Genomic DNA, 112,059 nt, shown 5'->3' on the forward strand with positions numbered 1-112,059 from the left:
GATTGAAGTGCCAAATCCTCTTACGCGCAAGCTGGAGCTGTTTGGCGAGCTTCCTGCTGAGGACAGGCGGCTTCTTGACGCGGTTGCAACAGGACGGCGATCGGTCCCTGCAAAGACCAGCATTATCCAAGAGGGGGATGCGCCAAGCGACGTTCACCTCGTACTCTCCGGTTTCGCCTGTCGCTCCAAGGTGCTTGCAAACGGGCGGCGTCAGATTTTTGCGTATCTTGTTCCAGGCGACTTTTGCGATTTGCACATTTTCATCCTGAAGGCGATGGACCATTCAATTGAGACCCTCTCCCCCTGTGAAATGGTCGCAATTCCTCGTGCCAGAGTTTTGGAACTAACTGGCCGCCCGGCGATTGCTCGTGCGCTGTTGTGGTCGAACCTTGTCGATGAAGCAACCCTAAGGGAGTGGCTGGTAAATCTTGGTCAGCGCGACGCGGTTCAGCGCATCGCTCATCTGTTTTGCGAGCTTCACCTGCGGCTGGCCTCGGTCGGCCTTGTTAGGGACGGCGAATTCTCTCTGCCGATTTCGCAATCAGAGCTGGGCGACACGATGGGACTGTCTACCGTTCACGTGAATCGGGCCCTGCAATCCCTGCGACGCCAGAGCCTCATAGGCCTTGAATCACATGTCCTGACCATCCCCGACATTGATCGTCTACGTAAATTCGGCGACTTCAATCCCAACTATCTGCACCTTGAAGGCGGCAAGACGGATAGGTCTCCAACAGGTGGTGTGCGCCCTGGCTAAGAGGTATCACTATTCTCTTCGAGGGCGCTAAGTTGCTTTCGAAGATCAGCCTCTAGCTCCCGGATCAACTCTGCCGTAGCCCGATCGGAAACTGCCGCGCCATTTCGCGACAGGGCTCCAACTTCTATTCAAGGACTTGCTTGTGCCGCTGACGATTCATGACCGTAATACGCATTGCGTGCGGAAAAGTTGCCGTGTGCGGTCTTATAGACCCTTTAGATTACTCGGAGGCCGTCGCTGTTACGGAGAGTGTAAGGTGAGTTTGACCGCCATCAGGCACCGGGCTGTCGGTCACCCTCATCTGCCACGCTATTCCCCTCCACATATCCGTGGGCCGCTCAGACTTCAGAATTCCGCCTGCGAATGCCACTGCTTCAGCTTTCAAAGCCTCGATGTCATCAGCCTCGGTTCCAACGTCATCGACAAAGTTCTTGCCATTCAAGACATGAAAATAATAGCGGGGCATGGTGCTCCTCCGTCTGGGCGGGGAGCGCTGTCGTGTCTCTCAGTCAGCGGACGCCTGGTAGAAGCCGGTGATAAAGGACAATCCGGGCGCATGGGTCATGTTCCAAGCAATAAGTCCGCGAAGAGCGTCCCGTGGCAAGCCGCGTGTACGAAGGGCTGTCCCTTGCCTCCTAGGCAGATAATTTACCCCTTATAGAGCGTTCGCCGGCCTGCTTTGGGTCATGTGTGGACGACGCCCTCATTGCAAGAAGAATCTAACGTTCCGCTTGCGGTCGGGTGCAAGTCATGTGTCCGGCCTGTTTGCGCGGCACCATGACCGCTGGCCCTGATGTAATCCGCGGATCGGGTCCCAATCATTCGCACGGGCTTTGACGCCCATGACCCAGAAGCGGGTTGTCCCAATCGACGGCTCGACCGTTTCGCATCACGCCATCATCACCCTCGCAATTCGATCGTTTTGCTCCGCCGTCGCCTCACGCTCCCGTTGCCAAGCCTCTTCAGGTGACTGCAGCGAGCTCCGGCGCTCGATAGTGTCCCCCTTTGGCCATGATCGCCCAAGCGATGCGCGCCATCTTGTTGGCAACGGCAACAGCGACGAGCTTGGCCGGCTTCTTGCCCAACAGCTTCATGACCCAGGGATGCTTTTGCGGATACTGCCGGGCGTGTCGAACAACCGCCGTTGCACCGACGACGAGCAACCGTCGGAGATAGCGATCTCCCTGCTTGGAGATGCCGCCGAGCCGCTCCTTGCCGCCCGTCGAGTGCTGCCGCGGCACAAGTCCGATCCATGCTGCAAAATCCCGGCCGGATTTGAAGACACTCGGGTCTGTGACGGTGGAAGCGATGGCGGTGGCCCCGATCACGCCTATCCCCGGCACGGTCTCGAGGCGGCAGCTCATATCGTTGGCACGATGATGGGCGGGGATGGCCCGATCCAGAGCCCCGACCTGCAATTCCAGGGCAACGAGTTGATCGACAATGGCATGCAGCGCCTGTTTCATCGCGGACGGAAGAGCTTCGCGATTACTCTCGTCCGTGATGATCGCGGCAAGCTGCGCGAGACCTTCCCGTCCCGTCTCCGCAACGAGGCCGAACTCGGCAAGGTGGGCTCGGAGCGCATTGATCAGCTGTGTGCGTTGACGGATTAAAGATCCCTCGTTCGATGCAACATCAGCAAGGCTTGCTGATCGGCCGACTTGATCGGCACGAACCGCATCGATGGGCGTGTCACAGCCTCACAGATGGCGGCTGCGTCGGCAGCATCATTTTTCGACCGTTTGACATAGCCTTTCACGTAGCTCGGCGGCATCAGACGCACGGTATGACCGAGCTTGGAGACTTCACGCGCCCAGTGATGAGCGGTTCCGCAGGCTTCCATGCCGACCAGGCAAGGAGCAATCTTGCTAAAGAAGTCGACGACCTGCTTGCGCCGCAACTGACGGCTGATGACGACCTTACCCGAACTATCCACGCCGTGCACTTGGAACACGTTCTTGGCGAGATCAACGCCGATGGTGCTAACCTGCATATGGACGACCCCCTCCGGTGATTCGTTGTTCAACGATCACCCTTTTGGCACACTCGATGCCGGGAGCGGGCGTCGTCCACTACATCATTCGCGACGCGGCCGGGCCAGCAGCAAGTCCGATAATGTCTTTTTGCCGCCGGAGCGGAAGTAAATTCAGAGCATTAGCAGGACCGCGACCGGTCATTGCGGCTTGGTGGCGCTGCCCGAGACGTGATTCAAGCTCCACAACCGGAGTCTCGAATCAGGCGCTACGAACTCAGCGACTACGAATGGACCGCCATCAAACCGATGCTGCCGAACAAACCGCGTGGGGTTCGGCGTGTGAACGACCGTCGCGTGCTCAGTGGCATCTTCTGGGTCTTCCGCTCAGGTGCCCCATGGCGCGACCTGCCTGAGAACTATGGTCCCCGCACCACTTGTTACAATCGCTTTGTGCGGTGGCGACGGGCGGGCGTCTGGGACCGGATCATGGATGCGCTGGCCGCCGGTCATGATGCGGCGGTGCAGATGATCGACACCTCCGTCGTGCGCGTGCACCAGCACGGAGCGTGTATCTCGGACAACAATCATCAAGCTATGGGTCGCTCGCGAGGAGGCCTCACTAGCAAGATTCACGCGGTGGTGGACACCAATGGCCTGCCGGTCCATCTCGCGCTCACGCCCGGTGAAGCGCATGACAATCGGCTGTGTTCGGTTCTCCTCAGCGCCTTGCTCCCACAAACCATGTTACTCGCGGATCGTGGATACGACGCGGACTGGATCAGGGAGCTTGCCCGCCAGCAAGGAGCATGGGCGAACATTCCGCCGAAACGAATCGCAAAGACCCGATCTGCTTCAGCCCGTATCTGTATCGCGCGCGCAACTTGATCGAACGGTTCTTCAACAAGATCAAGCAAAGTCGGCGTGTCGCAACCCGATATGACAAACTCCCAGCCAACTATCTGGCGTTCGTCAAGCTCGCATCAATCCGAATGGCTGCGTGCTAATGAGTCCGCGCCCTAATAGGACAGAGCTAAACCCTATTAACTACCAGTAGTCGCCCCGGTTGCTTCATGATTTGCCGGTAAAAAGGCACTGCCGCGCCGCCGGATGAAGTCTATCTTTCAGAATTACCGACAAACAGACGGAGACTCCATCTGCCTACAGGCAGAGGCAGAGGGGTTCATTTGGCTCGGGGGCGAAACCCTTAACAGGCGCCGATCGGGTCAAAAATTGCCGGCGACCAGATCGTAAGAGCCCCTGGTACCGCGAACGTACACCTTGGCGGCGGCGGCGCATATCAAGTCCCGATTGGAATCGAAAGCGTGGAGAAGGCTCGACTCATCGTAACCGGTATCGGGTTGAATTCGCTTCAGCGCTTCTTCTTCGATGAAGAACGATGCCTCAATGGCGCTATCGTGTCCCCAGAACCGTACGGCACGCCGCGTGCGGTCGTATGAACGGCTATGGTTTGGAAACTCGATCATGTGGCCGGAGCCGATCCGTTGTGGAAAGGTGACTTCCTTGCCTTGCCAGCTCGACGCGATTTACCTTTTGGACGGCCGATCTGCGACCGCCCTTGCGAGCGACGGTGCCAAACCTGGCGCTGGAAGAGCGTTGAGGCGCCCGCAAACTCTTAGATGGCTACGTGGAAAGCGAACTACAATCCCGTTCGCCCTGTCACAGCAAATAGTTTCTGCCTGACCTCGCTATTCCGCGGACGGGCACTATATCTTGAATATCACCGCGTGCTTCCCGGCTGTTATCGGTGACTGAGAGCATCGTGCTCCCGCCGCGACCAAAAGGCGGTCAATATGTCAAACATCTCAAAATTCGGACTGCGCGAGTGGCTGGTGCCGCCGGTCGTTCTGCCGATCTTCTTCGCGTTTGTGATCGCTGGTGCGGTGCTCATTCAATGGTAGCCGCCCGCGGGCCGCAGCGGCGCAACTCTCTGAGATCATGAAATTGCATCTCAACGGATAAAGGGATGCGGCAGCGAGACAGGAACCATAGAGGGGCGTGCCGATCATCGGTGCGCACCCACAGCAGCCGTGAGTCTCAATGACGTTCGGTCCATCACGCGTTCCAGCCTTCGTTCTCGTCGTAGAAGACGAGATGGTGCTCCGCAGGCGCGCAGTTGGCATGGTGGAAGACGCCGGCTACACGCCGTTGGAAGCGCTGGATACCGACGAAGCCCTCGCAATCCTGAGCTCCAGATCCGACATCGCGCTCGTTTGCGCCGACATCCAGCTGCCGGGCAGCATAGACGGCATAGGCCTTGCGCACACCGTGCGTAGACGGTGGCCGGCAATCGACCTCATCCTGATGTCCGAGAAATTGAACCCGCCGAGCATCGATCTTCCCCCTTGCAGCGAGTTCTATGGTAAGCCGCTCCAGGCTTGGCAGATCAAAGCTGGTATTCGTAGGATGATTGGCCACGCCCGAGGCGCGTGAGAGGACCCACCATCGTCCGGTCTCCGCGTCAAGCGGCCAGCGAGCAAGCTCTCACCTCTCGTCGATCGGCGGTACCATGGCGATCTTCCTCGTCCGGCATATCACGACATATCGGTACCGGCGCGCGGTCAGGCTCGGCCGACATCAATTAATGGCACGGCCGCGCGATAGTTTCGACCAGCGACTGATTGATTTCTCGCTCAATGTGACGCCCGAGCCTTCTGAGGTGAGGTGGCTGCACGATGTCTTCGGGAATTGTGTTGCGCAGGTCGAGTTTGGCTGTGACAGCGACAATTTGCGATTCGAGTGTGTCATCAAGGTCGACCACACGCCGGAGAACGCGCCCGACTTCAGAATTGAGGACCACGCGAAGGACCATCCGTTTGCGTATCAGGCGGAGGAGGCGCCCGACCTGGCACCCTATGTTCAGAGATGGTTCTCAGACCCGGAAGACCATCTCGGCAGGTGGCTGGACACGTTTCTCGTGCGCGGGACCAGACGTTCTACCGGACAGGTCCTGATGACCCTCAATGAAGCAATCTCGGATGGCTTCGCCTACGACCGCCGCACGGCCCAGGAACGCAAAGTCCTTCTACGACACTCGAACGCAGGAAGGGCACCTGCCGGGATTTTGCCGTCTTGATGATTGAAGCTGCGCGAAGCCTGGGCTTCGCCGCACGCTTTATCACCGGCTATATCTACGTACCGGATCGCGATGGTCCTGTCTGGCTGGGCGGGGGAGCCACCCATGCCTGGTGCCAGATCTACGTCCCCGGCTCCGGCTGGGTCGAGTTCGATCCGACCAATGGAATCGTCGGAAACCGCGATCTGATCCGCGTGGCGGTGGCCAGAGTCCCAAGCCAGGCCATTCCCCTGTTCGGCACTTATTGGGGAGCTCGTGAGGACGAGCTTGGGATGGATGTGGACGTGAACGTCAAAACAGCGGCGGCTCTGTCGTAATGTCGCTCAATGAAGAGGCAGGAACACGCCCCCCGCCAGCGCGTTGGAACTTCCGAACGCCACGCTCGATAGGCACGATCGAGATCGAAGCAGCCGCGGCAATTTGTCGACTTTGGAGGACGCCGAGTGAAGATCCGGGTCGGCTATGAGATGATCTACGACTTTCCGCAGCACACACCCATGATCATGGTCCTGGGCGTTCATTTCTCTCGGGCATCGGACGTCGTCGTGCCCGATTATCTGACCACCACGCCCTCCGTTGCGATCGTCCCCTATCGTGACGGCTTCGGTAATTGGTGCAGCCGCATCGTTGCTCCAGCCGGTCGAATGCGCCTGGCCGCTGACGGGATCGTTCGCGACACCGGCTTGCCGGACGTCGTTGTGCCCTCGGCTACCCAACACGCGGTCGAGGACTTGCCGGCAGAGACGATCGTATATCTGCTCGGCAGCCGCTATTGCGAAACCGATCATCTGTCCGATGTCGCGTGGAAACTTTTCGGGAAGGTCTCGCCCGGATGGGCCCGTGTTCAGGCGATCTGTGATTTCGTTCACAATCACATTCAATTCGGCTACGAACACGCGCGCGCAACCAAGACGGCCCGGGACGTCTTCAACGAAGGCAAGGGCGTTTGCCGAGACTTCGCGCATCTGGCCATCACGTTCTGTCGCTGCATGAACATTCCCGCCAGATACTGCACCGGCTATCTCGGCGACATCGGCATGCCTCCCCCCTACGCCCCAGGAGACTTCGCGGGATGGTTCGAAGCCTACATCGGCGGACGTTGGTACACATTCGATCCACGCAACAACGTCCCCCGGATTGGACGTGTGCTGATCGCTCAAGGACGTGACGCGGCCGACGTGCCGATTACCCAGACGTTTGGCCCTAACACCTTGGTCAGCTTCAAGGTGTGGACCGACGAGATCCATTCGTGAGCACAGGATGAAGTGAGGCTGAGCCCTGGATCGCTCCAGAGAAATGATCCCGGACTTGCGACTCGACTTGACCGTACGAAAGCGAGTTGAGCTTCTGCCGGAACGAATGTCGATGGCGCAACTTGGTAAGGACGACCGGATGCAAACGCCCCCCACAGCATCCGAGGAAATGACGGCCTCATTGCGCCCCCACGCTCTGGGGCCGTCGCTTGGGAGTCTCTCTAGTCGCGCTCTCTGAGCACGGGCTTCTCGTGCAACACCGCACTCAACAAAGAGTTGTGGACCTCGATGTGGCCATTATAGCTGATGAGCCCCAACCTTCGAAATTTGTTCATGAAATAGCTGACCCGCGATCGCGTGGTCCCGATCATCTCAGCCAGTGTCTCCTGATTGATGCTCGCACTGATCGGCTGCGGACTGCCTTCCTTGCCGAAATTCGCGAGCAGCAACAGCAGGCGAGCCAGCCTCCGTTCGCTGGAATTGAATAGCTGGTCGATCAGGTCCTCCTCGATCCGGCTGTTTCGGGTCAACAGATACGAAATGAACAGCTGGGAGAATTTCGGCTCTTCACGGATAGCCGACATCATCGCTTCTTTGGTTATCGACGTGATGACGCAATCTTCCATCGCCGTTGTCGTCGCGATCCGCAGAGGATGACCATTCATGCATCCCTCGCCGAAGAACTGACCGGGCTCGAGAATGGCGACGACTGCCTCCTTGCCCTGCTCCGAAACGACCGTTAGCTTGACCTTGCCGCTTTGAATGTAGAACACCGAGTCAGCAGCGTCGCCCTGCTGAAACACATGCTGGTTCTTGCGAAACGTCAGAATGGCCTTGCCGGCGCCCACCTTGCCGAGAAAATGTTGGGGATCGAACGTGTCCTTGGACGGCTTCGCCACGCGTGGACTCCTTTGAATCGACCAAACTTGTTCGCTTCGATCGGCTGCCAGGGAACGGCTTTCTTGACCAAGCGACGAACGGTTGCTCCTTGCCGGCCAGACCTTGCGGCAGCGGCCCTATTGGGCAGAATTTACTCCCTGATTGTTCGCAATTCTAGGGAAGAGCCACTTTCCAAAGGGCGCGGCTCATTGCGCGCCCATCAGCAGGCATTCTCGGGCGAAGCGACGGTCGCCCTGCGCGTGGCACGACTTTACGATTGAGCATGGAAGTATGCCGACCCGGCGGCACGACGCGCTGGTCAATATAGCTCACCATGGAGTTAGGCAGCGCCCGAACTCCTTGCGGGCCCTGCTTTGCACCCCCTCGCTATTCGACGCTTCCATACCCATATCCTGTGTGTCTGATCGGACCATTGGGCCAATTGAGTGCAACGCCCCGCGACAGGCTGCCGGCCTGAATAGGTCGCCGACAACAGGAGGATTCCATGCCACTTGCGCACTTTCGAATCGATGAAGGACCGCACACGATGGACGGGCTCCGACTCATTGCACGGGATGGGAACAAGCAGGTCGAGGCATTCATGAGCCGGAAGGTGATGGACGTCTGGGCAGAATCCGTCGAGCATCTTGGAGGACGTCAAAGTCTTTTCCGAGATCAATACAATGCGCTTGGCAGACTGAACCTCCCCGCACTTCAACGGATTGTGCGCGCGAAATACGAGCGAGGTGCCGCGTTCAACCGCCAACATCCCTTCGTGGAGGTCCTGTTCTCTGACATTTCCGAAAGTGGCGAGACCTTGGATCTAAGTGAACTGGTTCGAGAAGCATTACCCCCGGCATTTCATAGGCTGGCCTAACATCCTGAAGGCAGGCAGCGACCGAAGCGTACGCTTCCGGCTCGCCGGATTCAGCACATTTACTTGCGAGTGAGCAATATTGACCAGCAAGGCGACAAGCCAGGTTTCAATATGACTTCCGTAGCCCTCGGTGAGGGAAAGTCAGCGCGCCGCCTGGCCATGGTCATGCCGTCACTTCTGTGCAAGCGAACAGACAAACAAATCGGCTACAGCGTCTCGCAACTCGTTCAATTGCGCCATCAGATGCTCCGGTTTGCTCGGACGCTCCCGCCGGGACCTGACCGGAATCAGCGGCGGCAAATCGCATCTTCCTTGCGAAGCCTTGCCAGACGCAAGCGGTGAACCGGCTGTCCCTGATGACGAAGTCAAGCATTGCAAGACAAGATAAAGTTAGGGGCCGCCGGCTCGTTGCCAGCCGTGCCAGGCGCGGTTCGACAAGCGGGCGATGCGCCTTACATCGGACGAGGAACGTACGGAGCGCAAGCGTCGACGGACAAGAGGCCCGAATCTCGCCCCGGGGGGCTCGACCGCTTCGACCGGCCGAGGAAAAGGAGTGGTTCAGATGATGGTGCCAGTGAAAACCGAGGAGTTACCTGCGGGCGTGTTCGTGCTGGAGATCGATGGCCAGCCGATCTTAGCGCTCATGGCTGCCACGCTTTTCCAGGCCAGAGAACTCGGCCAGGAGCAATGGCTCCTAGAGGACTTGAAGCGAATGACGCTCGGACACAGACCGCTTTGGGATGGGATGTCTCCGATTAGGGTGCGTCGCGCCGATCCAGCAGAAGAAGTGTATTACGTCGACGCGAAGACGGAGAGAGCTGCGGACGACTCGCCTTTGGTCTATCTGGTTCGGCGCGACGATGAAGCGGATGCAAGTGGAGCCGTCACTCGTGGCACATTTCCGCCCAGGAGATGATTTCGAGATGGCGTGGGGTCTCGTCGGTCAAGCGACATTGGGCGCGCCATGACAATGGCTGAGACGTCATCAGTGTGAACAGCAGTCAACTACAGCATCCCAGATGCACCGCCTCGAGATCGAAGATGTGACTTTCGGACGCGGAGTGGATCGACAGTTCGCAGGACGCGCCTCGCGCGTCGCCAGTCGCGGGCTCTGATCTCGCCAGATCATTCCATTGAAGCGCGGCCAGCTTCCCGCTGGAACTGTCCCGGCGTTGGGGCCGTTCCAGATTGCATCAGATGGCTCGAGCGATATCCGGCAGCTGGTCATCTACACGGGTAGGAAATCACGATGTTCCTGATGGTTCTGATCTGGGCGACGCAGAACCGAGACGCTGCCCTGGAGCCAAAGCTCGACGAGTGCTCCTGGCCAGGGCCGCATTGCGCTTAGCAAAGATAGAAAACTGCACGATGATGCGTAAGGGAGGCTTTATGGCAAATGTAACCGAACGGAATAACGTTCACGTTCGTGGCGCGGGCGACCGGGCGATGGTCTTCGCCCACGGCTTCGGGTGCGATCAGAACATGTGGCGGTTCGTGGCTCCGGCGTTCGAAAGGGACTTCAGGACGGTTCTATTCGACCACGTCGGCGCCGGCGGATCCGATCTGTCGGCCTATGACTGGGCCAAGTATTCAACCTTGTCCGGTTACGCCGACGACGTGGTCGAAATCGGCGCCGAGCTAGGTTTGAAGGATTGCGTCTTCGTCGGACATTCCGTCAGCAGCATGATTGGCGTGCTGGCGGCGCGACAAGCGCCAGGCATGTTTGGCAAGCTCGTGCTCATCGGCCCTTCAGCCCGCTACATCGACGACGAAGGATATGTTGGCGGGTTCAGTGCCGAGCAGATCGATGAATTGCTCGCGCTTCTCGAATCCAACCATATGGGTTGGTCAACACAGATGGCGCCGATGATCATGGGCAATCCCGACCGGCCCGAACTCGGTCAGGAGCTCACGAACAGCTTCTGCCGCACGGACCCCGATATTGCCAAAGCGTTCGCCCGTGTGACTTTCACCTCCGACAATCGCAAGGATCTCGCGGAAGTTTCCGTTCCAGTCCTCGTCCTCCAATGCAAGGAGGACATCATCGCCTCCCAGGAGGTCGGCGCGTTTGTTGTCCGCAATATTCCCGACGGTCGGATGCTCGTCCTGAATGCGACCGGCCATTGCCCGAACCTCAGCGCGCCCGACCAGGTCATCGCGGCGATGCGAGCTTTCGTCTCGTGAGCACCTCCGGTCCAGACTTCGAGGACATGGTCAACAACGCACCGTGCGGGTACGTCACCCTGCACGCGAACGGCCGTATCGCGCACGTCAACCTGACCTTGCTGGCGTGGAGCGGGCACGCGGCAGACCAGATAGTCGGCGAGCGATTCAGCGATCTCCTGACCATGCCGGGCCGCATCTACTACGAAACCCATATCGCGCCGCTGCTGCGGATGCAGGGCTTCTTCAACGAATTCGCGATCGACCTTGCGACCGCTGCCGGTGAGCCGCTCCACATGATCGCCAACGCGAATGAGCGCCGCGATGCGGATGGAAAGCTGCTGCTCATCCGTCTCGCGTTGATCAAGGCGACCGATCGGCGGCGCTACGAACAGGAGCTCCTGGCAGGCCGAGAATCGGCCATTGCGGCCGAAAAGGCGACGCAAGAGGTGCTGCTGCTCGAGCACGAAACGTCCGAACTGCGTGAACAGTTCATCGCCGTTCTCGGTCACGATCTCCGCAATCCCCTCGCCTCCATCAGCGCCGGCGCGAGGCTCCTCGGCCGAACCGTGCAGAGTGAGAAGGAGCACCACATCGTCGCCATGATGCAGACCACAGTCATGCGCATGGCCGCAATGATCGACAACGTCCTCGACTTTGCACGCGGTCGTCTGGGCGGTGGCATCACCCTGGACTATGATGCGAGAGGACCGCTGGAGCCCGTCCTCGCCCAGGTGATCGACGAACTGAGGCTTGCTTCGCCCGGTCGGGTCATCGAATCCGAGTTTGCAATCGATGGGCCGGTCAACTGCGATCGCACCCGCATCGGCCAGCTCCTTTCCAACCTGCTCGGCAACGCTGTGACACATGGTGCGGCCGACAAGCCCATCACCGTTCACGCCGAGACGCAGAATGGATCGTTCGAGCTCTGGGTCACCAATGCGGGTGCGGCTATTCCGCAAACCGTGATGGACAAGCTGTTCGAGCCGTTCTTCCGGGGCAAGGCTCGTGCGAGCAAGCAAGGGCTTGGATTGGGACTCTACATCGCCTCTCAGATTGCGAAAGCCCATGGAGGTGCTTTGACCGTCGCATCCACACCCGCCGAGACCCGCTTCAGTTTCTCAATGCCGCTGGCATAGCCTGCATACTGCAACGGCCGCGTTCCGGCGGACACCGGACTAGCCTTCGAGGATGTGCCCCAAAGCCTTGAGCGGGCGTACGCGATCACTGACGATCTTGAGGATGGCCAACATCGGAACGGCCAGGATCGCGCCAGGCACACCCCACATCCAGAACCAGAACACCAGCGACAGGATGACCAGCACCGGGTTCAGGGTGAAGCGTCGGGCAAGCAGCAGGGGCGTCAGGGTTTCACCTTCGACGAGATGGATGCCGAAATAGAGGGCCGGCGGCAGCAGGGCCCACCACAAGCTGTCGAAGCTCAACATTCCGGCCAGGAGGAAAATGACGGTCCCCAGCAGCGGTCCCAGAATTGGAACGTAGTTGAGCAGGAAGGCCGCGGCTCCCCACAGCAGGGGGTCTCCAAGTCCGCAGAAATACATCGCAACGGCCGTTGCAACACCCACTGCAGCATTCATGGCCGTGATTGTAAGAAGATAGGCGGATATGTCCGCTTCGACCTGCTGGGAGATGTCCACCGCCTGCCTCTTGTCGCGAAAATTTGGGAGGACCTCGACGATACGTCGTAGAAAGATGTCTCCTGCCACCAGGAGAAAATAGAGCACCAGCACGGTCGTAAACAGGCCGTCGATGACAGCGCGCGTTCCAGCGAAGAGCGCGCCGGTGAGGCCGAGATCCCTGCGGACCGAAACGATGGCACCTTTCCTGTCGGGAGCGTCGGCGACGTGCTCGGCCTGCTGGATGACTTTCTGGAGCGCTTCGATCGGCCGCTTCAGGACGACCAGGTGAGTTTCGAGACGAGGTAGACCCTCCGGCAATTTCTCCGCCCAAGTCGCGGCCGGTAGCGACAAGGCTGCCACAAAGCCCACGAGCCCTCCCACCACCACCAGGATCGCCAAGAGCGCCCCGATGGCACGGGGGAGACCTATACGCTCGAGCAGATGCACAGCGGGCTGCAGAATGAGCTGCAGCACGAAGGCGAGCACCACGGGCAAGATGATCGAGCTTGCCGCGTGAACAGCTGCCAGCACCGCCAGGGTCAGCAAACTACCGAGAAAGAAGGTCTGCGGACTGGACGGCAGCGGCATTTCGATATCGTCGGCCGCCTGCGGTGGCGAGACAGCCGGTTGCGGCACGCTGACATTCTGCCCTGGGGACGAGGGGGGCTCATGCGGCAACTTTGACAGCGAGACCACGACCCTTTTCTCCATCCCGATACGGGGGCTTGCCCCCGACCGCTGAGTCAGCTTCGCACGGCCGGAAGCGGCAGCCCTCTAGCCAGACAAGCAATCGGTCCGGCTGGCGGTTCGGCCGCGGCCGGCCTCTTCGCCAACTGAAGAATAAGGTGCAACACGTGTCCCCGCCGGAGCGTTCCTAGGCGCTCGCGAACCGGTGCGGCGCATTCCCGCCAATATCGGTCGCGGCAGCGGCTTCATCGATGGCCGCCATCAACTGAGTCGTGGCAGACTGTTGGATCATGTGCCCTGCCCCAGCGACGCGGTGCAGCTTGCTGTGAGTGATCTCGCCGTGAAGTCTGACCGATTGCTTGTTGATATCGATGAGGCGATCCTCATCGCCGGCGATGATGATGGTGGGCATCTTGAGTTGGTCGTAGCTCTTCGACGACTCAAATGCAGCGGGGATCATCAACGTTGCCTCCGCCGCGCTGGCACGCATCTGTGACGGTCGCAACGCCAACTCCTTGGGGAAACCGACGAACTTGTCAGGGACTGGCCGCGGACCGAACATCTTTCGCAACATGGAAGGCCACAAGAGGCGGCTGACGATCGGCGAGATCGTGTGACTGATCGCATCGCCCATCCCGGGCATCGAAGACATCGAAGATGCCGCCGCATCAGCACGGACGGTTGGAAAATAGTAGCCTGATGCGAGCACCAAAGCTTCGACAAATGACGGATGTCTTGTTGCCAGCGCAAGAGCGACCGCCGCACCCCACGAATGTCCAAGCACGATCGCCCGCTGAACGCTCAGCCGATCAAGCGCCTTTCTGAACAGATCGGCCTGGGCTTCCGGGGTCCATATCACGTTCCGCGGCCGCGAGCTGTGTCCGAATCCGGGGCGGTCGAATACGATCACCCGAAACCGGTTGGCCGCCAGGTCGATCAAGCCGCTGGATTCAAAATCCTGGATCATGCTGCCGTTGCCGTGCAGGAGCACAAGCGGACGGCCGTTGCCGCGTTCCACGTAGTGCAGTCGGACGCCATCGATCTCCAAGAACTGCCCGCGAGGCGGGTTATCGCGTTCCGCTTTCTTGGCGACTCGCCCATTTACGATCGCCATGGCCCCGAGGAGGGAAGCTGCCCCTGCAAAGGCCGCAAGCGCAGGATGTCGCCGCAAGGGAGTGGTGTAGTCAGATTGGAGCGAGGGCGAGCGTGTTCGCGGGAGTTCCATGTGCAGTACCTCTGGTGGTCTGCACGATGCCTCAGGGAGATTGAGAAATGTTGCAGGCTATCGTCAACCGTCGGTGCCGAGTCTTCGTTCCAAACGTACCTTGGAGCGCTTCGTTGTCGCTGTCGCCGGTCCAGGTCACTCCCAATTAATCGGCCCAGCGCGCTGGCGGCAAGAAATGATCGCGTGGAACATGTGGACGTTGGTCTTGTTCAACCTTGTTACTCTTGCCAAGAAAGCGACTGGATAAATGGCAAACAACAACAGAAGCCCGGATGAGAAGCAGCCCGGCGAAAATACGGAAGGTAAGTATCACTACAATCCGGGAAATATGGCGGGCAAAAAGCCCGGTGACGCGGAGCAGACTGACGAAAATCGAACGCTCCCGTCTCCGCGCAAAGAGAAGCCCGCCGAATAGGTCCGACAACGCCCGCGACTTTGCCTCTTCGAAGAGCCGCGGAAAGAACCTGAGGACCAACTGAGACACCCTTCCGAGAATCGACTCATCGCAAGACGCGCGTCCCACGATGAGCCATCCCGGGTGGATGGCGCGAGCTGAGGGGTCAGTTATCGCGCCACAGACCAATACGACAACCTCAGGACGGGAGAGTCGTTCCTGTCAGAGCCTGGCGGCGGCAAAGCTTGTGCCCTCTGTCTGCTGTCTGCTCTGAGACGCAACTCGGCTGCCAGCCCCTGATGCCGGCATAAGTGTTCTTTTGCGGCATGCCGTCGGTCTCAGGGAGCCGCTTGCCACGCTTCTGCGATTCATGGGAGTTCCGATGAAAAAACCAGTTCACTCAGTTGACGAGCCCGAGCCGAAAGCGCCACGTGCCGACAGACCGCCAGCGGACGGATTTGTGGTCATTGTCGACGGGCATTTCAAGTCGAGGTTTGACACAGCGGAAGCTGCGGAATCGTCGGGCCGCACACTTAAATCGACTTACCCGAAGCTCAAGATCGAAATTTACGACGCCGTGACAAAGGTGCGAACCTTCTTGGGCTGAGAAGTCAACGCTCCGGCGGTCCTCATCAGGAGCGAAACGGCCTCAGTGAGGAAAGAGCTCGCGTGCCGGATTTTGCCAGTTCACATTGGTCTTACATGCGGTCGCCCGCGCACAATCCTACGTTTTCGTTCAAGATCTGGATTTTTGGCGGCCACGAGAGGCGGAACGGCCAAGTAGGAAGCGACCGATGCGAACAGGAGTTCGTGAGCGCGATCGACGATATCATCCAAGAAAGTCGTCTTCGCGAACATCACGCGGGCCTCCGCCAGCAATTGGCCGCGAGTCGGCATGTGGGGCAGATGCATGTCCACGCGAGGGTGCCCCTTCAAGACAACGTCCCTCGGGAACAAGTCAGTCTGATGGACCGATGATCTGATCGCCAGTGCGATGCCCTCGGGATTGAAACGACGAACAAGTTGCTCGGCTGTCCGCCTGATGACACGAGATCCCAAGCGTTGCTCGTTGCGGAGAACCTGCTCCGGCGGCGTCTTCAAGTTCCAGACGATGCCGAGCCAGGATAAGGCCACCAGAATATAATAAGTTACGTCGATCTCCCACCAGCGAAAGCCTTGCTTGGCGCTGCTTTGGTAGGCGTGATGATTGTTGTGCCACCCCTCGCCCATCGTAAACAGAGCCAGAAGCCAGTTGTTGCGGGAGTTATCACCCGTAACATATCTCTTTTGGCCGTGAACATGTGCAAGGGAGTTGATGCAGAACGTTGCATGATACAGGAGCACGGTGCTCCAGAAGAATCCGACCACGAGTCCTGACCATCCCGCAATGAGGAAGCAAAGACCTGCCGTCACGATCGCAGGCAAAAGCTCGAATTTGTGCAGCCACATCAACTCAGGATACGACGCAAAGTCCGAAATCTTCGTCAAATCGGTCGCATCGTGCTGCCGATCGAAAATCCAGCTGACGTGGCTGTAAACGAAGCCCTTTTGGCTTGGCGAATGCACGTCTTTCTCCGTATCGGAGTAAAGATGGTGATGTCGATGTTTCGCAGCCCACCAAAGTACGCTTTTTTGGGAACTGCTTTGGGCGAGGAACGCAAGAGCGAACTGGAACGTTCGGCTCGTTGAGTAGGCTCGATGCGAGAAGTACCGGTGATACCCAGCAGTGATCGCGAACATGCGTAACCAATATAAGACGATGCACATCGCAACCGCTGGCCACGAGACGCCCGACCATGTCGCCAGGAGGCAACCGGCGTGGATCAGCAGAAACGGAAGGACCTGCGGGTATATGATGTCGTGTTCCTGATCCGCATGAATATGGGTAGACACTCTGACGACCTCAGCGGTTTGGCATGGGGCCCGTCAAGCAGACACATCATCCGCCGCGGACAGGGCCAACGTAAAATAAGTGCGGCCCGTCTCGGGCGAGGGATAGCCATTGACGAGAAGCTTCCAGGATTTGATTTCCCATATGTCGCCCGGCTTCGACTCTCGAAGGACTTCACCCGCCAGCTTTACGGCCTCTTCCTTTGCAGCATTTAGGTCGGCAAGCTCGGTGCCGTGGTGATCGAGACCAGCCTTGCCGTCCATAATGTGAAAATGATAGCGCGGCATGGGACGCTCCTTCATTTTGGCGGGGAGCGCGTGGCATCTCTCAGTCTCCAGATCGCCTGATGGTCACGGGAGATAGGCGACAATACTCGCCATCCCACTCCGTTCCTAGAAGAACCGCTGCTCACGGAACCCGGCTTAAATCGTCAAAAAGGAACAGACTCAGGGACAGCAACGATGCTAATTTGTGGAACTGATCTCGAAGGCTCTTTCAAGTGTCTGCGGCCAATGTAAGGAATACTCACCCGCTGATCCGCAAGCTGGAAACTGTCTTCCCGCTTTCTGACGAAGAGCGGAAGGCGATACTGGCGCTCCCGATCGATCAGAGGGTGATCGAGGCCCATCAGGACATCGTACGCGAGGGGGATCGCCCGAGCCGATCTTTCGTCATTGCCGATGGCGTGGCTTGCGCCTTCAAAATGACAGGCGAGGGCAAGCGCCAGATCCTCGCATTCCACATCACGGGCGACATGCCGGACCTTCAGAGCCTGCACCTGCAGACGCTGGACATCAGCATCGGAACGATCACGGCTTGCAAGGTCGGCTTCATTCAGCACGAGGATCTGCAGCGCCTGTGCGAACGCCAAGCCCGCGTCGCGGCGGCCCTCTGGCGTGAAACACTTATCTATGCGGCGATGTTCCGCGAATGGATCACCAATATCGGACGTCGGCAGGCGCTAGGCCGGGCAGCGCATTTTATGTGCGAATATATCGTCCGTGCGCGAGCCATGGGCCTTGTGGAAGATTACTCATGCGAACTGCCGATCACGCAGGAAGAGCTTTCCGATGCCATGGGTCTTTCGATTGTTCACGTCAACCGCGTGCTCCAGGAGCTGCGCAAGCTGGGTTTGATCAACCTCGAAAGCCGGCACTTGACGGTGCTTGATTGGACCCGGCTCCAGGAAGTCGGAGACTTCGACGCGGGATACCTCCACCTACCGAAGACGGCCACGTAGCGTTACGCCCCTTCGTCAAACGGCGGCGCGGACGGATGAACAGGGGGCGGCCCATGAACCTCTTCGAACCATCTGCCGCCCCAGAGACAGCTCTAGGGCAGGTTGGAATTCTGCACTCATTGAAGAATGCGGCAGCCGGAGAGTCATCGTTCGTCTCATCTGCGCCACCGATTAGCTGACAGCCGGACGCCCGAGGGAACAAAGGGGTGAGGAGGCGGCTTGAGTTGGGCGGCAGAACCAGGAGACTGGGAGCCGCGAAGAAAAGCCGTTCGGTGTAACGCCCGAGCGGCTTTTGTTTGATGGCGCATCTCTTGTGAAGTCGCTTGGCTCCCGCAATCGAGAAAGCCGATCCCAACCACGACCTGGGAACACTTCGCCCCCAGCCGGTTTAGTTCCGAGCAGAATTTTGCGATGCGGTTCTTTAACACTCACGCGAATCGGATTTGGCATGGCCTCCGTCACAGTAGGGCTGAACAGATACTTCACATTGATCGAGCGTTCAGTGCCCACGAAAGTCGGGACTTTCATTCGCTGGCTGCGGGAGCCATCCAAACTCTGGATCCGGATCATCGTTGCGGGGGGACTCATTCTCGGGGGCATCTTCAGCTTCTTGCCCCTCTTCGGCCTCTGGATGCTCCCCCTTGGACTTCTTCTCATCGCGCAGGACATGCCGATCCTGCAAAAGCCTCTCCTCGCCATGTTGCGTTGGATCGAGATGAAATGGAAGCGGCTGAGGCGACGTTTCAGAACGAGGCGGCGGCCTATTGTGGCGAAGCAACCGGAATGACGCGACCGCTCCGCCCGCGGCGGCGGGGCATTCTCCGTATTTGGAACGTTGTGGTTAAGCCGGGCTTGGTCCGGCAGGAGGTCACCATGACCAAGACATCAGACCACGGCATCATGCGCGTACGCGGAGAAGATTAGCCGGCAGACAAGGAGCGGGCGCAACTGGCTCAAAAGATTGAGCTCGGCCACACACCGCCCGTGATCAAGGAAGAGGCGAACGACCGGGACTGAACGCAATGATCGTGAGCCGGCGCGCGGGCCTGCCAGCAGGATCCGCGCGCAACATCATGCTGCTTTCTGATGCTGCTCGAACGCAGCGATGGCCCGATTCGAAAGCATCAGGGTGCGGCTCTCTCCCTTGAGAATTTGCGTTTTGATACTTTGAAGTAGGATCTCAGCCGCCTGCTGAGGATCGGCGATCCCACCTGAGCGGTCCAGGAAGTCCCAGGCTATCTGAAGCGAGTTTTCAATGAGAACTGGAAGTGGCTCGGTCATGCGGGAGGAACGCCCCGGACGACCTCCCGTTCCTTCATTCGGGAGCCGGTAATCCGGGTGTGGACAGCCATTCGCTGATTTGGGCCCCGGTCTCCGCCTGCCGAGCTTTGCGAATTGTTTGGTCCCGCTCGATACCTGGCGGAAGCGACTTTGCCTTTTGACGAAGGGCTCGCCCATGCTCGGCAAGGCGTTCTTCAAAGGAGGTGGTTTGCTTCAGACGGCGTCGCTGCATGGCGTGCTCCTTTTCCCAGGGAAGGCGGGAGCGCGACAGCGTTCTCATCACCGACAGATGCCGAGGGCCGCGCGGTGATGGATCAAGCGTAGCAATTTAAGGTACGACGCGCTGGTCAATATTGATCAGGTGGTAGAAGCTGGTGAGGCCGGCGCTCGGCGCCCGCAGGATCAACACCCCACAGGAAATGCGAAGCGCGCGAGCACAGATGGGCATCGGAGCGACGCCGGCGCCAAAGGCGTTCAGCAACCCGTTGTGCGGACAAACGCTCTTCACGATCAGGCAGCAAGCTCTCGGAGCGTCGAGATGATCGCCTCTGACGGGTATGGCTTGCGGAAGAATCTTGCCCCATCGGGTAGCTCAGAGCCTTCGACCAGATGGGCGGAGACCACAAGGAGCTGGATCGGTGGCCATCTTTCGCGAACGGCTTCCACGAGCCCAATCCCGTCCATCGAGCCAGGCATCCTGACATCCGTAAAGACCACGCAGACATCCTGTCGGGTTTCAAGAATCTTGATGGCCTCATCGGCATTGCCGGCAAGGAGCGGATGCAGCCCCGCATCCTGGACGATGTCGTTCGCCATCAAGAGGAGCATCGGTTCGTCCTCGACGATCAAGATGCAACTGCCGCGAGGAGAGCTTTGCTCTGGCATATCAGCTCTTTCTAATGCAGGAGACGCCACCGGTCGGATATCAAGCGATGGCAGCAGCCGACGTTCCGAATGGCCGATTGTTTCTGAGCAGTCTTTGCATCGACAATGCGGCTGACGGTTCCGAGGGTTCACCATGAGGCGCCGCCACTTCCGCCGAATGAGCGTGGAAGTCGTCCCGTCGGCAATGTGCGTCTGGCGACCCTGCCCGCCCATCGCCGCAGGGTGAGCGCGTCGAACGCCACCACGCCTTCCCCTCAGAGCATGACCGTCACCTGCGAGGCAGTCGGATCGAAAAGCACGTGCCTGTTTCTTCGTTGGATGCCACAGAGATCTCGCCGCCATGGGCTTCGACGATCAATTTTGCGATGTAGAGGCCAAGGCCGAGGTGGGTACTGTGCTCTGGCGGACTTCCGTCATCGTGGCCTCGCGTCCAGGATTGGAAGATTGATTTTTGCGCTTCAAGCGGGATTGAGGAGCCGAGATTGTGCACGTTGATGGTCACAGCATCGGGATCGTTACCTGCGACGGTCACTGTGATGGGCGTCGCTACGTCGCCATAATGGACCGCGTTGCCCATCAGGTTGGACAGCACCTGTCCCAGGCGGGCGCGGTCGCAGGAAACCAACGGGTCGCCCTTCGTCGCGACTTGAAGTTTTCGATCTGCGTTGACGGCGCGAAACTCATCCGCGATTTCCTGGCACAGAGCCGCAACGTCGTTCTCGGTATTTGTAACGGGGATTTGAGTGCCGAAGGACGAGCGTGTGAGATCGAGCAGATCGTTCAGAATTCGCGTCGCCCGCCCTGCGGCCAGCTTGATCTCGGAAACAACCTTGGCCTGCTTCGCGTCGGTTGTCCCCGATCGCTCCATCCACTGAGCGCCCATTGAAACGGCGCCGAGAGGATTGCGCAGGTCGTGGCCGAGGACGCCCAGAAACAGGTTGCGCGAGTCATTTATCGTCTTGGTATAGTGGGCCACCGACTCCGTCACGGCCTGATCGATCGCTTCGTTGAACCGCGTCAAGTCCTCGATATCGGTGTCCTCAAGGCTCCTATGGTGAGCAATCCACTGCTTGACGACGCTTGCGCGAAGCGCCCTGTATTCTGAAACCATTTGATCGATGTTAAAGCCGTCGGCCAGACGCAGAGCGGCATGGAGCTCAGCCGCGCTTTGAGAAAAAGGGCTATCTTTCGGGCCGTCGCCTCGCGATTTATCAAATCGCTCCCGCGGGGTTTGTGCGGTTTCGAGGTCGTCCGCCACAAACCTAAGAAGATCGACGATATGATCCTCCAGAGCCAATTTCGTCATCTGATCGCTGGCCGGTGACAGAGTTCGAGCGAACTCCGTCCATTCCTTCACGATCGGAGCCTGGTTCTGTCGAATGAAGTCAGCCAGGCGTTGATACTTTCGCCGCTTAGTGGAATTGCTCAAAGCCGGCCCCCAAGTAGATGACGCGAGCAGACACAGCGAGCGCTCTGCTCGCGGAAATGCCAAACCTGCATTCCGAAGCGCGGCCTAGAGTATAGCCACTGGCTCCCCTACCGTCACAACTGACTCTGCGACTTTGCGGCCGGAACCTCGGGACACGGGTCCGGTGGCGTTTTGCCTCGCCCTGCAGGACCTGAGGATGTAGCTGGCCAGCGGGCACCACCATATGGCCTTTGGGAACGGCTTCAATGCTTGATGCTTGAATTCCGATAGACTATCGAAACGCAGAACAGCTGTTCGGTGCTGGAGCGCACTTCCACTGCCAAATCCGGCCGCTTGCTTGGGAAGACGGATTCCTTGGCGATTCCAGTCAAAGTTTGCATTGCTTTGACTTCGGCGGCTTTCAGATTGGGAAGGGGTAGACCTTCCTGGTCTGCAAAGAAATCGCGACCACTTTGGATGTCAAAGAAATACCGATTCATCGAGCGCTCCGGAAGATGATCACATATTAGCCCCAGTCGGTGCTTCGTTTGCTCCAAGACTCGGACATTGATGCGGCCTGTCGGTCTGTCACACGATCCGCCTCAACAGTTCGATCTGTCCCGCCGGACGTTGCGAAATTCTTCGGGGCCTTTCATTAACCTGCCCTTCCGGCTTGCCCTGTCTTCAGATGTCGCACTCGCATCACCCAGCCCGTCAATTGCGTCAGAGGCCAGCTCCTTTGCGCGGATCCGAGGGCTCTCACGATTCGAATCCGGAGCTTCGCGCATAGGCCGATCACGCAGCCCTTCGAGCGCCGTCTTCACCAGCAGCTGTACCGCTTCTGATCGGTTGGGCCTCTGCTTCTGGCTGAGCGCCCATGCGTCAACCTGGTCGAGAAGCTCGGGCGTCAGCCGAACCGCCCGTCCTTGCTCAGCTGTCCCCGCTGACGTCTTCCGCGGAACTGCTTTTGACCTGGACATCTCTGACATCATTGATTGGAGGGCGATAACGGCGATGCCGCGGGAGGAGAGGCGGGAATCGCTCCCGCCTCAAGCTAATGACCGCGGTCGCTTAGGGTTCCAGTGAACTCCTGCCACGACCGCCCACTCATCGCACAGCTCCTTGCGCTGTTCTCAAACACGACCAGGGAGCGACGAAGTGCAATTGCCTTCCGGACCATTGCGACGGCAGCGCGTCTGACAGATCGACCGATTGATATCGTCTCTGCCTGAAGGACAGCGTGCACCTCCGGAGCTGCAATAGCCACAACTATCTCGACCTGGCAGGGAGCGGACAGACCTTCGATTTGATGCTCGCGAGCCCCGATTTCACTGGCTATTCCCTGCTACGAAGCGCAGCGTCATCCGAACGAAGAGGCTGGCCTTGAACGGAAGCACGTTCAGCAGCGAAACCGGTTTTGCAGAAGGGCGCCGTATGACGGATGTCACCAAGGAAGCCCTGGATGGTGCCGCCGCGCGGCATCTCTCGGCTGGCTTCAACTTCCGAGCCTATACGCCGCACAAGGTCGCGTACGATCTTATCCGTTGGGATGAGGAGTTCAGACACGCCAATTACTCTCAATTCGTCGTAGCCGTGACGCTCTGGCAAAGCAGTTCGCCTGACTAGCGCAAAGCCAAGAACCTCGTCGCGCGGAACGTCATTTACACGGTCGATCTGAAGATATAAGGTTTGGCTAGAGGTTGGCAGATGCTCACCTTGAAGCTGCCCAGGAAGCAGCGACCTCCGAAGTCGCCGCGCGTCGTCGTAGTAGCAGCTCACGTGCCATCGGAAGGCGCAATCATAAAACTCGATTTTACCAACGTGCGTCAGCAGCGCCGGTGCACGTCCTCATGCGCTCACGAAAGGCAACCATCATGAAGCTTCCTGCAATATTACAAGGCGAGGCGCGGACCCGTTTCCTTCAAGGAATTGCTTTCGGCGCGGTGGCGACCATGGCGATTGGATTTGCCTGGGGCGGTTGGGTCACCGGGGAGTCCGCCAGGGTCATGCGGGTCTCGGCGGAGACCAGTGGCCGGATGTCCGTTCTGGTACCGCTGTGTGTCGCTCAGTTTACAGCCGCGGACGGCGCTCTCGCGAAGTTCAAGGCGACCGGCCCTTATTCCAGAGAAAACGTCGTCAGCGAATTCGTGAAGAGTGTGGCGTCCACGAGCATGGACTACTCATTCGCCAAGGCTTGCGCCACCGGCATCGAGACGGAGATTGCCAAGACAGCGGCCAAGACCTGATTCCCATTCGGGAGGACAACAGATAGGGCCAGTCGCCCTCGATCGGGCGATCGTCTTTGACCACACCATGCGGGATGGATTTGGCATTCTGGCGGGAAGCTGTTGGACGATTGGCACCTTGTTCAAATTGCCGCCGGCGCCATAAGCCGCAGCAAAGTCATTAGTGAGGCAATGTCCGTTTGGACGCCCGAGAAGACTGAGCGAACATGCCAAGGCAGACGCTGACAACGACAATTTACAATCCACCACACTATGGCGGCCTGGCCGATACGGCGCTGGTACCGAAGCCCGCGACAAGTACGACACGCTTTTAATCTTCATCACAGAGCCAAGGACGAGTGCTAGGCTCGCCGACGCCATTGACACGTTCGTCGCCATGTCGGGAAGGTTTTTCAGAGGCTGCGAGAGCGCCGACGCGATCAGATGTAGGCGTGCACCGCCTGCTAAGTATTGGCAAAAACCCGCAGCGCCGTCTTGCACCAGCTTCCGCCGATCTTCCGAACAAACCCGATTCCGAACCCGCGTCCCGGAGATGGCAGGGTCCTCAACTCGCGCCAGCAGCCTCGGTCCGCTAACTCTTGGGGTACAGCGCAGAAATCGCGGGTTGCCAGGGAAGCAAATCGAGCCCGACATCCTTGGCGTGTTCCAATTTGATGGGCCCATCTGAAGAGCGGCGTCGCAAGGCAAGGCACTTGCCCCTGACTGCGGTTTGATGGCCCCTCACGCAGAAACTGCGGTCAAGACAAAGATCGGCACCAAAATGGCCGGCGCTGATTCCGCTCCCTCGTTGTGAGTCGCGCTCCCTAGCCGAAAGCAGCAACCGTGACCCGCGTGCTTGATCCGCGTTTGCGTCCATCCTTTGCCGCAGCGGGTAAGGCTTGCAGTTATCGTCCCGGCAGAGCCGTGACTTCTCGGGGCGGCTTGATCCGCAAGAACGGATATGCCGCCAGTTCTTTCGAATGCCGCGCGAACATATCGACCCGTCTGCTCGTAAACTCCGTAATGACGCCGAAAAATTCAGTTGGTGACCTGATCGTCGCAAGTCTCAGGCTGAATTCAAAAGCGAATTGCGCGTTGGCCCCGGCTATCTCAAGAAGCTTCGCTTGATACGCCTGCATGTTTGCTGTCGGTAGAGCAAAGCCTTTCGTTGGATCGCTATCCGTCATTCTCTGGCTGCGGTCACCTACTAAGGCATCCTCAGGCTCAATGATGGGAACCTGGTGTTTAGGATCATCATGAAGCTCAGGAGGCGATTCGACCGAGTCTGCCGCAGCAGAGTGAAGTGAATTGTCTTTCGGGCTTCTAACAATGGCCTGCTTGTTCCGTTGGGCCCGCGCGGCCATTTTCGGGTTGCGGGCGCGCTTTGCCGCTGTCGCCGCTTTGCGTTTGCTCATCTGACGCTCCAAGAAAATGGGGGTGCGACCACAACGGTCATTTCTGAAAGGACAACAGGCTCTGTGACGTGGCGTTCCAAGCCCGTGCACTGTTGGTCGCATGAACTAAGATAAATCGCACGTTCTCTGAGCCGCCCCGAGAAGCCAGACTACCCACCGAGCGAATGCTCGAGGAAGAAGCGCAGCATTTCCCTCGTGGCATCCGGCCCTTGCGGGTCAGTGTAGGACCCGGCGGGGCTGCCGCCTGACCACGCGTGTCCGGCGCCATCGATGTTCCAGTGTTCCGAGATCGCCCGACCGGCCCCGTCGATCAGGACGGTGCGAGTATAGGCATGGCCGTGGGGTACGCGCCCGCGAAGTACCTTCGTCGTCGGCCTCGTCGCCCTGGCGGACTGCTCGATAATCTGATCGCCATTCTTTGGATGCACCGTTGTGTCGCGATCGCCATGGAAAACGATGGTCGGCACAGAAGTTTTGCCGTCCGCAATTGCCTTGGAGCCGCCTCCCTGCCGCATGGCGACGAACGCAGAGGGAAGATCGCTCGCGGCCCCGCACGCGAGGCCTGAATGAATACCGACGGCCGCGTACAGGTCGTTATACGTTGCGCCCATGATCGCGGCGGCGGCCCCGCCGGCCGACAGACCCGCGACGTATACGCGCTTCGGATCGATCGGATGCTCGCGCATGATCTGGCGGGTAATACCGGCGATCATCGACGGCTCGCCCCCGCCGCGACGCTGGTCGCCGGTGCGAAACCAGTTCCAGCACTTCGACTGGTTGGCTCCGCTCGGCTGCTCAGGATAGACCACATAGCAATTCTGCTCTTCCGCCAGGAAGTTCATCCGGGTGCCGGCCGCGAAATCGTCCGGCGACTGGGTGCAGCCATGAAGCATGACTATCAGGGGAAGCCGTTGTCCCTGAAATCGGCTTGGGATGAACAGCTTGTAGGTCCGGCTTCCTGCGGCGTTACTGAAGGTACCGGCGATAAATTGTGTGCCCTCGGGCACGATGTCCGATGGGGACAGGGGAGCGCGCGTGATCGGACTTCGCAGGCCGAGTCCGGGAAAATCCCGCATGCCGTCGAGCGGTAAGGCGCGTCTGCGTCCCTGCGCAGAGCGGGCCGGCGAGATCGGCGGAGCTTCCCGCTCCTCGACGACGTCGGCGGTGGCGTCGATAGTAAGCGGATCGAGCGGAAGCGGAGCCTGAGCGGCGCTACGAGACTCCGGTCTTGGAGCGTAACCGCCCTGGAGCATGCGCTGCAGGAGCGCGGTGGCCTCGACCAGTTGGCCGGCACGCGTAAGGCGGGTTGCTTCGCGCACTATGTCTTGATTCAGCATCGTTCACCTCATTCTGTCGGCGAGAGCGGCCTTGACCGCGGGAGTGGCGTGAAGGGCCCCCAGCACCGAGATCGATGCGATCGTGGCGCGCGCCAACTCGGGAGTGACGTCTTGGGCGATGGTGGCCAAGCCCAAAACATTGATCTGCAGCATCTCGCCGGCGCGGCGCGCCGCTTCGAGATCCTCGCGCGCGTAGTTGCGCAGCCCGAGGTCCAGGTTCTTCCGGACCGTGGATTGTCTGACGACCTCCGCGTGGCGCTCGAGCTGATTCCGGATTGCTGTCCGAATGAAATCGGTCCGGTTCGAATAGAACCCTTCGTGCACCATGAGATCGACATGACCGAGGTCGACGTAGCCAAGGTTGATCGTGATCTTCTCGGTGTCGGGGGCCTTGGGTCGCAGCTCGTGTACATTTCCGGCCATAGTGAACATCCCTGCACCATCCGACGGGATGGTGCGTGGATGTTATCTAGATGCTGCCGGGCGCCTTTCAAGGGGATGGAGCCATCCAATAAACCAGGAGCTCGCGCAGGCGGACCGTCTCGTGGAGCGTCAGACAAATTCTGGCGAAACTCGCCTCCCCTGTCTTCGCAAGCCCGATGGCCTAGTTCGTTTAAAAAAACAGAAACAGGTTCGTCGTGCTCCCACGTCGCGGGCAAACCAAAATAGAAAGCACCCTTAACCTTCTGAGTGACATGCTCAATGTCGCTCACCTTCCGCTTCCCCCGCCCGTGTCGCCGGATGGCCGGCTGCCCACGTTCGCTGAAGTGACCGGCTTTGATGCTGCATCAGCGTGGGCCCCGCCTTACGCGAGGGCAACAAGCGTTTCTCGGCGAGCTCGCTGTCCGCTTCGCGGTGGTCAGTGGCCGGCTCAGCTACCAGCACAACTTCACGACAACGAGCCCCGCGAGATTGAAGTTCTCGAGAGCGCCGCTTTCACCGATTTCCTCGACAAGTCCGAACCGCTCTGGGCCGACCTGTACGGTTGGAGAACCAACTAGGCGTCATTCCGGAGCCAAGGGCGGCAAACTCAGGATCACGGCCTCGCCATCGATCACAAACCTCTTTTGCCGGTTCCTCAGCGCGGCCTCAGCAGGCCATCCAGAGCGCGGATGGTGACCATCTCACCGCAAAAGCAGCGGGCGTTCCCGTCCGGCCGTTGAGTCGGCAACGGCAGAGCCAGCCTGTGCATGCAGTTCTTCCAGGCGGTCCAGTCGCACTAGCTGCGCCAGCCTCGTAATCGATCTCGGACCGCGTTGCCAGCCACCTCTGCCATGCCGCCTCGAAGCCGGCGCGGACCTTGTCGAACGTCTCGTTAATGCCGCCGCGGTGCTTCCTGGGCTCGATCCCTGGAAGCCGCCACCGTGGCTCACGTAGGCAGAGCCGCCCTAGGACGTGCGGTGCGAGTAGGGAGATAGCAACAAAGTATGGCTTTGGCTATTCACATGCATGGAAGCGCATCTTCTGCAGGTCACTACTGACGATGGCGAGTGCCGGTTTTGGTTAGCAGCCGGTACGGAAGAAGAGGCCGTTCAGCTCGTCTTGGATGCCATCCCGGAGGGATGGACCGCCAAACTAATCGATCACGGGGGCACCGCCCGGGAGCAAGCTGCAGCGCTCGGCCTGACTGTTGGGCTCGCGCCAGGAGAAGCCCGCGAGGTAAGCAGAGGAATCGGGCTTAGCTGATACGCAGGCGCTTCTCCGCCGCCGCGATCTGCGATCGGGGAAACTGACCAGATGAATTTTGAAGGTTTAGCCCACAAGGAGCGTCAGATGAGCGAACGACGTGAGCTATATCGTGATACCAACGGCGACGCTTGGTTTCTGGGACGCGAGCCGGCCAATGGCCATGCTTTCATCATTCATCAGCCAAATGCGCCTTCTGGCGGCCGACTGACACACATTGAACTCGGCGATTTCTTGCGAAGTGAGCCGAAAGGACCCGAGCACCAAGCCCTTCTGCGCCTGATAGGTACGCTAGTGCACGTGCCACCGTACGCTTAGGGCGTACCAGCAGCGTTAGAGCGGCCTAGCGCTCACATATACGGGCTGTTCTCCGAGACCATAAGCAGAGACGGATCGGATATCGGCACACCTTGCAGGTCAATCGAGGCGTTTGAAAGGATCTGCGTGCAGATACTCGCCATCAAAGTAATTGACGCCAAAGCGCCGATCACCAATCCAACGCTCCCTCCGCATTCGAATCTTCCTGACAGAGTTCGTGGCGGCGAACGCAAGCATTGACTAGCTGTTCCTATAGGATGCAAACGCTCCCTCACGCTTGGTGGCTGAAAACCTCAGTAAGGAAGAGCAGCGAACGGCCGGCGCACACGAAAATTGAGGTTCGGGGCGAGGACGGGCCTTTCCAAGCCTCGCGCCATTTCGGAATCAAAAGATCCAAGAAGCCGTCTCCCCACCAGAAAAGAGAGGGCCGCCCGGAGGCGGCTAGTTTTTGTCTTCTCTTCTGCTTATTTCTTGAGGGCGTCAGCGGCGTCCCGCGCTGCATCCTTCACATCTCCCGCCGCATTGTGGGCAGATCCCTTGGCCTTGTCGATCTTGCCTTCGGCTTCCATGTCCTTGTCGCCAGTGAGCTTGCCGGCACCTTCTTTGATGGCGCCTTTTGCCTTGTCGGCAGCGCCCTTCACATGTTCGCGGTCCATGATCGTGTCCTTTGCTGTTGGGAGAGCACACAACGAAAGCGTTGCGCAGTGGTTCCTCCTGCGGAGGCCCGCTTAAGGCCGCCGGCGTCGGACGCCTCGGCATATTGAAGGCAAGCCACCACTAAATTCTCGTCGCCTGGCGGGCCGTTCTAACCGACTCGTGCTCTTATGGGGCGCGCCGGCCGGTCGCCGAGTGCGCGCAAGCGGATGGTCAAAATTGCTCAGACCTGGTCTGCCACAAGTGTTAACAACGCCGATCACCGTCCGGCTCATGGCTTCTATCGGTGCTGAGAACGCCAATTGCGCTCCCGCCTAACCGAACAGCGAGCACCATGTTCAAGCAATCATCGATATTTCAATACCGCTTAGAGGACGAGGCAATTGACTTGCGCAAGCAGGCTGAGGGTATGCCTCATGGCGTTCGACGCGACGAGCTTCTACGGATGGCCAGCCGGATCGATAACTCGGTTATCGTCAATAAGTGGCTGGATTCACCAGGTCTGCGCGCTCCGACCTAAACCTACCAGCGCAGAGAGGCCGCCTCATGTGTGGGATGGCCCCCGGCTTGCAAGAACTTTTTTGCGTGATGAGCAGTGGTCGCTTGCAGTCATGTGTCCGGCCTTTCTTCGCGGTCGTACATAACCGCTGGCCTTGATGGATTCCGCGGATCGAGGCCTTATCAGTTGGCCGGGTTCGAACGCCACTGAGGCGGTCAGGTTTCTCTCGATCCGTCGGGTGACCGACTGTGCCATCACGTGTTTTCACCCTCGCAAGCTGGCGGTACGCCCTTAGGTGGCGTGGACACTTACCGCAGCCAGAGAATGATGGCAGCGAGGGTGACGACGCCCGATAATTTCGAGCGGTCTTTTCGAAGCGGGTTGCGACACCGCAGAATTGCTTGAGCTTTGAGAAGCAGCATTCGACGAGATGGCGCTGGGCATAGAGATGTTTGTCGAGCGGATATTTGAGGGCGCGTGACGGGTTGTTTGGGATGACGGCGAGCGCTCCCTCGGCGGCGATGGCCTGGCGCAAGTGATCGGCATCATAGGCCGCGTCGCCCATGACGACCTCGGCAGACAACCCCTCGATCAATGCGGCGGCTTGCGGTGCATCGCCCTTCTGACCTGCGGTCAGCGTGAACCGCACGGGACATCCCAACCCCCGAACGGCCATATGGATCTTGGTGCTTAGACCACCGCGCGAGCGGCCAAGCGCCTGATCTTCAGGCCCCTTTTTTCGCCCCGGCAGCATGCTGATGGGCTCGGACGATGGTGGAATCGACGATCAAGTATTCGAAGTCAGGATCATCGGACATCGCCTCAAAGATGCGGCACCAGACGCCTTTGGCGCTCCATCGACTGAAGCGCCGGAATACGCTGTTCCAGTCTCCGAACGCCTCCGGAAGATCACGCCAGGGAGAGCCCGTACGCACGATCCAAAGCACACCTTCCACGAACATCCGATTGTCGCGGGGGGCCGAACCCTTCTGGTCAGGCCGGCCTATGATCAGCGGCGCCAGCCGCTCCCACGCCGCGTCGTTCAAAACCAAACGATCCATCACGCCTAAGTCTGCCTCCCCAAAAGCAGTCTTGAATCTGATTTGCTCCTAAAAGGGAATCCCTAGAGTCCACACCGCCTAGGCGGAGGGGCTTCGAGGCACCCGGTTTCGGCATCGGAGCGCAAAGCTGAACAGCCTACGGCTCGAGACAGAGCTGCCCGAAGAGCGGGCGATGGCCCCCTGCTGGAGGACTTCAAGCTTCGCCCGGTCCCGAGAAGATCGATGCCGGCGGCGTCGTGCGCGTAGCCGGCAAGGGACGCTCGGCCGCCGAGGGCCGCGAAGCCTGACCGCCCTTCGCATCGTACCGGTCGGCCAGGTCCAATAGACGCCGCCTCGTGAATGGGTCGGCCTTCTCGGCGATCGAACTCGCTGCGCGAGACCCCGGTTGGACTCATGCTCCATGACGCACCCCTACGACATCACTGCCTGGAGTTGAGTAGCCTGTGTCCGGAGAGTCAAGCAGCGGGAGCGCCGCGCCGCTGCCTCGGACAACTTCGCGCGATTCGCTTGCGCCCGCGAGGCGGCCGGAACTAGGGTAGTAGCGCAGGGGAAAATCAGATGGCGGTGCTCTATCCAGTCAGGAAGGCGTGCCCACAGTGCGGCAGGCCTGAAGGCTGTGCGCGACGAAGCCGCCGAGAGGCGGCTGCGCTACGTCTGCACCAATTGCGACGACGACCCGCTGCACGACCCCGCCGCGCGGAAATGGGCGGAAAGTCCGCTGCGGCAGCCGACCAAGTAGCCAAGACACAGATCGGCCCCGGCAACCGTATTGCTGCCGAGGCCGATCTTACTCTCAAATTGTCCAAATGGTTTCGCGGTTCAACCCGCAGTCCCGGGTTTCGTTCCATCGAACGTATACCCGCGGGTCGCTCTCGGAGCCGACGCCGCAACTGCGGTCGCAAAAATTCAGGGCGGAGCCCGGAGTGCCTAGGAGTCCGGAGCTCCGCAACCGTAACAGCACCGGAGCGCGCGCTCTTGCCGCTCGGTACGATTCAACTCTACTCCGACGTTGGCCGTTCGCTTTGAGCTATCTCAACTTCGCGCGCGTGCGACGACAGCGCCATTTCGCAGCGCATCACGCTGACGGCAGAGGTCTTCGAGCTTTGCCCGAATGCGCGTCAGCAGGAGCTCGGCGGATGCCGTAGGGACGGCGGCGCGCTGCAGCATCCGGATCTCGCGCTCCTGCGCGCGGAGCTGGCCGCGAAGGCGCTCGATCTCGCTGCGCACCCAATCGAGCCTTCGCTGGGAGGAGTCGCTTGGCTTCGACATCGGCTAGTCCGGATCCCGGTCGATCCTGACGATCTCGACCGCCATTTCGTCCGCTTGCGCCTCGGCGGCTTCATGCGGCCCGTTCCACCATTGGCCATCGACGTCCAGCTTGAGCGGCCGCTCTCGCACTCCGCTCATGTCGCATAGCCCTGCTCGTACCCGCGCAGCACGACCCTCCGCTCGGTTGGCTGAGCGCGCAGCATCTCGATCAATTCGGCAACCGTCATGACGCCGCTCACAACGCGCTCAGGTCGTCGGGGATGTCCCCGAACTTGCGGATCAGCTTGGCGTGGCAGAAGTCGCCGCTGGAAGGATCTCCCGTCCAGGAGAATGCGATGGCGCCGGCGTGACCCGGCTTGCGGGACAGCGCGCCTCGGCCCGCATGACCGCGGCGTTGGCGCTGAGACACTCGGCCGCCTCTCCGGCAGCCACGCCGTCGTCCGGCTGCTCTCTCAAGTGACGCTCGCGCGACTATCCAATTCGAAGTCGCTGCACCGAGTATAATGGTGCGGCGACTTCGATGGGGTGTACCGGACAAGGGCAATATCCGGTGTGCGCACCTAGTCCTCTAGCGCGCGGCCGCAATCACGGTCTGGAATTAAGCTTGATGTTCGTGCTGCAAGTTAATTCTGGAACTATGGCTGAGGCGAAGGAAGTTTCCGATGCGCTGCCCAGGGCCGTTCAATGTGTTGAGCGCAGCGTGGGCACTCCCCATCTGCTGCCTTGCTGAGCTGCCACCGGCGTTCGCTTTGCAACGCCATCGCCCATCGTCCTCTTGCAAGCCTCCTTACGCCAAGGAAGAGGCACGTGATCGCATCATCCGACCTCCGCGATGCGCGCGTCCAGCGCGAATATGCCTTGGTAGATTTCCGGATCCTCCCTGCGGCCAACAACGTCAGGTGCCACCTCGGCCGCCTTCCGCCAGGCATCCCGCACCGCCCCCTCGTCGAGGGCTTCGATCATCAGCAGTCCCGCAAAAAAGCCTTCGCTCGTCCGCATGCCTTTTTCTACCGTCGGTACGGAGGTTCGAATTTGGTCCGTCGCACCGATCTGAACGGCTACCACTCCGTCGCATACAGCCACGGCATTGGCGAGGACTCCCGGATCGCGCGGCGGCCGTTCGATGCGCTGGCCCACGATGAATGCGCCCTCACCGCGACCGGCTCGGGTTGTCATGCTGCCGCCCCCGCGAATGAAATTGCCCAGATGGGGCATGATGCGCTGCGACCACGGCGTCGGCGAATTGAGACGTGCCAGATACGCTTGGCCGTCGAGGACCTCGGGAGCTTCGAGCTCATACAAGATGAAGAAGCGGTTGATGTCGGCTCGCATGGCACGGAAGACGCGACAAGCGAGGAAGCCCCTGGTCGTGACCCGTTCAGTGGTATGCTCACGCGTCAGCCAGTGCCTGTAGTCGATCAGATCGGCCGGTTCGATGTCGCTCCAGATCGCCAAAAATCCTCTGCCGCGCATCGGGCTCTCCGAGAGTTTATTGCTTGTCGCCGGGGCTCAAGCCATGCAAGGCGGCGGGAACAGCGTGGGACAGTCCCCCCAGCCGCTGAACCGCGGCCAGAATGGCCGCGATATAGCCATAAGGTCCAAGCCCGCAGATCACCGCGGTCGACGCGCTGGATGTGATGGAGTGCCGATGCAGCTCGTCCCTGGCATGGATGTTCGAGATGTGGACTTCGATCTTCGGACCATTGAAGATTTTCAAGGCATCGATGAGAGCAATCGAGGTGAATGAGAACGCCGCGGGATTCATGATAATCGCGTCCGCATTGCCATAGGCCGATTGGATCAGCCCGACGAGCTCGCCCTCGATGTTCGATTGATGGAACGAGAGAGAAACGTCCAGCAGGCTCGCAACCTCCTGGCAGCTTGTCTCGATTTCACCAAGCGTCGTCGAGCCGTAGATGTGCGGCTCCCGGATACCGAGAAAATTGAGATTGGGGCCGTTCAGGACCATGATCCTCGTGGTCATTAGGCTGCTCCTTCTCCAGGGATGACTAAGCACCGAACCATTTGGCCGGGCCCGTGACGAGTTGCGGGAAGAGCACCATCAGAAACAGCACGACAAGCTGCGCGATCATGAAGGGCCAGACGCCCTTTATGACATCCTCCATGCTGATCCGCGAGACGCCGCACACGACGTTCAGGACGACTCCGACGGGCGGCGTGATCAGCCCGATCGCATTGTTGATGATGAAGAGGACGCCGAAATAGACCGGGTCGATGCCGGCCTGCTTGACGACGGGCATCAAGATCGGGGTCAGGATCAGGATGGTCGGCGCCATGTCGAGCGCCGTGCCGACAATGACGACCAGGATCATGATCACGATCATCAGCAGCATCTGGTTGCCCATGAAGGGGCGCACCAGATCCACCACCTGGGTTGCGATTTCTGCGACCGTGATCAGCCACGACGAGACCAGGGCCGCGGCGACCAAGAACATCACGATGCTGGTGCTGAGCGCCGCCGAGACGACGACCTCGTAGAGCTGCGACAGCTTCAACTCGCGATAGATGCAGGTCGCCACGAACAGCGCATAGACGGCAACGACCACGGCCGCCTCGGTCGGCGTGAAGATCCCGAACCGCAGGCCGACGACGATGATGACCGGAAGCATCAGCGCCCAGAACCCGTCAACTACCGCCCGCCCGATCTCGGCCAGCGACTTCCGCGGCGGGCTTTCGATGTTTTCGTCACGAGCCACCCACCACCAGGCAAAGCAAAGCCCGACGCCCAGAAGCAGGCCGGGGACGATGCCGGCCAGGAACAGCTTCGAGATCGAGACTCCGCCGGCAACCCCGAACAGGACGAAGCCGATGCTCGGCGGAATGACGGGAGCGATGATTCCTCCAGCCGCGACAAGGCCGGCCGCATACATCTTCTTGTGGCCGGCGGCGACCATCATCGGGACCAGCAGGGCCGCGAGCGCGGCGGCATCCGCGGCGGCCGATCCGGACAGCGAGGCCAGGGCGCAGGATGCCAGGATTGTCACGTAGCCTAGTCCGCCGCGCACATGGCCGACGAGTGCCAGCGCAATGTCCACGATGCGCTTGGCCAGCCCGCCCTTGTTCATGATCTCGCCGGCCAGCATGAAGAACGGAACCGCCATCAGCGGAAAACTGTCGGCCCCGTTGATGATGTTCTGCGCGACGATCTGCGAATCGAAGATATCGAGATAGTGCATCAGCGCGACGCCGCAGACGATCAGCGCGAACGCGATCGGCATGCCAAGCGCCATGGCACCAAGAAGGGAGAATGTGAAGACGGCGATCGTCATGCTGCTATCGGCAGGCTGCCATGGCGCTCAGGTGTGCTCGTCGCTTTCCTTGACCGCGATCAGGTTCTTCGCCGCTCGCCGCGCCGGTCATCACGCGAAAGAGATCGTAGGCGAGGATGATGGCTGCCGAGACGCCGAAGACGAGGCCGGACGAATAGAAGAACAGACCGACCGAAATCCCCGACGCCGGCGCCGCATCGCCGAAGGTCAGGGCGGCCTGCTTCCAGCTCCCGAGCGTCAGCAGCCAGTCGGCATAGAGCATCAATGCATAGCTGGCGACGAAACAGGCGAACCTGCCGCGGGGCGGGAGCGCGCGTACCAGCGAATCGACGCCGAGATGAGCGTGCCGGCGCAAGGCAACGATCGCCCCGAGGAAAGTCAGCCAGACCAGCAGCCAGCGCGACAGCTCCTCGGACACCGCGATGCCGGAGTTGAAGGCATAGCGGAGCACGACGTTGCTGAACACCAGCACGACCATGGTTGCGAGGCAGAGGGCTATCGCGGCCTTCAGCGCCTCGCAATAGACATCGAGGATCTTCGCCATCCGAAACCTACTACTTGACCGTGCTGCGGATGCGCGCGAGCTCGGCGTTGAAGAGCTTGACCTTCTCGGGGTCGTATTCGCCTGAGAACTTTTCGATGACCGGTTTCACGGCCTCCTGCATCCGGGCGTATTCCGCAGGCGCAATGTCGTTGAACTGCATGCCCTTGGCCTTCAGTTCGGCGAGCGCCTGATCGGCGGCGCGCTTGGTCTGGTCGCGCTGGTATTGAAGCGTTTCCGCGTAGGTATCGCGGAACATCTTCTGCTCTTCGGGCGAAAGCTTGTCCCAGAACTTCTTGCTGACGATGATGATGTTTTGGGTGAAGGTGTGATTTGTCGCCGAGACGTATTTCTGCACTTCGTAGAACTTGTTCGACAGGATGACGCTGTAGGGGTTTTCCTGGCCGTCAACCGTCTTGTTCTCGAGCGCGGTATAGAGTTCGCCGAACGCCATCGGCACCGGGTTGGCCTTGAACGCCTTGAAAGTCTCCAGATAGACCGGGTTCGGAATCACGCGCAGCTTCAACCCGGCGAGATTCTCGAGCTTGGCCACCGGGCCCCTGCTGTTGGTGACGTGGCGGAAGCCCAGGCCCCAATAGCCGAGCGGAATGAGATCCTTCTCGGGCAGGAGGTCCATCATCGTCTTGCCGAACGCACCATCGGCAAGCGCCGTCGCCTGGCCGAAGGTGGCGACGATGAAGGGGAAATCGAACAGGCCAAGGTCCTTGACCACGCCCGCGAGCGACGTCGTCGAGGCCGAGAACACCTCTTGGGTGCCGCCGCGAACCGCCGCCTGCTGCTGCATTTCATTTCCGAGCTGGGACGCGGGAAACTCGCGGACCTTCAGCTTGCCGCCGCTCTTGGCGGCGAGCACCTCGGCGAATTTCTGCACGCCGAGACTGACCGGGTGATCCGTATTGTTGAGGTGCCCCCAGCGGATCGTCCGCTCCTGCACCTGAGCCACGGCGGGCAAGGCCGTGAGCAAAGCGCTCACCGCGACCGCCAAGCCAAGCATCGTCCTCCGCATGCCAACCCTCCCGATAATGATGCCACGGTCTGGCGCCGCGGCTTTGACCGTCGAAAAGAAGCATATGAGATTTCAAGAGTCAAAATAGGAAATAGATTTTCTCATTCGATCTTTGTATCATATGAACCGGAAATCGAGGGGCTGTTCGCGCGGCTCCGTTTGGTGGGGTTGACGCGATGTCTTTGATCGAAAAAGAAGAATCAGCCATCGGGGAGGACGGCTATCGCCGGATCCGAACGGACATCATTTTCGGCCGACTGGGGCCGAGCCATAAGCTCAGGCTCGAGGCGCTGCGCGAAACCTACGGCGTGAGCGTCAGCACGTTGCGCGAAATTCTGAACCGCTTGGCTGCCGAGGGCTTCGTCGCGGCGGAGGGCAAGCGGGGTTTCGAGGTTGCCGCGGTCTCCGCCAATAATCTGCGCGAGCTTGCCGGCCTGCGGCTGCTGCTTGAGTCGCACGCCATGGCGATCTCCTTCGCCAACGCCGACGTCGAATGGGAGGGACGCATCGTCTCGGCGCATCACAAGCTCGCCTCGACGGAGCGGCTGATGGATTCCGGAATCGGGGAGCCGGAGCAGTGGAAGCGCTATGACGGCGAATTCCACCAGGCTCTGATCTCGAATTGCGGATCGAGTCTGCTCATGGAGACGCACAGCCTCGTCTTCGACAAGTATTTCCGTTACCAGATGGTGGCCTTCCACTATCGCGGTGCGGAACCGGCCGCGCAGCATAAGGCGCTGCTCGAGTGCGCGCTGAAGCGCGACGCCGAAACGGCGAACAAAGTGCTTTCCTCGCATGTCAACAATTGCGTCGCGCATGCGCTCGCGAACAGCTCGCTGCGCTGAAGGAGCGCATCGTGGCCACGGCGACGAACATTTCTGCCCACAAGGTGGAAACCGCAGTGCCTGCCGCAGACATCTTGGGCGAGACGCCGCTGTGGTGCGGCCGGTCGGCCAAGCTTTGGTGGATCGACATCGACCGGCAGCTTCATCAATCGTTCGATCCGTCGACGGGGGCTCATAGGTCGTCTCGTTACGACTGCCGGTTTCTCGGCAGCCAGGCGCTAACTTCGGATGGCTCACACGTCTTTGCGCAGGACCTGGGCTTGAGACGCCGCGATCCGGCAAGCGGTCAATTAAGCCACTTCTGTGAAGTTGAAACCCACAAGGACAACCGGCTCAACGACGGCCGCGTCGATGCACGCGGCCGTCTGTGGATCGGGACGATGGACAACCAGCTGCATCGCCCCAACGGCTCGCTCTATCGGATTGACGGAGACGGTACGGTGACGTGCATGTTTGGAGATGTCATCGTAACCAACGGTATCGCGTTTTCGCCGGACAATCGTACCCTGTATTTCACCGACACTCGCCGCTATTGCACCTGGTGTTTCGATTTCGATCTCGAAGATGGCGTGATCGGCAACAGGCGGCTTTTCGCAGACTACACCGCGTCCAAACAACGCCCTGACGGCGCCTGTGTCGATGTTCATGGCGGGCTCTGGACGGCGTTCTTCTCGGGAGGCCGCATCGTGCGCTATCGTCCAGATGGCCAGATCGACACCGTCGTTTCCTTGCCGGTGACGAATCCGACATGCGTATGCTTCGGTGGAAGCGACCTGAAGACCTTGTTCGTCACGAGCGCGCGAAAGTTTCTCAACGCTGGCCAACTGAGTGCGGAGCCTCACGCCGGCAATCTCTTCGCCATTCACGGCATCGCGCAGGGCCTACCCGAGCACCGGTTCGCGGCCAATTCACTGGTCTAAAATCCTATCGATCCGAGCTCTTCAAGCTTTGCAGCTTGCCGACAACCAGTCAGGATGCCGGCGCAACCAACAACGACGCATCCAGAAGTCGTCGAAAAACGAGGCAAGTCCGTCGACCGTTGCATCCAGGATCTTGTCCGGATTTCCACTTCGCGCCGCTGCCGGATCTCCATAATAGCCTTGACCGCCAGGATTGTAGAGCGACGACCAGATGAGCCCCGCGTTTCGGATTTCGGCCAGATCGCCGCCTCCTGAGAAGGAAGGCTCAAGGCGTGGCACACCTCCGACGGGCGGGGCAAGGACTTCGTCGCGGGGCTGGAGATCGCGCGGCAGGCGTTATCTCATCTCATCGACCGTCTCGATCTGCCGCTCGGCGTCATGGCGGACGATCTGCGGACCTCGCCGTGGATCTCCACGAAATGTCCCAATCACTACGACATCCTGTCCTGCGCGGACGGGCATGGGTACGTTCTGAGCAAGAAGACCAGTGAGAGCGCCTACTTCGAAGACCATGCGCAGCTTGCGGCCTTTCTCGCGGATCACGCCCGGGTCGTTTTTCGGAAGGGACATCCGGACGGCGGATACGGCAGGACCGAGGTCAACATCTGGGAAGCATCCGGCATGTTCGACAAGCAGCGGGAGCGCCGGATCGCGAAGGCGCAGCGGTCGGCGCTGTCTAAGCTCTTTCCGTCCGACGCGCGCCATCCGCCGGCATTCGTCAGGCCTGGAGAGTTCGCCCGTGGCGGTCGCACGCGCGACCTTTTCGACCTCTTGCCCGACCGCCCACGGCCGGGGCGCGGCCCGCTCATCTGACGACGCGATCTGATCGCGTTGTTAAGGCTGCCGGTTCGACGGCATTGCAACTCCCAACCTGCCGTGGCAAGCTAGTGCTACCCTTGGGGCTACACTCGGGGGCTACACCAACAGTCCTTGGTGTGCAGAAAAGCCTGATTTTGCGGGGCTTTCTCTAAGCCGTTTATTATGGCGGAGAGGGAGGGACTCTCTTCCCAACACCGCCATACGCGCGAAAACCGCCGAAAAACAAGGATTCTTGAAAAGCCCGGTCGGATTCTGTGACCACCGCTGTGTACCACCCTTTGAGCGATACGGACCGTCAATCTCACCCGATTTCGAGGCGTTTTGAGGTTCGACCGACCGAGATCGATGCGACGGTCGCACCGCCGTGGAAAAGCACTCCTGCACGGCAGAGGTCTCATCTCGACGCGATCGCGGCGGAAGTCCGCAATACCGGGGGCACCTGCCGACTTTATTTAGGGAGCGTCCTGGCAAAGCCGTCAGGGACCTGCGCTCCGACTTGCGATAGCGCACTTGGGCTGCTGCAGATCCTTGAACCACTCGCGCAAGAGGCTCGTCGACCTGAGGAATCCGGCACAGATCGGCAGGAGCGTCAGCAAGGGAATGCCTTCGATCCGCATCAGATGCGTCCTGAAGCTGGCATCGGTGACTTTCCCGTCTTTCAGGCTGGTGCCGAAACGTTCGTTTCTGACAGCCCCTTCGTAGACGTTGAGCGCCAGATCGAGATGCGAAAGCTTCACGTCGCGTATCGCGGTCTTGTTAGGCGCGCGCGTGTCCAGATGGATGCACCGGCCGACCATCAAACCGTCGGGGGCATCGGGAGCCGGCAACTCCTCGATCATCATGCTCACGATGTCGCCGCGTCTCTGCGCTCGGATTTCCAGCCTGCGTAGTCTCTCGACCTCATAGTCGATCAACGGCGCTGGATTCTTCGGGGTCCAAGGCATCCTTTTGCAGCACGTATTCGCCGTATTCTCGCTGGCCGGGATACATGTCAAACTTCATCAAAGCGTCGAAACGACCGGGCGCAATCACCGCTTCCGTCAGCATCATCGGCGGCTTCTGGTTGTAGAAGCGATCAGGAGCGAGCCGCACGAAGAACGGTGACGTCGGATTGTTCCGTCTCAGCCACTCGACGAGCGCCGGATCGAGTTCGTCGGCGATTTTCCCGAAGCCCTTCGGGACCGCCACGACCTCGCTTCCAAGCTCCTGAGTGAGGGCGGCGAAGTCGATCAATTCGCCGTCGCGTACGCTGCTCCAGAGCGCCGGCGAACCGCTAAATAGGGGATCGGTGCGCCTGTACGGCGCGCACGCCGTACGCATTCTCAGCTTCAGGATGGCGCTGGCTACTTCGGCCGCGAACGCGTAACCGCCGAGTTGGACATCAGCCGGCAAGCCGACGGGAAAGAATCCGAGCTGCAGTTGCCACTTCAGCGTGTCCCGGTCGTCGACCGCCAACATCGTGCGGCGGAAATCGACGCATTCGACGACGGTCTGGTCTCCGTTCGCGTAGCGATCGCCGAGAACTTTCGCCGCGTAATCCGTCAGATCCACGTATTTGCCGGCGCTCCGGGCGACGCGCTCGATATATTGGTCAAGGTCGATCATGGTCGAGATGTGGGGTGGTCGGCGACTCTGATCAACACATCGCGCAGAAGCCCCGCCAACGGCGGGGCTCCCTTCCGGCTACGGACGTCGACCGGCACTACGCGGCCAAAGCTGGTTGCGGGCGCGCGATCGTCCCGTCGATCCATAATACGACCTTTCCGGACGCGATTAGCGGTGCCATCATGATTGCAAGTCGACGCGCCGCGAACGTGCTTCCGACCGTGAAGCGATGGCGGTAACCATTCGCCACGGCCCGGTCCGTCAGCCCCTTCGATCCGCGAAAGCCGGCGACTTCCTGGATCTCGAACTGCACGGCCCACCGGACGGTGTCTACTCTCTCTCGTTCTTCCTTGAGAGCCGCTAGATCCTTCTTGAGGTCGACGAGGATGCCCGATCGTCTCCCGGGCCGAAAGATGGCCTCGGCGTCCGCTCGTGCAGAACCGAGACGGCCGCTCAGATCTGCAAGCCCGGCGGTGGCGGAGAACAAGAGATGTCCCAGATCGCCCTTGCTGGCCAGGATGCTTTCTCAGCCGGCCTCGAGCGTGTCGTCATCGAGGCAGAACATCGTCTGGTACTGCGATCGAGGCCACCGAGTTCGGCCAGCAGCAGGCTGTCTGGAACGGGGAAAATCGCTGCCGCGGCGAGATGCAGAGGGCATTGCGCGGCGCTGGCTCGAGCGCGTCGGGCTGAAGAATTTCGTCGACGCTTTCCCTCACACCTTGTCCGGCGGCATGAAGCAGCGCGTCGCGATCGCGCGAGCCTTTGCGCTGGAGCCGGCACTGCTGCTGATGGACGAACCCTTCGCCGCACTTGATGCCCTGACGCGGCGGCAGATGCAGGACGAACTGCTCAAGCTGTGTGAGGAAACCGGCAACACCGCCCTGTTCGTAACCCATGGCATCGACGAGGCGATCCGCGTCGGAACCCGCATCCTGGCCCTGACGCCACATCCGGGACGGCTGGCCGCCACCTTCGAGGTCCCGCCGGAAGTCCGCGTGCGCGGCAGCTCGGGCTTTGGCGAGCTGGAGCGGCGGATCCAGGAGAGCGTGTTTTCCGCACCGGGAATCGACCATGTCTGACATCGCGGCCCCCAAACTCGTTCATGCGCCGGCGCGACGGCGTGCGCTTGCAGGCACGTCCTGGCGACGCTTCATCATCCTCGCCGGCTTTGCGCTCGCCTGGGAGCTCTATGCACGCTGGCTCGACAACGCGCTTCTGCTGCCGACCCTGGTCGCGACGTTGTCGGCGCTATGGTCGGCGGTCCGGTCGGGCGAGCTGCCGAACCGCGCGTTGACCTCGTTGCGGGTTCTCATCACCGGTTACGCACTTGGCGTTGCCATCGCGGCCGTGCTGACAACCCTCGCCGCCCTGTCGCGCTGGGGCAATGAGGCCCTTGGCCTGTTGACGTCGATGTTCAATCCGCTTCCCGCCATCGCGCTGCTTCCCATTGCACTACTTTGGTTCGGAGTGGGAACGCCGAGCCTCATCTTCGTCATCGTGCACTCGTTCTATGGCCAGTAGCGCTTGCGTGTTACGGCGGCTTCCTCGCGGTGCCGCCGACGCTGCGAATGGCCGGCCGCAACCTTGGCCTATCGGGCGGCCGGTTCGTCGCGGAAATCCTGGTGCCCGCGGCCTTCCCGCAGATCCTGTCGGGCTTGCGGATCGGCTGGGCGTTCGCCTGGCGCACGCTGATCGCGGCAGAGCTGGTGTTCGGCGTCAGCGCGCGGTCCGGCGGGATCGGCTGGTTCATCTACACCAGCCGCGCACAGCTGGAGACGGCGAGCGTCTTTGCGGGACTGCTCACGGTGATCCTGATCGGTCTTCTTGTGGAGGGCGTGATCTTCCGGAGCCTGACGCGGATCACGGTGCAGCGCTGGGGGCAGGTGCAAACCTAGGGAGAATGCCGATGATCCCGATCGGCCCTAAAGCACGATGAGACTAGGATGACTCGTCATCGCGCTTTAGGTTGTTGTTTGAGCATGATCTTTTCGGAAAAGCGCTTCACACTTTTCGGGATCATGCTCTAATGGTGAACATGCGGGAATGCGTAGCGATCGGCCAGATAGCGGAGTATTCGCTCCGAGGAATCGATGAAGCGCCGGCCATTGGCAACGCCTGCGTCCTCAGGCACCGGCCGGCTCTCATCGAAGACCAGAACCGGAAGCGATTGATGCTCCTCGCCCAGGATTTCGATGAGGGCCGTTCGCGGACGCGCGAACGGCAGGCGGTGCACCTGGATCTGCGTTGCCAATCCGGGAAACGACGCCAGCACTCCTTCGATCGCGTTGCAGTGCGGGCAGACGAAGAAGCGGCCGGGCCGCTCGGGATCTTCAAATCCCGGCTTCAACAGAAAGAGGCGATCTCCGCTCATGGCAGGCCTCCAGAGACGACATGAAACTCAATGGCCGAACAGCCGATAGCTCCGATCAGCCGTCCGCAGGTGGCGGCTCTCCTCGACCCAGCCCACCGCTCGCCGATAACTGCCCAGCAGGGTCGCCTCCTTCAAGGCCGCCACGTCGACCGCTTGCGGCGCGTCGGCGAACGGCGAGACGAACAGAGCATCCTCGGGACAATAGAGCTCGCACAGGAAGCAGGTCTGGCAGTCGCTCTGGCGCGCGATCCTGGGAATGCCGTCGGTCTTGTCGAAGACATTGGTCGGGCACACGCTCACGCAAATGTCGCAGGCCGTGCACCGTTCGGCATCGATGACCTCGATCATTCAGCGGCCTCCGAATACTGCGCAGACACCAGCGGACGCGGCGACGTCCAGACGTCGTCGAGCCCGCCGGCGGTCACGAAATGGCGGTAGCGGTCGTCTAGCTCGGGGTAGTCGTCACGGCGATGCATGCCCCGGCTTTCCTGACGCGCCAGCGCGCTGCGATACATCCAGCGCGCGGTCGCCAGCATGGCGGCCGCTTCGCGTGCACGCAGCAGCTCCTGCTCGTCCGGCGCATCGGCAGCCGACGCATTCGACCACAACGCATCCAGCCGACCGAGCGACTCGCCCAATCGCCCGGCCTCGCGGAAGTAATTCAGCTCGTAGGGGAACACCTCGTCCTGAACGCTCCGCGCGAGCGCGCCGCCCTGCAACGGCCGACCGTTGCCGGAGCGCAGGCCCGCGGTGCCGCGCCGGAGAACCTGGCGCCCGGTAGTTGTGCCCAATTGTCGCGCAAACTCGGCGGCACCCTGGCCGGCCCAATAGCCCGACGACATCGCCCAGGCGGCGTTGTGGCTGCCCCCGCCGGTGAAACCGCCGCAGATCAATTCGCGGGTCGCGGCATCGCCTGCGGCGTAGAGACCCGGCACGGTCGTCGCGCAACTGTCGTCGATGATCCGCAGGCCTCCCGTGCCGCGAACGGTCCCCTCGAGGCGCAGCGTGACGGGAAAGCGTTGCGTGAAGGGATCGATACCGGTGCGGTCGAACGGGAGAAAGAAGTTCGGCTGTGACACGCGCATGTGCCGTTGGGTCTCGACATCCGCCTGGTCGAGCTGGGCGTATACAGGGCCTCGACGGAGCGCGCGCGCAATCACGGAGCGTCCGCCTTTCGACGACGCGCCGGGAATGACGCTGCCTTGCTCGTCGGTGAAACTCGCCCAGCCATAGAACAAGGTCTTGGTCACCGATCCGAAGGCCGGCGAGATCGCGTAGGCGTTGGAGAACTCCATGCTGGTGAATTCCGCGCCCGCTTCCGCAGCGAGGAGATAGCCATCGCCGGTCAGCACGTTCGAACCGAGCGTCTTACTGAGAAAGGCGCACCCGCCGGTGGCGATCACCACGGCCTTGGCGTTCACCGCCCAGCGATCCCCCTTCTGGCGGCGCAAGCCCGTAGCTCCCGCCACCACGCCGTTGCCGTCGACCAGCAGCTCGAGCGCGGGTGAATGATCGAGGATGGTCACGCCGGCCTGCTTGGTCCGCTTGCGCATCAGCCGCATGTATTCCGGGCCCTGGAGCGAATTGCGCTGCGGCTTGCCCTCGTCATCGACGGGATAAGGATAGCCCCACTCGGCGAGCTGGTTGCTCTGGACGTAGGTCCGGTCCAGCACGCGCACCATCCAGCCGCGGTCCTGGAGGTGGCCACCGAGCTTCTCACGGCTGGCCATCGCGGCCTCGCGGCGCTCCGGAGAGGGGTCGACATACCAGACACCGGTGCCGGCTGCCGCAGTCGCGCCTGACGTGCCGCAGAACCCCTTGTCCGCCAGCACGACACGCGCACCATGCTCGGCGGCGCTGATCGCGGCCCATGTGCCCGCGGGACCGCCACCGAGCACCAGCACATCGGCGTCGAAGACGACGGATCCTGCCGAACTCGACAGCTTCTCGGCACGGTCAGGTGGCTTCGTCATCACTCGTCTCCAACCTCATTTCCGCTCAACCCTTCGGCCGCCACGCGCAATCGCTGCAAAGCTACGCTACGCGGGCAACCAGGACGTCCGCCGTGGCATCCGCGAACTCGGACGACATGTCGTTGAAGAGAGCAAGTTCCTGAACGGTTGCGGCACGCGGGCGATGGTTCGAAAACCCGGAGCCTTGTCGATTCAGGAAGAAGCGCCCCAGAGCCTGCACAAACGCCGGCGATCTCACGATCTCCGAAGCTTGGCTATCGCTGCCGGCCACGAAGGCAAAGCTCATCTGATTCACGTCGACGACATAGATCATGGCGCGGCTTCCCGAAGGGACGATCTCCTAGCTGCTGAACCCCGCGGGAATGAACGCCGGGATTTTCTCCTCGATGAACCGCTTCACCTCCGGCGAATTGAATACCTGGATGAAGGCCTTCAATCGCGGATCGTCCTTCTTATCCGGCCGGGCCGTGAAGCGCAGCACGAGAGCCTCGTCGACGGTCCGGTCGACGATCAGAGCGGACTTCGGATCGCCGCCGGCGGGTATCAGATAGGTGATGTTGACGAGCCCCAGCGTCACGTCGTCAAGCGATCGATAGGTCTGCGCTGGGTCGAGTTCGACGATCTTGAGATTCTTTGGGTTGTCAGTGATGTCGAGCTTGCTGACTGAAAAGCCCTTGCCGGGCGCGAGCTTGATCAGCCCGGCCCGTTCCAGCAGGATCAAACCGCGCGCGCCGTTGAGCGGCTCGTTTGGAATGGCGACGCTATCGCCCGACTTGATCTCGTCGAGCTTCTTGATCTTCTTCGAGAACAGGCCGACTGGCGCAATCACCCCGACCTTGTCGACCTGCACCAGATTGAAGCCGCGCTGCTTGTTCTGAAGCGCAAGATATGTCGCATGCTGAAACAGATTGGCATCGACGTCGCCGCTGTTCACGACCTCGTTCAATGCCACCCAGTCCGACAGTTCGACGATCTTGACATCCTGTCCCTTGTCCTTGGCGAGCTTGGCGGCAAACGACGCCAATTGCGCAACCGGGCCAGCGCTGGTCGCGATCTTCAGCGGTTCGCCTGCGAAGGCAGCCGCTGTGAATGCCAGCCAGAGAGCTGCGGCCTGGGCAGTACGACGAAGGATTTTCATAATTCCAGATTCCCGTTGCAATTTGGATGATGCGCTTCAGGCTGCCTTGCGCGTGCCGGCATCGGCCTGCGCCAGCGCCTGACCGAGATCCGCCAGGATGTCGTCGGGATGCTCGATCCCGACCGACAGGCGGACATAGCCGGGCGTGACACCGGCTGCGAGCTGCTCAGCCGGAGTCAGCTGTTGATGCGTCGTCGATGCCGGGTGAATGGCAAGCGAGCGGGCGTCGCCGATATTGGCGACGTGATAGAACAGTTTGAGCGCATCGATGAAGCGACGGCCGGCTTCGACGCCGCCTTTCAGCTCGAAACCGACCAGCCCTCCGAAGCCGCCCTTAAGATAAACGTCTGCCCTGCGCCGGTTCTCTCCGGTCTGCAGACCTGGGAAGATCACGTTTGACACCGACGCGTGCTTCGCGAGGAAGTTCGCGACCTTGATCGCGTTCTCATTGTGCTGTCGGATCCGCAGCGGCAAGGTCTCGAGACCCTGGATGAACTGGAAGGCGTTCTGCGGCGCGATCGACGCGCCAAGGTCGCGCAACAGTTTGACGCGAGCCCGCAGGATGTAGGCGATCGGACCAAGCGGCTTCGCCGCCTCGGTCCAGATTGCGCCGTGATAGGCCTCGTCAGGCTTGTTCAGCAGCGGGAAGCGCTCCGCATGCGCAGCCCAGTCGAAGTTTCCCCCATCAACGATGGCGCCGCCGATCGCGGTGCCGTGGCCGCCGATATATTTGGTCACGGAATAGACCACCACCGCTGCGCCGTGCTCGAACGGACGCGCGATCAGCGGCGAGGCCGTGTTGTCGAGAATGAGCGGGACGCCGAGGGAGCGACCGATATCGGCGACCTCCTTGATCGGGAACACGTTCAGCTTGGGGTTCGGGAGCGTCTCGCCGAAATAAGCCCGCGTTTTCGCATCCGTCGCGCGAAGGAAGTTTTCGGGGTCCGCCGGATCGACGAACCGCACCTCGATGCCGAACTGCTTCAGGGTCTGCGAGAGCAGCGTCCAGGTTCCGCCGTAGAGGTCCGTCGAGGACACGATGTTGTCGCCGGCTTGCGCGATGTTGAAGATTGCGAAGGCGGAGGCGGTCTGACCCGAGGCGACGGCAAGGGCGGCCGCCCCGCCTTCCAATGCCGCAAGCCGCGTCTCGAACGCCTCCTGCGTCGGATTGCCGATACGGGTATAGATCGGACCCAGTTGCTCCAGCGCGAACAGGCGCGAGGCATGATCGGCGTTCTCGAACTGGAACGACGTGGTCTGGTAGATCGGAACCGCCACCGCGCCGGTGGCGGGATCGGTGCGGTACGAACCACCGTGCAAGGCCAGCGTCTCGAAGTTCCGGGTCTCCAAAGCCATCTGCAATTCCCCTTTCGATTCGAGAGCGCGCGTAATGCGCGGCAAGCCGTGCTTGGCGACGGAAATGATGCGGTTGGATTCTGCCTCTGTCGAGCGTGTCAGAAAAATAGCGATGCATGTGCTGCATCATCGCCGCCTCGCAACGCGTTTGTTTCCGCGCCTTTTCCGAATTGGAAACAAACTCGCTTGGGCAAGATGCTAAAAATGATCAGGCGCAGCGGATGTGCTTCGCGATGACGATCGGGCCAAACCATGACGAGACCGCGTGAGCTCCGCTTCAACGCCTTCAACATGACGGCACCAAGCCACAATTGGGCCGGCCTGTGGTCTCATCCGCGCGATGCGTCCATCGACTATAACACGCTTGACTATTGGGTCGACTACGCCAAGACCGCGGAACGCGGACTGCTCGACGGCATCTTCCTGGCCGACGTGTTCGGCGTGTACGACGTCTATGGCGGCACTGCCGATGCCGCCGCGCTGCATGCTGTGCAGCTGCCCAACGCCGACCCGACGCTGCTCGTGTCCCCCATGGCGCTCGTCACGCGACATCTCGGCTTCGGCATCACGTCCAACCTGACCTTCGAGCACCCCTATCAACTCGCACGCACGTTTTCGACGCTCGATCATCTGACCCGGGGCAGGATCGGCTGGAACATCGTGACCGGCTATCTCGATAGCGGCGCGCGCGGCATGGGCCTTCCGGCCGGCCGCGCCCACGACGACCGCTATGACGCGGCCGAGGACTTTCTCACCGCGGCCTACAAGCTATGGGAGGGAAGCTGGGAGGATGACGCGGTTCGCCGCGACCGTAGCAGCCGCATCTACACGGACCCCGCAAAGCTCCACCGCGTTCTTCATGAAGGCCCCTACTTCAAGGTCGACGGCATCCATCTCGCCGAGCCTTCGCCGCAGCGAACCCCGCTTTTGTACCAGGCCGGCACCTCGAAGCGCGGCCGCGCGTTCGCCGCCCAGCACGCGGAAGCGATCTTTCTCAACGGCCAGACCAAGCCGATCCTTGCGCGTGCCGTTCGCGAGATACGCGAAGCCGCCAAGGCCTATGGCCGTGATCCCTACGACATCCGCCTGTTTGCCGGCGCGACCGTGATCGCGGCGCCGACACGGGCCGAGGCGAACGACCTGCTCGAGGACTACGCCCGCCATGTCGACCAGACCGGCCAGCTCGCCCTGCTGTCGGGCTGGACCGGCATCGACTTCTCGACCTATCGGCAGGACCAGCCGATCGAATATGTCGAGAGCAACGCCATCCAGTCGATGGTCGAAAACTTTACGGTCCGGAGCGACCGGCCGGTCAAGGTCGGCGACCTCGCGAAGCTCAGCCGCGCCGGCGCCCGGTCGCCCTTCGTGGTCGGCTCGCCGCAGGACGTCGCCGATGAGCTGATTGCCTGGGCTGACGAGACCGACGTCGACGGTTTCAACCTGTTCCGGCTGGTCGCGCCGGAATCGCTGAACGCCTTCGTCGATCTCGTTGTGCCGGAGCTGCAATCGCGCGGCGTCTACAAGACCGCCTATCGCGACGGCACGCTGCGCGAAAAGCTATTCCCGGGACGCGGCCCACGGCTCCACACGACGCATCCCGGCGCGGGTTTTCGACGCTCAGCCGACCCGCTGCGATCGGATGCCGCCGAATAGCGGGCGGGCCGATTTCAGACAACAAGCTGCACCGCCTGGAAAATTCCTTTCTCAGATTGTGTCCGGCCAGAGACGCTTCCTTCTCTAACTGCACCGCATTCCGAAATTGCAACAGGGCCTAGCTTGCCTGCACATTGCGGCCTGCAGTTTGTCAAACGCGTCGCCAAGGCGGCTTAGCTTCAGGATCATTGTCATGTCTGGTTTCATCTCCCGCCTGCGGACCCTCGCCGCAGCCACACTGGGCATCTTCGCCATGGCGTCCGTTCAGCCCGCGATGTCCGAAGAGATCCGTATCGGCTATCAGAAATCCTCGACGCTGACGGCGATCCTGAAGACGAACGGCGAGCTGGAGAAAGCGCTCGCGCCGCTCGGGGTCACCATCTCCTGGCACGAGTTCACCAGCGGCCTGCCGCTGCTGGAAGCCATCAACATCGGCAGCATCGATTTCGGCGCTGATGTTGCCGACACCGTGCCGATCTTCGCACAGGCCGCCGGCGCCAAGCTCGCTTATGTCGCCGAGGAAGCCGCCTCGCCGGCAGCGCAGGCGATCGTCGTGCCGCAGTCTACAACCATCAAGACCGTTGCCGATCTCAAGGGCAAGAAGATCGCGGTGACCAAGGGCGCGGGGAGCCATTATCTATTGCTTGCGGCCCTGGCGAAATCCGGGCTCAGCTTCAAGGACATCACGCCCGCCTATCTGACGCCGGCGGACGGCCGTGCGGCGTTTGTCAGCAACAATGTCGATGCCTGGGTCGCCTGGGATCCGTTCCTGACCAGCGCCCTACATCAGACCAAGGGCCGGATCCTGTCCGACGGCAGCAACGGCCTTGCGAGCTACAAGCGCTATTACCTCGCGTCGGCCGCCTATGCGGATAAGCATGCCGAGGTGCTGAATGTGATCTTCACCAAGCTTGCCGCAACCGGCAAATGGGTGAAGGCGCAGCCAAAGGACGCCGCTACATTGCTCGCCGGGCTTTGGGGTATCGACGCGGCAATCGTCGAAGAAGCGAACAGCCACCGCTCCTATCAGGTGGGCGCAGTCACCGGACCAGGCCTGTCGGAGCAGCAGCGCATTGCCGATGCATTCCGCGCCGAGGGTTTGATCCCGGTGAAGCTCGACACCACGACCATCAAGATCTGGTCGCCGAAAGGGTCTTGATCGGGAGCCCATCTTCGTGCGCCTCCCGATCGGACAAAGCTGACCTCTGGAATTCGAATGCTGCCACGCCAACTACACCTGAACGTCAACCTGCTTCACTCCGGCGTCTATCCGTCAGCCTGGCGCCTGCCCGACAGTGATCCGCGCGCATTCTTCGACCTCGGTCATTACGTCCGCGTGGCGCAGATTGCCGAGCGCGGCAAGCTCGACGCGATTTTTTTGGCGGATTCGCCGGCCGTGAATGATCGCATCGACTATCGGTCGTTCACGTCGCTGGAGCCGACCATAATTTTGGCAACGGTCGCGGCCGCCACAACGCATGTCGGCCTGATCGGGACGGTATCGACGAGCTATAACGAGCCCTACAACATTGCGCGCCGCTTCGTGTCGCTCGATCACGCGAGCGGCGGCCGCTCGGGATGGAACGCGGTCACCACCGCAGATGCCGCGTCGAGCCGCAATTTCGGCCTCTCGGGCGCGCTGGAACACAAGGCCCGCTACGAGCGGGCCAAGGAATTCACGGAGGTCGTCCACGCCCTGTTCGACAGTTGGGAGGACGACGCCTTCGTCGGCGACAAAGCGAGCGCCAGATTCGTCGATACGTCGAAAGTACACCCAATCGCCCACCGCGGCCCGCATTATTCAGTCGCCGGCCCCTTGAACGTGCCGCGTTCGCCGCAGGGGCGACCGGTGACGGTGCAGGCCGGCGGCTCCAGCGACGGCCGCGACTTCGCCGCTGCCTATGCTGAGGCCGTGTTCACACTGGCGCAGTCGATCGAGGAAGGCGTCGCCTATGCGCGCGATCTGCGCACGCGTGCCGCGGCTTACGGACGCTCCGGTGATTCCATTGTGATTCTGCCGGGACTTGCGACCGTCATCGGCAGCACCGAAGCCGAAGCGAAACGGCGGCAGGATGAGCTTTGGGAACTGGTCTCCATCGAATACAGCCTGGCGCGTCTCGCCGGCACGCTTCAAATCGACCCCGCTCTGCTCGAACTCGACAAGCCGCTTCCCGATCCCTTGCCGCTTCCGGCGAATGCCAATCACACCATGTTCCAGGGCACCGTGAACCTTGCCCGCCGCGGCAATCTCACTGTCCGCCAGTTGATCCGCGCGCTCGGCGGAGGCGTTGGTCATCGCATCATCGTCGGGACGCCGGAGCAGGTCGCGGACGATATCGAGGCTTGGTTCAAGGCAGGCGCTGCGGACGGCTTCAACCTGATGCCGGACGTTCTGCCCACGGGCCTGGAGACCTTCGTCGATACCGTCGTGCCGATCCTTCAGAAGCGCGGTCTGTTCCGGACCGAATACACCGGCACGACATTGCGCGACCATCTTGGTTTGGCACGGCCGACGAGCCGCTACGCAAAGCCGCCGCCCGCCGTCGCCTCGGCCTGATCGCAACCAGCGACCCTATCGACTGGCCAGCTTCGCAGCAGGTCCAGTTGATTGCCCCGCTCGAACGCGGGGAATGATCTCCTCTGCGAAACGCCGCATCTCTGCTTCGAACGGCTGGAATTGCAGCATGAAGAGCTCGATGCCGGCGGCATGGAACGCCTCGATGCGCGCCGCGACCTCATCGTAACTGCCCACCAGCCCCGCGGCCGTGCCGCCGTTGCTGCCGACCCGCGGCGTCTTCTGCATCGTCTGCATCATCACGACTTTCGGGTCGGTATTCTGCTTCTGGATCGCCTTCATCGGCGCGTCCTTGGCCGCGAGGCTGAGCAGCCGCTCATAGGCGGCCTGCGCCTGCTCCCGGGTCTCGCGTGCCACGACAAAGGCAGACAGACCGAAGCGCAATGGCGGCGAGGAACCGCGCGGCCGCGCCGCGACATCGGCGATCAGGCCGGCGACATCCTCGAGCGGCTGTCCGTTGATGAACCAGACGTCGCCATGGCCGGCGACCAGATCGCGCGCCGGCTCGGATTCCCCGCCGACATAGATGGCGGGGCGCTTGCGGTACAGGCTGGTCGGCCGCAGCGCATAGTCCGTGACGTTGAAGTGATCGCCGCTGAAATTGAGGCGCTCGCCCTCCATCAGCCGGGACACGACGGAGATCCATTCCTTGCCGTAAGCATAGCGCGCATCGTGCTCGGGAAAGCCGATTCCCGCCTTCTCCAGCTCCGGACGATTCCAGGCATTGACCAGATTGATCGCAAACCGGCCGCGACTGATGTTCTCGATGCCGAGCGCGAGCTTCGCCAACACCACGGGGTGATAGAGATATGGCTTGATGGCGGCAATGATCTCGATGCGCTTGGTCAGCGCCGCAATCGCGGCAGCGGCGCTCCAGGCTTCGAGCTGATCGAGATCCTCCTGATGCGGGTTGATCGTGTGCTGCGCGATCAGCGTCGAATCGTACCCGAGCTCCTCGGCTGCAAGGATCAGATCCCGATTGCGCTCCCAGGAGGCATCGTAGGGCTCTTCAGGGTCCTGATGCGCGGCACGCGGCCCATGCACCAGCGCCCAGATGCCGAAGCGAAGAGGTGCAGCCGTCATCGTGCTCTCCCGTAACTCTCTCGACTTTGAGCGTTCTCGCTAATCGCCGCTGCAAGTTCAAGCAGACCTGCATCAAAAGATTTTCTTTGTCGCGCATCCGCGCGGCGACGACAGCAGATCACTCCGGAGCCGACGACAATTGAAATACCGCTCTATTTCTGCCAGCCCGATTTCGTGGGACATTTTGTGAAGACGGCAGGTGATTGCCGTCGCGCCTTTTGCATCACATGCAGTGCGTGAAACGAGGTCTCGCGTCTTGAGCAATATGGAACTGAGCGGCATCGACCGCAGCGTGATCGGTTCGGACCGCGCGCCGTCATCGCAAAGCGGCGGCAACGCACTCGCTCCCACCGCCGCGAAAAACAAACCTGGCACTCGCGGCCTTCAGCTTCTCTCGTGGCTGGCGCCGGTGGTGCTGGTCGTCATCTGGGAATGGCTGGCACAGGCAGGATGGCTCTCGCCGCAAGTTCTGCCCGCACCGAGCAAGGTCATCCGCACCGCCTTCAAGCTTGCAACCTCGGGCACACTGCTCAACGATCTCGGCGTAAGCTTGCTGCGGGCGGCGGCAGGATTCGTGATCGGAACGGCTATTGGTGGCGGCCTCGGCATTCTCGTCGGCTTCTCCCGCATCGCCGAAGCTCTGATCGACCGCAGCGTGCAGATGATCCGGGCCATCCCGTTCCTCGCAGCGCTGCCTCTGGTCATCGTCTGGCTTGGCGTCGGTGAGACGCAAAAGATCTTCCTGGTGGCCCTCGGCGTCACCTTCCCGATCTACATCAACACGGTGCTCGGTATCCGCCAGGTCGATCCCAAACTGCTCGAGCTCGGTCGCGTCCAGGGCCTGAGCTCGCTTCAGCTGATACGCCGTATCATCCTCCCCGGCGCATTGCCGTCGATCCTGACCGGCGTCCGCTATGCACTGGCGACGGCATGGCTTGCGCTGGTCGTCGCTGAAACCATCGGCGCGCAATCGGGCATCGGCTTTCTCGCCATGGACGCGCGTGAATTCCTGCGTACCGACGTGATCGTGCTGACCATCGTGATCTATGCGCTCATCGGCGTCGCAGCCGATGGAATTGCACGCTTTCTCGAACGGCGTCTTCTCGCCTGGCATCCGAACTATGGGGCAGCACGATGAACGCTCACGTGGCTCCACTGTCGCCCGCTTCATTCGAAACCGGCCCGGCCGTCGTCGTCAGCAATCTCGTTCGCAGTTACGGCAGCCGCGTGGTCATCGAAAAGCTGAACTTGCGCATCGAACGGGGCGAGTTCGTCGCCCTGCTCGGCGAAAGCGGCTGCGGCAAGACGACATTGCTGCGGGCGCTCGCCGGCTTGGACTCGATCCAGGGCGGGCGCATCGTCGCGCCGCGCCGGCCGGCGGTGGTATTCCAGGAGCACCGACTTCTGCCCTGGGACAGCCTCTGGCGCAACGTCTCGCTTGGTTTGCAGGTGCCGGACGCACGAGAGCGCGCCGCCGAAGCGTTGACCGAGGTGGGCCTTGGCGACCGTCTCGACGATTGGCCGCGCAATTTGTCCGGCGGACAGGCCCAACGCGTCGCGCTGGCCCGCGCGCTGGTGCAGCAGCCAGAGCTCATGCTCCTCGACGAGCCGTTTGCCGCATTGGACGCGCTCACCCGCATCCGCATGCATGAACTCGTTCGCGAGCTCGTCGCCAACCATCAGCCGGGCGTTCTGCTCGTCACCCACGACGTCGACGAAGCGATTGCTCTGGCGGATCGCATCCTGGTGATGCGGAACGGCGCCATCGCCTACGAGCACCGCGCCGCGCGCAGCGGCTCGACACCGATCTCGCGTAGCGAGCTCCTTGCCGAGCTCGGCGTGAATTCGCACTCCACCCATTAATTCAACGGAAGGCCATCATGTCCGACTCTTCCATCGCCAAGCCGTCCCGCCGCAGCTTTCTCATCACCGCGGCCTTCGGCGTCGGCGCCCTCGCCGGCTTGAACATCGGCGACTTTGCCGAGGCCGCAACTGGCCGCACCACGGATATTGTTCGCCTGACCTGGGGCATGAGCGGTCTCAATCTGATAGCCAAGGAACGCGGCGAGTTCGAGAAGGTGCTGGCCAAGGACGGCATCAAGGTCGAATGGCTCGGGCCCTTCCCGAACCACGCCCCGACATTGCAGGCCGTCACCGGAGGCAGCGCCGATTTCAGCTTCGGCGGCAGCACGACGCCGGCGCTGGCCGCGATCATCGCCGGTTCGCCGCTGGTGTTTACCCAGTTCGTGGTTTACGAGCCCCGCACCACGGCGATCATCGCCAAGGACGGCTCCGGCATCGATAAGGTCGAGGACCTCGTCGGCAAGTCGGTCGCGGTCAACCGCTCCGGCCTCGGCGAATTCCTGCTGGTGGCCGCGCTCGAGAAGCACAAGGTTGACCGGTCCAAGGTCAAGTTCGTCTATCTCAATCCGCCCGATGCGGCACCTGCGCTCGCCTCCGGCAAGGTCGACGCCTGGTCGATGTGGAGCCCCGGCGTCGATATCGCCCGGCTCGAATACAAGGCGCACGACATCTTCCTGGAAGGGCGGGACCTCGACTTCCAGATCGACTACACCTCGTACCTGACCACCCGCAAATTCGCGACCGACAACCCGGCCCTCGTGCGAGCCGTCAACGATGCGTTCCGCGCCGAAGGCAAGTGGATCTCAGAGAACGGCAAGGAGGCGGAGTACATCGCCCAGAAGGCGGGCAAGTACAGCGACGAGGTTCGCGACCAATTCATCGCATCGAAGCGCAAGTATCGCTACTTCGCCGTCAATGACGAGCGCTTCATCAGCGAGCTGCAAAAGGCCGCCGACTGGCTGGTCGCGCGCAAGGTTCTGCCCGAGCCGGTCAAGGTCACCGACCATCTCGCCCAGCTCTAGTTAACAGGTCAGGACAATGAACAAGACCGTATCCGCCCCCTCCCTCGGTAGATCCGAGCCGCTCAAGGCCGGCTCGCCGGAGCTGGAAGCGTTGCTCAACCAGATCGCCGAAGGTGCGAGCGCGCGAGAACGCGACCGCGTGCTGCCCTTCGAGATCATCGATCTCATCCGCCGCGCCCGCCTCGGCGCGCTGCGGCTTCCGGTGAGCGCCGGCGGCGCCGGCAGCACGATCCGCGATCTCTTCGCGTTCGTGATCCGCCTCGGCGAGGCCGACGCCAATGTCGCGCATATCCTGCGCAACCATTTCAGCGTGGTGGAGCGGCTGGTACGTACGCCCAAGGACGAGCAGAGCCGCGAGTGGCAGAAGGCGGTCGCGCAGGGCGCGATCATCGGGCTCGCCACCACCGAGCTCGAAAGCCCCCGCGTCGGCAATGTCACGCCGGGTACGACCTTCACGCCTGACGGAAACGGCGACTACCTCCTGAACGGGACCAAATACTACAGCACAGGCACACTGTATTCGGATTACGTGCTAGTCCGCGCCGCCGATCCTGATGGCATCAGCGGCGCGACGATCGTTCCGATCAAGCGCGATGGCATCGAGCTGGTCGACGACTGGGATGGGCTCGGACAGCGGCTCACCGCAACCGGAACGACGCATTTCCGCAACGTCAAGGTCAAAAGCCAGGAGATCGTCTTCGATACACCCGACACGGGCTACGGCGTGCCTTACTCCAACACGTTCGCGCAGCTGTTCCTGACCGCGGTCGTTGCCGGTATCGCGCGCGCAACCTTGCGCGACGCGACCGCCCTGATCCATTCGCGCAAGCGAACCTTCTATTACGCGCCCACAGAAGTTCCGACCGATGATCCCCTGCTTCAGCAGACCGTCGGCCAGATCGCCAGCGGAGCGTTTGCGGCCGAAACGGTGGTGCTGGCGGCCGCCGAGGCGCTCGACATCGCGACCGATGCCTTCGACGCGGGCGCATCGAACGCCGCGGAAGCCGCCCACACCGCCGCCCTGCTCTCGGCCAAGGCCAAGATCGTCGCGGACGATTTTGCCATCCGCGGCGGCAGCCTGCTGTTCGACGTCGGCGGCGCGTCGGCGACCAAGAAGGTCACCAATTTCGACCGGCACTGGCGCAATGCTCGCACGCTGTCGTCGCACAATCCGACCACTTACAAGGCGCGCTCGATCGGCCAGTACGAAATCAGCGGCACGCCGCTGCCGGCGAAAGGCTTCTTCTAGCCAAGACGGCGCCTTTGTTCGACGGTCCGACGCAAGGAGAGACAGACATGGGAAGGTCGGACATCCATCTCGTCACAGACAGCAATGAGATCGAGCACCAGTTCCGCGCCGTGATGCGCCGCCTCGCCGGTGGCGTCAGCATCATCACGGCCGGCCGCGACGACGACATCACGGGCATGACAGTCACGTCGCTGACCTCGCTGAGCGCGAGCCCGCCGCGTGTGCTGGTCAGCCTCAATCGGCAGGCCTCGTCTTTTGCCCCGATCGAGCGTCACAGGGTATTCGGGGTCAACATTCTCGGATCCGACCAGCAGGAGCTCGCGAGCCGATTCAGCAACGGTCTCCTCAAGGGACCACAGCGCTTCCAAGGCATTCCCTGGTCCGCCGGGACCTCGGGCGTGCCACTGCTTGGAAACTCGCTCGCGACCGTCGAATGCCGGGTCGAGGAGATCATCGAGCGCTATTCGCACGGAATCATCGTCGGCAGCCTTTTGAGCTTCGAGCTGTCGCCCCAGCTTTCCGGCCTGGTGTACTGGAACGGCCAATACATCGAGATCAAGCATGATTTCGACCTCGATCTGCTGGCCGAGATCAGCATTCCGCTGGCGCATGTCAGGTGAGGCGGCATGAAGCACGACTTGGCCCGCGAGCCCTCAGACGACAAGGGACTCGATAGCCCGACACAAAAGCGCTGGCAGCTCGAGCAGCTCGTCGCCGCACTCCGCGTCTCCCGCGAGGAGACCCATAGTATCCGCCGGGATGGCGAGGCGCGCCGGGCGCCGTCGCGCGAAGCCCTTCAGGCGATCCTGGACGGCCTGACCGAAGCGCTGTTCCCGCGCCATTACGGCCAGTTCGACCTCGACGGCGAGAACATCGACTATTTCGTCGGTAACCGCCTCAGCATAGCGCTCGACGGCCTGTGCGACCAGGTCCACCGTGCCGCGCTCTTCATCGGTGACGAGCTCACGGCCGGCTTCCGGCGCGACGACGCAATCGACCTGACACGCCGGTTCGCCTCCCAGCTCCCGGACGTGCGCGGGCTGATCATCAGCGATCTCCGCGCCGCCTTCGTCGGCGACCCCGCCGCAAGGAACTTTCCGGAGATCCTGATCGGTTATCCCGGCATGACCGCGATCATCCACCACCGGCTGGCCCATATCCTCCATCAGCTTGGTGCACGGCTGGTTGCGCGGCTGGTCGCGGAGATCGCCCACACAAGGACCGGCATCGACATTCACCCTGGCGCGAGCATCGGGTCCGGCTTCTTCATCGACCACGGCACCGGTGTCGTGATCGGCGAGACTGCAATCATCGGGGACAATGTCCGCATCTACCAGGCCGTGACGCTCGGCGCGCGCCATTTCCCGACTGACGACGACGGCCATCTGATCAAGGGCGACGCCCGGCATCCGATCGTTGACGACGACGTCGTGATCTATGCCGGCGCCACCATCCTCGGGCGGATCACGATCGGCCGGGGATCGACCATTGGCGGCAACGTCTGGGTGACCCAGGACGTGCCCCGGAACAGCATCGTGACGCAGCGACGGCCCGCAACAAGCCAGGCTAAATGGCCGGCGCCTTCCAGCGCATCAGGCGGCGCTCCAGTGCCTCGAGGATCGCATTGAAGGTGAGACCGATCACCGTGATGCCGAGGATGCCGAAATACATCTGCGGGATCAGGAAGCTGTACTGGCTGTTGATGATGAGATAGCCGAGCCCTGATTTCGCACCGACCATCTCGGATGCCACCAACACCAGCATCGCCGAGGCGCTCGCCAGGCGAATGCCGACGAAGATCGTCGGCAGCGACGCCGGCAGAATCACCTTCCGGAACAGCTGGCTCGGCGTCGCCCCCATCGTCCGCGCCGACTTGACCAGAAGCGGATCGACCTGGCGGACCGCAGCGATCGTGTTCAGCAGCAGTGGCCAGGCGCAGCTATAGACGACCATGGTGACCTTCGAGAGCTCGCCGATCCCAAGCAGCAGGATAAAAATCGGCAGCAGCGCAAGCGGCGCCGTATTGCGCGCGATCTCGATGATCTGGCTCAACAGATTGCCCAGCCCGACATACCATCCCGTCAACACACCCAATGGCACGAACAGGGCAATGGCGATCAGGAAACCGCTCAGGGCCCGAAGCAGGCTTGCGCCGACGTGGTCGTAGAGCTCCCCACTCTGTGCAAGCTGCCAGCCCGCGGCGATCACCTCGGAGAACGGCGGCAGGAAGGTCACATCGATGAGACCGAGGCGCGGCGCCGTTTCCCAGAGGGCCAGGAACAGCAGCAACAGCAGGGATCGCTGTCCGATGATGCCGAGCCATCGCACCAGGCTACCCGTCGCCGCGGCAACGACGCCGGCGCGTTGCCCGGCCCGGTCTTTCGGGCTGCCCTCGGCCAGTTCCATCAACGTCAGGATCTCCAGATTAGACATGAGCCAGCTCCTCCGTATTGGCGACCCGATCGCCGTCCGATGCCGCGGCCTGGAAACCTTGCGCTTTCAAGACCTCGTTGCGCAGCAAGGACCACACTTCGTGCCTGACATGCCCAAACGCAGGAAGCGATCGCACATCCTCGGTCTCGCTGTGCAGCTCATCGGGAATATCGATGACTTGCTTGATGCGGCCGGGGCGCGAGGTCATCACCGCCACGCGCTGACCAAGGACCACGGCTTCGTCGATGCCGTGCGTGATGAACAGGATGGTCTTTCCCGTGCGGCGCCAGATCCGCAGCAGCTCGCCCTGGAGAGTCTCCCGCGTCTGAGCATCGAGCGCCGCAAACGGCTCATCCATCAGCAGCACCTCCGGATCGTAGGCGAGGCTGCGGGCGATCGCGACGCGCTGCTTCATCCCGCCGGAGAGCTCGTGCGGATAGCGGTCGGCAAACCCGGACAGCCCGACCAGGTCGAGATAGTGCAGCGCCCTCGCCCGCCGCTCCCTGGCCTTCAGGCCGGCAATGTCGAGCCCGAACTCGATATTTTGCGCAGCCGTGCGCCAAGGAAACAGCGCATATTGCTGGAACACGATGCCGCGATCGCGCGCCGGACCCTCGATGACCTTGCCATCGAGCAGGATGCGACCGCTGCTCGGCGTGGCGAGGCCGCCGAGCAGATCCAGCAAGGTCGACTTGCCGCAGCCACTCGGCCCGACCAGCGCCAGGAATTCGCCGGTCCGAACATCCAGCGTGATGTCGTCGAGCGCGGTGAAGCGCTGCGCCGACCCACCATCCTTGCCGCGGACCAGGAAGTCCTTGCGCACATGCTCGAAGCGGATCTTGGCTATCGTCATTTGGCCTCCGCGGTCTTGCCTGGGCGGAAATAGTTGAACGCGTTGGTGTAGAGGTCCGACGGCTTGAGCTGGTCCTGCTTCAAGAGGCCATCCCTGACCAGCCAGTCGATCCACACCTGGAGCTCGGCATCGCCGATCACGCCGCCCTTGGTCGCGACGCCCGTGCTCCTCCAGTACTTGATCGGGGTGGCGTCCTCGTTGCGCTTGCGCTCAGCGATGACGCGCTCGAAGCGGGCACGGACCTGCTCGGGCGGTGTTGTCTGAGCCCAGTCGATGGCACGAGACACGCCCTCGATCAGCTTGCGGGACGTGTTTGGATTGTCCTTGATGAACTTGTCGCGCAGCACATAGGCCCCGCCGGTGAAGTTCCCGAAGACGTCCGTATCGGCAAAGAGCCGCCGAATGCCGCCGCGCTCGAGTGCCTTGTCACGCAGGACGCCGCCGAGCGTGCTAAGCTCGACCTGCCCCTGCCGCAGCGCCTGCTCACCAGTGACCGGCGGGATCGCAACCAGCGTCACCTGCTTCGCCTCTGCCGGCGTCAAGCCGTTGCGAGCCAGGTACTCGCGCAGCACGAATTCATGGTGCGCTCCCAGCGTATTTACCGCGACCTTCTTACCGATCAGGTCCCGCGCGGTCTTGATCGGACTATCCTCCTTCACGTAGTAGCCGCTGTACGTGTTGTCGTCCGAGCCGTAGTAGCCGACCACGGCCTTGATCGGCGCCTTGGCGGCGATCAACTTGATGATCGCGCCGTAGAACGCACCGCCGATGTCGATATCGCCGGTGACCACGGTCTGGATATCCTGGGGACCGCTGATGGTGTTCCCGACCCATTTCAGCTTGAGCGGCGCGAGATAGCCGAGGTCGTCAGCCAGCTCGATGAAAGTCACCTGCCCGGCCCAACCCTGGTAACGGATCTCGTTCTTCTCGAGCTGCGTCTCGGCCGCAGCGCTCCCGACTAGGCCCGCCAGCGCAACGCTGGCAAGGCCGATCTGCCGGACTCTTGCCCGTGCACGCAAGCCGGCCACCAGCCGGCGCAAGGCAGAAGCCACGATTTTCATTGCAGTCACTCCCTTGCTTGCTTCAGGCGGCTTTTGTTTGCGGCTTGGTCGACTTGATCCGGGTGACGCTCTGCCGGCCGTCAATGCCGACCGGTACCTCGCCATCAATGGTCGCGCGCCGCACGACGCGGTGCTGATCGCCGTAGTCGTTCACGGCGTAGTGCTGGGTCGCGCGGTTGTCCCAGACGACGACATCCCCCTGCCGCCAGCTCCAGCGAACCGTGTTTTCCGGCGCTGTGATGTGCGACTGGAACAGATCGAACAGCTTCTGGCCGTCGTATTTCGACAGTCCGACCAAGCGCTGGACGAAATTTCCGAGCACCAGCGTGCGCTCGCCGGTTTCGGGATGGACGCGGACGACGGGATGCTCGGTCTCGTAGACCGTCGCCGTGAAGACCTCCTCGAATTGCTTCCGGTCGGCTTCGCTCGCGCGGGTCTTGACCGCGTAGTCATAGGCATTGCTGTGCACCGCCCAGAGTTCGTCGGCGAGCTTGCGCAGCGGCGCCGGCAGGTCGAGATAGGCGGCAGCTGTGTTCGACCAGATCGTGTCGCCGCCGAACTCGGGGATCACGACGCCGCGCAGAACCGAGATCTTCGGATAAGCATCGACGAACGTGACGTCAGTGTGCCACTGGTCGGCGCGCCCACCTCCGCGCGCGGAGTCGAGTTCGAGGATCGAGGCCGTGCCTTTGGTCGCGCCGACCGTCGGATGCGGCACCAGCTTGCCGAGCCTATGGGCAAAGCGCTCCTGCCCGGCATCGTCGAGATGATTCTGGTCACGGAAGAAGATGACTTTATGCTGGAGCAGCACCTGATTGATCGCCGCAATCGTCCGATCCGGCAGATCGCCGGAAAGCTTGATGTTTCTGATCTCCGCGCCAATACGGGCCGATCGTTTGACGATATCCGCGCGCGGAATGACGTTGTCGATAGTGATTCCGTCAGTCATGTCATCTTCCCCGATACCGCGATCCATTTGGACAAGGCTCCGCCGTGCGCCGATCGCCGTTGCGATGACGGAGTAAAGGACAGTGATGGTGCGATCGATCCTCTTGCGAGACTGCCGTCCGCTCTGGCGGCAATCCCGTCTGGCGGGACCTTTCCGTAGAGGCTGCATCGATGCAGCGTCGTGTAGTCAGGGAATGTTAGCTCACGGCTTTCGGAAATGGCTTCCAAAGATTGATCGGCGCAGGGAATAGTTGCATTCGCGAAAACAGCGACAGAAAAACGCAGGACCGCTCTCGGCGTAAACCACGGTGTCGCCGCCGCTTCAATGTCCGCTTGGACGTGCGCATTCTCGAATCCATAAACAGTCGTGCCACAAGCGATCTCCACTTGCAGGCTTTCCCGAAAGTTCATGCTCGCATCAAACTCAACAACGCAATTCCATTCCATCGACAACGATGCGGGCGTCGACATAGATTTTGCTCAGGCCGCATACGGGGCGTTTCAACATGAGCAATCAACGGCAGCTCGCTCTCAATCTCTTCATCTATCCCGGCGGTCATCACGAAGCCGCCTGGCGCTACAAGGGATCGTCCGCGGAGCGCATTCTCGACATCACCTATTATCAGGAGCTGGCGCAGCGCGCCGAGGCGAGCAAGTTCGACGCTATCTTCTTTGCCGACGGGCCGGCTCTCGCCGACAATGTCCGCTACGCCCAGCGCTTTCGCTTCGAGCCTATCACCTGGTTGGCTGCGATCGCCGCAGTGACGAAGCGTATTGGCCTGATCGCGACGGCATCGACCACCTATACCGAGCCCTACAATCTCGCGCGCATGTTCGCCTCACTCGACCACCTGAGCAAGGGCCGCGCCGGCTGGAATATCGTGACGACCAGCGCCCCACAGGCCGCGCAAAACTTTGGATTGCCCGAGCACCCGCCTCACCACGAGCGCTACGAGCGCGCCCGGGAATATCTCGACGTGATCTCGCGGCTCTGGGACAGCTGGGAGGACGACGCGCTCGTCAACGATCCTGCCTCGGGCATCTTCGCCGATACCAGCAAGATCCATACGCTCGACCATGTCGGCAAACATTTTCGCGTTCGCGGCCCGCTGAACATCTCGCGCACGCCGCAGGGCCGGCCGGTCTATGTGCAGGCCGGCTCCTCCGACGACGGCCGCGCTTTCGCCGCGCGCTTTGCGGAAGCCATCTTCACCGCGCATCAGACGCTGGATTCCGCCAAGGCCTTCTACGCGGACATCAAGCGGCAGGCCCGCACCTTCGACCGCGGCCCTGACGAGATCAAGATCCTGCCCGGCATCAGCCCCTTCATCGGCAGCACGCAAGCCGAGGCGGACCGCCTCCAAGACGAGTTCAATGAGCTGATCCAGCCGGAATATTCCCTGACGCAGCTGCGCCAGATGATCGGCGTCGATCTCACCGGTTACGATCTCGACGGTCCCGTGCCGCGCCATCTGATCGACACCGCCAGTGCGCGTGGCGTCGCCAGCCGCTTCAAGCTGGTGGTCGACATCGTCGACCGCGAGAAACCGACGATCCGCCAACTGGTCCAGCGCCTCGCCGGCGCGCGCGGCCATTGGGTCATCGCCGGCACGCCGGAAAAGATCGCCGACAACATCCAGGCCTGGTTCAAGGGCGGTGCGGCGGACGGCTTCAACGTGATGCCGCCCTGGCTGCCCGGCGGCTTCGATGTCTTTGCCGAGCAGGTCGTCCGCGATCCTGCGCAAGCGCGGCTTGTTCCGCGAGGACTACACCGGCGCGACGCTGCGTGAGCATTACGGCCTCGCCCGCCCCACCAGCATCTACTCCAACCCGGTCAGGGCGATCGCCTGACACCACTCTCCCCTTCAACTGGAAACCGCAAGAAGACATGAAGACCGCATTGTTTCTCCTCTCCGGCCTTTTGGCTCTCTCGCCGCTCGCCGCTGAAAACTCCATGGCGCAGCAACCCGCGAAGCCCGAATTGCGGGTCGGCTTCGTGCCGGGGCCATACATCGACGAGTTCAAGATCGGCGTCGAGCCGGAGCTCAAGAAGAAGGGCTACAAGATCCGTTACGTCGAATTCTCGACCGGCCTTGAAGCCAATAACGCAGTGTTCAAGTCCGAGATCGATGCCAATGTGATGCAGCACACGGTCTTCCTTGAGTCTTACAACGAGCGCCAGAAGACCGATCTTGTCGGCATCGTCCACGTCCCGACGCCCCCGATGGGCCTCTATTCGAAGAAGCACCCGCTGGGCACGCCAATCAAGCCGGGCTCCAGCGTCGCGGTGCCCAACGATCCCGTCAACCTGCAGCGCGCCCTGTGGGTGCTGCGCGATCTCGGCCTGATCGAGATCCGCGACAGCAAGCCGGTCGACGTCACCGAGCTCGATGTCATCAAGAATCCAGGTGGCATCAAGATCGTGCCGCTCGAGGCCGCGCAAGCGCCGCGGGCGCTCGACGATGTCGATTTCGCCGCTGTCCAGGGCAATTTTGCGATCTTTAGCGGTCTGAAGCTGACCAATGCCTTTGCGCTGGAGAAGATGACGACGCCCTACATCAACGTGCTCGCAGTAAAGAAGGCCAACGCCAATGCCGAATGGGCCCAGGACATTGTCGCCGCTTACAAATCGCCGACGTTCAAGACGGCGATCCTGGCCGACCGCTTCTATGACGGGTTCACCCTGCCCGACTACATGAAGTGAGGGGATCGCCGAAAAGCAGCAGGACGCGGCCTCAGCATGTTCGAGTTCACACTGGAATGGACGCGTGTTCGTTCTCCCGCTGAGCGGGCGACCGACGCGCGAGCGGTGACCGATCGCATCGGCTGGCATCAGGCATTGATCCTTCCACTGGTGCTGCTGATCGCGTTCCTGATTGTGCTTGGCCTGATGACGAGATCGCATCTGGACGAGCGCACCGACCGCAGCCTTCTGTATGCATCGTTCGGCAGCATGGGCCTGCCCATGCTGCCGCTGGCGCCGGACTCCTGCCGTAGACCGCTGAACGCCGGCTCCACCCCGCGTCTGCAGCACGCCGACGTGCTCGCGCTACTCGCGAACGAATGATCTGACGCCTCCGCACTCCTCGCACTGCATGAAAAACGTTCCTTGCGAAAACGCTCCATGGAATTTCCTACTCGAACCAATGACAGTCTCAGTACGATCCAACCAAACTGAGCGTGGCCAACCGCTGGCGATGTTCAACATGTTACCGCTCGTGTTAGCCTTGTCGGGTTCTCGCCCTACAATGTTGTCCGGAGTGAACATGAGCTACGTCATATCGCTGCATTCAAGCTTCGCCAGCTGGTTCAAGCAGGCACGCGAATGGTTCCGGCGCTCACTGCGGCCGCAGACGGGCGGCCCGAACGATGACCGCAGCGGCCGGCAGGACGATCTTTACGAAATCTTCCTGTTCGGGCCTCACGGCTGACAACCCCGCCCAAGCGCCGGCCCCTAGCTTCCACTGGCACAAAGGTAATCAGACAATGTCCGACGCTGCGCTGCAGCTCGCCGAGACTGGCCGCCGCCTCGACGCCATCGACCGCAAGATCCTGACGGTGCTTCAGGAGGACGCCTCACTCTCGGTGGCCGAAATCGGCGACCGGGTCGGCCTGTCGTCGACGCCGTGCTGGAAGCGGATCCAGCGGCTGGAAGCCGACGGCGTGATCCTGAAACGCGTTGCGCTGGTCGACCAGAACAAGATCGGCCTCGGCCTTTCGGTGTTCGTCTCGGTAGAAAGCTCCGATCATTCCGACGCCTGGCTCAAGCGCTTCGCCGCGGCGGTCAGCGCCATGCCCGAGGTGATGGAATTCTACCGCATGGCCGGCGACGTCGACTACATGCTGCGCGTCGTCATTCCGGACATGCCGAGCTACGACGTGTTCTACAAGAAGCTCATCCACGCCGTCCCGCTCAAGAACGTCACCTCGCGTTTCGCGATGGAGAAGATCAAGTCGATAACCGCGCTGCCGGTGCCTCCCGTGCCAGCAGAGTAGGCGCTTCCCGTCGCCAATAGCGCACCCCGTAAGAGCAGACCGTCAGCCGAAGAAAAAGAGGACATGGGCATCGTCTTGCCGGGCGAGCACGTCGTTCGATCGATTATCGGGTCGTATATAGCGTTCTAGGGCCGCCACGCAGCAGAGGCGGCGCCCAAAACCTCATCACGGGGCGTCGGTCTGGCCGGGGTCGTCGATGAGTCGCAGGAAGGCGCCACGCTCCATCGCGGCCGGCTTCGGCGTCTCCTCCGAACGGGCAGCCTCGAGCAACGCGGCGATCTCGGCGCCGACGACGCTGCTCTGCTCGAACAGCCGCCGCGCCACCGCGATCAGCACCGTCCGGTTGGCTTCGAGCAGGTCATGGCAGCAGCGGTCGGCCTCGGCGAGCTCTATGCCGACCGCGGCGCGGATGTCGACGTAGCGGAGGAACTTCTCGGCGCGGCGTGGATCGCCCAGGTGCGTCAGCGGAGACGGGCCCGACAGACCGAGACTGCCCAACATGGCACAGCTCAACCTAGTGGCCTCCGCGAGATCCTCCTGGGCGCCGTGGGAGGCGTCCCCGAGCAGGACTTCCTCCGCGGCGCGGCCGGCAAGCAGGACCTCGATCCTGGAACGGTAGTCCGTCGCCGTGCCCTCGAACGCGAGCGCCATCGTGCGCATCGACATCCCCAGCCTGCGGTCCGTGAGCGTCGTGTTGGCGACGACGCCGTCGGCGCCGAAGCGCAGCACGTCGACCAGCGCATGGCCGGCCTCGTGGACCGCTGTCCGCCAGCGCAGCGCGTCGCAACGGTCGTCGGCGCCGACGACGGCACGACGGAGGTCGTCGAACCGAAGCGGACGGTTCTCGCAGCGCGCCATGCGGCGCGCGTCCTTGACGACACGCTCGGCGTCGGCGCCGGTCATGCCGGCCGCGGACGCCACGACGGCGGAGATGTCGGCGTCGGCGAGATCGCCGCTTAAGCGCACCCGGAAAATCTTCTCGAGTTCGGCGGGATCGGGCAGACCGACGCGAACGACGTTCTCGAAGCGGCCGGCGCGCAAAAGCGCCGGCTCGCAGGCCTCGACCTCGTTGGTGGTGCCGATCAGGAACACGCCTTCCCGCCGACGTACGCCGTCGACCTCTTCGAGCAGCGCGTTCACGCAGCTTCGGACGTACGAGGCCGAGTGGGAGTGCTTGAGACCGCGACGCGCGACGAAGCTGTCGCACTCCTCCAGCAGAATCACGCACGGCGCGCTCGCGCGGGCGAGCGCGAAGTCGCGGCGCATGGCTGCCAGGAAATCGCCCAGGTGCCCCTCCGCCTGCCAAGCATAGTACGAGCAGACGATCAATGGGATGCCGGACTTCGAGTCCTTGCCTAACGCGCTGCGCGCGAACGCCTCCGCGAACAGGGTTTTGCCGACGCCGGGCGGACCGGCGATCATCACGGCGCTGGAGACGGCGTCCCAGGAGATCCCGGCGCGCCATGCGGCGAGATCGGCGATGGCGCCGTCGGCCCAGGCGCGCGCGGCCGCCATGCCGTGGATCTCGGAGAGGACGAGCCCGCGCGACGGACGCTCGGTGCTCCTCGAAGCCGCGATACGACGTAGCTCGTCGGCGCACGCTTCGGGCGCCCGGTCAAAGCGGACCGCGGCCGCAAGGTCGCCGACGCCAAGATGGCGGAGCGTTTCGGTCGACACCTCCACCGCTGTCCTGACACCGGTGACGACGCGGATCGTGCGCGATACCGTTGCGGGGTCAAGCATCGGCAGCTCGATCCGGTGCCGAGTCGCGTCGTTCACGACTTTCGGCAGACAGGTGCGGCCATCGGGCGAGAACGCGACGAACGGCAGCGCGTAACCGCACATGTCGGCTGCAACCCGTTCGAGCCGCGCCTTCGCGGCGCCCTTGAGCGGCTCCTTAAGCACAACGTAGGCGCCGTCAAGGTCAGTGCGGCGGCCGGGAGCGGTCCTGACCAGGTCGATCATCCGCGGCGCATTGTCGAAGAACATTCCGCGCCACGCGCCCTTCAGCGCGTCGAGCATCGGGCCGTCGGCGACGTCGACGACGACGGGGGCGCCGCCGGAGACCAGGTCGCGCGCCGCGTCCGGCGAAGCGTCGAAGGCGCGCGCGAGCAGCAGCGTCGCGGCGATGCGCGCCGGGTTCGGGGGACATCCCTCGCGGCTCGCGTTCTCCTCGAACTCCGTGTCTTCGTCGACATCCCCCCGCAGGCGCAAGCCGGCGAACCCGGTCGACTGGGCGGGGCGCCGGCGATCGGGTCCACCACCGACGTCGCGCCTGAAGTGCAGGGCATCACGCCAAGCCTCGGCGTAGACCCGCAGCTCGATGGAGCCGATGCCGGCACCTTCGAAGGATGCCGTACGGCGCGCGGTATCGTCCCCGACGCCGAAAGAATGCGACATACTCGTCGTCTCGTTCATGTCTAGACCTCGATAATGAGAAGGGGATCGAACCCGAGATGCTCGTCCGGGTACCCGTGCGGGTTCGACAACATCCGTGTCCGACCGTGGGTCATGCTGTAGGCGAAGTGCATGTGGCCGGAGATCCAGGCGGCCGGGGCGAGGCGATCGACCAACGGCACCATGTCGGTGCAGGCGGACGCGGCCAGCAGGCCGTCACGGTGCGCCGGGGACACGGCCTCGAGCGCCGGCGCGAAGTGTGTCACCACGACCGTCGGCCCGTCGTGAGGTTTGGAAAGCGCATCCTCGAGGAATTCGCGGGACTTTAGGTTCAGCGCACGCGCCTCCTGCGGGCGGAAGCGCGCCCACGGATTCGACTGCCACTTGATGCGCTTGTGGTCGCGTAAGCCCTTGAACGCCGCGCACATTGCCGCTGTGCGCGACGCCTCGCCGAACAGGGTGTAGTCGGACCACAGCGTGCAGCCGAGGAAGCGGACGCCCGTCGCGCCGATCACGGCGGCGTCGTTCTCCAGATAGTGCAGCCCGAGATCAGCGGCGACGCGGCGGCCTTCCTCGATCGCCGCCGGCAGGGCCGCACGCGACCAGAACTCGTGGTTACCGGCCACGACCACGACTTCGAGCGGCGGCGGATAGGCCGTGCGTAGTTCGCGCAACGCGGCGGCGAGACCCTGCCGAGTGTCACCGGCGACGACGATCACGGACGCGCCCGGCACCGGCGCCGGATAACCAGCGAAGCCTGGGAAATCGGCATGCAAGTCGCTCATCGGCTGCAAGATCACGACGCACCTCCCTTCAGTGGGGGCGGCGCCTTCGGCGCGCGGGCGCCCGCGCGGCGACTGCCGAGCCAGATCCGGTGCATCGACCAAGAGGCCGAAATGCGCGCCCGTTTGCGCAGCTCGATCGGCATGCGGGCGACCGTGTGCGACAGCACCAACGCCGCGGCCGGGTCGAAGAAGGCGCAGGCCAGCAGCACCGTCATGCTCAAGTCAACGCGCACGCCGATATGCTCGGGAATGCGCCGTCCAACGACGAGACCGACCGCCGCGGCGGCGTCGCCACGGATCGCTGCGCGACAGTCGGGCATCGTGGCGGAGATGCCGGCGACAAAGTCGGCGACCTCAGCCCGCGCCCGTGCGTCGAAGGATTCAGCCGTCTTCGTGCGCCAGTAAAGGAGCACTGGGGGCAGCGCCTCGCCGCCCAGACATTCGCGTTCGTTCATCAGGCAAAACTCCGTCGTTCGCGCGCAAGGCCGCGCGAGAAGTCGGGATGCGGAATTAAAAGGATTAGGCGAGGGAGGATCCTCGGCGGACCCTGCCCTGCCTCGCCGGGACACGCCCCGTCACGTCACGCCGTGCCGGGCCACGCCTAGCCTCGCGGTGTCGAGCCAAGCCAAGAACTATTCGAGCTGCGACTCCTCGATCAGGAAGCGACCGAAGTCGGGACGACGGTCGCCGATGCCATAAGGGCCGGCCAGGCGGAAGTAGCTGACGAGGTCCTCGCGGTTGATAATGGTGGTGATGAACGAGCCGCGGACGATCGCGCTCCAACCGTCGAAACACGGGCGCGTGCGCGCCACCAGCGCGTCGCCGACGCGCACCATCTCGCGGTGGCGGAAGCGCGGATCGTCCCGGAGCTCCTCGACCCCCTTCGGGCCGTCGTATTCCAGCATCGCAGGACCTTCGGCGACGAAGGCGGCCCGGGTTGCCTTGCCCTTGCGCACCGTCATTGCGCCATTGACGAGCGCGCCCTTGATGGCGGCCGGCGGCAGGCACGGCCGTCCTTCGTGCAGCCAGAGCGAGCCGACCCATTCGAGTTCGGCGATCCGGTGATGGTCGGCGTCGGTTTTGTGCCGCTTTGACGTGACCTTGCCGAGCGCCTTCGCCTGCGGGTCGAGCGGGTCCGCCAGGCGCGACGAGTGCATCAGCATGGGGCCGACGCCGACCAGGCGCAGCGTGATGGTCTCCACCGCCATGATTAGACCTCGCCGTCGGTGGGATCAAACAGGGGCGCCGACGCGGCGATGCTGCGAACGATATCGGCGTACGATGCCGGCCGGGCCGCGTAACGGCGCGCGCGCATCATGCTCGTCACCACCTCGTGGCACTCGCGGCACAGCACCGTCAGATCCCCCTCGCGCTCATCGCCGAGATTTTCGTAGGTGCGGTGATGCGCCTCGAGTTCCTCGGTTGCCGAGCAGAGCAGGCATCGGTGGTGTGCGGCCGCGAGCGCACGACGACGGCTTTCCCGCCAAGCGGCGCTGCGCAGATGCTTCTCATAGTTCACCATCAATCTTGGTCCTCCGCTGGTTGCCGGGACCATGTAGCACGGATTCCCCAAGATCGTATACAAATTATATACGAAAATCTCATTAACCTTAAGACCTGGTTAACGGGAAGCGTAAGATTCTAACGATCGATCACGTCATGAAGCTTCTGCTTTCCGGAAACGACCGAGCCGATGGATGACCCGCTGCTGACACCCTCCTTGCTCCGAGCTGCCCGCGGGCTAATCGGATGGAGTCAGGCAGAACTTGCACAGCACGCCGGCGTCTCTCGAATTGTGATCGCAAAAATCGAGACGACTATTTCGTCTCATCGGTACGATCCGCGCCGTAGAGCGGTCCTCGAGAAGCTGCAGCGTGTCCTTGAAGACGAATGCGGCATCGAGTTCACCTTCGCGAGCGACCAGACAGGCGAAGGTGTACGGCTACGTGCGAAGCCGTGATAGGCCGAACGACACCGCCGCGTTCAATCGCCGAGGCTCACGGAGTTCCCCTAAAACGAACGACTAGTCCCAGAGTAGTCGTTCGAGAACAAAATATTCCATGACTAGTCGAAACTTGAGAACGACTAGTCCACGACTAGTCGCCTCCCATTTACGAGGAGACGCTGAGCCACTATTGGCGGCTCGACCTTCCCAAAGCCCACTTCAATATCCAAGCTCGCAGGCCGCCTCCGTGACGAACCTTGGTCATGCTCAGCGTATCGTCCGGAAACTGCAAGGCGGCGCTCATCGCATCCAACATGATCTGTGGATCACGAGGGCCCTCCACCACGGTACAAATGGTGTTGGCCAACGCGGTCAAGACATTTGCGTCCGACTTCACCAGAAGCAACGCGCTTTCGAGAAGCGTCGGGTTCGAGACGCAGGCGACCACAAGACGCACCAATTCCTCATTCTGGATCAACTCGGAGATCGATGAGGCATCAAGCTTCGACGCAGGCAACTCCTTGATAAGCCCCTGCAGGGCTTCGTTCGAGATAACGGATGAAATCGTCGACTGCAGATCGTTGTCCGCTCGCATCGCGGCGGCCATCGTCTGGATGACTGGCCTCCCGTCCTTGGGCACGTCGACGTGACAGCCGACGATATTCTCTTTTATCTCTCGCTTCTTTCGTTGATCGCGCTTAGTCTGCGCCACGACAGAAGGCTGATGATCGTCATCGTGGACGTACGCATTGACTTGTTTCAGTCGATGCTTTTTGAGCAGGCTCTTCGGCAAGGCGGCGGAGCCGCTGCTGGATTTCGAACCTTGATTCCTGCCTCCAAGGCCACCGGTCGCATTAACTGCCATTCACTGGCCAGCCGAAGACTGGCCTCCCTGAGTTAGCCGTCGGAATCGGTCGCAACGCTTGCATCCACACACGGGCGCGCGTTTGGGAAATCCGAAGGCGTCTAGCCAAATTTTCAAAGGGGGGCGCGAGCGCGATCGGTGCCAATAGCGGGCTGCTTAGTGGAGAAGCCGCCGCGGCAAGGTCCAGGTCCCTCCATGGACCGGCCTGCCCCTCAGGGAGCAGTAGACACATCATAGGTAGTTCTCTGCCGCCAGCCCGGCAAGTACGCGACCCAAACGAGGTTAAAATGTCTTAACGATATTCATCGGCGTCACAGTGCGCGACCGCCGAACGCGGTCATTCGTGCATATGAAGAGCAGCGCAGCGGAGAGAATATCGGAGGCCCGTGACGGGTCAGTCGGCATAGCAAATGCGGTAAGATAGGGACCTTGGCGAACGTCGATAAGCCAAGGACTTTGCCCGCCCGATCGGCTCGAGGCGCGGCTTGCCACGAAGGAAGCTGATTTTGGTCGCCGCGAGGCCCACTTCAAGTTGACGCAGGTCGACCTCGCCAAAGCGCGCAAGGCATCGACGAACAGGTGGCGGCCGAGCTGCGCGCTGAACGCACGCGTCGCCAAAGCCGAGGCGTTCGCACTAGGTTGATACTAACAGCCAATCATGGGGCGGTGACCCGAGAGGCTCTGTTCGAAGGCAAGCGCGCGCTGCCGGCGTCCATGATCCTTCGGGGCCCAGTCATTCGCGAGGGCGCCCGGTTGCGCAGCCCTCCTGCTCTAAACATTCGTGGCTAAAACATTCTCCTGATCCGCTCTTGTAGCGCCTGCGCTGCTGTGAGCTGCCGCGAGACGGCATGCGCGACAAGATCAAGGAGCGCCTGGCGGGCTTCCTGATCCTTGGACAATTCTGCCGCATGTTCGGATACCAGCACGTCGAGAAATTCCATGAAGGCATTAGAGGCCCGGTCTTTGAACCATTTACCTGTCTGGGGATTGGCTTTGATTGTCTCAGTGATCCATCGCAAACCTTGCAGGCGAAGCGGTTTGCCTACACCCGCCGCAAGGAAGTTGCAGACCCCTGCAAGATTATCCTCGTCACCCGAAAGACGGTTCGCGGCCCATGCCTCGTAAAGATTGGCACCCGCGGCGATAACTTCCGCGCCATTCGGGAGACGCGCAAGCCGGTCAGTCTCGCCGAAACCGAGAACATGCCGCTCGATACGCTGACCATAGTACCACGGCCTGCCTTTCGACCATTCCTTGTTTAAGACGCAGAATTCGATCATCGGCCGCCAGCGCTGCGCAAACCCGGCTGGATCGGTTCCTTCTGTCAGGAGCGCGAACCAGCAACTCAAGAAGTGGCCGATTGCGTAATGGCCCTTGGCACCCAGCGCGAAGACTGGCTCCCACAGGGCGCGGCCAGCATCGACCGGGCTCTCCATAACAAGGCGCGCGAGCTCATCAAGAACGGCATAGCCGAATTCGTGCATGGGCTGGTAATCGTCATCAGCATTTTTGCCGCTGCCCGATTGCCACCACGCCTGATGCGCCCAGAACCCGGAAACGAGCCGGCGACGATCTTCCAACTCCCCAGTCGCGCGGGCAGAACCGGTGAGAAACAGCCACGCAAACGCACGTTGCATAAAATGCGTGTCAAGGCTTCCAGACAAGCGGCGGCCCGGCTCCTTGGTAAAGCGCCTGCCGTCGCGCGCGTACCGGCGCTCCCATCGCTTGTATTCGAAACCTTCGACCCGCTTGGCTATGCCGAGCGGATTGATGCTCTCTACAGAGGTGTTACCAGCGGACAGGCTCCGCGTGCGAAGCCAATGTCGCCAGCGCTGCCAGCGAATTCCGTCACCGTCATCATCTCCAAACCGCGGCGCCAGCATGGTGAGACCCGACCAAAGTAACGCCAGGTAGAGGAGCCGCCACCAGCGCTGACCAAGGGCCACGCGGTTCTGGTAAGCAAGCCCTCGCGGATCAGCGTGGGGGTTCTCCTTCTGAAACTGCCCGATCAGCAAGATTGATTGGCGGCTGTAATGATCGACTGTTTGCGAGCTTCGTTGAACGACCGAAAGCATGGAGGCCTATCCTGGTGTTAGTCGATACGTCCCCTAACGGTCGCGGCGGCAAGCGGCAATGGCCCTCGCATCTCAGTGGCCTCTTGAAACCGCCCCACGAGGTGCAGACATCTGGGTCACGGGCCATAAGGCCCGCGTCATCTAGTGGAAGGAGAAGTAGAAATGCCCCCGATCCAGGGCTATTCGGCCTCGGTCGAGGCCGCCAGGCAGGCGCTCGAGGTCGCGCAAACCGCGTTGCCGCGGGATGTGGGACAGGCAGTCACGAACGCCGGGTGGACGTTCCTCCGGGATCGCTTCGACGTGCAGGTCCTGATCGATCACATCACGTCGAAAGCCGAAGACGACGACTTCGTTAGCAAGCTGCACGCTGCGGCCGACAAGGCGAGGCAGCAGCAGCCGCAGCGCGGTCGGCCGCCCAAGGCAACCAGCGACACCGCCCACAAGCACGTTAGGGACGACGAGAGCCCGATCGTCCCGGCGACTATCTAACGCTTGACCACGGATTCTAGCGTTAGCTTCCGATCGGCCCTCGGCCATTGCTGAGAGGTTCGCGCGGCTGTATCATGGATACATCCCCTCGCGTGCAACAGTGAACGGGCAAGCTGAGGAGTTTCAGGGATTTATCGGGAAGTTGGTAGCGGGAGAGGGACTCGAACCCCCGACCCCAGGATTATGATTCCCGAGCTCTAACCGGCTGAGCGCGGCGAAGAGACGTGACGGTTGCGAGCCGCTTTCGATCGAGTGGGCTGCGAAAACGGCGCCACTTGCTTGGCCTCCACCCAGGGGATCAGGTTGATCTCGTGCGGCTCGAGGTCGCTGGTAATCACCGGAAGCTTCATGACGAACTCGAACAGCGTTTCGAGCTCGTGCGGCTCGCAGTAGCGCTCGCTGGTTTCGCTGTCGCCACCATGACCGAGGAGATCCGCACGATCCTCTTTGGTCAGCCGCTTCTTTTTCAGTTGCGCCCCGAAGAGATGACGCACCGCGTGAGCGCCCAAGCCCTTTTCCGTGACGTCGGCGGCGGTGAGGATAGGCTTGAACAGCTTGTAAAAACGATCGCCCAAGGGCGAACGGCTGCTGGGAGAAAACAGGTCCGGGAAGAGCAGCTTGTATCCAAGCGCCTTGATTGTCCTGACGTAATCCAGGAAGCCCAGCCGGATCAACTCCGGATGCAGAGGTATGTTGCGTTGGGACTGAGGATTCTTGATGCGCCTTTGCTCGTTGGCGGCGATATGAATGTATGGCCTGCACCCTTCGTGGTCCGGGATGATGTCGTCCACCATCGCCCCGCAAAGTTCTTCGCGCCGCGCCCCCGTGTAGTAGATGAGGATCGGAACGAAATACAAGGCGCAGTGAAAGACCTGTCGCGCGCCCTCCTCGCCCGATTCGCCCAGATCGTCCCAGCCAGCACAATTGACGAACGGCGGGGTCCGAAAGATCGCCGCGGCGCGTTCGATCGGCAATTTGGGCCTCTCGTCACGAGCACGCTTGTTCTTTCCGCGTTTTTTCGAGCGCAGCTTCGTGACGTCGATTGCTTCGAGGCTCTTCACGCCGCGCGCAATGGCATAGTCGAAATCCTGGCCAAGAAAGGTCAGATGTCGATTGAGGGTATCGCCTTCAATGCCGCGTTTGGCTTTCTCGACCGATCGGCCTTTCTCGCGAAGCTGCTCGATCGTCAGGCGCTCGTCCTTCGGCGACTTCCCATAGTTTTTGTAGATGTCGAAACGGAGGAAGTCGACGAACTTGCCGACGTGCTCCTGGGTCAGTGCGTTGATGTCGTGAATTCGCTGGTCTTGAACCATGAACTTCGCGAACAATTTCGATATGCTCTCCGCCTGGCGCTGCGTCTTTGCGTCCCAATTACCATCCCCAACCTGCTGCTGGGCAAGCCGGTCCGCGAACTGCAGAAAGTCCGCCATTGGGACAAATTGACGAGCGGCCGAAGGTTCGGTCGTAGGTGGATCGGCTGGGCGATCCACCGCAGCTCCCACGGTCGAGGAGACCGGCTGCGGAGGATCGTTCTTGGCAAGGACCAGGCGATCCACCAGTCCCTGATCCTCGACCCTCGTGCCGCCATAGCGCCGGTCATGCTCGGCCAGCGCCAACCTCATTCCGCGGAGATACGTACCCTGGGCCACCGCTATATTCATGGCCGTCGGAACGGCAGCGACGCCCTCGATCATGGTCCGAAGGATGTGTTGCTTGGTCGGGATCAGTTCGTTGACGCGGAGCATCGCGAGATGATCTTGCACCGCCTCGATGTCGGCTACCGTTAGCCCATCCTGGGCCATGCGCTGGCGATCCTCGGCGCGCACGACCGCATTGACACCCTGGGCATCCAGCAGCGCGTAGGCCCAAAATGCCCTCTTGTCGTCGGCCCTTGCCTGCTCAAGATCGAACTCCGGTGAGCTCTTGGCCGCGAAGGCGACCCGGTCGAGCTTGGCCAAATGCCGGTCGACGAAAGCATGGAGCATTGTCTCGATTTGAGACCGCGTCAGATGCGGGTCGGCGCCATCGGCAAGCATCGCGACATCGTCCAGGATCAGGTTGAGCTGGGTGGCCAGGCGACGCGCCGCTGCACGGCTCGTCGTTCGCAGGCTCATAGAAACATGCGGCCGGCCAAGGCAATTGGCAAGCTTGGGAGGCGTGCGGCGCCGCCAATAGTAGACGGCTTGGCGGCGAAAGATGTGGAAAGCCATTTCCGAGCGACACCCTGTGCAGCAGTGATGTGTCGCAGAGCTGTGCATCAGCTCCTCAGCCAGGCTGGTTTCGTCAGCAATTTCAGGGGAAGCGGAGCTTCTGGCTGGGGCGGGAGGGATCGAACCTCCGAATGGCGGAATCAAAACCTGTTTGATTATTCAATGATTCCAATGAGCGTTTGGAAAAAATAGCCGCATTCGCCTCTAGAAAAATCAATTGCTTAGCAGACGTTTCCAAATGAGGAAGCGCCTTTCCCGGTAAGGGATCCGACCGGCACCGACCTGCTCGTGTGAGCGTGATGAGACCATCGATCAGCTTGGGAAAGACGAAGGAATCGGCCGCAAGGCCGAGACTGGCAGCCGCCGCAATGCCCCGGCGCCGTACAAACCAGAGATTAACGACCTGTTGGCTGACAAGACTAAGCCCGTCGATCGCAGCGCCTCGTAACATCGCGAAGCCGAGAAGCAGCATCAGGGCGGATTGAACGAAGGCGTCGATCATCGCCTGAACCTTCTCGACCCGGTTACCCATGGTGGACGCCTCCCGCTTGTAGACGCCGGTGATGGACTTGATCTCGGCGCGGTGCCGGCCGAACACCTTTTCCATCGCGTCCGAGATTTCGTCGACGGTCGTTGGTGTCACCTGGCGAGTGATCTGCCATTACTGCGACCCGACTGTCCCATGCGCCCACTACAACTCTGTAGCTATACTGAACGCCCTGCCCTCTCAATTAGATTTGTCGACGATTCGGCGCACCCGGCGATGAAGGTGGCAATGCATCAGCTGCATTATCCAACGAGGCACGCGAAGCGCCCGCGCGTGCCTCGACTGCGAGCGAGGAAATCAAGCTAACGCAAAGTTGCGTCAGCACTGACGCGGCGTTTGCCGATAGGCCGCGCTGTGCCGTCAGCATGCGGCGCCCAATGGCGTCGCGAATTTCAAGCCGCGCAACTTCAATTGCGGCGCTCTCGCGCCTGCGGAGCAACCATGCGTTCATCGTGACTGTCTCTTGCGGCAATACCTGAACCAGCCCCTCGGCCTGCGCGAACAGGACGGCAAGAAGCGCAAGCCCGAGGCCGCAACCGGCGGCGGCAAAATGGTTAGCCACCGGGTTGACCCGAACGACGCTGCGAGTACCCGCCGCTTCCGAGAAATACTCCAATAGATGCCTTTGATTGGGCCGAATACTGCGAAATGAGACAAAATCGGCAGTATGGCCGATGATGTCGTGATCCCTCAGCTCAGGCAATGATCGGGGCGCAGAGCGTCCGGCAAGGTACTGCTCGGAGGCGAATATCCCCATCGGCACATCGGCGACCCGCTTTCCAATGAGATCGTTCTCACCCGGATCTCCCATCCTGATGACGTAATCCAAATCGCTCGTTGCCAAGCTCTGCTGGTTCACCGTGGAGATTATTTCCAGATAGATTCGGCTATCGCGCCGCCGCAGCTCCGCAACCCGCGGGAGGAGCCAGTGCTTGGTCATGCCTTCGGTCGCCGATATCCTGACCACGGACGATCGCTGCCCGACCCGCGAACGCAGATCACGATGAAACGACTCGAATGCAAGCATCATATCGCCGGCCGAGCGTTGCAGGTCCTCGCCTTCCCGCGTCAGCTTCACGCCGGACGATGCGCGAAAGAACAGGGGAGCGGCCACGTAGCGCTCCAGCTCCTTCAGACGCCTGCTCAATGTCGGCTGACTCATACCCAGTTCGTGCGCGGCACGGTTGACGCTTCCGGTGCGCGCCACCACGGAAAACAAGCGAAACAAATCCCAGCTTGCCTCGCTCATGCTCTCGTCCCTTGCGCAACGAAAACACTGTCAGAGCGCGGTCGTTATTCAAGATTACGGTCCCCGTTGAACAAAATCGACATGGCCTTCCCTGCAGTACAAGGGAATATGCCAAAAGTCGAAACAACGGACGCCAGCGATGGCAAAAATCACACTTGGAGCGATCAGGGATTTCGTGGGCCAGGATCTCGGAAAGTCCGATTGGGTCACCATCGACCAGTCCATGATCGACCAGTTCGCCGCCTGCACCGGAGACAGCCAGTGGATCCACGTCGACGCAGAGCGTGCGAGCAAAGAAAGTCCTGCAGGCGGCACCATTGCCCACGGCTTCCTGAGCCTGTCGTTGATTGCACCGCTTGGCATGGACCTGGGGCTCGCTCCGGTCGACGCATCTGCCGTCTTCAACTATGGTCTGGACAAGGTCCGCCGGATTTCTATTTCCCGCGGAACACGGCCGAGCGACGTTCCACGAAGGACTGGATGCCTTCTTTCATGTCTTCGCTGCTGAAGACGCGATCCTTGATCTTGGGAATGTAATCGATCGCGGCTTTCTCGGCGGCCTCGATGTATTTCAACGCGGCCTCTTTCGTCACCTGAATGCCGATCGGCGCGTTCTTGGCGATCAGATTCGCAATCTCCATCGCGCGCGCAATCTGCTGGCCGGGTGCAACGACTTCCTGAACGAACCCGATCTTGTGAGCTCGGGCTGCGCCGAACTCGTCACATAGGAAAAGGTGATACATCGCGTCTCCCCAGCCCGCCCGCGTCAAATACCGGAAATGGGCACCACCAAGAGGCGCGATCCCGCGCTTGGATTCCATCTGACAGAACCTGGCGTCGTCGGCCGCCACGACGATGTCGCCAGCCAGCATCATTTCGATTCCGATCGTGAAGCAGATCCCCTGCACGGCCGTCACAATCGGCTTGCGGCACCGGCTCTTCAAGGCGAACGCATCGATGTTGCCGGGCTTTAGCTCGGTATTCTCGGCCTTGGGTCCGAAGAATTTCGGCATATCCAGCCCGGCCGTGAAATCCGGCCCCTCGGCGCACAGTACCCCGACCCAATAATCGTCGGTGCGATCGAGAAGCGTCATCGCATCCGACATCTGCGCCATCATCTGCGGGCTGAAGGAGTTTTTCTTCGCCACGTTGTCGATGATGATCTTGAACACATGCCCGTGCACTTCGGTGCGTATCTGGCCGACTTGGGTCTTGGCGTCGCTCATTGCTCGTCTCCGAATTGCTTCCAGCCGACTGCAGGCACCCCTTTCAGCCTTAGCTCAGCGCAGCGAATGCAGTCCGTTCGAAGGCCATCAATTCCTCCGTCCGGCCCTCGCGTATCTTCAGGAGCCATTGCGGATCCTGAAGCAGCGCCCGCCCGACCGCGACAAGATCGAACTCCTCGCGATCGAGGCGGCGGATCAGCTCGTCGAGGGACGCCGGACGGGAGCTCTCCCCGCCATATGCGGCGATGAACTCGCCGGTCAGGCCGACCGACCCGACCGAAATCGTCGGCACGCCCGTCACCTTCTTGGCCCATCCGGCGAAGTTCAGATCGGAGCCATCGAACTCCGGCTCCCAGAAGCGCCGTTGCGAGCAGTGCAGAATATCGACCCCCGCCTCGACCAGAGGTTTGAGCCAGGCTTCCAACGCGCGAGGCGTATCGGCCAGCTTCACTTCGTAATCCTGCTGCTTCCACTGGCTGATGCGGAGCAATATCGGAAAGTCCGGTCCGACCGACTTGCGCACCGCGTGGACGATATCAGCGGCAAACCGGGCCCGGCCCGGCAGGTCCTTGCCTCCGTAGGCATCCTCGCGACGATTGGTGCCTTCCCAGAAGAATTGATCGATTAGATAGCCGTGGGCGCCGTGCAATTCGACGGCCTCGAACCCCAGGCGCTTCGCAGCAAGCGCCGCATCGGCGAAAGCGCGGATCGCGTCTGCGATGTCCGCTTCGCTCATCGGCTCGCCGAATTTCTTCTCCGGCCGCGACAGACCCGACGGACTGTCGTAGGCGCCAGGAGGAGACCAATCCTGGGCGCGGGTGCGAACGGCTCCGACGTGCCATAACTGCGGTGCCATCAGACCACCCGCGGCATGCACCTCGTCGACCACACGCCGCCACCCCGCCAGCTCCTTCTCCCCGTGAAAACGGGGAACGTTCGGATCGTTCAGGGATGCCGGACGATCCACGCCCGTACCCTCCGATATGATGAATCCGACCGCTCCTTCGGCACGCCGGCGGTAATACCGCGCGACGTCTTCGGTCGGGATTCCGCCCGGAGAGAATGAGCGCGTCATCGGCGCCATCACGACCCGGTTCGGCAGGTTCAGCCCTTTCAGCTTGAAAGGTCGGAAAAGAACGTCGCTGGACATCCATACTCCACGAGTAAGCTGGTCGTGTTACGGGCTCAAATCACCCGCGCTGCATTCAGAAGGTGCATTCACTTTCCGTCGGCGCTGAGTACGCTACCAAATTGCTCCCACGTGGTCCCATTCCAGCGCTGCAGCTGCAGCTGCGTATACGCCATACTGTTTTCGGGGCCCGTGTTGATGATGACGCCTGGTATAACAGTGGGAAGCGACAGCCCGCGGATGCTGCGCGATTGCCTGACGATATTCTCCCGCGAGAGATCGTTGCCACATTGCTTGAGTACCTGCTCCAGGAGCTGTCCCTGCTGCGTCCCGAACAGATAATTGTTGTCTCCGATATCTGCGCCCGGCAGGTATTTGGTAAAGAACTCGCGGTACCATTTGATGCCGGGATCGTCGGCCCACTTCTTGTCATTCGGATCCTTCGTGATTGTCGCGGCGACTATGCCTACGGCCTTTTCCGGTCCTGCGGGGACGATGGTCGAGGACACCGAGCTCGAAACAAAGTTGATCAGGAACAGCGGCTTCCACGCTATCTCATCGGCCTTCTTGATGGCCTGCGCTGCGAATTTCGGCGTGCCGGCCACCAAAAACGCCGATGCGCCAGACGATTTCAGCGAAACGACGTGGGAATCAATGGTCGGCTCCGTCACTTCGTAGGACGACGCGACGACTTTCTTGTCGAAATCGTCCTTCAAATAGCCCTTGAATGCATTGACGAAGTCCTTACCCAGATCGTCGTTCTGGTAGAGGATGGCAATCTTCGCGTCCGGCCGGGTCTGGGTGATGTATTTCGCGTAGATTCGTCCCTCGGTGTCGTAGCTCGGCAATCCCGTCGTGGTCATGGGGAATTCAGCGAAGTTCGTGAATTTTGTGACTCCGCTCACGACAAACAGATGCGGGACTTTCTTCGCGTTGACGTACTTGATAGTAGCGCTGATGCCGGGCGTACCCAGCGGGCCGAACAGGAACGCCACCTCGTCACTTTCCACGAGTTTCCTGGTCTGCTCCACCGTCTTGGGGGGACTGTAGGCATCGTCGTAGGTGACGAGGTTTATCTTCCGCCCGTTGATGCCGCCACGCTCATTGATCGAATTGACGTAGGCGATCATGCCCTTTCCGGTATTGCTGAGCGGCGAAGCGGGGCCGCTGAAAGGGAACGTCGCTCCTATCTTTATCTCGGATTCGGTGACGCCCGGCGTCTGCGCATGCGCGCCGGCTATGGATGCCGCGAGCGCGGCTACAATCATGGCGTTTCTCAACATTGTCATCTCCCTTTGGCGACAAGTCCGTCGCTAACGTTCTTTCTTAAACCGGCATATTGCCGTGCAAATCACACCTGACGCCCGTCAGCCAGCGGCTGCCGCACGCGACGCCTTCGGGGCAGCCTGATCGTTCGCCATCTCCCGCAGCTTGTGTTTCAGTATCTTGCCGGTGGAGGCCGAGGGCAGAGCGTCAAGCACAATCAATTCGGTCGGACGCTTGTAGGACGTGAGCAATTGGGCCGTGTACGCCATGAGGTCTTCCGCGCTGATGCTCGCACCGGGAAGAAGCTGAACGAACGCGACGACCTCCTCGTTGCCCTCGACCTTTCGTCCGACGACGGCCGACTGAACGACCTGGTCGTGCGCGTTCAGGACCGCTTCCACCCCGGCGGGATAAACGTTGAAGCCGGAGCGGATGATAAGCTCCTTGGTGCGGCCGGCGATATAGAGATGCCCCTTGCCGTTCACCCGCGCGAGATCTCCCGTGTTGAACCATCCCTGCTCATCGATCGCCGCCGCCGTCAGGTCGGGCGCACGATAGTAGCCCAGCATGATGTTCGGACCTCGAACGTGTAATTCGCCCACCTCACCGGTCGCCACCTCTTTTCCTTGTCCGTCCACGATCCGGTGCTCGATGCCGGGAAGAAACGGGCCGACCGACTCGTCCGGAACAGGCTGTTCCGAACGGACCCCGGTGAGGCCTGGTGAGCATTCCGTTATGCCGTAATTGTTCAGCAGCGGGATTCCAAACTCGTCCTCGACCCGCTTCTTGAGATCGAGGTCGAGCGGAGCGCCAGCGACCGCCATGATCCGCATCCTGCCCCGTTCGAGCCGTTGGATGCCCTTGACCGCCTTGTGCTCAAGCAGCCGCTGATATGTGGCAGGCACGCCGAACAGGCTCGTAATCCCCTCCTCGGCGATGGCATGAGCCAGCGCAGCGGGATCAGCCTTGGCCACGACATGCAACGTGCCGCCGTGCATCAGCGTCGAAATCAGCAGGATCGAATACCCGACGATGTGCGACATCGGCAGCACGCCGTAAATGCGGTCGCCTGGACTGCTTCGGCGAAGGATTCCCGACGTCCTTGCGGTGAAGAGGAGGTTGCGGTGGCTCAGCATGACGCCCTTCGGCGCACCGGTCGTGCCCGAGGTGTATAAAAGGCCTGCGACCTGGCGGGCGCCATCCTTCTCGACGGGCTCCGCTTCGGCATCCGCATTGAGAGGACCGATGCCGATGCCGCCGAACGGCCCCACGGCGCCGATTTCCGCACCGATGCGGCTGGCATGGTCGGCCGCTTCCTTCGACAGCGCCGAGTTGAACAGCACGCGTCTGGCGCCACTGTGCGTTCCGATGAGATCGATTTCCCTGGGCGAAAGGCGAGGATTGACTGGAATGCCCCAGGCATCGAGCTTGCTTGCCGCGAAGAGCATCGCTCCCAGGGCCACGCTGTTCTCGCTGGCAACGATCAGGCGATCACCAGACCTGATGCCCAAACCGACGAGATCCTTTGCCGCTGCGTCGACTGCGTCCGAGAACTGCCGGTAGCTCCAGGCACGACCGCCTTCCATAAAGGCCGGATGATCCGGAATATCCCGCACGAACGGCGCGTAGACCTCGTGCACCCTGGACGGCAGGCCGTCCAGCAGTTCGGCTGCGGTGAGCTCGTCCACGCTCCTCATGCCATCCTCCCCTGTGCCTTGTTTTCGGCAGCGTTGCAGCCCCCTTCGACCGGGAGGTCCGCACGCTCATTGCTATCGGCAGATGGAGTAAACCGTTCTAAAATAGAACTGTCAAGGCGACTGTATGGCCGGTCGGGCCATATTCTATGGAGTCGCCAATAGATGCACAGAATTCCAATTTGGAATTGTCCACCTCCTCAGAATCGTTCGAAGGGATCAGCTAGGCGCGCCTACCATTTCTCGACCCACGGCCGCAGCACGACTTCAAAGGCCCAGGTCGAGCGATGTTGGCGGTGCAGTTGCAGATAGGTCTCGGCAATATGAGCGGGGTCGGCCATGTTGTCGTCGACAGTCGTTCCCGCCAGCCGGTGCGCCCGGGTGCCGTCCTCCTGAGTCCAGCCGATCGCGGCGTCGATCGGCACATTCGCCACGTGGATTCCACGCGGCATCAATTCTCTCGCCATGCTTTGCGCGAGTCCGGACTTGGCATGGCATGCCATTGCAAATGGCCCACCTGATGGAAAGCCCTTGAGCGCCGCGCTGGCGTTCGTGAAGATGATCGTTCCTCGCGCGCCGTTGGCATCAGGCTCGTTTCCGAGCATCAGCCGAGCGGCCTGTTGGCCCACCAGAAACGCAGAGAACGCGGCGTTGCGAAGCGTCTCGAACGTCATGACCGGGTCGGCCTCGACCACCGTCTTGCGGAAAATGCCGGAAACGCGACCGTCGATGTTGTGCACGACAAGCCTTGGCGTCCCGACCTCTTGAGCGACGTCTTTGAATAGCTGCGCCACGGCCGCCGGTTCGCTTGCATCGCAGGCGTACCGACGCACGCCGTGCATCTTTTCGAGTGTCTCAAGGACGGCTTTTTCCGGATTCCTGGCTGCGACGGCGACACGCATCCCGTTTTCCGCGAACAGCCTGGCGCAACTCGAGCTGATACCAGGGCCGCCGCCGACAATGAGTGCAACGTCAGGTGTGGAAGTGTGAGTGTCGCGGGGGGACTCAGTCATGTTGCTTCCTCCAATGTGTTTACCTTGTTGGTCACAAGTCAGGGCTTCACAACGCGAGCAGCGTCATTGCGGGACCTAGTGCGTCACGGCAATCACGACCTTGCCCTTTGCGCGCCCGGTCTCGACATAGGCGAGCGCGTCGCCGGTTTTTTCGAACGGGAAAACCTTGTCCACGACCGGACGGATCACCCCAGTTTCGATCAGGGACGTGATTTCGCTCAGTTGCTGTCCCTGCGCACGCATGAACAGGAATGAGAAGCGCACACCGAATTTTCTGGCCTTCTTCCGCACACTGCGGCTCAGCAAGCGCATCACCAGTTTCAGGAAGAGGTTCATGCCCTGCTCCCTGGCGAATTCCGGGTCAGGCGGCCCGGAGATCGAGATGAGCAAGCCGCCCGGCTTAAGCACGCGCAGAGATTTTTCAAGCGTCTTGGCGTCCTGGCTGTGCAGGACCAGATCGTAGCCCGACAAGACCTTCTCGAAATCCTGCGTCTTGTAGTCGATGACCAGGTCCGCGCCGAGACTTTTGACCAGCTCGACATTCTTCGCGCTCGTCGTCGTCGCCACGACCGCACCGAGATGCTTGGCGAGCTGGATCGCGAAAGTCCCCACGCCACCGGAGCCAGCCTGGATGAAGACCTTCTGGCCAGGCTTCAGCTTGCCCACCTCGACCAGCGCCTGCCAGGCGGTCAGTCCCACCAGCGGGATGGAGGCGGCCTCTTCCATGCTGATGTTCGCAGGCTTCGGCGCCACGTCGGCTTCGTTCATCGCAATGAATTCGGCGAATGTTCCGATCCGATGATCGCGCGGCCGTGCGTAGACCTCGTCGCCCGCCTTGAACCGTCTAACATTGCGGCCGACCCTGACAACTGTTCCGGCAACGTCATGACCCAGAATGAAAGGCGGACGATACGGCAGGATGAGCTTGAATTCCCCACCCCTGATCTTGGAGTCGAGAACGTTCACGGCTGTTGCGTGGATCCGAACCAGGACATCGTCGTCCCGCACCTCCGGCTCCGGCATGGTTGCCAGGCGAACAGCGCCTTTCTTCTCGTATTTGTCGACGACGAATGCCTTCATGATGTCATCTCCAATCTGGAATCTGGTTGCGGCGTCAGGCGTCGAGGAACGACAGCGCCTTCGGCACGAAATCGGCGTGGTACTGGAAAATCCCCCCATGCCCGGCATCTTCGTAGATGACCAGTTGTGCGCCCGGGATACGCTGTGCCATGTCGGTGCTGTTTGCGGTCGGCACCATGATGTCGTTATCGCCATTCGCGATCAGGACCGGGATGCGGAGGCTGCCGAGATCCTGAGGCGCCTGCTGGCCCCAACTCTTGATCGCCTTGAGCTGCCGCAAGAGGGCAACTGGTGTGGCTGCTTTGTCCCGATCTGCCTTGCGCTCCTTCAGCCTTGCGAGAAATTCGTTTGCGGCTCGGCGGCCATTGGCCGTGGAGGTGAAGAACAGGTAGAATTTGGGGTCCCGCAAAGTCAGCAAGCCCTTGATCATCAGCGGCCAGGACACCGGCCCAACCTTCTCGATACCTTCGCCGCCTGCCGGACCCGTGCCGGTCAGAATCAGCTTCCGCACCAGGCCAGGGGCTCTCAGCGCGACATCCTGGGCCACGAAACCCCCAAGGGAAAAGCCGAGCAGATCGATTTTTGCAAAGCCCAGCGCGGCGATCAGAGCGATCGTGTCTCGTGCCATTTCGCCAACCGTAACAGGCGCCTTCCCGCTTGAAGCACCGATACCGCGGTAGTCAATCGCGATCACGCGATGCCTGGTGGCGAGCCCATCGACGATTCGTGGATCGAAATTGTCGAGAACCGCGCCCCAATGGTTGAGAAGGATCAGCGGCACGCCGGTGCGCGGACCGATATCGCGATAGGCAAAGGTTATTCCTGCGGCACTGATCGAGAGATTCGGCGCATCGACATAGCGCACGACCGATCCCGAGTGGCTGACATAGTTTGACATCACTTGCTCCATCGTTCGGCTGGCACCGGAACCACCCGGAATCAGCGCAATTCCCTGTTCTGTCTTGCTCATTCCGGCCTTCTCAATTTGCTCTGGAACATCGACGAGCGATGTGTTACTATCAATTTAGTACGAAGTCACTACTAAAACGAGACCTACATGAAAAAACTTTCGACCCAGCCCTGTATGATCGCCCGGAGCCTGGCGATTGTCGGGGACGCGTGGAGCATGTTGATCATGCGCGACGCCCATGGGGGCCTGACCCGCTTCGATGACTTTCGTAAGAGTCTCGGTATCGCGCCAACGATGCTGACAGGGCGGCTTTCAGCCCTGGTCGAGGAAGGGCTGCTGGAGAAACGTCGTTATTCAGACCGTCCGCCACGGGACGAATATGTGCTGACGGAAGCCGGGCGCGACTTTTTGCCGGTGCTCTTCGCGATTGGCGCGTGGGGACGCAAGCATCGTAGTGGGGGCAAGATAATCCGGTTCTACGACGCCGAGGGCGGAACGGAGATCGATCCCCTTACCATCGACCGCGCCACCGGCGCTCCGATCGGAACACGTCCCATTCGTATCGCCGAACCTGAATAAGCTATTGTACATTCCTCTGGCGCGGTTGCGAGCGTAGCCCCCAACCGCACTTCAACGCAATGAACCCAGCGGGCTTCACCTGTAACTGGGAGAACGTTTCTCAATGAAAGCCCGGACGGCTTCGGTGTGCTGCGCAGTGCCCGCCGCCACGACCATCCTCTCGGCCTCCTGATCCATTGACGTCAGGAAGTCAGCCGACAGCGCAAGGGCGAGATTATCTTTCATGGAGGCATAGGCGCTCGCCGGACCATTCGCCAACGTCCTCGCCACTGCAAATGCTTCGTCCTGCAGCTCGGAATCGGACACCACGCGATTAACCAGCCCGAGCGCTTCGCAGCGGCGCGCATCGATACGTTCGGACAAGAACATCAGTTCGCGGGCACGCGCCGTCCCAGCCAGCCGGGTCAGCAGCCAAGAAATGCCGTAATCGCCGGTGAGCGCGATTTTGGCGTACCCGGTCGTCATGATGGCGGATTCGGCTGCAATACGAATGTCGCAAGCGAGTGCGATCGCAAGCCCGGCGCCAGCCGCCGGTCCCGGCAAAGCCGCAATGGTGGGCTTCCGCACCGAAACAAGTACGCCGGTCAGGGTTCGCTGACGTTCCCGCAACCGCGCAACCTTGTCGCTGACCGACATGGCCGGCACCGCAGAGTTGCCGCCCATTCCCTTGACGTCGCCGCCCGAACAGAACGCGGTGCCTGCCCCTGTTATGAGGAGGGCTCCGACCTCAGGATCATCTCCATTCTGTTTGATCATCCGGCGCAACGCCGGCGTAAGATGATCGGACAAGGAATTTCGGGCCTGGGGTCGGTTCAAGGTAATCACCGCGACGCGATCCCGGATCACGCACAGCAGTTCGTCCGTCCCCGTATCAACCGAGATGGATCCATCAGGCATGTTTCTGACCTTTCAAGTCGCGGAGATCTCTCCAAGTGACCCAGCGCGCCGTGTCCGTGCTCGAGCATCACCAATTTTCGTTGAATGGCCGCAGTTCCGTGAGAAACGACCAGGCCGAGCGGTCCTGACCGTAGAGATGCAATAATTCGTTAGCGATCGCCGCCGGCTTGATGAAGAATTCATCCGGTTTGTCGCTCATCCGCGCGCGCATCCGGGGGGTATCGATCACGGCGTCGATGAGAACGTAGGAGACGTGCACGCCGAGAGGTCCCACGTCACGTGCGATCGACTCGGCCAGAATACGCTGCGCCGCCTTTGTCGGTGCGAAGCCGGCGAAATTGGCTTTGCCTCGGATCGAAGAGGTGTTGCCGGTCACCAGGATTGCGCCCTTGCCGCGATCAATCATGTCAGGCACCACTTCGCGGGCCAGATACAACAAACCCATCACGTTGACCTCGAAGTTTCCCTTCAACAACTTCGGATCAATCTCGCGAAAATTCCCCCAGCCCCCGCCGACAGCGTTGTGGATGAGAACGTCAGCCGGGCCGAAACGCCGCTTTACGTCTGTGATCACAGTCCGCACCTGGCACTCGTCCGACACGTCGCAGGTCATCGCGTGCACGTCGGGAAGCTCTTGCGCAAGGCGATCGATGAGCTCCGCAGAGCGAGCAAGCGCGATGATACGGAAACCGCCAGCAGAGAAGCGCTTGACGATGGCAGCTCCCGTGCCCGGCCCCACCCCGGTCACGATCGCGATCGGTTTCTCAGTCATGTGATGTTCCCTTCCAGCTATTGTCCGGCCGCTCTCATGTGAATTCGCTCGGATTGCGACTGACAGGCGGCAGCTTCGTGCCCGGATACCAGGGCCAGACGAACCGCGACGTTCTTGTGGTAGGGCGTACCCGCAATGGGATCGCGGTTGCCGCTCTCGGTGAGCAGATTGATGCGCGGTCCGTTGATCAGGCGCTCTCCGTCCGATGTCGGGTATGCCTGACCGTAGCCGTGCGGCAGCGCCAATTGGCCGTTCCGCATGGCGTCGTCGACCTTGCAGCGGACGACGAGCCGCCCCGCCGCCGACTCCACCGCGATCCAGTCACCATCCTTCGCGCCCAACTCGCTCAGATCGCGCGAATTGATCAACAGGGCGCCGTCCGGGTCGTCGCGACGCCACGCGGGATCGCGAAAGATCTGGTTGGCATTGAACATGCGGCGGCCACCAGCCGCCAGCGCGAACGGGAACTCCCTTGGCGCGCGAGCGGCTTGCGGATCGAGACGCGCCAGCCATTCCAGCATCTGCGGGACGATCAGGCGAACCTTGCGATCCGAATGGCCGATCAGTGACCAGACCTCGTCATACTCGTGCCGTGTAACCGCCGTGCCTTGCCGGGAGGCCACGATGGTGTCGAACAGGAGATCTCCGAGCTGATGGTCCGCCACCTGTTCGGATGCGCCGATCGCCCGCCGCACCGCTTGCGGCGATCGCTTTGCGCAAGCCTGCGCCGCGCTCCACATCGGCGCCGCTGCCGCGGTACCGTCCGGAAGCGTCTGCCCCAGCGTATGGTAGAGCACCAGGGCAGGCACTGCCGCAGGGTTCTCCGCGATGAAAGCACGAAAGGCCGCGGCGAATTCAGGTCGCGAGCGCCGTGCTATTTCGCGTAGCGGCGCGAGCACATTGTCACCCGGCAGAAGCCCCAGGGCGACGGCAAGCCGCGTGTAAATCTCGGGCTCCGGCAAGGTGCCGGCAAGTGGCGGCAGAACACCGGCGCGGACATGAAAATAGTTGGTCGGAAATTCGAAGTTGAACAGAGTAAATTCGGTCTTTTCGTATTGTGTGGAGGCCGGGAGAACGTAGTGCGCGAGCCGTGCGGTTTCGGTCATCGCAACGTCGACCACAACGCATAGCTCTAGCGATTGCAACGCGCGTTCCATCGCCACGGTATTTGCGGCGGTGTTGGCGGGATTGGAGCTGTCGATCCAGACGCAACGCAACCGCTCCGGATGATCCTTGAGTACCGCCTCGGGGAAAATGTTGGGCGGCAACAAGCCCCCAATGATCGCGTCGCCGGTCGGCGCGAATGTCTGGTTCGGAGAGTTTCCCCATAGCGGTTGAAGCCAGCTATGCAATTGGTTGGTACCTTCACGACCGAAATTGCCGGAAAGCATGATCAAGAGCTTTTCAAGATAGGAGTTGAGTGTCGAGTTGACGCCTTGCTGGATGCCGAGTTCAACCCGAACCACCATGGCCTTCGCGGCTGCGATCATCGCGGCGCAGCTCTCCAGCTCCGCGATCGAGATATCGGCGGCGGCCGCCCATTCCTCGACGGGGATGTTCAATAGCGCTTGCCTCACTTCCGCGAAGCCGATCGTGTGCGCCTCGATGAACGCATGGTCGATCCGGTCGGAACGGACGAGCGTGGCCAGCAGCGCGCCAAGCAGAAACGCATCGGCACCGGGGCGAACCGCAAGATGCAGATCCGCCATCTCTGCGGTTTCGGTTCGACGGGGGTCGATGACGATCAGCTTGCGTGCGGGATCCTTGCGGATCTGATTGAGATGGTCGCGCGCATTGGGGAAGCCGTGCGCGATCCAGGGATTTGCCCCGATGACGAGCAGGAGATCGCAATGATGGACGTCCTCTGACGTGTGGCAGGTTTGGCTGCCGAACATGTGGCCATTGACCCAGAAATCGCCGGTTTTTTCCTGCGAAAGCGCGTTGAAGACGCTGCGCGAGCCCAGCGCACGCAACAAGCCACTGGCGTAGGCACCGCCGGCGTGGTTGCCCTGCCCGCCGCCGCCATAAAGGGCAATACTCTTGCCGCCATACCTGTCGACGACGTCTCGAAGCCGCTCCGCGATTTCAGCGATCGCGACGTCCCACTCGATTTCATCAAAGCCGCCATCGGCGCGACGACGCAGCGGGGTCGTGAGCCGATCCCTGTGATGCGCATAGTAGGGAATGCGCGCTGCCTTGTTGCACAAATAGCCTTGCGACTTCGGGTTTGAACGGTCGCCTCGTACCTTCTCGAGACGCCCCTCATTCACCCAGACCTCGATGCCGCAGTTTACGTAACACAGGTTGCAGGCTGTCTTGAGCCACTTGCCGGCCGTCATGGGCACCTCCCAGATTATGGTTTGTCGCAGCTCATCGCCTTTGCTGTTCTGCGCTGTCGCTTGTGAACCGGGCCGCAGACAGACATCCGTCCGGCGTCGAGAATATCGTCGGAAAGCTTCCCGGCGCCGACAGCACGCGAGAGCATGATCGATCCAACCATGGTCGCAATGGCGCTCGTCGCGATTTGGCGTGCCTGTTGAGGACCCTCGGCAGGAAGCATTTCGACCAGGATCTCGATCATCTTCTCCAGCTTGGACGCAAGCGCCCGTTGCTCCCTCGGGCTCGATCGAGCGACATCAGCGGCCAGGGCTGGAAGCGCGCAGCCTTGTCTGGGATTGTCGCGGTGGCGGGAACTGAGATAATCGGCGATCAAAGTCTCGAAACGGTCCTCGTTCGCCTTCCGGTTCGCCAGCTTTTTCCACCGCTCGGCCGTTTGATCCATCGCAAACGCAATTGCCTCGCCAACAAGCGCGGCACGCGACTCGAAGTGATTATAGAATCCGCCATGCGTAAGACCGGCGAGTTTCATCAACTCGACGACACTAAGTCCCTCGGCACCGTTTTGACGCAAGCCGTAGGAGGCACTTTCAACGATCCGGCTGTGGGTCTGGCGCCTGTGGTCTCCTACGTAACGCATCTCCCCTCCGTGCAAGTTGTTCGGTGACCGGCTGCTCGACCGATCCCATCCACCAGCGCTTCTGGACCGCGCTTTTGGAGCGACGGCAATATTTCATTGCAATGTCGCCCATGTTATATGACTATCGTCATATAACGAAGTGATCAACAGGAGAATTCGCCATGGCCGCCGCTTCCGATCCCGTCGTCATCCTCTCCGCGGTCCGTACGCCGCTCGGCCGCTTCATGGGCGAGCTCTCGCCACTCAGTGCCCACAAGCTCGGTTCCCATGTGATCGGATCTGCTCTCGAACGAGCCAAACTGGCGCCCGAGCGGATCGACGAGGTTTTCATGGGCAACGTGTTGCCAGCCGGACAAGGCCAGGCGCCGGCACGCCAGGCCGCGCGCGGCGCCAAATTGCCGGATGCCACCGGCGCCACCACCATCAACAAGGTCTGCGGCTCCGGCATGAAGGCCACCATGCTGGCTCACGATATCATCAATGCGGGCTCCGCCGAGATCGTTCTGTCTGGCGGCATGGAGAGCATGAGCAATGCACCCTATTTGCTGGCCAAGGCACGCGGCGGCTATCGCGCTGGCCACGACCGCATCATCGACCACATGCTGATGGACGGGTTGGAAGACGCCTACGAGACCGGACGCTCGATGGGCGACTTTGGCGAGGCCACGGCGGAGGCCTATCAATTCACCCGCAAAGACCAGGACGACTATGCGATCGAGACCTTGAGCCGCGCCCGCAAGGCGGTTGAAGGCGGCGCGTTCAAGGCTGAGATTGCTCCAATCACGTTGACCGAGAAGGCCGGGCCCCGGATCATCTCGAACGACGAGCATCCGCTCAAAGTGGATCCCGCCAAAATCCCGGGGCTGAAAGCCGCATTCCGCGCCAACGGCACCATCACGCCCGCAGCCTCATCCGCCAATGCTGACGGCGCTGCGGCGCTCATCTTGGCGAAACGCTCGCTGGCCGATCGCGACGGCCTCCCGGTGCTCGCCGAGATCAAGGGCCATGCCACCCACAGCCAGGAACCACAATGGTTCACCACGGCCCCCATCCCGGCTATTCGCAAGCTGGTGGACAAGGTTGGCTGGAGCGTTGGCGACGTCGATCTGTTCGAGATTAATGAGGCATTTGCGGTCGTAGCGATGGCGGCGCAGAAGGATCTCGGTATCCCCAGGGAGAAGCTGAACGTCAACGGCGGCGCCTGCGCGCTCGGTCATCCCATCGGTGCCACCGGTGCGCGGCTGATCGTGACGCTGCTTCACGCGCTCGAAACGCGGAACCTCAAGCGCGGCGTCGCGTCACTCTGCATCGGCGGCGGCGAAGCTACGGCCATAGCAGTCGAACGCATCGTCCGCTGATAACACGGCTGGGCGGACAAGAACGAAGTCGGCGAGCGGCGCGAACCGCCTCACTCGCCGTCTCAATCTACCTATCCCTATCACACGAAAGGTCCCATGGCTGACCTGATCAACACCGCGCCGCGGGACATTCCCACCTCCAGCGCCCTGCCCATCGCCGTCCTTTCTGTCCTGGCCGCGATGGGAACGCTCGCGACGAACATTCTGCTGCCGTCCTTGCCGCAGATCGCGATCTCATTGAATGTCACGAGTGCGGCGGTCACGTCCGCCATCACCGTCTTTCTTGCAGTGTTCGGCTTCGGTCAACTCGTGGTCGGACCGCTTTCGGATCGCTACGGAAGACGTTGGCCGGTCCTGATCGGATTTGCCGTGTTCTTCGCCGGCAGCGTTTGGTGCGGTCTGGCGACCGACCTGCCTAATCTCCTGGCCGGCCGCGTCGTGCAGGCAACAGGTGCCTGCGCGACATCAGTGCTGTCTCGCGCCATTGCCCGCGACATGTTCAGTGGCGCGGCACTGGCGCGCGCGATGGCGCTCATCATGATCGTGATGTCCGCAGCGCCCGGGTTCTCGCCGCTGCTTGGCGGCGCCCTCGACCACAGCCTGGGCTGGCGCGCCGAATTCGCGCTGGTCGCGATATTCGCCGCCGTCAGCGCCGTGGCCTACAGCATCGTCCTCGGCGAAACCCACCATTCGATCCGCACGCCGCTCAATCCAGCTGTCATCTGCAGGACCTATGCCAGCCTGATTGGCGACCGCCGCTTCGCTACCCCCGCGGCCGCCTCGAGCCTCACTATGGGCGGCTTGTTCTCGATGTTTTCCGCCGCACCGCGCCTGTTCATCGAGGCGCTGCACTTCACGCCGATCCAGCTAGGCCTCTTTTTCGCCGGGACCGTCTTCATCGTATTCGCCGCCGGTATGCTCGCAACGAGATTGGCACCGCGCTACGGGCTCGACGGCCCGATCCGGGCAGGTTTGTGCGCGACAACGGCCAGCAGCCTTGCGATCCTGCTCATCTCGATGATCAGCCCGACCTTCCTGCCGTTTCTGGCCGCGATGTGCGTTTTTCTTCTCGGCATGGGTGTTGTCAGTCCACTGGCCACTGCGCGGGCGCTCTCTCCATTCGGCGAGAAGGCCGGCGCCGCCTCGGCGCTGCTCGGTTTCTTGCAGATGATGATCGCCGCGATCGGCGTATGGCTTGCTGCCACAGTGTCACCGGAAGCAATGTTCGCGTTGGGCGTCGTGATGAGCTCGTTTTCGCTGCTGGCTCTTGGCCTGTACGCACGAGGCCCGGGATCTTGATGGGCATATGACCCCGCACAGGCTTCCCGTTTAGTCTCTCATCGGCGTTGTGAAGCCGGGCTCAGGCCTGTCGACCAAGTGCTTGGCCAGCCCGACAGTTGAGCCTGCTTCCAGCGCAATCAGGTGCCGTGGAATTCCGGTTTGCTGCTGCCGGGTGGGCGCTTCATCTCGAACATGTTCTCGGTCCTGACCTCGAGATAATCTCCACCCCGGCCGGCGCGCAGAATGGGACGCGCAAGTGCCGTGTTGTAGACGCCGTCCTCGATCAACGTTTTGTCGATGTAGACCGCGACGACCTCACCAAGCACGAACCATCCTTCCACCTTTTCTCCGCGTGCGTTGGCCAGCTGAGAGACCTCGACGACCTTGCATTCCATGGCGGCCCTGCTCTCGCCCACCCGCGGCACAGCAACGTGGCGGCCGGGTATCGGCGTCAAACCGGCTGCTTCGAACTCGCTCACGCCGTGATCGAGCGGCGTCGCTGTCACGTTCATGCGTTCGCCGAGATCCATGGTGACCAGATTCCAGACGAACTCGCGCGTCTCGCTGACGTTCTTGACCGTGTCTTTCCACGAAATCGAGGAAAACCCGATGATCGGAGGATCGTAGAGGAACGCATTGAAGAAACTGTACGGCGCCAAGTTCAATTGACCGGCTGCATTGCGCGACGAAATCCACCCAATCGGACGCGGCGCGATTATCGCATTGAAGGGATTATGCCGGAGTCCGTGGCCTTTCGAAGGCTCGTAGTAGTGGAAGTCGGCTTGGCTCATAAGTGCCTCCGAGGCTACCGAAGGCCGTCCATCAGCCCATCGGCCTCAACAACGATCGACGCACGCATGACCATGCGCTGCGCATAACCTCGTCAGAACGTCCGCAACGCCCTTCCGGAAGGGTTCAGGCGATTGCCCTAACCGCAGCCGGCCGTTGCCCGGCGCCGTCGAGAAAACCAGTCAGGCGCTCCCGGATGATGCGTTCGGCGTCGGCCATGATACGGTCGATCAGTTCCTTCACGGTCGGGATGTCGTGGATCAGGCCGACCACCATGCCGCAGCTCCAGGCGCCGGCATCCATCTCACCGTTGACCATCACGCGCGGGTATACGCCGGCGACTTGATCATGGATGTCCTCGATCTTCAGGCTTGCCCCCTTCTCGCGTTCGATCTCGAGCAGTTCGTTGACGCCCTTGTTCTTGAGCACGCGCTCGGTGTTGCGCAGCGCGCGCATGACGAGAACGGTGTCCAGCTCCGTGGCCTTGACCAGCGCCTGCTTGACGTTGTCATGGACCGGCGCCTCCTTGGTGGCGACGAAACGCGTCCCCATGTTCATGCCCGCCGCGCCCATCGACAGCACCGCGACGAGGCTGCGGCCATCTGCCATGCCGCCGGACGCGACAAAGGGGATGCTGAGCTCGTCTGCGGCGCGCGGCAGCAGGATCATGTTCGGAATGTCATCCTCGCCCGGATGACCGCCGCACTCGAAGCCGTCGACGCTGACCGCGTCGCAGCCGATCTTCTCGGCCTTCAGCGAATGACGGACCGAGGTGCATTTGTGGATCACCTTGATGCCGGCGGCCTTCAGTGCCGGCATGTACTGTTCCGGGCTGCGGCCGGCGGTCTCCACCGCTTTTACTCCGCCCTCCCTAATCGCGGCGATATATTCCGGATAAGGTGGGGCGCTGAAGGTCGGCAGGAAGGTGAGGTTCACGCCGAACGGCTTGTCGGTCATGTCGCGGCAGCGCGCGATTTCCTTTGCCAGCAGCTCGGGCGTCCTTTGGGTCAGCCCAGTGATGATGCCGAGCCCGCCGGCGTTCGACACCGCAGCTGCTCGGCGAAGCCGACATAGTGCATTCCGCCCTGGATGATCGGGTGCTCGATGCCGAACAGTTCGGTAATTGCTGTCTTCACGAATGATCTCCCGCGTTGCCGCTCAGTGGATGATTTCGAACAGACCGGCTGCGCCCATGCCGCCACCGATGCACATGGTCACCACGCCGTATTTCGCCTTGCGCCGACGCCCCTCGATCAGCAGGTGGCCGGTGAGCCGCGAACCAGTCATGCCGTAGGGATGGCCGATCGCGATCGAGCCGCCATTGACGTTGAGCTTGTCGGGGTCGATGCCGAGCTTGTCGCGGCAATAGATCACCTGCACCGCGTAAGCCTCATTCAGCTCCCAGAGGTCGATGTCGTCGATCTTCAGGTTATGGCGCTTGAGCAGGCGCGGGATCGCGGCGACCGGGCCGACGCCCATCTCGTCGGGCTCGACGCCGGCGGCAACGAAGCCGCGGAAGATGCCGAGTGGCTTCAGCCCCTTCCTGGCAGCAATCCTGTCGCTCATGATCACGCAGGCCGAGGCACCGTCCGAAAGCTGGCTGGCATTTCCTGCGCTGATGGTTTTGCCCTCGAACACCGGCTTGATCTTGGCCAGGCCCTCGGCGGTGGTTTCCGGCCGTGGCCCTTCGTCCTTGGCGAGCGTCACCTGCTGGTAGGTGACCTCCTTGGTGTCCTTGTTGACCAGCGCCATCCTGGTCGTGAACGGCACGATCTCGTCGTTGAAGCGGCCGGCCTGCAACGCAGCGCCGACGCGGCGTTGGCACTCGAGACTGTATTCGTCCTGCTTGTCGCGGCCGATCTTGTAGCGCTCGGCAACGACCTCGGCGGTATCGAGCATCGACATGTACATTTCAGGCTTCATCGCCATCAGCTCTTCGTCAACGGCGTGGAATTTGTTCATATGCTCGTTCTGCACGAGGCTAATCGACTCGATGCCTCCACCGATCGCGACCTCGACCCCGTCGAGCATGATCGAGCGCGCGGCAACCGCGATGGCCTGCAGGCCGGACGCGCATTGCCGGTCGATGGTGGTGCCCGCCACCGTGACGGGCAGGCCGGCGCGAATGGCGCCCTTGCGCGCCACGTTCATCACCATGGTGCCTTGCTGCATCGCGCAGCCCATGACCACGTCTTCTACTTCTCCGGGCGCGATGCCGGCGCGCTTCACCGCTTCGGCCATTACGTGCCCGGCCATGGTCGGGCCGTCCGTGTTGTTGAGCGCACCGCGATAGGCCTTCCCGACGGCCGTTCGGGCGGTGGAAACGATGACTGCTTCTGTCGTCATGCTGGCCTCTCTGCCTACGCGGCCGCGTCCAGCTGCGCGTAACGCAGCACGTGGAACGCAGGGTCGCCGAACTGAATGTTGATGGAGGAGATACGCTTGAAATAGTGCCCGACATTGAGCTCGTCGGTCATTCCCATGCCGCCATGAAGCTGCACCGCCTGGTCGGCAACGAACCTGCCGGCATAGCCGATCTTCGACTTGGCACCGGAGGCGAGCCGCGACAGGCCGGCATCGCCGCCGCCGAGGCTGAGGCTCAGATGCTGCATCAGAGAGAGCGCCTCCTGGTGGGCGATGAACATGTCGACCATCCGATGCTGCAGCACCTGGAACGAGCCGATGGTGGTGCCGAACTGCTTGCGCGTCTTCGAATAATCCAGCGTCGCCGAGTTCAACTCACCGATGGCGCCGACGGCTTCCGCGCAGAGCGCGCCGATGGCGCGGTCGCGGCAGGCTTCCAGCGCGGCAAGGCCCTCGCCTTCCTCTCCCAGCAATTGCCCGCGGACGCCGCGCAGGCTGACCTCCGCTGCCCGCCGACCGTCGATGGTTCTGAAACCCTGAAGATCGACGCCCGTCGCGCGGCGATCCACCACGAACAGGCTGACGCCGCCGCGGTCACGATCGTCGCCGGAGGTCCGCGCCGAGACGATCAGATGGTCGGCCCAGGGCGCGGCGATCACCATGGTCTTCGCGCCGGTCAGGACGTAGTCGCTCCCCCCGCGCCGCGCTCTGGTCGTGACATTGGCCAGATCGAAGCGCGATCCCTTCTCCGTCCAGGCCAAGGTCCAGATCTTCGAGCCGTCGATGATTTCAGGGATGAAGCTTTGCTGCTGCTCCGGCGTGCCCACATGCTCGATCAATCCGCCGGCCAGCACCACCGTCTCGACGAAAGGCTCGACCACGAGGTGACGGCCGAACTCATGCATGACGATCATGGTCGACAGCGGACCCCCGCCGAGACCGCCCGCGCCTTCCGAGAGCGGTGCGGCGAGCAGGCCGAGCTCGGCGAAACCCTCCCACTGCTTCCGGCTGAAGCCTTCCTCGCTCGCCACGATCTTGCGCCGCGCCTCGAAATCATACTGGTCTCGCAGCAAGCGTTGGACGCTGGATCGCAGCAATTCCTGCTCTTCCGTGAACTGAATATCCATCCGATCCTCTCGATCCGTCGTGGCTAGAGCCCAAGCACGGCCTTGGCGATGATGTTTCGCTGGATCTCGTTGGATCCGCCGTAGATGCTGAGCTTGCGCGCGTTCAGATATTTTTCCGACGCGGTGTGACCGTAGTCGGGGCCGGGCATGAAGCGGTTGGCGCTGACCGGATGCTCGCGGATGGCCAGGCCGTAATTGCCGATCGCGCGATGGGTGAGCTCGGTGATATTCTGAAATATCTCGGTGCCGCGGATCTTGAACAGCGAGGCCGCAGGTCCTGGATCTATGCCGCGCGCCATCTGGGCGACAACGCGCAACTCCGTCGCTTCCAGCGCCAGCACGTCGAGCTCGATGCGGGCAATGTCGCGCAGGAATTCGAGATGCGCGGGATCGTCGACCGGTATCTCGGCCCTCACGATCTGTTTCAGTTTGTTGATGTAGCGGGTGGACCGGCCGATGCCGGCCATGCTGGTGCGCTCATTGCCGAGCAGGAACTTGGCGTAGGTCCAACCCTTGTTCTCCTCGCCAACCAGGTTCTCGACGGGCACGCGGACATTTTCGAGGAAGACGTCGTTAACCTCGTGGCTGCCATCGATCGTGATGATCGGCCGCACGGTGACGCCGGGCGACTTCATGTCGATCAGCAGGAAGGAGATGCCGGATTGCGGCTTGGCGCTCGGATCGGTCCGCACCAGGCAGAAGATCCAGTCGGCATGCTGCGCCAGCGTCGTCCAGGTCTTGTGACCGTTGACGATGTAGTGGTCGCCGTCACGCACGGCCTTGGTCCTGACGGTCGCGAGGTCCGAGCCCGAACCCGGCTCCGAATAGCCCTGGCACCACCAATCCTCGCCGGACAGGATCCGCGGCAGAAACTTCTTCTTCTGCGCCTCGTTGCCGAAGGTGTAGATCACCGGCCCGACCATGGTCACGCTGAAGGCGAGCGGCGGCAGCGTGCCTGCGCGAGACGTCTCCTGCTCGAACAGGAAGCGCTGCGTGACCGACCAGCCTGGGCCGCCATACTCCTTGGGCCAGAGCGGCGCGATCCAGCCCTTCTTGTGCAGGATCCGGTGCCAGAGCAGCGACTGCTCCTTGGTCAGGTCGGTCTCCGGATTGGGAACGCGCATTTCCGGCGGATAGTTCTGCGCAATGAAACTGCGCACCTCGTCACGAAACGCGGCATCCTCGCGGGAAAGCTTGAGCTCCATCGCAGCAGGCTCCGCTACCACTTCTCGCCGAAGGGACGGATCTCCAGCTCGAACGTCCATGCGCTTCTCGGTTGCTGGTAGAGCTGCCAATAGGATGTCGCGACGGAGGCCGGAGGCATCAAGGCGTCCGGATCATCCAGCGCGGTGGGCCCGAGAGCCTCCAGCCGGCGTTGCCGAACCCACTCGGTGTCCACGCCGGAATCGATGATGAGATGCGCGACGTGAATATTTTTCGGGCCAAGCTCGCGGGCCATGGCCTGCGCGACCGCGCGAAGGCCAAACTTGGCGCTTGCGAAAGCGGCGTACCCGCTGCCGCCGCGGAGCGAGGCGGTCGCCCCCGTAAAGAAGATGTTGCCGCCCCCGCGCGGCAGCATGAGGCGGGCGGCCTCGCGACCGGCCAAGAAACCGGAATAGCATGCCATTTCCCAGACCTTGCGGAAGACGCGTTCTGTGGTGTCCAGAATCGGGAAGTTCACGTTCGCCCCGATGTTGAAGATGCAGACTTCCAGCGGCGCATGCTTGTCTGCATCGTTGAGAAAGGAGATGATCTCGTCTTCCTTGCGAGCATCGAGCGAACGGGCCTGGATCTCTCCGCCGGCAGCCTCGATATCCCTGACGAGCGGAGCCAGCTTGTCGCCGTTACGACGACCGGCGAAGACCGTAAAGCCTTCTGCTGCGAATTTCTTGGCGATCTCGCCGCCGATGAAGTCACCCGCGCCTATCACGGCCGCCGTTGCGTTTCTCTTTTGCAAGATGTCCTCCCGGTAAAGTTAGATATGTTGCCTGCGGAATTCGGGCGCCTGCATCGCAGGGGTTGCGCCTTCGCGCAAGGACTCCGCGAGCCTGTGTTTGAGTATCTTGCCAGTCGATGTCGCCGGCAAGGCCTCGAGGATGACGATTTCGGACGGCCGCTTGTAAGACGTAAGCTGAGATCTGACGAAATGCATCAGCGTCTCTGGTGTCGTGCGGGATCCCGGCAGCAATTGCACAAAGGCCACGATCTCCTCATTGCCGTCCGCGGCACGACCAACCACAGCGGATTGCACGACGTCTTTATGTGAGTTGAGGACTGCTTCGACCTCGGCGGGATAGACGTTGAAACCGGAACGAATGATCATTTCCTTGGTGCGGCCGACGATGTACAGACAGTCGCCGTCGAAACGCGCGAGATCGCCGGTATTGAACCAGCCCTCGCTATCAACCACCTTCGCGGTAAGCTCGGGGGCACGATAGTAGCCCAGCATCACGTTGCGCCCGCGAACATGCAGCTCGCCGACTTCGCCTACTGCCGTCGGAAATCCTTCGATGGTTCGCACCCGCGCCTCCACGCCTGGCAGCAGCGTGCCAACCGCCTGATCGGAACGTGGCCTATCGAAACGTACCCCTGATATTCCCGGCGAACATTCAGTGATCCCGTAGCCGTTGAGCAAGGGAAGCCCGAACTCCTTTTCCACGCGCACCTTCAGGTTCAAATCCAGCGGCGCGCCGGCGACGGCGATCAAGCGCAACGAGCCTCGGGGGAGTTGTTCCACGCCTGATACGCTCTTGTACTCCAGCAGGCGCTGATAGGTGGCAGGCACGCCATTGAGAATGGTGACGCCCTCCTCCGCGATGGCCTTTGCAGTCGCGGCCGGATCGTATTTGCTGACCATCCGCACCGTGCCGCCAACCATCAGCGTCATGATCAGGAGCGAGATGCCGACGATATGCGAGATCGGCAACACAAGATAGATCTTGTCGTTCTCGTTCATCCTGCGGAAGTACGCGGTGGTCTTTGCGCTGATCAGCAGGTTGTCATGCGAGAGCATCACGCCCTTGGGAGTTCCGGTCGTCCCTGACGTGTAGATCAAAACCGCGACTTGCCTTGCTGGATCGGTCTCCACGGGCTGGACTGACGCGCTTTCGTTGAGCGGGCCAACACCAATATCCGGCAGCGGGCCAATTCGCCGGCTCTCGGCGCCATAGCGAGAGGCGTGAGCAGCGGCCTCCTTCGAAATACCCGACGTAAACAACATCCGTCGGGCGCCGCTGTGATCGCGGATCTGGTCCAGTTCGCGCGCCGCCAAGCGCGGGTTGGCGACGATCGCCCAGGCGTCGAGCCGGCTCGCCCCCAGCAGCAAAGCAGCAAGCGCAATACAGTTCTCGCTGACGATGATCATCCGATCGCCGGCCCTGATCCCCAGCGAGGAGAGAACGGTGGCGATCTCGCCAACGCGCTGCTCCAGATCTCGATAGCTCCAGGAGGCCCCGTCTTCGACGAGCGCAATCCGGTCGGGCGCTCTGGCAACCGGTCCTGCCGTGACTTTATCGATTCGGCTCGGCAAGCCGGCAGCGATCTCGTCGACACTGATCGTCTCTGAAAGCTCCGCCACGACTGACCTCCCGACCGACCATGCCGACGTTGCAATGCGGCACACTTGTCTTCGACTTATAGTTCTTTTTTAGAACTCGTCAATCGATAAATCGTCGTCGGTCTTTCCCGGAGTCGAACGGAAGATCCATCCGCGAGTAGCTTTTTTCTGCGCGGCTCCTAAGAACCTCCGTTTACAACGCATCATCCGGCAGCTAGTCTATAGTATCAAATAAGAACTTAAAGGGAGGATCGAGGATGGCAGCGAGCCGCGGTGTAGCGATACTTGTTGGCGCAGGCGATGCCATTGGCGCGGCGGTCGCCCGGCGTTTTGCCCAAGGCGGCTATACGGTTTGCATCTGCAGGCGCGATGCGTCCAAATCACAGGGACTCGTGGCCGAGCTGAGGGATGCGGGGCATGATGTTCACGCATTCAGCGTGGATGCGCGTCAGGAAGCAGACGTCCAAGGCATTTTCGCGCGAGTCGAGAAAGAGCACGGGCCTGTCGAGGTTTGTCTCTACAATGCCGGCTCGAACGTCAACAAGCCCCTGCTCGAGACCACGGAGAAGCTGTTCTTCAAGGCCTGGGAACTCGCCTGCTATGGTGGTTTCCTGGTTGGACGTGAGGCGGCCCGCGTGATGCTGTCGCGCGGACGCGGCACCATCTTCTTTACGGGTGCGACGGCAAGCGTGCGTGGCGGCCCGGGATTTGCAGCATTTTCATCAGCGAAGTTCGGCCTTCGTGCAGTGGCCCAGGCGATGGCGCGCGAGCTTGGACCGAAGAACATCCACGTCGTGCATCTCCTGATCGACGCCGGCGTGGATAGCGAGGCGATTCACCAACGCATGAAGGCGGCGAAGGGCATCGAAGCAAGCGACATTCCGCCCGATAGCCTGACCAAGACGTCTTCCATAGCCGAAGCCTATTGGTTCACCCACCAGCAGAGCAAAGATGGCTGGACCCACGAACTCGATCTCCGTCCGTCCGTGGAGAAATGGTAATATGAATGCGACACCAGACCTGACCCTGTGGGGCGTTGGAACGAGTCGCACCATTCGTCCGCACTGGGCCATGCACGAACTGGGCTTGGCCTACAACACAAGGCCCATTGGCCCACGAACCGGCGAAACCAAGACCGCAGAATACTCGAAGCTCAATCCGCGCGAGAAGATCCCGCTGCTTCAAGATGGCGATTTCTGCATCGGCGAGAGCGCAGCGATCGTTGCCTACCTGTCGCGCATGTATTCCACGCCGGATCGATCGCTGATTCCGGACGCCCCGCGCGAGTATGCCGCGTGGCTGGAATGGTGCTTCTTCATCGTCGCGGAGCTGGATTCCACGAGCCTTTACGTGATGCGCCGCCATCGGGCTGACGCGCTCGGACCGATCTACGGCATCGCACCCGAGGTCGTTGCCCAGGCCGGCGAGTATTTCCGCCAGCAGTTGCGCCATGTTGAAGTCGCGCTCGGAGACGGCCGGAAATTCCTGATGGGTGACCGTTTTACGAGCGCAGACATCCTGCTCACGACGTGCCTCGAGTGGGCTATCGCCTATGGCGTCGGCATTTGCGACAACGCTCAGCCTTATCTCGAGAGCATCCGGAAACGCGAAGCGTTCCAGCGAGCCGTTGCAGCGAATGTTCCCATGGCGCCGATCACGCCGGCGCCGACGAAGGCCTAGAAGACATCGCCAACGGGTTTCGCGGTTAGACCGCGACGCGCACGCTGCGCTCGGCGATCATCTTGTCGATGGCGCCATCGTCGTACCCAAGTTCGTGCAACACGTCGCGGGAGTGCTCGCCGACCCTGGGAGCAGGCCCGCCGATCGTGGCCTCGTTGACCGAAAAACGCGCCGCTGGCTTCGGCTGCCGCACCCGCCCCACCTTCGGCTGGTCGAACTCGGCAATGATATCGCGGGCGACCACCTGTTCATTGTGAATGATCTCGCCCCGTCGCAGGATCGGCGAACAGGGGACGTCGGCGGCGTCCAGACGCTCCAGCCATTCGGCGGTGGTGTGCTGGCTGATATACTCCGCCATCTTGTTGATACGTGCCGTGGCGTTGACGGAGCGCGCCGCCGGCGTCGAGAAACGGGGATCCCTGGCAAGCTCCGGATCGCCGGACGCCTGGCAAAAACCCTGCCATTCGGAATCGGAAATGGTACCGGCGGTGATGTAGCCGTCGCTGGTCTTGAACACGAGATCCGGCCGATCGTTGGGATCTGCAGCAGTGGCCTCGGCCCCCACCACCGTGTATTGCATCATGCCTTCCGGCCACAAATAGGAGATCATCGCGTCCAGCATGGCGACCTGGATGTGATCACCCTGCCCTGTCTTCTCGCGCGCGTAGAGGGCTGCCGCCACCGCCTGGGCGGTGAACACGGCGGTTGTCTTGTCGCAGACGATAGTCCGGATCATCTGCGGACGGTTCGTAACCGGCTGCGACTGGATATCGGCAAAGCCCGACAGGCCCTGAATGATCGGGTCGTAAACACGCTTCTTCACATAAGGTCCGGAGTCGCCAACACCGCTGATCGAGACATAGATCAGGCGCGGATGGCGCTGGCGCAACTCTTCGACGCCGAGACCGAGGCGCTCCATGGTGCCGGGCCGGAAATTCTGCACCAGCACATCCGCCTTCGCGACCAATTTGGCCAGAACCTCACGGCCGGCCTCGCTCTTGACGTCGATGGCGAGCGAGCGCTTGCCGCGATTTGACGAAATGAACAGTGCCGAGAACTCGCCTTCCTTGTCGATGGTGGCGCGGCTGCGCCGCGTAATGTCACCGCCGATCGGCTCGATCTTCAGGACGTCCGCGCCCTGATCCGCCAGGAACATGGTCGCGAACGGGCCCGACACGACGCCTGTCAAATCGAGGACGCGAACGCCGTTGAGGGGACCGGGCATGACATTCTCCCTGAATTGGTTTCGTTATAAGGCCGACTGAGCTTTCGTCATGCAGGCGCGCGGACGTCTGCCCGGCTCTGCAAAAGCTCCAGCTTCTGGCCTCAGGCCGTCTTCGAAACGGGCTGGCCGATCTGCTCGACGATCGACTCCTCCACATCGCGAAGCTGGTCCTTGCCGAAAAACATCTCCTTTCCAACGAAGAAGGTCGGCGAGCCGAATGCGCCGCGGTTGACGGCGTCGGTGGTTCGATCAATCAGCCCCTTCTTGACGTCGTCCTGCTGCGCACGCGCAAGCAACCGATCGATATCGAGGCCTGAGGAGATGAATGCCGCTCGGAAGGTTTCGAGGTCATCCATCTTCTTTGGCTCCTCCCACATGTGGTGGTAGGCCGCGCGGAAATAGGGTTCGAACACGCCTTCGAATTGCGCCGCGACGGCACCGCGCATCAACATCAGCGTATTGACCGGAAAAAAAGGATTGGACCTGAACTTCGTTGCATCGTAGCGGCGAATGAAGCGCTGGGTCTCTAGAGCCTGGTATTCCGGCTTGTTCTTGATGCCACGAAGGGAATCGAACGGGGACATGTTGCCGGTCGCCTTGAAGATGCCGCCGAGCAGGATCGGGACATATTCGAATTTCACGCCGGTGCGCCGTTCGATTCCCGGAAGCGCCAGTTCCGCGAGGTAAGCATTCGGACTGCCGAAATCGAACAGGAATTCAACTTTGAGGGACATGTCAGCTCCTCCCGCAGGGCGCGATGTTGGTCAGATTTGAGTGATCTTCTAGGCCGAACGCAGGCTGTCACTCATTTCTATAGTTCTAAAATTGAACTGTCAAATCTGCTATGAAATCACGAGGTTTCGGACGACCGGCGGGGGATTGTATCCCCTTTAGTACCTATCTAGAATGGTGTAAGCGTGCTGCCGCTTCCCCCTGATTCGAGCGGAACAGGCGCCGGTCGACCGGAGAGCAGAATGAAATGGGATGAACTTGAGGAAGAGCCGTGTTCGATGGCTCGCACCATCGGTGTGATTGGCGACCGCTGGACTCTTCTGATTCTCCGCGAATGCTTCCTGCGCACGCGCCGCTTCGAGGGTTTTCAGTCAGCGCTTGGAATCACACGGCATTTGCTCGCCGAGCGGTTGAAGAAGCTGGTGCGGCAGGGCGTCCTGCGCCGCATTCCCTATCAGGAGTCGCCTAAACGCCACGAGTATATCCTGACGCAAAAGGGCCTCGACCTCTATCCGATCATGATGGCGCTCGTACATTGGGGCGACACGCACATGGTCGACGAACGCGGACGTCCCCTGCTGCATGAGCACCGCAACTGCGGAAAGATGTTCGACCCCGTGATGGTGTGCTCGGAATGCGGCGAGCCGCTTTCAGCCAAGGAAGTTCATGTCCACCCTGGTCCAGGCGCGCGCCCGGCTCCAGAGAGGGTCTTGCTTGACAAAAAAGCAAAGCCGAAGCCCCGCAGGAAAGCGGCGTAACGGCGACTAGCCGCGTTTCCCCCACAACGGCCGCAGCGCCACTGCGGCTAACTCTGCGCCATCGGCTGGGCGAACTACAGCTTGACGCCCCTCTGGTGCAGAAGCGCATCAGCTCAACTGACTATCCGATTTGCTCGCCATAACTCTCTGTTCTACGACAGCGCGTAAGAGGTCTCCCCGAGTAGCCTATGCGGTTTATATTGCGATCAAAGCCACGGAAAGACCCAATAGTGTCCATGTGATGCAGAACGTCGCTTAGTTCGATTCTGGACCAAGCATTAGAAGCTCAATTTCCAAACGCGCCAAAAATTTGGCGGGAATGGAGCTGCTTACCCAACGAACTCAACAGCTTGTATGCTGGCTGGGGCGGGAGGGATCGAACCTCCGAATGGCGGAATCAAAATCCGCTGCCTTACCGCTTGGCTACGCCCCAACTGACGACGAACGGGACGGGCAGAACCGGCCACCGAAGATTCCCGTCGGTCGTAGCCCGGTCTATAGGGAGCGGCGCAGCATTTCAACCGCCTGGAGGGGCAAAAAGGGCCCGCGGCTGACACTCTATTCTGGGCCCCAACGGCCCTGCCCGTTCCGGCCAGGCATCCGGCGTCCCGGCAGTTGAGACCGCTCCCGTTTCATGGGAATACGGCGCCAATATCTGTTCTCGGGGAGTGAGCCATGACCTACCGCGCGCCGATTTCTGACATGCTGCTGTCGCTCAACCATGGCGCGGGCCTCAAGGCCGCCCTGGAGGCCGGCCATTACGGCGATTTCGACGCCGACCTCGCGGCCGCCGTGCTGGAGGAAGCCGGCAAGTTCGCATCCGACGTGCTGGCGCCGCTCAACAAGGTCGGCGATGAACACGGCATCAAGCTCGAGGGTGGCAAGGTCACGACCGCGCCGGGCTGGCCTGACGCCTACAAGCGCTGGACCGAGGGCGGCTGGAACGCGGTGTCCGGCCCGGAAGATTTCGGCGGCCAGGGCCTGCCGCTCGCGATCAACGCCGCCTGCACCGAGATCTGGAGCGCGGCCAACGTCGCCTTCGGCCTCTGCCCGCTGCTGACGGCGTCGGCGATCGAGGCGCTGGACGCCCACGGCAGCGACGAGCTGAAGCAGATCTATCTCGAAAAGCTCGTCTCCGGCGAATGGACCGGCACGATGCAGCTGACCGAGCCGCAGGCCGGCTCCGACGTCGGCGCGCTGCGCACCCGCGCCGAAAAGCAGGCGGACGGCACCTATCGCATCAAGGGGACGAAGATCTTCATCACCTATGGCGAGCACGACATGACCGACAACATCGTGCATTTCGTGCTGGCGCGTCTGCCCGATGCGCCCGCCGGCACCAAAGGAATTTCGCTGTTCCTCGTTCCCAAGTTCATGGTCAATGCGGACGGCTCGCTGGGGCCGCGCAACGACATCTATGCGAGCGGCGTCGAGCACAAGCTCGGCATGCATGCTTCGCCGACCTGCACCATGACCATGGGCGATCATGGCGGCGCGATCGGCTATCTGATCGGTGAAGAGAACCAGGGCATGCGCTGCATGTTCACGATGATGAACCAGGCCCGCCTCGGCGTCGGCCTGGAGGGCGTCGGCGTTGCCGACCGGGCCTACCAGCAGGCCCTGTCGTATGCGCAGGAGCGCCGCCAAGGCCGCGCGGTCGGCAAGAAAGGCGACGGCTCGGATGCGATCTTCGTGCATCCCGACGTCAAGCGCATGCTGATGCGGATGCGGGCGCAGACCGCGGCCGCGCGCACCATCTGCTATGCGACGGCCGTCGCGATCGACGTCTCGACCCGTGCCAAGGATCCGAAGGTGCGCACTGAAGCCGCCGCGCGCGCGGCGTTGCTGACGCCGATGGCCAAGGCCTACTCCACCGATATCGGCAACGAGGTCGCCTATCTTGGCGTGCAGGTGCATGGCGGCATGGGCTTCATCGAGGAGACCGGCGCGGCCCAGCACTACCGCGATGCCCGCATCACCGCGATCTACGAAGGCACCAACGGCATTCAGGCGATCGATCTCGTCACGCGCAAGTTAGCTGCCAATGGCGGCGCATCGGTGTGGGCGCTGCTCGACGAGCTCTCGGCAACGGTCAAGCAGGTGGAGGCCTCCAACGATCCCGCTTTCGGCACCACCGGCACCAAGCTGCGCGAGGCCCTGGAGGCGCTCACGCGCACCAGCAAATGGCTGCTGGAGCGCGTTGCCTCCGCTCCGAACGACGCGCTTGCGGGGGCGACGCCCTATCTGCAGCAATTCGGCGCGACGCTCGGCGGCTGCCTGCTCGCCTCCGAGGCGCTCGCCGCCAAGGCCGAAGGCCTTGGCGATGCGCCGCGCTACGTCGCGCTGGCGCGCTTCTTCGCCGAGAACATCGCGGTGCAGGCCGGCGCGCTCGAGCGCACCGTGACGGAGAGCGCGGAATCGGTCGCAGCGGCGGATGCGGCGTTGCTGGGTAGCTAGTTGTCTGTCGCTCCCGTCATCCTTCGAGGGCCGCTGAAGAAGCGACCGCCTCAGGGCGACGGTGATAGAGTGTGCGAATCTTGCAGCCTTCTCCTCGGCCGCCACAACACGATTCCGGCGGCCACGAGATTGAGCACCACGCACAGTGCGAATGCGGTCGTGTAGTTGCCGGTCAAGCTGCGCACGAGCCCGACGACACCGGGGCCGAAGGCGCTAACGATGCCGCTGATCGAGGTGCCCAGGCCCACCGCGGTCGCAAAGGCCGAAGCACCGATCTCGCGCTGGATGATCAAGGGCGGGAACGTGATCATGTTCCCCATCGAGAAGCCGTAGACGGCGCAGCAGGCCAGCAGCACGGTCGGGCTCGTGCTTTGCAGAGCCACGAACAGCGCAGCCGCCTGGCTCGTCATCGAAACAGAACAGGCGAGCCGGGCATCGAGCCGGTCGACGAACAGGCCGAGGGAGAGGCGCCCGACGATCGCCATCGCCGCCATGATGGTGACGGCAAGCCCTGCGGCGGCGCGGCCGATCAGCGGCTCGAGAAACGCCACCTGGTGGACGATGAAACCCATCTGCGCCAGCAGCGCGAGCGCGATCGGCAGCACCATGGTCCAGAACGCCGCGTTGGCGAGCACCGCCTTGCGCGAGCGAACCGGCGCTGAGCCGGAGGAACGTCCGCCCGCTGCAGGCGCTGTCCCTGCGGGCCAGCCGACGAAGGTCACGACCGCCGGCAGCACCAGCACCATCATCGCGAGCGTCGCCGTCAGCATCGCAGACCGGAAACCGATGCTGCCGGTCAGCGACAGCAGCAGCGGGACGAGGATGATGCCGCCGCAAGTCGCGCCGTTGAAGGCAAGGCTGAGCGCGAGGCCGCGCCGCTGCTCGAACCAAGAATTCAGCACGGTCGCGATCACCACCGTGCCCATGCCGGTCCAGCCGACCGACATCAGCGCATAGGCGAGATAAAGCTGCCAGGGCGTCTGCATCAGCGCCAGCAGCACGGTCGAAGCGCCGAGCGCCGTCAGGCCGCACAGGATCAACGCGCGCAGCCCGATGCGCTCGAGCAGGTCATCGGTGAAGATGACGAGCACGGAGGTCAGGAGAAACGAGAAGGTGCTGGCCGCGGAGATCAGCGTGCCCGGCCAGCCGTGAGCGCGCTGCAACTCGGCGAGATAGACGCCCTGGCCGTAGAGGCCGAAGCCGAACATGAAGAAGGCCATCAGGAAGCACGCCAGCACGACCCGCCAGCCGCGATAATACGGCGAGGATTCGTCGATCCGGGGGGCGGCAATCATCAATCTGACGGTCTGCCTGAAGGGAACGGGGCCGGATCGTGCCCCACAACCAACGGTTTTTCAAATGAAACATTGTAGCTAATTGTTGCGGCACGTAACGGGCATGGCATTCATCGAGCGGCACGGCTCGTGCGATGATGGGATTCTCGGGGGAACGACGCTGCACGTGCCCCAAAAATGACGACAACAACCTTCGTGAAATCTTTGCGCCGAACGAATAGTCTAACTCCATGCGACATCCTCTCCGCCTGGCTTGCTTCGTCCTCGCTCTCACCGGCACCCTCCCCGCTGCGGCCCAGAGCGCAGCCCCCGTCGAGCTGCGCATTCTCGCCATCAACGATTTCCATGGCCATCTGCGGCCGCCGCCGGGCGGCATCCGCATCAACGACCCCGAGGACAAGTCCAAGAAGGTGACGGTGGCGGCCGGCGGCGCCGAGTACATGGCGACGCTGCTGAAGCAGCTGCGCGACGGGCACAAGAACGCCATCTTCGTCGCCGCGGGCGACCTGATAGGCGCGAGCCCGTTTCTGTCGGCGATGTTTCACGACGAGCCCTCGATCGAGGCGCTCTCGATGATGGGCCTTGCGATCAGCTCGGT

The 112,059-nt window shown here is 61.7% G+C and carries 111 protein-coding genes, 1 tRNA gene and 8 pseudogenes (1 of these 120 cut by a window edge); 47 read left to right on the forward strand and 73 right to left on the reverse strand.

Annotated features, from left to right (window positions below):
* Positions 1–7 precede the first annotated feature (7 nt).
* Positions 8–757 carry a Crp/Fnr family transcriptional regulator gene (locus tag ABIA40_RS19635; RefSeq protein ID WP_404542914.1) on the forward strand — a complete coding sequence of 250 codons (750 nt, stop codon included), beginning with the start codon at positions 8–10 and terminating at the stop codon, positions 755–757.
* Between the two features lie 220 nt (positions 758–977).
* Here the strand turns inward: ABIA40_RS19635 and ABIA40_RS19640 are convergent, their stop codons facing one another.
* Positions 978–1,223 carry a DUF6894 family protein gene (locus ABIA40_RS19640; RefSeq protein WP_145628328.1) on the reverse strand — a complete coding sequence of 82 codons (246 nt, stop codon included), beginning with the start codon at positions 1,221–1,223 and terminating at the stop codon, positions 978–980.
* Positions 1,224–1,719: 496 nt separating this feature from the next.
* A pseudogene (locus ABIA40_RS19645) lies at positions 1,720–2,750 on the reverse strand (IS110 family transposase).
* Between the two features lie 288 nt (positions 2,751–3,038).
* Between ABIA40_RS19645 and ABIA40_RS19650 the strand changes: the two are divergent.
* Positions 3,039–3,749: pseudogene (locus ABIA40_RS19650) on the forward strand (IS5 family transposase); the annotation flags it as partial.
* A gap of 206 nt (positions 3,750–3,955) precedes the next feature.
* Here ABIA40_RS19650 and ABIA40_RS19655 read toward each other — a convergent pair.
* Positions 3,956–4,216, reverse strand: a complete 261-nt coding sequence (locus ABIA40_RS19655; RefSeq protein ID WP_018642512.1) for a DUF1488 domain-containing protein — start codon at positions 4,214–4,216, stop codon at positions 3,956–3,958.
* Positions 4,217–4,790: 574 nt separating this feature from the next.
* Between ABIA40_RS19655 and ABIA40_RS19660 the strand changes: the two genes are divergently transcribed.
* The 3 genes and pseudogenes from ABIA40_RS19660 to ABIA40_RS19670 all read left to right on the forward strand — a co-directional run bounded on the left by ABIA40_RS19660 (position 4,791) and on the right by ABIA40_RS19670 (position 7,079).
* The gene (locus tag ABIA40_RS19660; RefSeq protein ID WP_018642510.1) at positions 4,791–5,183 is read left to right on the forward strand and encodes a response regulator; all 393 of its coding nucleotides are present in this window, start codon (positions 4,791–4,793) and stop codon (positions 5,181–5,183) included.
* A gap of 76 nt (positions 5,184–5,259) precedes the next feature.
* Positions 5,260–6,143, forward strand: a pseudogene (locus ABIA40_RS19665) (transglutaminase N-terminal domain-containing protein).
* Between the two features lie 126 nt (positions 6,144–6,269).
* Positions 6,270–7,079, forward strand: coding sequence for a transglutaminase family protein (locus ABIA40_RS19670; RefSeq protein ID WP_041953380.1), 810 nt, complete (start codon positions 6,270–6,272; stop codon positions 7,077–7,079).
* 221 nt (positions 7,080–7,300) lie between these two features.
* Here the strand turns inward: ABIA40_RS19670 and ABIA40_RS19675 are convergent, their stop codons facing one another.
* Entirely contained in the window at positions 7,301–7,978 is a 678-nt protein-coding gene (locus ABIA40_RS19675) for a Crp/Fnr family transcriptional regulator (protein ID WP_018642507.1), read from the reverse strand.
* A 485-nt stretch (positions 7,979–8,463) separates the two neighbouring features.
* On the opposite strand from ABIA40_RS19675, the gene ABIA40_RS19680 reads away from it, so the two are divergent.
* The 4 genes from ABIA40_RS19680 to ABIA40_RS19695 all read left to right on the forward strand — a co-directional run bounded on the left by ABIA40_RS19680 (position 8,464) and on the right by ABIA40_RS19695 (position 12,137).
* Positions 8,464–8,835 carry a hypothetical protein gene (locus ABIA40_RS19680; protein WP_018642506.1) on the forward strand — a complete coding sequence of 124 codons (372 nt, stop codon included), beginning with the start codon at positions 8,464–8,466 and terminating at the stop codon, positions 8,833–8,835.
* A 562-nt stretch (positions 8,836–9,397) separates the two neighbouring features.
* Positions 9,398–9,751: a hypothetical protein gene (locus ABIA40_RS19685; protein WP_404542916.1), complete on the forward strand. Its 354-nt coding sequence runs from the start codon at positions 9,398–9,400 to the stop codon at positions 9,749–9,751.
* A 473-nt stretch (positions 9,752–10,224) separates the two neighbouring features.
* Complete coding sequence (locus tag ABIA40_RS19690; RefSeq protein WP_404542918.1) at positions 10,225–11,019, forward strand: alpha/beta fold hydrolase; 795 nt, start codon at positions 10,225–10,227, stop codon at positions 11,017–11,019.
* Positions 11,016–12,137, forward strand: a complete 1,122-nt coding sequence (locus ABIA40_RS19695; RefSeq protein ID WP_404542920.1) for an ATP-binding protein — start codon at positions 11,016–11,018, stop codon at positions 12,135–12,137. Before ABIA40_RS19690 ends, ABIA40_RS19695 begins: the two co-directional genes overlap by 4 nt.
* A 39-nt stretch (positions 12,138–12,176) precedes the next feature.
* Here the strand turns inward: ABIA40_RS19695 and ABIA40_RS19700 are convergent, their stop codons facing one another.
* Together ABIA40_RS19700 and ABIA40_RS19705 are read right to left on the reverse strand one after the other, a co-directional pair.
* Positions 12,177–13,349: an AI-2E family transporter gene (locus ABIA40_RS19700; RefSeq protein WP_404542922.1), complete on the reverse strand. Its 1,173-nt coding sequence runs from the start codon at positions 13,347–13,349 to the stop codon at positions 12,177–12,179.
* Positions 13,350–13,512: 163 nt separating this feature from the next.
* On the reverse strand, positions 13,513–14,550 hold the full coding sequence (locus tag ABIA40_RS19705) for an alpha/beta fold hydrolase (protein ID WP_145642264.1): 1,038 nt from the start codon (positions 14,548–14,550) through the stop codon (positions 13,513–13,515).
* A 247-nt stretch (positions 14,551–14,797) separates the two neighbouring features.
* On the opposite strand from ABIA40_RS19705, the gene ABIA40_RS19710 reads away from it, so the two are divergent.
* Together ABIA40_RS19710 and ABIA40_RS19715 are read left to right on the forward strand one after the other, a co-directional pair.
* The gene (locus ABIA40_RS19710; RefSeq protein ID WP_404542924.1) at positions 14,798–14,965 is read left to right on the forward strand and encodes a hypothetical protein; all 168 of its coding nucleotides are present in this window, start codon (positions 14,798–14,800) and stop codon (positions 14,963–14,965) included.
* A 361-nt stretch (positions 14,966–15,326) separates the two neighbouring features.
* A complete protein-coding gene (locus ABIA40_RS19715) occupies positions 15,327–15,551 on the forward strand; it encodes a hypothetical protein (protein WP_081494506.1) in 225 nt (74 codons plus the stop codon).
* An 80-nt stretch (positions 15,552–15,631) separates the two neighbouring features.
* Here ABIA40_RS19715 and ABIA40_RS19720 read toward each other — a convergent pair whose 3' ends face one another.
* Both ABIA40_RS19720 and ABIA40_RS19725 read right to left on the reverse strand, forming a co-directional pair.
* Positions 15,632–16,837 carry a fatty acid desaturase gene (locus tag ABIA40_RS19720; RefSeq protein WP_145642267.1) on the reverse strand — a complete coding sequence of 402 codons (1,206 nt, stop codon included), beginning with the start codon at positions 16,835–16,837 and terminating at the stop codon, positions 15,632–15,634.
* A 33-nt stretch (positions 16,838–16,870) separates the two neighbouring features.
* Positions 16,871–17,122, reverse strand: a complete 252-nt coding sequence (locus tag ABIA40_RS19725) for a DUF6894 family protein (RefSeq protein WP_036003776.1) — start codon at positions 17,120–17,122, stop codon at positions 16,871–16,873.
* Positions 17,123–17,334: 212 nt separating this feature from the next.
* On the opposite strand from ABIA40_RS19725, the gene ABIA40_RS19730 reads away from it, so the two are divergent.
* Positions 17,335–18,075: a Crp/Fnr family transcriptional regulator gene (locus ABIA40_RS19730; RefSeq protein WP_018642496.1), complete on the forward strand. Its 741-nt coding sequence runs from the start codon at positions 17,335–17,337 to the stop codon at positions 18,073–18,075.
* 448 nt (positions 18,076–18,523) lie between these two features.
* Complete coding sequence (locus ABIA40_RS19735) at positions 18,524–18,862, forward strand: hypothetical protein (RefSeq protein WP_074448664.1); 339 nt, start codon at positions 18,524–18,526, stop codon at positions 18,860–18,862.
* A 284-nt stretch (positions 18,863–19,146) separates the two neighbouring features.
* Here ABIA40_RS19735 and ABIA40_RS19740 read toward each other — a convergent pair whose 3' ends face one another.
* From ABIA40_RS19740 to ABIA40_RS19760, 5 genes are all read right to left on the reverse strand, one after another.
* Entirely contained in the window at positions 19,147–19,356 is a 210-nt protein-coding gene (locus ABIA40_RS19740) for a hypothetical protein (protein WP_018642493.1), read from the reverse strand.
* Between the two features lie 34 nt (positions 19,357–19,390).
* Entirely contained in the window at positions 19,391–19,588 is a 198-nt protein-coding gene (locus ABIA40_RS19745) for a hypothetical protein (RefSeq protein ID WP_074448665.1), read from the reverse strand.
* Positions 19,589–19,866: 278 nt separating this feature from the next.
* Complete coding sequence (locus ABIA40_RS19750) at positions 19,867–20,205, reverse strand: response regulator (protein ID WP_100213765.1); 339 nt, start codon at positions 20,203–20,205, stop codon at positions 19,867–19,869.
* Between the two features lie 304 nt (positions 20,206–20,509).
* Entirely contained in the window at positions 20,510–21,670 is a 1,161-nt protein-coding gene (locus ABIA40_RS19755) for an ATP-binding protein (RefSeq protein WP_404542926.1), read from the reverse strand.
* 242 nt (positions 21,671–21,912) lie between these two features.
* A complete protein-coding gene (locus ABIA40_RS19760; RefSeq protein ID WP_404542928.1) occupies positions 21,913–22,149 on the reverse strand; it encodes a DUF6894 family protein in 237 nt (78 codons plus the stop codon).
* A gap of 883 nt (positions 22,150–23,032) precedes the next feature.
* On the opposite strand from ABIA40_RS19760, the gene ABIA40_RS19765 reads away from it, so the two are divergent.
* A complete protein-coding gene (locus ABIA40_RS19765; RefSeq protein ID WP_231088646.1) occupies positions 23,033–23,275 on the forward strand; it encodes a hypothetical protein in 243 nt (80 codons plus the stop codon).
* Between the two features lie 248 nt (positions 23,276–23,523).
* Positions 23,524–23,895, forward strand: coding sequence for a hypothetical protein (locus tag ABIA40_RS19770; RefSeq protein ID WP_231088645.1), 372 nt, complete (start codon positions 23,524–23,526; stop codon positions 23,893–23,895).
* Positions 23,896–24,779: 884 nt separating this feature from the next.
* Here ABIA40_RS19770 and ABIA40_RS19775 read toward each other — a convergent pair.
* From ABIA40_RS19775 to ABIA40_RS19785, 3 genes are all read right to left on the reverse strand, one after another.
* Entirely contained in the window at positions 24,780–25,289 is a 510-nt protein-coding gene (locus ABIA40_RS19775; RefSeq protein ID WP_404542929.1) for a Phasin protein, read from the reverse strand.
* A gap of 149 nt (positions 25,290–25,438) precedes the next feature.
* Complete coding sequence (locus tag ABIA40_RS19780) at positions 25,439–26,626, reverse strand: alpha/beta hydrolase family esterase (protein ID WP_404542930.1); 1,188 nt, start codon at positions 26,624–26,626, stop codon at positions 25,439–25,441.
* Positions 26,627–26,629: 3 nt separating this feature from the next.
* Positions 26,630–27,049: a CopG family transcriptional regulator gene (locus tag ABIA40_RS19785; protein WP_404542932.1), complete on the reverse strand. Its 420-nt coding sequence runs from the start codon at positions 27,047–27,049 to the stop codon at positions 26,630–26,632.
* A gap of 1,314 nt (positions 27,050–28,363) precedes the next feature.
* Here ABIA40_RS19785 and ABIA40_RS19790 point away from each other — a divergent pair.
* On the forward strand, positions 28,364–28,630 hold the full coding sequence (locus tag ABIA40_RS19790; protein WP_404542934.1) for a hypothetical protein: 267 nt from the start codon (positions 28,364–28,366) through the stop codon (positions 28,628–28,630).
* Positions 28,631–29,094: 464 nt separating this feature from the next.
* Here ABIA40_RS19790 and ABIA40_RS19795 read toward each other — a convergent pair whose 3' ends face one another.
* On the reverse strand, positions 29,095–29,286 hold the full coding sequence (locus ABIA40_RS19795; protein ID WP_028170261.1) for a CsbD family protein: 192 nt from the start codon (positions 29,284–29,286) through the stop codon (positions 29,095–29,097).
* Between the two features lie 805 nt (positions 29,287–30,091).
* Positions 30,092–30,844: pseudogene (locus tag ABIA40_RS19800) on the reverse strand (IS5 family transposase).
* 616 nt (positions 30,845–31,460) lie between these two features.
* Here ABIA40_RS19800 and ABIA40_RS19805 point away from each other — a divergent pair.
* On the forward strand, positions 31,461–31,583 hold the full coding sequence (locus tag ABIA40_RS19805; protein WP_404542935.1) for a hypothetical protein: 123 nt from the start codon (positions 31,461–31,463) through the stop codon (positions 31,581–31,583).
* Between the two features lie 293 nt (positions 31,584–31,876).
* On the opposite strand, the gene ABIA40_RS19810 is transcribed toward ABIA40_RS19805, so the two are convergent.
* The 8 genes and pseudogenes from ABIA40_RS19810 to ABIA40_RS19845 form a co-directional block, all read right to left on the reverse strand.
* Positions 31,877–32,113: a hypothetical protein gene (locus ABIA40_RS19810; protein WP_404542937.1), complete on the reverse strand. Its 237-nt coding sequence runs from the start codon at positions 32,111–32,113 to the stop codon at positions 31,877–31,879.
* 3 nt (positions 32,114–32,116) lie between these two features.
* Positions 32,117–32,251 carry a hypothetical protein gene (locus ABIA40_RS19815; protein ID WP_404542939.1) on the reverse strand — a complete coding sequence of 45 codons (135 nt, stop codon included), beginning with the start codon at positions 32,249–32,251 and terminating at the stop codon, positions 32,117–32,119.
* A gap of 97 nt (positions 32,252–32,348) precedes the next feature.
* Positions 32,349–32,569, reverse strand: a pseudogene (locus ABIA40_RS19820) (hypothetical protein).
* A gap of 360 nt (positions 32,570–32,929) precedes the next feature.
* Positions 32,930–33,586: a hypothetical protein gene (locus ABIA40_RS19825; RefSeq protein WP_404542941.1), complete on the reverse strand. Its 657-nt coding sequence runs from the start codon at positions 33,584–33,586 to the stop codon at positions 32,930–32,932.
* Positions 33,587–33,602: 16 nt separating this feature from the next.
* Positions 33,603–34,097 (reverse strand): type II 3-dehydroquinate dehydratase, encoded by a 495-nt coding sequence (locus ABIA40_RS19830; protein WP_404542942.1) that lies wholly within the window; start codon positions 34,095–34,097, stop codon positions 33,603–33,605.
* 25 nt (positions 34,098–34,122) lie between these two features.
* Positions 34,123–35,403, reverse strand: a complete 1,281-nt coding sequence (locus ABIA40_RS19835; RefSeq protein ID WP_404542943.1) for a TRAP transporter large permease subunit — start codon at positions 35,401–35,403, stop codon at positions 34,123–34,125.
* Positions 35,404–35,407: 4 nt separating this feature from the next.
* Positions 35,408–35,947 (reverse strand): TRAP transporter small permease, encoded by a 540-nt coding sequence (locus tag ABIA40_RS19840; protein ID WP_404542945.1) that lies wholly within the window; start codon positions 35,945–35,947, stop codon positions 35,408–35,410.
* Positions 35,948–35,957: 10 nt separating this feature from the next.
* Entirely contained in the window at positions 35,958–36,971 is a 1,014-nt protein-coding gene (locus tag ABIA40_RS19845; RefSeq protein WP_404542946.1) for a TRAP transporter substrate-binding protein, read from the reverse strand.
* A gap of 176 nt (positions 36,972–37,147) precedes the next feature.
* Between ABIA40_RS19845 and ABIA40_RS19850 the strand changes: the two genes are divergently transcribed.
* The 3 genes from ABIA40_RS19850 to ABIA40_RS19860 all read left to right on the forward strand — a co-directional run bounded on the left by ABIA40_RS19850 (position 37,148) and on the right by ABIA40_RS19860 (position 39,549).
* Positions 37,148–37,816, forward strand: a complete 669-nt coding sequence (locus ABIA40_RS19850; RefSeq protein ID WP_404542948.1) for a GntR family transcriptional regulator — start codon at positions 37,148–37,150, stop codon at positions 37,814–37,816.
* A gap of 11 nt (positions 37,817–37,827) precedes the next feature.
* Positions 37,828–38,736 carry an SMP-30/gluconolactonase/LRE family protein gene (locus ABIA40_RS19855; protein ID WP_404542950.1) on the forward strand — a complete coding sequence of 303 codons (909 nt, stop codon included), beginning with the start codon at positions 37,828–37,830 and terminating at the stop codon, positions 38,734–38,736.
* 378 nt (positions 38,737–39,114) lie between these two features.
* Positions 39,115–39,549, forward strand: a complete 435-nt coding sequence (locus ABIA40_RS19860) for a hypothetical protein (RefSeq protein ID WP_404542952.1) — start codon at positions 39,115–39,117, stop codon at positions 39,547–39,549.
* A gap of 482 nt (positions 39,550–40,031) precedes the next feature.
* Here the strand turns inward: ABIA40_RS19860 and ABIA40_RS19865 are convergent, their stop codons facing one another.
* The 3 genes from ABIA40_RS19865 to ABIA40_RS19875 all read right to left on the reverse strand — a co-directional run bounded on the left by ABIA40_RS19865 (position 40,032) and on the right by ABIA40_RS19875 (position 41,647).
* On the reverse strand, positions 40,032–40,469 hold the full coding sequence (locus tag ABIA40_RS19865; protein WP_404542954.1) for a hypothetical protein: 438 nt from the start codon (positions 40,467–40,469) through the stop codon (positions 40,032–40,034).
* The gene (locus tag ABIA40_RS19870; RefSeq protein WP_404542956.1) at positions 40,456–41,160 is read right to left on the reverse strand and encodes a hypothetical protein; all 705 of its coding nucleotides are present in this window, start codon (positions 41,158–41,160) and stop codon (positions 40,456–40,458) included. Before ABIA40_RS19870 ends, ABIA40_RS19865 begins: the two co-directional genes overlap by 14 nt.
* 97 nt (positions 41,161–41,257) lie before the next feature.
* Positions 41,258–41,647 (reverse strand): hypothetical protein, encoded by a 390-nt coding sequence (locus ABIA40_RS19875; RefSeq protein WP_404542958.1) that lies wholly within the window; start codon positions 41,645–41,647, stop codon positions 41,258–41,260.
* A 19-nt stretch (positions 41,648–41,666) separates the two neighbouring features.
* On the opposite strand from ABIA40_RS19875, the gene ABIA40_RS19880 reads away from it, so the two are divergent.
* Together ABIA40_RS19880 and ABIA40_RS19885 are read left to right on the forward strand one after the other, a co-directional pair.
* Positions 41,667–42,239 (forward strand): ABC transporter ATP-binding protein, encoded by a 573-nt coding sequence (locus tag ABIA40_RS19880; RefSeq protein ID WP_404542959.1) that lies wholly within the window; start codon positions 41,667–41,669, stop codon positions 42,237–42,239.
* Positions 42,232–43,055: pseudogene (locus tag ABIA40_RS19885) on the forward strand (ABC transporter permease). The gene ABIA40_RS19880 and the pseudogene ABIA40_RS19885 overlap by 8 nt, the downstream one beginning before the upstream one ends.
* A 128-nt stretch (positions 43,056–43,183) precedes the next feature.
* Here the strand turns inward: ABIA40_RS19885 and ABIA40_RS19890 are convergent.
* The 6 genes from ABIA40_RS19890 to ABIA40_RS19915 all read right to left on the reverse strand — a co-directional run bounded on the left by ABIA40_RS19890 (position 43,184) and on the right by ABIA40_RS19915 (position 47,998).
* A complete protein-coding gene (locus tag ABIA40_RS19890; RefSeq protein ID WP_404542961.1) occupies positions 43,184–43,531 on the reverse strand; it encodes a DUF3088 domain-containing protein in 348 nt (115 codons plus the stop codon).
* A gap of 27 nt (positions 43,532–43,558) precedes the next feature.
* The gene (locus ABIA40_RS19895; protein WP_404542963.1) at positions 43,559–43,879 is read right to left on the reverse strand and encodes a ferredoxin family protein; all 321 of its coding nucleotides are present in this window, start codon (positions 43,877–43,879) and stop codon (positions 43,559–43,561) included.
* A complete protein-coding gene (locus tag ABIA40_RS19900) occupies positions 43,876–45,504 on the reverse strand; it encodes an FAD-dependent oxidoreductase (RefSeq protein WP_404542965.1) in 1,629 nt (542 codons plus the stop codon). Before ABIA40_RS19900 ends, ABIA40_RS19895 begins: the two co-directional genes overlap by 4 nt.
* 61 nt (positions 45,505–45,565) lie before the next feature.
* Positions 45,566–45,817, reverse strand: a complete 252-nt coding sequence (locus ABIA40_RS19905; protein WP_404542966.1) for a hypothetical protein — start codon at positions 45,815–45,817, stop codon at positions 45,566–45,568.
* 27 nt (positions 45,818–45,844) lie between these two features.
* Positions 45,845–46,642: a MetQ/NlpA family ABC transporter substrate-binding protein gene (locus ABIA40_RS19910; protein ID WP_404542967.1), complete on the reverse strand. Its 798-nt coding sequence runs from the start codon at positions 46,640–46,642 to the stop codon at positions 45,845–45,847.
* Positions 46,643–46,678: 36 nt separating this feature from the next.
* Positions 46,679–47,998, reverse strand: a complete 1,320-nt coding sequence (locus ABIA40_RS19915; protein ID WP_404542969.1) for an O-acetylhomoserine aminocarboxypropyltransferase/cysteine synthase family protein — start codon at positions 47,996–47,998, stop codon at positions 46,679–46,681.
* A gap of 252 nt (positions 47,999–48,250) precedes the next feature.
* Between ABIA40_RS19915 and ABIA40_RS19920 the strand changes: the two genes are divergently transcribed.
* From ABIA40_RS19920 to ABIA40_RS19930, 3 genes are all read left to right on the forward strand, one after another.
* Positions 48,251–49,651 carry an LLM class flavin-dependent oxidoreductase gene (locus ABIA40_RS19920; RefSeq protein WP_404542970.1) on the forward strand — a complete coding sequence of 467 codons (1,401 nt, stop codon included), beginning with the start codon at positions 48,251–48,253 and terminating at the stop codon, positions 49,649–49,651.
* Between the two features lie 193 nt (positions 49,652–49,844).
* Complete coding sequence (locus tag ABIA40_RS19925) at positions 49,845–50,810, forward strand: aliphatic sulfonate ABC transporter substrate-binding protein (RefSeq protein ID WP_404542972.1); 966 nt, start codon at positions 49,845–49,847, stop codon at positions 50,808–50,810.
* Positions 50,811–50,867: 57 nt separating this feature from the next.
* Positions 50,868–52,208 carry an LLM class flavin-dependent oxidoreductase gene (locus ABIA40_RS19930; RefSeq protein ID WP_404542974.1) on the forward strand — a complete coding sequence of 447 codons (1,341 nt, stop codon included), beginning with the start codon at positions 50,868–50,870 and terminating at the stop codon, positions 52,206–52,208.
* Between the two features lie 15 nt (positions 52,209–52,223).
* On the opposite strand, the gene ABIA40_RS19935 is transcribed toward ABIA40_RS19930, so the two are convergent.
* Positions 52,224–53,309 carry an LLM class flavin-dependent oxidoreductase gene (locus tag ABIA40_RS19935; RefSeq protein WP_404542976.1) on the reverse strand — a complete coding sequence of 362 codons (1,086 nt, stop codon included), beginning with the start codon at positions 53,307–53,309 and terminating at the stop codon, positions 52,224–52,226.
* Between the two features lie 265 nt (positions 53,310–53,574).
* Between ABIA40_RS19935 and ABIA40_RS19940 the strand changes: the two genes are divergently transcribed.
* The 6 genes from ABIA40_RS19940 to epsC are packed head-to-tail and all read left to right on the forward strand — an operon-like array spanning position 53,575 to position 59,071.
* Positions 53,575–54,447 (forward strand): ABC transporter permease subunit, encoded by an 873-nt coding sequence (locus tag ABIA40_RS19940; RefSeq protein WP_404546284.1) that lies wholly within the window; start codon positions 53,575–53,577, stop codon positions 54,445–54,447.
* Complete coding sequence (locus ABIA40_RS19945; protein WP_404542977.1) at positions 54,444–55,172, forward strand: ABC transporter ATP-binding protein; 729 nt, start codon at positions 54,444–54,446, stop codon at positions 55,170–55,172. The genes ABIA40_RS19940 and ABIA40_RS19945 overlap by 4 nt, the downstream gene beginning before the upstream one ends.
* A 17-nt stretch (positions 55,173–55,189) precedes the next feature.
* Entirely contained in the window at positions 55,190–56,194 is a 1,005-nt protein-coding gene (locus tag ABIA40_RS19950) for an NrtA/SsuA/CpmA family ABC transporter substrate-binding protein (protein WP_404542979.1), read from the forward strand.
* A 16-nt stretch (positions 56,195–56,210) separates the two neighbouring features.
* The gene (locus ABIA40_RS19955; RefSeq protein ID WP_404542981.1) at positions 56,211–57,443 is read left to right on the forward strand and encodes an acyl-CoA dehydrogenase family protein; all 1,233 of its coding nucleotides are present in this window, start codon (positions 56,211–56,213) and stop codon (positions 57,441–57,443) included.
* Between the two features lie 47 nt (positions 57,444–57,490).
* Positions 57,491–58,063, forward strand: a complete 573-nt coding sequence (locus tag ABIA40_RS19960; protein ID WP_404542982.1) for a flavin reductase family protein — start codon at positions 57,491–57,493, stop codon at positions 58,061–58,063.
* A gap of 6 nt (positions 58,064–58,069) precedes the next feature.
* A complete protein-coding gene (gene epsC, locus ABIA40_RS19965; RefSeq protein ID WP_404542984.1) occupies positions 58,070–59,071 on the forward strand; it encodes a serine O-acetyltransferase EpsC in 1,002 nt (333 codons plus the stop codon).
* On the opposite strand, the gene ABIA40_RS19970 is transcribed toward epsC, so the two are convergent.
* The 5 genes from ABIA40_RS19970 to ABIA40_RS19990 are packed head-to-tail and all read right to left on the reverse strand — an operon-like array spanning position 59,010 to position 63,209.
* Entirely contained in the window at positions 59,010–59,876 is an 867-nt protein-coding gene (locus ABIA40_RS19970; protein ID WP_404542986.1) for an ABC transporter permease, read from the reverse strand. The genes epsC and ABIA40_RS19970 overlap by 62 nt on opposite strands.
* Positions 59,869–60,729, reverse strand: a complete 861-nt coding sequence (locus ABIA40_RS19975) for an ABC transporter ATP-binding protein (RefSeq protein ID WP_404542988.1) — start codon at positions 60,727–60,729, stop codon at positions 59,869–59,871. Before ABIA40_RS19975 ends, ABIA40_RS19970 begins: the two co-directional genes overlap by 8 nt.
* A complete protein-coding gene (locus ABIA40_RS19980; RefSeq protein ID WP_404542990.1) occupies positions 60,726–61,790 on the reverse strand; it encodes an ABC transporter substrate-binding protein in 1,065 nt (354 codons plus the stop codon). Before ABIA40_RS19980 ends, ABIA40_RS19975 begins: the two co-directional genes overlap by 4 nt.
* Positions 61,791–61,812: 22 nt before the next feature.
* On the reverse strand, positions 61,813–62,739 hold the full coding sequence (locus ABIA40_RS19985) for a TauD/TfdA dioxygenase family protein (protein WP_404542992.1): 927 nt from the start codon (positions 62,737–62,739) through the stop codon (positions 61,813–61,815).
* Positions 62,736–63,209 (reverse strand): hypothetical protein, encoded by a 474-nt coding sequence (locus tag ABIA40_RS19990; RefSeq protein WP_404542993.1) that lies wholly within the window; start codon positions 63,207–63,209, stop codon positions 62,736–62,738. Before ABIA40_RS19990 ends, ABIA40_RS19985 begins: the two co-directional genes overlap by 4 nt.
* 35 nt (positions 63,210–63,244) lie before the next feature.
* Here ABIA40_RS19990 and ABIA40_RS19995 point away from each other — a divergent pair.
* The 5 genes and pseudogenes from ABIA40_RS19995 (at position 63,245) to ABIA40_RS20015 (ending at position 66,734) form a co-directional block, all read left to right on the forward strand.
* Positions 63,245–64,589, forward strand: a pseudogene (locus ABIA40_RS19995) (LLM class flavin-dependent oxidoreductase).
* A gap of 37 nt (positions 64,590–64,626) precedes the next feature.
* Positions 64,627–65,442 carry a MetQ/NlpA family ABC transporter substrate-binding protein gene (locus tag ABIA40_RS20000; protein WP_404542995.1) on the forward strand — a complete coding sequence of 272 codons (816 nt, stop codon included), beginning with the start codon at positions 64,627–64,629 and terminating at the stop codon, positions 65,440–65,442.
* A 36-nt stretch (positions 65,443–65,478) separates the two neighbouring features.
* Positions 65,479–65,805, forward strand: coding sequence for a hypothetical protein (locus ABIA40_RS20005; protein ID WP_404542996.1), 327 nt, complete (start codon positions 65,479–65,481; stop codon positions 65,803–65,805).
* Positions 65,806–66,004: 199 nt separating this feature from the next.
* Complete coding sequence (locus tag ABIA40_RS20010; RefSeq protein ID WP_404542997.1) at positions 66,005–66,169, forward strand: hypothetical protein; 165 nt, start codon at positions 66,005–66,007, stop codon at positions 66,167–66,169.
* A 55-nt stretch (positions 66,170–66,224) separates the two neighbouring features.
* On the forward strand, positions 66,225–66,734 hold the full coding sequence (locus tag ABIA40_RS20015; RefSeq protein ID WP_404542999.1) for an Lrp/AsnC family transcriptional regulator: 510 nt from the start codon (positions 66,225–66,227) through the stop codon (positions 66,732–66,734).
* A 165-nt stretch (positions 66,735–66,899) separates the two neighbouring features.
* Here ABIA40_RS20015 and ABIA40_RS20020 read toward each other — a convergent pair whose 3' ends face one another.
* The 5 genes from ABIA40_RS20020 to ABIA40_RS20040 all read right to left on the reverse strand — a co-directional run bounded on the left by ABIA40_RS20020 (position 66,900) and on the right by ABIA40_RS20040 (position 71,438).
* Positions 66,900–69,152 (reverse strand): AAA family ATPase, encoded by a 2,253-nt coding sequence (locus ABIA40_RS20020; protein ID WP_404543000.1) that lies wholly within the window; start codon positions 69,150–69,152, stop codon positions 66,900–66,902.
* A gap of 2 nt (positions 69,153–69,154) precedes the next feature.
* Entirely contained in the window at positions 69,155–69,931 is a 777-nt protein-coding gene (locus ABIA40_RS20025) for a metallophosphoesterase (protein WP_404543002.1), read from the reverse strand.
* Positions 69,928–70,371 carry a hypothetical protein gene (locus tag ABIA40_RS20030; protein WP_404543003.1) on the reverse strand — a complete coding sequence of 148 codons (444 nt, stop codon included), beginning with the start codon at positions 70,369–70,371 and terminating at the stop codon, positions 69,928–69,930. Before ABIA40_RS20030 ends, ABIA40_RS20025 begins: the two co-directional genes overlap by 4 nt.
* Positions 70,372–70,548: 177 nt before the next feature.
* Positions 70,549–71,124: a hypothetical protein gene (locus ABIA40_RS20035; protein WP_404543005.1), complete on the reverse strand. Its 576-nt coding sequence runs from the start codon at positions 71,122–71,124 to the stop codon at positions 70,549–70,551.
* A 2-nt stretch (positions 71,125–71,126) separates the two neighbouring features.
* Positions 71,127–71,438, reverse strand: a complete 312-nt coding sequence (locus ABIA40_RS20040; RefSeq protein WP_404543007.1) for an HNH endonuclease — start codon at positions 71,436–71,438, stop codon at positions 71,127–71,129.
* Positions 71,439–71,609: 171 nt separating this feature from the next.
* Between ABIA40_RS20040 and ABIA40_RS20045 the strand changes: the two genes are divergently transcribed.
* The gene (locus tag ABIA40_RS20045) at positions 71,610–71,876 is read left to right on the forward strand and encodes a multiprotein-bridging factor 1 family protein (RefSeq protein ID WP_404543008.1); all 267 of its coding nucleotides are present in this window, start codon (positions 71,610–71,612) and stop codon (positions 71,874–71,876) included.
* Between the two features lie 172 nt (positions 71,877–72,048).
* Here ABIA40_RS20045 and ABIA40_RS20050 read toward each other — a convergent pair whose 3' ends face one another.
* Positions 72,049–72,726: a hypothetical protein gene (locus tag ABIA40_RS20050; RefSeq protein ID WP_404543009.1), complete on the reverse strand. Its 678-nt coding sequence runs from the start codon at positions 72,724–72,726 to the stop codon at positions 72,049–72,051.
* Between the two features lie 785 nt (positions 72,727–73,511).
* Entirely contained in the window at positions 73,512–74,801 is a 1,290-nt protein-coding gene (locus tag ABIA40_RS20055; RefSeq protein ID WP_404543010.1) for a hypothetical protein, read from the reverse strand.
* 162 nt (positions 74,802–74,963) lie between these two features.
* Here ABIA40_RS20055 and ABIA40_RS20060 point away from each other — a divergent pair, with 162 nt between their 5' ends.
* A complete protein-coding gene (locus ABIA40_RS20060) occupies positions 74,964–75,290 on the forward strand; it encodes a hypothetical protein (protein ID WP_404543011.1) in 327 nt (108 codons plus the stop codon).
* Between the two features lie 197 nt (positions 75,291–75,487).
* On the opposite strand, the gene ABIA40_RS20065 is transcribed toward ABIA40_RS20060, so the two are convergent.
* From ABIA40_RS20065 to ABIA40_RS20075, 3 genes are all read right to left on the reverse strand, one after another.
* Positions 75,488–77,500 carry a DUF6538 domain-containing protein gene (locus tag ABIA40_RS20065; protein ID WP_404543012.1) on the reverse strand — a complete coding sequence of 671 codons (2,013 nt, stop codon included), beginning with the start codon at positions 77,498–77,500 and terminating at the stop codon, positions 75,488–75,490.
* An 82-nt stretch (positions 77,501–77,582) separates the two neighbouring features.
* Complete coding sequence (locus tag ABIA40_RS20070; protein WP_404546463.1) at positions 77,583–78,143, reverse strand: hypothetical protein; 561 nt, start codon at positions 78,141–78,143, stop codon at positions 77,583–77,585.
* 88 nt (positions 78,144–78,231) lie between these two features.
* The gene (locus tag ABIA40_RS20075) at positions 78,232–79,296 is read right to left on the reverse strand and encodes a LysR family transcriptional regulator (protein ID WP_404543013.1); all 1,065 of its coding nucleotides are present in this window, start codon (positions 79,294–79,296) and stop codon (positions 78,232–78,234) included.
* 139 nt (positions 79,297–79,435) lie between these two features.
* Here ABIA40_RS20075 and ABIA40_RS20080 point away from each other — a divergent pair, with 139 nt between their 5' ends.
* Positions 79,436–79,804, forward strand: coding sequence for a MaoC/PaaZ C-terminal domain-containing protein (locus ABIA40_RS20080; protein WP_271542413.1), 369 nt, complete (start codon positions 79,436–79,438; stop codon positions 79,802–79,804).
* Here ABIA40_RS20080 and ABIA40_RS20085 read toward each other — a convergent pair.
* The 7 genes from ABIA40_RS20085 to ABIA40_RS20115 all read right to left on the reverse strand — a co-directional run bounded on the left by ABIA40_RS20085 (position 79,731) and on the right by ABIA40_RS20115 (position 87,602).
* A complete protein-coding gene (locus ABIA40_RS20085) occupies positions 79,731–80,522 on the reverse strand; it encodes a crotonase/enoyl-CoA hydratase family protein (protein WP_271542415.1) in 792 nt (263 codons plus the stop codon). The two genes, ABIA40_RS20080 and ABIA40_RS20085, sit on opposite strands and share 74 nt — an antisense overlap.
* A 49-nt stretch (positions 80,523–80,571) precedes the next feature.
* Positions 80,572–81,672: an NADH:flavin oxidoreductase gene (locus tag ABIA40_RS20090; RefSeq protein ID WP_271542417.1), complete on the reverse strand. Its 1,101-nt coding sequence runs from the start codon at positions 81,670–81,672 to the stop codon at positions 80,572–80,574.
* 68 nt (positions 81,673–81,740) lie between these two features.
* Positions 81,741–82,940, reverse strand: a complete 1,200-nt coding sequence (locus ABIA40_RS20095; protein WP_404543015.1) for an ABC transporter substrate-binding protein — start codon at positions 82,938–82,940, stop codon at positions 81,741–81,743.
* Positions 82,941–83,018: 78 nt separating this feature from the next.
* Complete coding sequence (locus tag ABIA40_RS20100; RefSeq protein WP_404543016.1) at positions 83,019–84,614, reverse strand: class I adenylate-forming enzyme family protein; 1,596 nt, start codon at positions 84,612–84,614, stop codon at positions 83,019–83,021.
* Positions 84,615–84,844: 230 nt separating this feature from the next.
* Complete coding sequence (locus ABIA40_RS20105; RefSeq protein ID WP_271542423.1) at positions 84,845–85,624, reverse strand: SDR family oxidoreductase; 780 nt, start codon at positions 85,622–85,624, stop codon at positions 84,845–84,847.
* A gap of 75 nt (positions 85,625–85,699) precedes the next feature.
* Complete coding sequence (locus ABIA40_RS20110; RefSeq protein WP_271542425.1) at positions 85,700–86,704, reverse strand: NADP-dependent oxidoreductase; 1,005 nt, start codon at positions 86,702–86,704, stop codon at positions 85,700–85,702.
* A gap of 34 nt (positions 86,705–86,738) precedes the next feature.
* Positions 86,739–87,602, reverse strand: a complete 864-nt coding sequence (locus ABIA40_RS20115; RefSeq protein WP_271542785.1) for an alpha/beta fold hydrolase — start codon at positions 87,600–87,602, stop codon at positions 86,739–86,741.
* A gap of 159 nt (positions 87,603–87,761) precedes the next feature.
* Here ABIA40_RS20115 and ABIA40_RS20120 point away from each other — a divergent pair, with 159 nt between their 5' ends.
* Positions 87,762–88,193 (forward strand): helix-turn-helix domain-containing protein, encoded by a 432-nt coding sequence (locus tag ABIA40_RS20120; protein ID WP_271542427.1) that lies wholly within the window; start codon positions 87,762–87,764, stop codon positions 88,191–88,193.
* Between the two features lie 75 nt (positions 88,194–88,268).
* Here ABIA40_RS20120 and ABIA40_RS20125 read toward each other — a convergent pair whose 3' ends face one another.
* The 4 genes from ABIA40_RS20125 to ABIA40_RS20140 form a co-directional block, all read right to left on the reverse strand.
* Complete coding sequence (locus ABIA40_RS20125) at positions 88,269–89,090, reverse strand: enoyl-CoA hydratase-related protein (protein WP_271542429.1); 822 nt, start codon at positions 89,088–89,090, stop codon at positions 88,269–88,271.
* A gap of 67 nt (positions 89,091–89,157) precedes the next feature.
* Positions 89,158–89,862 carry an SDR family NAD(P)-dependent oxidoreductase gene (locus ABIA40_RS20130; RefSeq protein ID WP_271542431.1) on the reverse strand — a complete coding sequence of 235 codons (705 nt, stop codon included), beginning with the start codon at positions 89,860–89,862 and terminating at the stop codon, positions 89,158–89,160.
* 17 nt (positions 89,863–89,879) lie between these two features.
* Positions 89,880–92,201 carry a molybdopterin-dependent oxidoreductase gene (locus ABIA40_RS20135; RefSeq protein WP_404543019.1) on the reverse strand — a complete coding sequence of 774 codons (2,322 nt, stop codon included), beginning with the start codon at positions 92,199–92,201 and terminating at the stop codon, positions 89,880–89,882.
* 14 nt (positions 92,202–92,215) lie between these two features.
* On the reverse strand, positions 92,216–92,839 hold the full coding sequence (locus ABIA40_RS20140) for a TetR/AcrR family transcriptional regulator (RefSeq protein WP_271542434.1): 624 nt from the start codon (positions 92,837–92,839) through the stop codon (positions 92,216–92,218).
* Positions 92,840–93,000: 161 nt separating this feature from the next.
* Between ABIA40_RS20140 and ABIA40_RS20145 the strand changes: the two genes are divergently transcribed.
* Both ABIA40_RS20145 and ABIA40_RS20150 read left to right on the forward strand, forming a co-directional pair.
* Positions 93,001–94,197, forward strand: a complete 1,197-nt coding sequence (locus tag ABIA40_RS20145) for an acetyl-CoA C-acyltransferase (RefSeq protein WP_404543021.1) — start codon at positions 93,001–93,003, stop codon at positions 94,195–94,197.
* Positions 94,198–94,293: 96 nt separating this feature from the next.
* Complete coding sequence (locus ABIA40_RS20150; RefSeq protein ID WP_271542438.1) at positions 94,294–95,496, forward strand: multidrug effflux MFS transporter; 1,203 nt, start codon at positions 94,294–94,296, stop codon at positions 95,494–95,496.
* Positions 95,497–95,615: 119 nt separating this feature from the next.
* On the opposite strand, the gene ABIA40_RS20155 is transcribed toward ABIA40_RS20150, so the two are convergent.
* From ABIA40_RS20155 to ABIA40_RS20185, 7 genes and pseudogenes are all read right to left on the reverse strand, one after another.
* On the reverse strand, positions 95,616–96,269 hold the full coding sequence (locus ABIA40_RS20155) for a flavin reductase family protein (RefSeq protein WP_271542440.1): 654 nt from the start codon (positions 96,267–96,269) through the stop codon (positions 95,616–95,618).
* Between the two features lie 124 nt (positions 96,270–96,393).
* Positions 96,394–97,403 (reverse strand): annotated as a pseudogene (locus tag ABIA40_RS20160) (NAD(P)H-dependent flavin oxidoreductase).
* Between the two features lie 22 nt (positions 97,404–97,425).
* Positions 97,426–98,613: an acetyl-CoA C-acyltransferase gene (locus ABIA40_RS20165; RefSeq protein WP_271542442.1), complete on the reverse strand. Its 1,188-nt coding sequence runs from the start codon at positions 98,611–98,613 to the stop codon at positions 97,426–97,428.
* A 14-nt stretch (positions 98,614–98,627) separates the two neighbouring features.
* Positions 98,628–99,758: an acyl-CoA dehydrogenase family protein gene (locus tag ABIA40_RS20170; RefSeq protein WP_271542444.1), complete on the reverse strand. Its 1,131-nt coding sequence runs from the start codon at positions 99,756–99,758 to the stop codon at positions 98,628–98,630.
* A gap of 23 nt (positions 99,759–99,781) precedes the next feature.
* Complete coding sequence (locus ABIA40_RS20175) at positions 99,782–100,963, reverse strand: acyl-CoA dehydrogenase family protein (RefSeq protein WP_271542446.1); 1,182 nt, start codon at positions 100,961–100,963, stop codon at positions 99,782–99,784.
* Positions 100,964–100,977: 14 nt separating this feature from the next.
* The gene (locus ABIA40_RS20180) at positions 100,978–101,715 is read right to left on the reverse strand and encodes an SDR family oxidoreductase (RefSeq protein ID WP_271542448.1); all 738 of its coding nucleotides are present in this window, start codon (positions 101,713–101,715) and stop codon (positions 100,978–100,980) included.
* Positions 101,716–101,733: 18 nt separating this feature from the next.
* Positions 101,734–103,335: a class I adenylate-forming enzyme family protein gene (locus tag ABIA40_RS20185; RefSeq protein WP_271542450.1), complete on the reverse strand. Its 1,602-nt coding sequence runs from the start codon at positions 103,333–103,335 to the stop codon at positions 101,734–101,736.
* Between the two features lie 236 nt (positions 103,336–103,571).
* Here ABIA40_RS20185 and ABIA40_RS20190 point away from each other — a divergent pair, with 236 nt between their 5' ends.
* Both ABIA40_RS20190 and ABIA40_RS20195 read left to right on the forward strand, forming a co-directional pair.
* On the forward strand, positions 103,572–104,315 hold the full coding sequence (locus ABIA40_RS20190) for an SDR family NAD(P)-dependent oxidoreductase (protein WP_271542452.1): 744 nt from the start codon (positions 103,572–103,574) through the stop codon (positions 104,313–104,315).
* 1 nt (position 104,316) lies between these two features.
* Positions 104,317–104,994 (forward strand): glutathione S-transferase family protein, encoded by a 678-nt coding sequence (locus tag ABIA40_RS20195; protein WP_271542454.1) that lies wholly within the window; start codon positions 104,317–104,319, stop codon positions 104,992–104,994.
* Positions 104,995–105,019: 25 nt separating this feature from the next.
* On the opposite strand, the gene ABIA40_RS20200 is transcribed toward ABIA40_RS20195, so the two are convergent.
* Both ABIA40_RS20200 and ABIA40_RS20205 read right to left on the reverse strand, forming a co-directional pair.
* Complete coding sequence (locus ABIA40_RS20200) at positions 105,020–106,219, reverse strand: CaiB/BaiF CoA-transferase family protein (RefSeq protein ID WP_271542456.1); 1,200 nt, start codon at positions 106,217–106,219, stop codon at positions 105,020–105,022.
* Between the two features lie 101 nt (positions 106,220–106,320).
* Positions 106,321–106,953: a 2-hydroxychromene-2-carboxylate isomerase gene (locus ABIA40_RS20205; protein WP_271542458.1), complete on the reverse strand. Its 633-nt coding sequence runs from the start codon at positions 106,951–106,953 to the stop codon at positions 106,321–106,323.
* A gap of 240 nt (positions 106,954–107,193) precedes the next feature.
* Here ABIA40_RS20205 and ABIA40_RS20210 point away from each other — a divergent pair, with 240 nt between their 5' ends.
* Positions 107,194–107,709 carry a helix-turn-helix domain-containing protein gene (locus tag ABIA40_RS20210; protein ID WP_271542460.1) on the forward strand — a complete coding sequence of 172 codons (516 nt, stop codon included), beginning with the start codon at positions 107,194–107,196 and terminating at the stop codon, positions 107,707–107,709.
* Between the two features lie 358 nt (positions 107,710–108,067).
* Here the strand turns inward: ABIA40_RS20210 and ABIA40_RS20215 are convergent.
* Positions 108,068–108,142, reverse strand: a tRNA-Gln gene (locus ABIA40_RS20215).
* Between the two features lie 242 nt (positions 108,143–108,384).
* Between ABIA40_RS20215 and ABIA40_RS20220 the strand changes: the two genes are divergently transcribed.
* Complete coding sequence (locus tag ABIA40_RS20220) at positions 108,385–110,166, forward strand: acyl-CoA dehydrogenase (RefSeq protein ID WP_271542462.1); 1,782 nt, start codon at positions 108,385–108,387, stop codon at positions 110,164–110,166.
* Positions 110,167–110,216: 50 nt separating this feature from the next.
* Here the strand turns inward: ABIA40_RS20220 and ABIA40_RS20225 are convergent, their stop codons facing one another.
* Positions 110,217–111,461 carry an MFS transporter gene (locus ABIA40_RS20225; protein WP_271542464.1) on the reverse strand — a complete coding sequence of 415 codons (1,245 nt, stop codon included), beginning with the start codon at positions 111,459–111,461 and terminating at the stop codon, positions 110,217–110,219.
* A 230-nt stretch (positions 111,462–111,691) separates the two neighbouring features.
* Between ABIA40_RS20225 and ABIA40_RS20230 the strand changes: the two genes are divergently transcribed.
* A protein-coding gene (locus ABIA40_RS20230) for a bifunctional metallophosphatase/5'-nucleotidase (RefSeq protein WP_404543024.1) crosses the window boundary here: on the forward strand, positions 111,692–112,059 show its start. 1,294 nt of this gene lie beyond the right edge of the window; the window shows 368 of its 1,662 coding nt (coding positions 1–368); the start codon lies at positions 111,692–111,694; its stop codon lies beyond the right edge, outside the window.

The organism is Bradyrhizobium sp. USDA 223, from assembly GCF_044909005.1.
GTDB lineage: Bacteria > Pseudomonadota > Alphaproteobacteria > Rhizobiales > Xanthobacteraceae > Bradyrhizobium > Bradyrhizobium yuanmingense.

Coding starts and splice junctions, on each gene's coding strand:
- ABIA40_RS19640 (WP_145628328.1), bottom strand. CDS start 1,223: ATGCCCCGCTATTATTTTCATGTCTTGAATGGCAAGAACTTTGTCGAT.
- ABIA40_RS19655 (WP_018642512.1), bottom strand. CDS start 4,216: ATGATCGAGTTTCCAAACCATAGCCGTTCATACGACCGCACGCGGCGT.
- ABIA40_RS19660 (WP_018642510.1), top strand. CDS start 4,791: ATGACGTTCGGTCCATCACGCGTTCCAGCCTTCGTTCTCGTCGTAGAA.
- ABIA40_RS19680 (WP_018642506.1), top strand. CDS start 8,464: ATGCCACTTGCGCACTTTCGAATCGATGAAGGACCGCACACGATGGAC.
- ABIA40_RS19685 (WP_404542916.1), top strand. CDS start 9,398: ATGATGGTGCCAGTGAAAACCGAGGAGTTACCTGCGGGCGTGTTCGTG.
- ABIA40_RS19690 (WP_404542918.1), top strand. CDS start 10,225: ATGGCAAATGTAACCGAACGGAATAACGTTCACGTTCGTGGCGCGGGC.
- ABIA40_RS19700 (WP_404542922.1), bottom strand. CDS start 13,349: ATGGAGAAAAGGGTCGTGGTCTCGCTGTCAAAGTTGCCGCATGAGCCC.
- ABIA40_RS19705 (WP_145642264.1), bottom strand. CDS start 14,550: ATGGAACTCCCGCGAACACGCTCGCCCTCGCTCCAATCTGACTACACC.
- ABIA40_RS19710 (WP_404542924.1), top strand. CDS start 14,798: ATGGCAAACAACAACAGAAGCCCGGATGAGAAGCAGCCCGGCGAAAAT.
- ABIA40_RS19715 (WP_081494506.1), top strand. CDS start 15,327: ATGAAAAAACCAGTTCACTCAGTTGACGAGCCCGAGCCGAAAGCGCCA.
- ABIA40_RS19725 (WP_036003776.1), bottom strand. CDS start 17,122: ATGCCGCGCTATCATTTTCACATTATGGACGGCAAGGCTGGTCTCGAT.
- ABIA40_RS19735 (WP_074448664.1), top strand. CDS start 18,524: ATGGCCTCCGTCACAGTAGGGCTGAACAGATACTTCACATTGATCGAG.
- ABIA40_RS19740 (WP_018642493.1), bottom strand. CDS start 19,356: ATGACCGAGCCACTTCCAGTTCTCATTGAAAACTCGCTTCAGATAGCC.
- ABIA40_RS19745 (WP_074448665.1), bottom strand. CDS start 19,588: ATGCAGCGACGCCGTCTGAAGCAAACCACCTCCTTTGAAGAACGCCTT.
- ABIA40_RS19760 (WP_404542928.1), bottom strand. CDS start 22,149: ATGAATCGGTATTTCTTTGACATCCAAAGTGGTCGCGATTTCTTTGCA.
- ABIA40_RS19770 (WP_231088645.1), top strand. CDS start 23,524: ATGAAGCTTCCTGCAATATTACAAGGCGAGGCGCGGACCCGTTTCCTT.
- ABIA40_RS19775 (WP_404542929.1), bottom strand. CDS start 25,289: ATGAGCAAACGCAAAGCGGCGACAGCGGCAAAGCGCGCCCGCAACCCG.
- ABIA40_RS19780 (WP_404542930.1), bottom strand. CDS start 26,626: ATGCTGAATCAAGACATAGTGCGCGAAGCAACCCGCCTTACGCGTGCC.
- ABIA40_RS19785 (WP_404542932.1), bottom strand. CDS start 27,049: ATGGCCGGAAATGTACACGAGCTGCGACCCAAGGCCCCCGACACCGAG.
- ABIA40_RS19790 (WP_404542934.1), top strand. CDS start 28,364: ATGAATTTTGAAGGTTTAGCCCACAAGGAGCGTCAGATGAGCGAACGA.
- ABIA40_RS19795 (WP_028170261.1), bottom strand. CDS start 29,286: ATGGACCGCGAACATGTGAAGGGCGCTGCCGACAAGGCAAAAGGCGCC.
- ABIA40_RS19810 (WP_404542937.1), bottom strand. CDS start 32,113: ATGTCGAAGCCAAGCGACTCCTCCCAGCGAAGGCTCGATTGGGTGCGC.
- ABIA40_RS19815 (WP_404542939.1), bottom strand. CDS start 32,251: ATGAGCGGAGTGCGAGAGCGGCCGCTCAAGCTGGACGTCGATGGCCAA.
- ABIA40_RS19825 (WP_404542941.1), bottom strand. CDS start 33,586: ATGCGCGGCAGAGGATTTTTGGCGATCTGGAGCGACATCGAACCGGCC.
- ABIA40_RS19830 (WP_404542942.1), bottom strand. CDS start 34,097: ATGACCACGAGGATCATGGTCCTGAACGGCCCCAATCTCAATTTTCTC.
- ABIA40_RS19835 (WP_404542943.1), bottom strand. CDS start 35,403: ATGACGATCGCCGTCTTCACATTCTCCCTTCTTGGTGCCATGGCGCTT.
- ABIA40_RS19840 (WP_404542945.1), bottom strand. CDS start 35,947: ATGGCGAAGATCCTCGATGTCTATTGCGAGGCGCTGAAGGCCGCGATA.
- ABIA40_RS19845 (WP_404542946.1), bottom strand. CDS start 36,971: ATGCGGAGGACGATGCTTGGCTTGGCGGTCGCGGTGAGCGCTTTGCTC.
- ABIA40_RS19850 (WP_404542948.1), top strand. CDS start 37,148: ATGTCTTTGATCGAAAAAGAAGAATCAGCCATCGGGGAGGACGGCTAT.
- ABIA40_RS19860 (WP_404542952.1), top strand. CDS start 39,115: ATGGCGGACGATCTGCGGACCTCGCCGTGGATCTCCACGAAATGTCCC.
- ABIA40_RS19870 (WP_404542956.1), bottom strand. CDS start 41,160: ATGATCGACCTTGACCAATATATCGAGCGCGTCGCCCGGAGCGCCGGC.
- ABIA40_RS19890 (WP_404542961.1), bottom strand. CDS start 43,531: ATGAGCGGAGATCGCCTCTTTCTGTTGAAGCCGGGATTTGAAGATCCC.
- ABIA40_RS19895 (WP_404542963.1), bottom strand. CDS start 43,879: ATGATCGAGGTCATCGATGCCGAACGGTGCACGGCCTGCGACATTTGC.
- ABIA40_RS19900 (WP_404542965.1), bottom strand. CDS start 45,504: ATGACGAAGCCACCTGACCGTGCCGAGAAGCTGTCGAGTTCGGCAGGA.
- ABIA40_RS19905 (WP_404542966.1), bottom strand. CDS start 45,817: ATGATCTATGTCGTCGACGTGAATCAGATGAGCTTTGCCTTCGTGGCC.
- ABIA40_RS19910 (WP_404542967.1), bottom strand. CDS start 46,642: ATGAAAATCCTTCGTCGTACTGCCCAGGCCGCAGCTCTCTGGCTGGCA.
- ABIA40_RS19915 (WP_404542969.1), bottom strand. CDS start 47,998: ATGGCTTTGGAGACCCGGAACTTCGAGACGCTGGCCTTGCACGGTGGT.
- ABIA40_RS19920 (WP_404542970.1), top strand. CDS start 48,251: ATGACGAGACCGCGTGAGCTCCGCTTCAACGCCTTCAACATGACGGCA.
- ABIA40_RS19925 (WP_404542972.1), top strand. CDS start 49,845: ATGTCTGGTTTCATCTCCCGCCTGCGGACCCTCGCCGCAGCCACACTG.
- ABIA40_RS19930 (WP_404542974.1), top strand. CDS start 50,868: ATGCTGCCACGCCAACTACACCTGAACGTCAACCTGCTTCACTCCGGC.
- ABIA40_RS19935 (WP_404542976.1), bottom strand. CDS start 53,309: ATGACGGCTGCACCTCTTCGCTTCGGCATCTGGGCGCTGGTGCATGGG.
- ABIA40_RS19940 (WP_404546284.1), top strand. CDS start 53,575: ATGGAACTGAGCGGCATCGACCGCAGCGTGATCGGTTCGGACCGCGCG.
- ABIA40_RS19945 (WP_404542977.1), top strand. CDS start 54,444: ATGAACGCTCACGTGGCTCCACTGTCGCCCGCTTCATTCGAAACCGGC.
- ABIA40_RS19950 (WP_404542979.1), top strand. CDS start 55,190: ATGTCCGACTCTTCCATCGCCAAGCCGTCCCGCCGCAGCTTTCTCATC.
- ABIA40_RS19955 (WP_404542981.1), top strand. CDS start 56,211: ATGAACAAGACCGTATCCGCCCCCTCCCTCGGTAGATCCGAGCCGCTC.
- ABIA40_RS19960 (WP_404542982.1), top strand. CDS start 57,491: ATGGGAAGGTCGGACATCCATCTCGTCACAGACAGCAATGAGATCGAG.
- epsC (WP_404542984.1), top strand. CDS start 58,070: ATGAAGCACGACTTGGCCCGCGAGCCCTCAGACGACAAGGGACTCGAT.
- ABIA40_RS19970 (WP_404542986.1), bottom strand. CDS start 59,876: ATGTCTAATCTGGAGATCCTGACGTTGATGGAACTGGCCGAGGGCAGC.
- ABIA40_RS19975 (WP_404542988.1), bottom strand. CDS start 60,729: ATGACGATAGCCAAGATCCGCTTCGAGCATGTGCGCAAGGACTTCCTG.
- ABIA40_RS19980 (WP_404542990.1), bottom strand. CDS start 61,790: ATGAAAATCGTGGCTTCTGCCTTGCGCCGGCTGGTGGCCGGCTTGCGT.
- ABIA40_RS19985 (WP_404542992.1), bottom strand. CDS start 62,739: ATGACTGACGGAATCACTATCGACAACGTCATTCCGCGCGCGGATATC.
- ABIA40_RS19990 (WP_404542993.1), bottom strand. CDS start 63,209: ATGTCGACGCCCGCATCGTTGTCGATGGAATGGAATTGCGTTGTTGAG.
- ABIA40_RS20000 (WP_404542995.1), top strand. CDS start 64,627: ATGAAGACCGCATTGTTTCTCCTCTCCGGCCTTTTGGCTCTCTCGCCG.
- ABIA40_RS20005 (WP_404542996.1), top strand. CDS start 65,479: ATGTTCGAGTTCACACTGGAATGGACGCGTGTTCGTTCTCCCGCTGAG.
- ABIA40_RS20010 (WP_404542997.1), top strand. CDS start 66,005: ATGAGCTACGTCATATCGCTGCATTCAAGCTTCGCCAGCTGGTTCAAG.
- ABIA40_RS20015 (WP_404542999.1), top strand. CDS start 66,225: ATGTCCGACGCTGCGCTGCAGCTCGCCGAGACTGGCCGCCGCCTCGAC.
- ABIA40_RS20020 (WP_404543000.1), bottom strand. CDS start 69,152: ATGAACGAGACGACGAGTATGTCGCATTCTTTCGGCGTCGGGGACGAT.
- ABIA40_RS20030 (WP_404543003.1), bottom strand. CDS start 70,371: ATGAACGAACGCGAATGTCTGGGCGGCGAGGCGCTGCCCCCAGTGCTC.
- ABIA40_RS20035 (WP_404543005.1), bottom strand. CDS start 71,124: ATGGCGGTGGAGACCATCACGCTGCGCCTGGTCGGCGTCGGCCCCATG.
- ABIA40_RS20040 (WP_404543007.1), bottom strand. CDS start 71,438: ATGGTGAACTATGAGAAGCATCTGCGCAGCGCCGCTTGGCGGGAAAGC.
- ABIA40_RS20045 (WP_404543008.1), top strand. CDS start 71,610: ATGGATGACCCGCTGCTGACACCCTCCTTGCTCCGAGCTGCCCGCGGG.
- ABIA40_RS20050 (WP_404543009.1), bottom strand. CDS start 72,726: ATGGCAGTTAATGCGACCGGTGGCCTTGGAGGCAGGAATCAAGGTTCG.
- ABIA40_RS20055 (WP_404543010.1), bottom strand. CDS start 74,801: ATGCTTTCGGTCGTTCAACGAAGCTCGCAAACAGTCGATCATTACAGC.
- ABIA40_RS20060 (WP_404543011.1), top strand. CDS start 74,964: ATGCCCCCGATCCAGGGCTATTCGGCCTCGGTCGAGGCCGCCAGGCAG.
- ABIA40_RS20065 (WP_404543012.1), bottom strand. CDS start 77,500: ATGGCTTTCCACATCTTTCGCCGCCAAGCCGTCTACTATTGGCGGCGC.
- ABIA40_RS20075 (WP_404543013.1), bottom strand. CDS start 79,296: ATGAGCGAGGCAAGCTGGGATTTGTTTCGCTTGTTTTCCGTGGTGGCG.
- ABIA40_RS20080 (WP_271542413.1), top strand. CDS start 79,436: ATGGCAAAAATCACACTTGGAGCGATCAGGGATTTCGTGGGCCAGGAT.
- ABIA40_RS20085 (WP_271542415.1), bottom strand. CDS start 80,522: ATGAGCGACGCCAAGACCCAAGTCGGCCAGATACGCACCGAAGTGCAC.
- ABIA40_RS20090 (WP_271542417.1), bottom strand. CDS start 81,672: ATGTCCAGCGACGTTCTTTTCCGACCTTTCAAGCTGAAAGGGCTGAAC.
- ABIA40_RS20095 (WP_404543015.1), bottom strand. CDS start 82,940: ATGACAATGTTGAGAAACGCCATGATTGTAGCCGCGCTCGCGGCATCC.
- ABIA40_RS20100 (WP_404543016.1), bottom strand. CDS start 84,614: ATGAGGAGCGTGGACGAGCTCACCGCAGCCGAACTGCTGGACGGCCTG.
- ABIA40_RS20105 (WP_271542423.1), bottom strand. CDS start 85,624: ATGACTGAGTCCCCCCGCGACACTCACACTTCCACACCTGACGTTGCA.
- ABIA40_RS20110 (WP_271542425.1), bottom strand. CDS start 86,704: ATGAAGGCATTCGTCGTCGACAAATACGAGAAGAAAGGCGCTGTTCGC.
- ABIA40_RS20115 (WP_271542785.1), bottom strand. CDS start 87,602: ATGTCAAACTATGTCAGCCACTCGGGATCGGTCGTGCGCTATGTCGAT.
- ABIA40_RS20120 (WP_271542427.1), top strand. CDS start 87,762: ATGAAAAAACTTTCGACCCAGCCCTGTATGATCGCCCGGAGCCTGGCG.
- ABIA40_RS20125 (WP_271542429.1), bottom strand. CDS start 89,090: ATGCCTGATGGATCCATCTCGGTTGATACGGGGACGGACGAACTGCTG.
- ABIA40_RS20130 (WP_271542431.1), bottom strand. CDS start 89,862: ATGACTGAGAAACCGATCGCGATCGTGACCGGGGTGGGGCCGGGCACG.
- ABIA40_RS20135 (WP_404543019.1), bottom strand. CDS start 92,201: ATGACGGCCGGCAAGTGGCTCAAGACAGCCTGCAACCTGTGTTACGTA.
- ABIA40_RS20140 (WP_271542434.1), bottom strand. CDS start 92,839: ATGCGTTACGTAGGAGACCACAGGCGCCAGACCCACAGCCGGATCGTT.
- ABIA40_RS20145 (WP_404543021.1), top strand. CDS start 93,001: ATGGCCGCCGCTTCCGATCCCGTCGTCATCCTCTCCGCGGTCCGTACG.
- ABIA40_RS20150 (WP_271542438.1), top strand. CDS start 94,294: ATGGCTGACCTGATCAACACCGCGCCGCGGGACATTCCCACCTCCAGC.
- ABIA40_RS20155 (WP_271542440.1), bottom strand. CDS start 96,269: ATGAGCCAAGCCGACTTCCACTACTACGAGCCTTCGAAAGGCCACGGA.
- ABIA40_RS20165 (WP_271542442.1), bottom strand. CDS start 98,613: ATGACGACAGAAGCAGTCATCGTTTCCACCGCCCGAACGGCCGTCGGG.
- ABIA40_RS20170 (WP_271542444.1), bottom strand. CDS start 99,758: ATGGATATTCAGTTCACGGAAGAGCAGGAATTGCTGCGATCCAGCGTC.
- ABIA40_RS20175 (WP_271542446.1), bottom strand. CDS start 100,963: ATGGAGCTCAAGCTTTCCCGCGAGGATGCCGCGTTTCGTGACGAGGTG.
- ABIA40_RS20190 (WP_271542452.1), top strand. CDS start 103,572: ATGGCAGCGAGCCGCGGTGTAGCGATACTTGTTGGCGCAGGCGATGCC.
- ABIA40_RS20195 (WP_271542454.1), top strand. CDS start 104,317: ATGAATGCGACACCAGACCTGACCCTGTGGGGCGTTGGAACGAGTCGC.
- ABIA40_RS20200 (WP_271542456.1), bottom strand. CDS start 106,219: ATGCCCGGTCCCCTCAACGGCGTTCGCGTCCTCGATTTGACAGGCGTC.
- ABIA40_RS20205 (WP_271542458.1), bottom strand. CDS start 106,953: ATGTCCCTCAAAGTTGAATTCCTGTTCGATTTCGGCAGTCCGAATGCT.
- ABIA40_RS20210 (WP_271542460.1), top strand. CDS start 107,194: ATGAAATGGGATGAACTTGAGGAAGAGCCGTGTTCGATGGCTCGCACC.
- ABIA40_RS20220 (WP_271542462.1), top strand. CDS start 108,385: ATGACCTACCGCGCGCCGATTTCTGACATGCTGCTGTCGCTCAACCAT.
- ABIA40_RS20225 (WP_271542464.1), bottom strand. CDS start 111,461: ATGATTGCCGCCCCCCGGATCGACGAATCCTCGCCGTATTATCGCGGC.